Annotated in this window: 105 protein-coding genes, 3 rRNA genes, 5 pseudogenes, 2 riboswitches and 2 other annotated features (2 of these 117 cut by a window edge); of the genes and pseudogenes, 77 read left to right on the top strand and 36 right to left on the bottom strand. The window is 41.0% G+C overall.

The window, feature by feature from the left end; all coding sequences use genetic code 11:
* The 3 genes from MUO14_RS04610 to MUO14_RS04600 all read left to right on the top strand — a co-directional run.
* Nucleotides 1–1,193, top strand: partial view of a Na+/H+ antiporter NhaC family protein gene (locus MUO14_RS04610; protein ID WP_244753897.1) — the 3' portion only. Its footprint begins 370 nt before the window's first position; the window shows 1,193 of its 1,563 coding nt (coding positions 371–1,563); the start codon falls outside the window, past its left edge; it ends in the stop codon at nucleotides 1,191–1,193.
* 254 nt (nucleotides 1,194–1,447) lie between these two features.
* The gene (locus MUO14_RS04605; RefSeq protein ID WP_244753896.1) at nucleotides 1,448–2,977 is read left to right on the top strand and encodes a sodium-dependent transporter; all 1,530 of its coding nucleotides are present in this window, start codon (nucleotides 1,448–1,450) and stop codon (nucleotides 2,975–2,977) included.
* Nucleotides 2,977–3,075 (top strand): methionine/alanine import family NSS transporter small subunit, encoded by a 99-nt coding sequence (locus MUO14_RS04600; RefSeq protein WP_244753895.1) that lies wholly within the window; start codon nucleotides 2,977–2,979, stop codon nucleotides 3,073–3,075. Before MUO14_RS04605 ends, MUO14_RS04600 begins: the two co-directional genes overlap by 1 nt.
* A gap of 54 nt (nucleotides 3,076–3,129) precedes the next feature.
* Here the strand turns inward: MUO14_RS04600 and MUO14_RS04595 are convergent, their stop codons facing one another.
* Nucleotides 3,130–4,068, bottom strand: a complete 939-nt coding sequence (locus tag MUO14_RS04595; protein ID WP_244753894.1) for a M23 family metallopeptidase — start codon at nucleotides 4,066–4,068, stop codon at nucleotides 3,130–3,132.
* Nucleotides 4,069–4,165: 97 nt separating this feature from the next.
* A complete protein-coding gene (locus tag MUO14_RS04590) occupies nucleotides 4,166–4,729 on the bottom strand; it encodes a YhcN/YlaJ family sporulation lipoprotein (protein WP_244753893.1) in 564 nt (187 codons plus the stop codon).
* A 138-nt stretch (nucleotides 4,730–4,867) separates the two neighbouring features.
* On the opposite strand from MUO14_RS04590, the gene MUO14_RS04585 reads away from it, so the two are divergent.
* On the top strand, nucleotides 4,868–5,143 hold the full coding sequence (locus MUO14_RS04585; protein WP_244753892.1) for a YutD family protein: 276 nt from the start codon (nucleotides 4,868–4,870) through the stop codon (nucleotides 5,141–5,143).
* Nucleotides 5,144–5,241: 98 nt separating this feature from the next.
* Here the strand turns inward: MUO14_RS04585 and MUO14_RS04580 are convergent, their stop codons facing one another.
* A complete protein-coding gene (locus MUO14_RS04580; protein ID WP_244753891.1) occupies nucleotides 5,242–5,508 on the bottom strand; it encodes an SAV0927 family protein in 267 nt (88 codons plus the stop codon).
* A gap of 11 nt (nucleotides 5,509–5,519) precedes the next feature.
* A complete protein-coding gene (gene glpX / locus MUO14_RS04575; RefSeq protein WP_244753890.1) occupies nucleotides 5,520–6,494 on the bottom strand; it encodes a class II fructose-bisphosphatase in 975 nt (324 codons plus the stop codon).
* Nucleotides 6,495–6,640: 146 nt separating this feature from the next.
* Between glpX and hepT the strand changes: the two genes are divergently transcribed.
* Complete coding sequence (gene hepT, locus MUO14_RS04570; protein ID WP_244753889.1) at nucleotides 6,641–7,078, top strand: type VII toxin-antitoxin system HepT family RNase toxin; 438 nt, start codon at nucleotides 6,641–6,643, stop codon at nucleotides 7,076–7,078.
* A gap of 229 nt (nucleotides 7,079–7,307) precedes the next feature.
* Nucleotides 7,308–8,075: a TIGR01457 family HAD-type hydrolase gene (locus MUO14_RS04565; RefSeq protein ID WP_244753888.1), complete on the top strand. Its 768-nt coding sequence runs from the start codon at nucleotides 7,308–7,310 to the stop codon at nucleotides 8,073–8,075.
* 34 nt (nucleotides 8,076–8,109) lie between these two features.
* On the opposite strand, the gene MUO14_RS04560 is transcribed toward MUO14_RS04565, so the two are convergent.
* Both MUO14_RS04560 and MUO14_RS04555 read right to left on the bottom strand, forming a co-directional pair.
* Nucleotides 8,110–9,666: a hypothetical protein gene (locus tag MUO14_RS04560; protein ID WP_244753887.1), complete on the bottom strand. Its 1,557-nt coding sequence runs from the start codon at nucleotides 9,664–9,666 to the stop codon at nucleotides 8,110–8,112.
* A gap of 125 nt (nucleotides 9,667–9,791) precedes the next feature.
* Nucleotides 9,792–10,304: a phosphatidylglycerophosphatase A family protein gene (locus MUO14_RS04555; RefSeq protein ID WP_244753886.1), complete on the bottom strand. Its 513-nt coding sequence runs from the start codon at nucleotides 10,302–10,304 to the stop codon at nucleotides 9,792–9,794.
* Nucleotides 10,305–10,475: 171 nt separating this feature from the next.
* Between MUO14_RS04555 and MUO14_RS04550 the strand changes: the two genes are divergently transcribed.
* Nucleotides 10,476–11,441 (top strand): 2-hydroxyacid dehydrogenase, encoded by a 966-nt coding sequence (locus MUO14_RS04550; protein WP_244753885.1) that lies wholly within the window; start codon nucleotides 10,476–10,478, stop codon nucleotides 11,439–11,441.
* A 125-nt stretch (nucleotides 11,442–11,566) separates the two neighbouring features.
* Here MUO14_RS04550 and MUO14_RS04545 read toward each other — a convergent pair whose 3' ends face one another.
* Nucleotides 11,567–11,788, bottom strand: a complete 222-nt coding sequence (locus MUO14_RS04545) for a NifU family protein (RefSeq protein WP_244753884.1) — start codon at nucleotides 11,786–11,788, stop codon at nucleotides 11,567–11,569.
* A gap of 166 nt (nucleotides 11,789–11,954) precedes the next feature.
* On the opposite strand from MUO14_RS04545, the gene MUO14_RS04540 reads away from it, so the two are divergent.
* From MUO14_RS04540 to MUO14_RS04530, 3 genes are all read left to right on the top strand, one after another.
* On the top strand, nucleotides 11,955–12,290 hold the full coding sequence (locus tag MUO14_RS04540; RefSeq protein WP_244753883.1) for a YuzD family protein: 336 nt from the start codon (nucleotides 11,955–11,957) through the stop codon (nucleotides 12,288–12,290).
* 89 nt (nucleotides 12,291–12,379) lie between these two features.
* Complete coding sequence (locus MUO14_RS04535) at nucleotides 12,380–12,616, top strand: YuzB family protein (RefSeq protein ID WP_244753882.1); 237 nt, start codon at nucleotides 12,380–12,382, stop codon at nucleotides 12,614–12,616.
* A 545-nt stretch (nucleotides 12,617–13,161) separates the two neighbouring features.
* A complete protein-coding gene (locus tag MUO14_RS04530; RefSeq protein ID WP_244753881.1) occupies nucleotides 13,162–13,524 on the top strand; it encodes a HesB/IscA family protein in 363 nt (120 codons plus the stop codon).
* Nucleotides 13,525–13,715: 191 nt separating this feature from the next.
* Here MUO14_RS04530 and MUO14_RS04525 read toward each other — a convergent pair whose 3' ends face one another.
* Nucleotides 13,716–14,702, bottom strand: a complete 987-nt coding sequence (locus MUO14_RS04525; protein ID WP_244753880.1) for an NAD(P)/FAD-dependent oxidoreductase — start codon at nucleotides 14,700–14,702, stop codon at nucleotides 13,716–13,718.
* A gap of 315 nt (nucleotides 14,703–15,017) precedes the next feature.
* Between MUO14_RS04525 and MUO14_RS04520 the strand changes: the two genes are divergently transcribed.
* The 3 genes from MUO14_RS04520 (at nucleotide 15,018) to MUO14_RS04510 (ending at nucleotide 17,857) form a co-directional block, all read left to right on the top strand.
* Nucleotides 15,018–16,238, top strand: coding sequence for an NAD(P)/FAD-dependent oxidoreductase (locus MUO14_RS04520; RefSeq protein ID WP_244753879.1), 1,221 nt, complete (start codon nucleotides 15,018–15,020; stop codon nucleotides 16,236–16,238).
* A gap of 531 nt (nucleotides 16,239–16,769) precedes the next feature.
* Entirely contained in the window at nucleotides 16,770–17,087 is a 318-nt protein-coding gene (locus MUO14_RS04515) for a YuiB family protein (protein WP_244753878.1), read from the top strand.
* Between the two features lie 89 nt (nucleotides 17,088–17,176).
* On the top strand, nucleotides 17,177–17,857 hold the full coding sequence (locus tag MUO14_RS04510) for a 3D domain-containing protein (protein ID WP_244753877.1): 681 nt from the start codon (nucleotides 17,177–17,179) through the stop codon (nucleotides 17,855–17,857).
* Between the two features lie 46 nt (nucleotides 17,858–17,903).
* On the opposite strand, the gene MUO14_RS04505 is transcribed toward MUO14_RS04510, so the two are convergent.
* Complete coding sequence (locus tag MUO14_RS04505) at nucleotides 17,904–18,380, bottom strand: divergent PAP2 family protein (protein ID WP_244753876.1); 477 nt, start codon at nucleotides 18,378–18,380, stop codon at nucleotides 17,904–17,906.
* A 169-nt stretch (nucleotides 18,381–18,549) separates the two neighbouring features.
* On the opposite strand from MUO14_RS04505, the gene MUO14_RS04500 reads away from it, so the two are divergent.
* Complete coding sequence (locus MUO14_RS04500) at nucleotides 18,550–20,034, top strand: leucyl aminopeptidase (protein ID WP_244753875.1); 1,485 nt, start codon at nucleotides 18,550–18,552, stop codon at nucleotides 20,032–20,034.
* Between the two features lie 209 nt (nucleotides 20,035–20,243).
* On the top strand, nucleotides 20,244–20,393 hold the full coding sequence (locus tag MUO14_RS04495; RefSeq protein ID WP_244753874.1) for a DUF2642 domain-containing protein: 150 nt from the start codon (nucleotides 20,244–20,246) through the stop codon (nucleotides 20,391–20,393).
* Between the two features lie 44 nt (nucleotides 20,394–20,437).
* On the opposite strand, the gene deoD is transcribed toward MUO14_RS04495, so the two are convergent.
* Nucleotides 20,438–21,148: a purine-nucleoside phosphorylase gene (gene deoD, locus MUO14_RS04490; protein WP_244753873.1), complete on the bottom strand. Its 711-nt coding sequence runs from the start codon at nucleotides 21,146–21,148 to the stop codon at nucleotides 20,438–20,440.
* 376 nt (nucleotides 21,149–21,524) lie between these two features.
* Between deoD and MUO14_RS04485 the strand changes: the two genes are divergently transcribed.
* Both MUO14_RS04485 and MUO14_RS04480 read left to right on the top strand, forming a co-directional pair.
* On the top strand, nucleotides 21,525–22,013 hold the full coding sequence (locus MUO14_RS04485; protein ID WP_244753872.1) for a cation:proton antiporter regulatory subunit: 489 nt from the start codon (nucleotides 21,525–21,527) through the stop codon (nucleotides 22,011–22,013).
* A gap of 6 nt (nucleotides 22,014–22,019) precedes the next feature.
* A complete protein-coding gene (locus MUO14_RS04480; RefSeq protein ID WP_244753871.1) occupies nucleotides 22,020–23,198 on the top strand; it encodes a cation:proton antiporter in 1,179 nt (392 codons plus the stop codon).
* A 29-nt stretch (nucleotides 23,199–23,227) separates the two neighbouring features.
* Here MUO14_RS04480 and MUO14_RS04475 read toward each other — a convergent pair whose 3' ends face one another.
* Nucleotides 23,228–23,611 carry a kinase-associated lipoprotein KapB gene (locus MUO14_RS04475; RefSeq protein WP_244753870.1) on the bottom strand — a complete coding sequence of 128 codons (384 nt, stop codon included), beginning with the start codon at nucleotides 23,609–23,611 and terminating at the stop codon, nucleotides 23,228–23,230.
* A 282-nt stretch (nucleotides 23,612–23,893) separates the two neighbouring features.
* Between MUO14_RS04475 and MUO14_RS04470 the strand changes: the two genes are divergently transcribed.
* Entirely contained in the window at nucleotides 23,894–24,079 is a 186-nt protein-coding gene (locus tag MUO14_RS04470) for a hypothetical protein (RefSeq protein ID WP_244753869.1), read from the top strand.
* Nucleotides 24,080–24,369: 290 nt separating this feature from the next.
* Nucleotides 24,370–24,939 (top strand): superoxide dismutase family protein, encoded by a 570-nt coding sequence (locus tag MUO14_RS04465; protein ID WP_244753868.1) that lies wholly within the window; start codon nucleotides 24,370–24,372, stop codon nucleotides 24,937–24,939.
* A 32-nt stretch (nucleotides 24,940–24,971) separates the two neighbouring features.
* Here the strand turns inward: MUO14_RS04465 and MUO14_RS04460 are convergent, their stop codons facing one another.
* Nucleotides 24,972–26,141 carry a MalY/PatB family protein gene (locus MUO14_RS04460; RefSeq protein ID WP_244753867.1) on the bottom strand — a complete coding sequence of 390 codons (1,170 nt, stop codon included), beginning with the start codon at nucleotides 26,139–26,141 and terminating at the stop codon, nucleotides 24,972–24,974.
* A gap of 330 nt (nucleotides 26,142–26,471) precedes the next feature.
* Between MUO14_RS04460 and yugI the strand changes: the two genes are divergently transcribed.
* Nucleotides 26,472–26,858 (top strand): S1 domain-containing post-transcriptional regulator GSP13, encoded by a 387-nt coding sequence (gene yugI, locus MUO14_RS04455; protein ID WP_244753866.1) that lies wholly within the window; start codon nucleotides 26,472–26,474, stop codon nucleotides 26,856–26,858.
* Nucleotides 26,859–26,995: 137 nt separating this feature from the next.
* Here the strand turns inward: yugI and MUO14_RS04450 are convergent, their stop codons facing one another.
* A complete protein-coding gene (locus tag MUO14_RS04450) occupies nucleotides 26,996–27,235 on the bottom strand; it encodes a DUF378 domain-containing protein (RefSeq protein ID WP_244753865.1) in 240 nt (79 codons plus the stop codon).
* 150 nt (nucleotides 27,236–27,385) lie between these two features.
* Here MUO14_RS04450 and MUO14_RS04445 point away from each other — a divergent pair, with 150 nt between their 5' ends.
* The 3 genes from MUO14_RS04445 to MUO14_RS04435 all read left to right on the top strand — a co-directional run bounded on the left by MUO14_RS04445 (nucleotide 27,386) and on the right by MUO14_RS04435 (nucleotide 30,565).
* Nucleotides 27,386–28,552: an iron-containing alcohol dehydrogenase gene (locus tag MUO14_RS04445; protein ID WP_244753864.1), complete on the top strand. Its 1,167-nt coding sequence runs from the start codon at nucleotides 27,386–27,388 to the stop codon at nucleotides 28,550–28,552.
* A gap of 144 nt (nucleotides 28,553–28,696) precedes the next feature.
* Nucleotides 28,697–30,043: a glucose-6-phosphate isomerase gene (locus tag MUO14_RS04440; protein WP_244753863.1), complete on the top strand. Its 1,347-nt coding sequence runs from the start codon at nucleotides 28,697–28,699 to the stop codon at nucleotides 30,041–30,043.
* Nucleotides 30,044–30,142: 99 nt separating this feature from the next.
* A complete protein-coding gene (locus MUO14_RS04435; protein WP_244753862.1) occupies nucleotides 30,143–30,565 on the top strand; it encodes a YugN-like family protein in 423 nt (140 codons plus the stop codon).
* On the opposite strand, the gene MUO14_RS04430 is transcribed toward MUO14_RS04435, so the two are convergent.
* Both MUO14_RS04430 and MUO14_RS04425 read right to left on the bottom strand, forming a co-directional pair.
* Nucleotides 30,542–31,540: a potassium channel family protein gene (locus MUO14_RS04430; RefSeq protein WP_244753861.1), complete on the bottom strand. Its 999-nt coding sequence runs from the start codon at nucleotides 31,538–31,540 to the stop codon at nucleotides 30,542–30,544. The genes MUO14_RS04435 and MUO14_RS04430 overlap by 24 nt on opposite strands.
* A 91-nt stretch (nucleotides 31,541–31,631) precedes the next feature.
* Complete coding sequence (locus tag MUO14_RS04425) at nucleotides 31,632–32,186, bottom strand: thioredoxin family protein (RefSeq protein WP_244753860.1); 555 nt, start codon at nucleotides 32,184–32,186, stop codon at nucleotides 31,632–31,634.
* Between the two features lie 152 nt (nucleotides 32,187–32,338).
* Between MUO14_RS04425 and MUO14_RS04420 the strand changes: the two genes are divergently transcribed.
* From MUO14_RS04420 to MUO14_RS04410, 3 genes and pseudogenes are all read left to right on the top strand, one after another.
* On the top strand, nucleotides 32,339–33,382 hold the full coding sequence (locus MUO14_RS04420; RefSeq protein WP_396265833.1) for a M20/M25/M40 family metallo-hydrolase: 1,044 nt from the start codon (nucleotides 32,339–32,341) through the stop codon (nucleotides 33,380–33,382).
* A 132-nt stretch (nucleotides 33,383–33,514) separates the two neighbouring features.
* Nucleotides 33,515–35,110, top strand: a pseudogene (locus tag MUO14_RS04415) (FMN-binding glutamate synthase family protein).
* A 143-nt stretch (nucleotides 35,111–35,253) separates the two neighbouring features.
* A riboswitch (FMN riboswitch) is annotated at nucleotides 35,254–35,403 on the top strand.
* Between the two features lie 159 nt (nucleotides 35,404–35,562).
* Entirely contained in the window at nucleotides 35,563–36,159 is a 597-nt protein-coding gene (locus tag MUO14_RS04410) for an ECF transporter S component (RefSeq protein ID WP_244755474.1), read from the top strand.
* Between the two features lie 502 nt (nucleotides 36,160–36,661).
* Here the strand turns inward: MUO14_RS04410 and MUO14_RS04405 are convergent.
* From MUO14_RS04405 to MUO14_RS04395, 3 genes are all read right to left on the bottom strand, one after another.
* Entirely contained in the window at nucleotides 36,662–37,033 is a 372-nt protein-coding gene (locus MUO14_RS04405) for a TraR/DksA family transcriptional regulator (protein ID WP_244753858.1), read from the bottom strand.
* 33 nt (nucleotides 37,034–37,066) lie between these two features.
* Nucleotides 37,067–37,453 (bottom strand): hotdog fold thioesterase, encoded by a 387-nt coding sequence (locus tag MUO14_RS04400; protein ID WP_244755473.1) that lies wholly within the window; start codon nucleotides 37,451–37,453, stop codon nucleotides 37,067–37,069.
* Nucleotides 37,454–37,565: 112 nt separating this feature from the next.
* Complete coding sequence (locus MUO14_RS04395) at nucleotides 37,566–38,513, bottom strand: 1,4-dihydroxy-2-naphthoate polyprenyltransferase (protein ID WP_244753857.1); 948 nt, start codon at nucleotides 38,511–38,513, stop codon at nucleotides 37,566–37,568.
* Between the two features lie 227 nt (nucleotides 38,514–38,740).
* Here MUO14_RS04395 and MUO14_RS24695 point away from each other — a divergent pair.
* From MUO14_RS24695 to MUO14_RS04350, 7 genes and pseudogenes are all read left to right on the top strand, one after another.
* Nucleotides 38,741–40,133 (top strand): annotated as a pseudogene (locus MUO14_RS24695) (isochorismate synthase).
* Nucleotides 40,130–41,866, top strand: coding sequence for a 2-succinyl-5-enolpyruvyl-6-hydroxy-3-cyclohexene-1-carboxylic-acid synthase (menD, locus tag MUO14_RS04380; protein ID WP_244753854.1), 1,737 nt, complete (start codon nucleotides 40,130–40,132; stop codon nucleotides 41,864–41,866). Before MUO14_RS24695 ends, menD begins: the two are co-directional and overlap by 4 nt.
* 2 nt (nucleotides 41,867–41,868) lie before the next feature.
* Nucleotides 41,869–42,665, top strand: a pseudogene (gene menH / locus MUO14_RS24690) (2-succinyl-6-hydroxy-2,4-cyclohexadiene-1-carboxylate synthase).
* Between the two features lie 54 nt (nucleotides 42,666–42,719).
* Nucleotides 42,720–43,538, top strand: coding sequence for a 1,4-dihydroxy-2-naphthoyl-CoA synthase (gene menB, locus MUO14_RS04365; RefSeq protein WP_244753852.1), 819 nt, complete (start codon nucleotides 42,720–42,722; stop codon nucleotides 43,536–43,538).
* Between the two features lie 81 nt (nucleotides 43,539–43,619).
* Entirely contained in the window at nucleotides 43,620–45,104 is a 1,485-nt protein-coding gene (locus MUO14_RS04360) for an o-succinylbenzoate--CoA ligase (RefSeq protein WP_244753851.1), read from the top strand.
* On the top strand, nucleotides 45,094–46,197 hold the full coding sequence (gene menC / locus MUO14_RS04355) for an o-succinylbenzoate synthase (RefSeq protein ID WP_244753850.1): 1,104 nt from the start codon (nucleotides 45,094–45,096) through the stop codon (nucleotides 46,195–46,197). The genes MUO14_RS04360 and menC overlap by 11 nt, the downstream gene beginning before the upstream one ends.
* Before the next feature lie 125 nt (nucleotides 46,198–46,322).
* Nucleotides 46,323–46,640, top strand: coding sequence for a hydrolase (locus tag MUO14_RS04350; RefSeq protein WP_244753849.1), 318 nt, complete (start codon nucleotides 46,323–46,325; stop codon nucleotides 46,638–46,640).
* Between the two features lie 41 nt (nucleotides 46,641–46,681).
* Here the strand turns inward: MUO14_RS04350 and MUO14_RS04345 are convergent, their stop codons facing one another.
* On the bottom strand, nucleotides 46,682–47,515 hold the full coding sequence (locus tag MUO14_RS04345; RefSeq protein ID WP_244753848.1) for a DUF6612 family protein: 834 nt from the start codon (nucleotides 47,513–47,515) through the stop codon (nucleotides 46,682–46,684).
* A 273-nt stretch (nucleotides 47,516–47,788) separates the two neighbouring features.
* On the opposite strand from MUO14_RS04345, the gene ytkD reads away from it, so the two are divergent.
* The gene (ytkD, locus tag MUO14_RS04340; RefSeq protein WP_244753847.1) at nucleotides 47,789–48,274 is read left to right on the top strand and encodes an RNA deprotection pyrophosphohydrolase; all 486 of its coding nucleotides are present in this window, start codon (nucleotides 47,789–47,791) and stop codon (nucleotides 48,272–48,274) included.
* 77 nt (nucleotides 48,275–48,351) lie between these two features.
* On the opposite strand, the gene pckA is transcribed toward ytkD, so the two are convergent.
* Entirely contained in the window at nucleotides 48,352–49,944 is a 1,593-nt protein-coding gene (gene pckA, locus MUO14_RS04335; RefSeq protein WP_244753846.1) for a phosphoenolpyruvate carboxykinase (ATP), read from the bottom strand.
* A 440-nt stretch (nucleotides 49,945–50,384) separates the two neighbouring features.
* Nucleotides 50,385–50,500: riboswitch (SAM riboswitch) on the top strand.
* A gap of 235 nt (nucleotides 50,501–50,735) precedes the next feature.
* Between pckA and metK the strand changes: the two genes are divergently transcribed.
* Nucleotides 50,736–51,932, top strand: coding sequence for a methionine adenosyltransferase (gene metK / locus MUO14_RS04330; protein WP_244753845.1), 1,197 nt, complete (start codon nucleotides 50,736–50,738; stop codon nucleotides 51,930–51,932).
* Nucleotides 51,933–52,015: 83 nt separating this feature from the next.
* On the opposite strand, the gene MUO14_RS04325 is transcribed toward metK, so the two are convergent.
* Nucleotides 52,016–52,531: a gamma carbonic anhydrase gene (locus MUO14_RS04325; protein ID WP_244753844.1), complete on the bottom strand. Its 516-nt coding sequence runs from the start codon at nucleotides 52,529–52,531 to the stop codon at nucleotides 52,016–52,018.
* A 70-nt stretch (nucleotides 52,532–52,601) separates the two neighbouring features.
* Between MUO14_RS04325 and MUO14_RS04320 the strand changes: the two genes are divergently transcribed.
* Both MUO14_RS04320 and MUO14_RS04315 read left to right on the top strand, forming a co-directional pair.
* A complete protein-coding gene (locus tag MUO14_RS04320; RefSeq protein WP_244753843.1) occupies nucleotides 52,602–53,372 on the top strand; it encodes an alpha/beta hydrolase in 771 nt (256 codons plus the stop codon).
* Between the two features lie 12 nt (nucleotides 53,373–53,384).
* On the top strand, nucleotides 53,385–54,461 hold the full coding sequence (locus MUO14_RS04315) for a tetraprenyl-beta-curcumene synthase family protein (RefSeq protein WP_244753842.1): 1,077 nt from the start codon (nucleotides 53,385–53,387) through the stop codon (nucleotides 54,459–54,461).
* Between the two features lie 10 nt (nucleotides 54,462–54,471).
* Here MUO14_RS04315 and MUO14_RS04310 read toward each other — a convergent pair whose 3' ends face one another.
* Nucleotides 54,472–55,005, bottom strand: coding sequence for a tRNA 5-(aminomethyl)-2-thiouridylate-methyltransferase MnmM (locus MUO14_RS04310; protein WP_244753841.1), 534 nt, complete (start codon nucleotides 55,003–55,005; stop codon nucleotides 54,472–54,474).
* A 152-nt stretch (nucleotides 55,006–55,157) separates the two neighbouring features.
* Here MUO14_RS04310 and MUO14_RS04305 point away from each other — a divergent pair, with 152 nt between their 5' ends.
* The gene (locus MUO14_RS04305) at nucleotides 55,158–56,027 is read left to right on the top strand and encodes a WD40 repeat domain-containing protein (RefSeq protein WP_244753840.1); all 870 of its coding nucleotides are present in this window, start codon (nucleotides 55,158–55,160) and stop codon (nucleotides 56,025–56,027) included.
* Between the two features lie 42 nt (nucleotides 56,028–56,069).
* Here the strand turns inward: MUO14_RS04305 and MUO14_RS24240 are convergent, their stop codons facing one another.
* Complete coding sequence (locus MUO14_RS24240; RefSeq protein ID WP_255822159.1) at nucleotides 56,070–56,204, bottom strand: hypothetical protein; 135 nt, start codon at nucleotides 56,202–56,204, stop codon at nucleotides 56,070–56,072.
* Nucleotides 56,205–56,326: 122 nt separating this feature from the next.
* Nucleotides 56,327–56,541 (top strand) — a binding site (T-box leader).
* Between the two features lie 187 nt (nucleotides 56,542–56,728).
* Here MUO14_RS24240 and leuS point away from each other — a divergent pair.
* The 6 genes from leuS (at nucleotide 56,729) to rrf (ending at nucleotide 65,278) form a co-directional block, all read left to right on the top strand.
* A complete protein-coding gene (gene leuS, locus MUO14_RS04300) occupies nucleotides 56,729–59,143 on the top strand; it encodes a leucine--tRNA ligase (protein WP_244755469.1) in 2,415 nt (804 codons plus the stop codon).
* Between the two features lie 138 nt (nucleotides 59,144–59,281).
* On the top strand, nucleotides 59,282–59,593 hold the full coding sequence (locus MUO14_RS04295) for a rhodanese-like domain-containing protein (RefSeq protein WP_244753839.1): 312 nt from the start codon (nucleotides 59,282–59,284) through the stop codon (nucleotides 59,591–59,593).
* A gap of 20 nt (nucleotides 59,594–59,613) precedes the next feature.
* Nucleotides 59,614–59,949: a rhodanese-like domain-containing protein gene (locus MUO14_RS04290; protein ID WP_244753838.1), complete on the top strand. Its 336-nt coding sequence runs from the start codon at nucleotides 59,614–59,616 to the stop codon at nucleotides 59,947–59,949.
* Between the two features lie 424 nt (nucleotides 59,950–60,373).
* Nucleotides 60,374–61,941: ribosomal RNA gene (locus tag MUO14_RS04285) — 16S ribosomal RNA — on the top strand.
* Nucleotides 61,942–62,174: 233 nt separating this feature from the next.
* Nucleotides 62,175–65,096, top strand: a 23S ribosomal RNA gene (locus MUO14_RS04280).
* Between the two features lie 68 nt (nucleotides 65,097–65,164).
* Nucleotides 65,165–65,278 (top strand): 5S ribosomal RNA (rrf, locus tag MUO14_RS04275).
* Together the 16S, 23S and 5S rRNA genes form the textbook arrangement of a ribosomal RNA operon.
* A 327-nt stretch (nucleotides 65,279–65,605) precedes the next feature.
* On the opposite strand, the gene MUO14_RS04270 is transcribed toward rrf, so the two are convergent.
* Nucleotides 65,606–66,583 (bottom strand): cation diffusion facilitator family transporter, encoded by a 978-nt coding sequence (locus MUO14_RS04270; protein ID WP_244753837.1) that lies wholly within the window; start codon nucleotides 66,581–66,583, stop codon nucleotides 65,606–65,608.
* A gap of 594 nt (nucleotides 66,584–67,177) precedes the next feature.
* Between MUO14_RS04270 and MUO14_RS04265 the strand changes: the two genes are divergently transcribed.
* The gene (locus tag MUO14_RS04265; RefSeq protein WP_244753836.1) at nucleotides 67,178–67,429 is read left to right on the top strand and encodes a hypothetical protein; all 252 of its coding nucleotides are present in this window, start codon (nucleotides 67,178–67,180) and stop codon (nucleotides 67,427–67,429) included.
* A 96-nt stretch (nucleotides 67,430–67,525) separates the two neighbouring features.
* Here MUO14_RS04265 and MUO14_RS04260 read toward each other — a convergent pair whose 3' ends face one another.
* Complete coding sequence (locus MUO14_RS04260; RefSeq protein ID WP_244753835.1) at nucleotides 67,526–68,785, bottom strand: BaiN/RdsA family NAD(P)/FAD-dependent oxidoreductase; 1,260 nt, start codon at nucleotides 68,783–68,785, stop codon at nucleotides 67,526–67,528.
* 106 nt (nucleotides 68,786–68,891) lie between these two features.
* On the opposite strand from MUO14_RS04260, the gene MUO14_RS04255 reads away from it, so the two are divergent.
* Together MUO14_RS04255 and MUO14_RS04250 are read left to right on the top strand one after the other, a co-directional pair.
* Nucleotides 68,892–70,520 carry a putative polysaccharide biosynthesis protein gene (locus tag MUO14_RS04255; protein WP_244753834.1) on the top strand — a complete coding sequence of 543 codons (1,629 nt, stop codon included), beginning with the start codon at nucleotides 68,892–68,894 and terminating at the stop codon, nucleotides 70,518–70,520.
* 4 nt (nucleotides 70,521–70,524) lie between these two features.
* On the top strand, nucleotides 70,525–71,247 hold the full coding sequence (locus MUO14_RS04250; RefSeq protein WP_244753833.1) for a pseudouridine synthase: 723 nt from the start codon (nucleotides 70,525–70,527) through the stop codon (nucleotides 71,245–71,247).
* A gap of 79 nt (nucleotides 71,248–71,326) precedes the next feature.
* On the opposite strand, the gene MUO14_RS04245 is transcribed toward MUO14_RS04250, so the two are convergent.
* A complete protein-coding gene (locus tag MUO14_RS04245) occupies nucleotides 71,327–71,566 on the bottom strand; it encodes a DeoR family transcriptional regulator (RefSeq protein ID WP_396265805.1) in 240 nt (79 codons plus the stop codon).
* A 143-nt stretch (nucleotides 71,567–71,709) separates the two neighbouring features.
* Here MUO14_RS04245 and MUO14_RS04240 point away from each other — a divergent pair, with 143 nt between their 5' ends.
* The 5 genes and pseudogenes from MUO14_RS04240 to MUO14_RS04220 all read left to right on the top strand — a co-directional run bounded on the left by MUO14_RS04240 (nucleotide 71,710) and on the right by MUO14_RS04220 (nucleotide 76,931).
* Nucleotides 71,710–72,735 carry an ion channel gene (locus MUO14_RS04240; protein WP_244753831.1) on the top strand — a complete coding sequence of 342 codons (1,026 nt, stop codon included), beginning with the start codon at nucleotides 71,710–71,712 and terminating at the stop codon, nucleotides 72,733–72,735.
* On the top strand, nucleotides 72,732–74,111 hold the full coding sequence (gene pepV / locus MUO14_RS04235; protein WP_244753829.1) for a dipeptidase PepV: 1,380 nt from the start codon (nucleotides 72,732–72,734) through the stop codon (nucleotides 74,109–74,111). The genes MUO14_RS04240 and pepV overlap by 4 nt, the downstream gene beginning before the upstream one ends.
* Nucleotides 74,112–74,443: 332 nt before the next feature.
* A complete protein-coding gene (gene thpR / locus MUO14_RS04230) occupies nucleotides 74,444–75,013 on the top strand; it encodes an RNA 2',3'-cyclic phosphodiesterase (protein WP_244753823.1) in 570 nt (189 codons plus the stop codon).
* Nucleotides 75,013–75,924, top strand: a complete 912-nt coding sequence (locus tag MUO14_RS04225; RefSeq protein ID WP_244753821.1) for an NERD domain-containing protein — start codon at nucleotides 75,013–75,015, stop codon at nucleotides 75,922–75,924. Before thpR ends, MUO14_RS04225 begins: the two co-directional genes overlap by 1 nt.
* A 204-nt stretch (nucleotides 75,925–76,128) precedes the next feature.
* A pseudogene (locus MUO14_RS04220) lies at nucleotides 76,129–76,931 on the top strand (phosphotransferase).
* Between the two features lie 104 nt (nucleotides 76,932–77,035).
* Here the strand turns inward: MUO14_RS04220 and MUO14_RS04215 are convergent.
* Entirely contained in the window at nucleotides 77,036–77,197 is a 162-nt protein-coding gene (locus MUO14_RS04215) for a hypothetical protein (RefSeq protein ID WP_244753819.1), read from the bottom strand.
* Nucleotides 77,198–77,480: 283 nt separating this feature from the next.
* Between MUO14_RS04215 and trmB the strand changes: the two genes are divergently transcribed.
* The gene (trmB, locus tag MUO14_RS04210) at nucleotides 77,481–78,122 is read left to right on the top strand and encodes a tRNA (guanosine(46)-N7)-methyltransferase TrmB (RefSeq protein ID WP_244753818.1); all 642 of its coding nucleotides are present in this window, start codon (nucleotides 77,481–77,483) and stop codon (nucleotides 78,120–78,122) included.
* Between the two features lie 68 nt (nucleotides 78,123–78,190).
* Entirely contained in the window at nucleotides 78,191–79,045 is an 855-nt protein-coding gene (locus MUO14_RS04205; protein ID WP_244753816.1) for a YtnP family quorum-quenching lactonase, read from the top strand.
* A gap of 113 nt (nucleotides 79,046–79,158) precedes the next feature.
* Here MUO14_RS04205 and MUO14_RS04200 read toward each other — a convergent pair whose 3' ends face one another.
* Nucleotides 79,159–79,476 carry a PepSY domain-containing protein gene (locus MUO14_RS04200; RefSeq protein ID WP_244753815.1) on the bottom strand — a complete coding sequence of 106 codons (318 nt, stop codon included), beginning with the start codon at nucleotides 79,474–79,476 and terminating at the stop codon, nucleotides 79,159–79,161.
* A gap of 153 nt (nucleotides 79,477–79,629) precedes the next feature.
* Here MUO14_RS04200 and MUO14_RS04195 point away from each other — a divergent pair, with 153 nt between their 5' ends.
* From MUO14_RS04195 to MUO14_RS04165, 7 genes and pseudogenes are all read left to right on the top strand, one after another.
* Nucleotides 79,630–80,697, top strand: a complete 1,068-nt coding sequence (locus MUO14_RS04195) for a M42 family metallopeptidase (protein WP_244753813.1) — start codon at nucleotides 79,630–79,632, stop codon at nucleotides 80,695–80,697.
* Between the two features lie 102 nt (nucleotides 80,698–80,799).
* Nucleotides 80,800–81,303 (top strand): DUF84 family protein, encoded by a 504-nt coding sequence (locus MUO14_RS04190; protein WP_244753812.1) that lies wholly within the window; start codon nucleotides 80,800–80,802, stop codon nucleotides 81,301–81,303.
* A 143-nt stretch (nucleotides 81,304–81,446) separates the two neighbouring features.
* A pseudogene (locus MUO14_RS04185) lies at nucleotides 81,447–82,516 on the top strand (branched-chain amino acid aminotransferase).
* Between the two features lie 923 nt (nucleotides 82,517–83,439).
* A complete protein-coding gene (locus MUO14_RS04180; RefSeq protein WP_244753811.1) occupies nucleotides 83,440–83,796 on the top strand; it encodes a DUF1516 family protein in 357 nt (118 codons plus the stop codon).
* 113 nt (nucleotides 83,797–83,909) lie between these two features.
* Nucleotides 83,910–84,578: a Dph6-related ATP pyrophosphatase gene (locus MUO14_RS04175; RefSeq protein WP_244753810.1), complete on the top strand. Its 669-nt coding sequence runs from the start codon at nucleotides 83,910–83,912 to the stop codon at nucleotides 84,576–84,578.
* A 324-nt stretch (nucleotides 84,579–84,902) separates the two neighbouring features.
* Nucleotides 84,903–86,495: a long-chain-fatty-acid--CoA ligase gene (locus tag MUO14_RS04170; RefSeq protein WP_244753808.1), complete on the top strand. Its 1,593-nt coding sequence runs from the start codon at nucleotides 84,903–84,905 to the stop codon at nucleotides 86,493–86,495.
* A gap of 286 nt (nucleotides 86,496–86,781) precedes the next feature.
* Nucleotides 86,782–87,978, top strand: coding sequence for a CaiB/BaiF CoA transferase family protein (locus MUO14_RS04165; protein ID WP_244755468.1), 1,197 nt, complete (start codon nucleotides 86,782–86,784; stop codon nucleotides 87,976–87,978).
* Between the two features lie 317 nt (nucleotides 87,979–88,295).
* Here the strand turns inward: MUO14_RS04165 and MUO14_RS04160 are convergent, their stop codons facing one another.
* Together MUO14_RS04160 and MUO14_RS04155 are read right to left on the bottom strand one after the other, a co-directional pair.
* Nucleotides 88,296–88,853, bottom strand: a complete 558-nt coding sequence (locus MUO14_RS04160) for a GNAT family N-acetyltransferase (protein WP_244753802.1) — start codon at nucleotides 88,851–88,853, stop codon at nucleotides 88,296–88,298.
* A 126-nt stretch (nucleotides 88,854–88,979) separates the two neighbouring features.
* Nucleotides 88,980–89,420, bottom strand: coding sequence for a YtoQ family protein (locus tag MUO14_RS04155; RefSeq protein WP_244753801.1), 441 nt, complete (start codon nucleotides 89,418–89,420; stop codon nucleotides 88,980–88,982).
* 229 nt (nucleotides 89,421–89,649) lie between these two features.
* Here MUO14_RS04155 and MUO14_RS04150 point away from each other — a divergent pair, with 229 nt between their 5' ends.
* Entirely contained in the window at nucleotides 89,650–90,120 is a 471-nt protein-coding gene (locus MUO14_RS04150) for a hypothetical protein (RefSeq protein WP_244753800.1), read from the top strand.
* A 34-nt stretch (nucleotides 90,121–90,154) separates the two neighbouring features.
* On the opposite strand, the gene MUO14_RS04145 is transcribed toward MUO14_RS04150, so the two are convergent.
* On the bottom strand, nucleotides 90,155–92,326 hold the full coding sequence (locus tag MUO14_RS04145; protein ID WP_244753798.1) for a methyl-accepting chemotaxis protein: 2,172 nt from the start codon (nucleotides 92,324–92,326) through the stop codon (nucleotides 90,155–90,157).
* 194 nt (nucleotides 92,327–92,520) lie between these two features.
* Here MUO14_RS04145 and MUO14_RS04140 point away from each other — a divergent pair, with 194 nt between their 5' ends.
* The 14 genes from MUO14_RS04140 to motS all read left to right on the top strand — a co-directional run bounded on the left by MUO14_RS04140 (nucleotide 92,521) and on the right by motS (nucleotide 107,342).
* A complete protein-coding gene (locus tag MUO14_RS04140) occupies nucleotides 92,521–93,537 on the top strand; it encodes a PTS sugar transporter subunit IIC (RefSeq protein WP_244753797.1) in 1,017 nt (338 codons plus the stop codon).
* A 33-nt stretch (nucleotides 93,538–93,570) separates the two neighbouring features.
* The gene (locus tag MUO14_RS04135) at nucleotides 93,571–93,888 is read left to right on the top strand and encodes a thioredoxin family protein (RefSeq protein WP_244753795.1); all 318 of its coding nucleotides are present in this window, start codon (nucleotides 93,571–93,573) and stop codon (nucleotides 93,886–93,888) included.
* Nucleotides 93,889–94,005: 117 nt separating this feature from the next.
* Entirely contained in the window at nucleotides 94,006–94,812 is an 807-nt protein-coding gene (locus tag MUO14_RS04130) for a DUF1444 domain-containing protein (protein ID WP_244753794.1), read from the top strand.
* Nucleotides 94,813–94,827: 15 nt separating this feature from the next.
* Nucleotides 94,828–95,433 carry a YtpR family tRNA-binding protein gene (gene ytpR / locus MUO14_RS04125; protein WP_244753792.1) on the top strand — a complete coding sequence of 202 codons (606 nt, stop codon included), beginning with the start codon at nucleotides 94,828–94,830 and terminating at the stop codon, nucleotides 95,431–95,433.
* 364 nt (nucleotides 95,434–95,797) lie between these two features.
* Nucleotides 95,798–98,173 carry a DNA translocase FtsK gene (locus tag MUO14_RS04120; RefSeq protein WP_244753791.1) on the top strand — a complete coding sequence of 792 codons (2,376 nt, stop codon included), beginning with the start codon at nucleotides 95,798–95,800 and terminating at the stop codon, nucleotides 98,171–98,173.
* Nucleotides 98,174–98,463: 290 nt separating this feature from the next.
* On the top strand, nucleotides 98,464–99,579 hold the full coding sequence (locus MUO14_RS04115) for a nicotinate phosphoribosyltransferase (RefSeq protein ID WP_244753789.1): 1,116 nt from the start codon (nucleotides 98,464–98,466) through the stop codon (nucleotides 99,577–99,579).
* Between the two features lie 251 nt (nucleotides 99,580–99,830).
* A complete protein-coding gene (murC, locus tag MUO14_RS04110; RefSeq protein WP_244753788.1) occupies nucleotides 99,831–101,126 on the top strand; it encodes a UDP-N-acetylmuramate--L-alanine ligase in 1,296 nt (431 codons plus the stop codon).
* A 388-nt stretch (nucleotides 101,127–101,514) separates the two neighbouring features.
* Nucleotides 101,515–101,949, top strand: a complete 435-nt coding sequence (locus tag MUO14_RS04105) for a DUF948 domain-containing protein (RefSeq protein WP_244753786.1) — start codon at nucleotides 101,515–101,517, stop codon at nucleotides 101,947–101,949.
* Nucleotides 101,949–102,416: a YtxH domain-containing protein gene (locus MUO14_RS04100; RefSeq protein WP_244753785.1), complete on the top strand. Its 468-nt coding sequence runs from the start codon at nucleotides 101,949–101,951 to the stop codon at nucleotides 102,414–102,416. The genes MUO14_RS04105 and MUO14_RS04100 overlap by 1 nt, the downstream gene beginning before the upstream one ends.
* A 150-nt stretch (nucleotides 102,417–102,566) precedes the next feature.
* Complete coding sequence (gene ytxJ, locus MUO14_RS04095) at nucleotides 102,567–102,893, top strand: bacillithiol system redox-active protein YtxJ (RefSeq protein ID WP_244753783.1); 327 nt, start codon at nucleotides 102,567–102,569, stop codon at nucleotides 102,891–102,893.
* Nucleotides 102,894–103,344: 451 nt separating this feature from the next.
* Complete coding sequence (locus MUO14_RS04090; protein ID WP_244753779.1) at nucleotides 103,345–104,406, top strand: bifunctional 3-deoxy-7-phosphoheptulonate synthase/chorismate mutase; 1,062 nt, start codon at nucleotides 103,345–103,347, stop codon at nucleotides 104,404–104,406.
* Between the two features lie 290 nt (nucleotides 104,407–104,696).
* The gene (gene ccpA / locus MUO14_RS04085) at nucleotides 104,697–105,698 is read left to right on the top strand and encodes a catabolite control protein A (protein WP_244753774.1); all 1,002 of its coding nucleotides are present in this window, start codon (nucleotides 104,697–104,699) and stop codon (nucleotides 105,696–105,698) included.
* Nucleotides 105,699–105,745: 47 nt separating this feature from the next.
* Nucleotides 105,746–106,576 carry a flagellar motor protein MotP gene (gene motP / locus MUO14_RS04080; protein WP_244753767.1) on the top strand — a complete coding sequence of 277 codons (831 nt, stop codon included), beginning with the start codon at nucleotides 105,746–105,748 and terminating at the stop codon, nucleotides 106,574–106,576.
* Nucleotides 106,566–107,342 carry a flagellar motor protein MotS gene (gene motS, locus MUO14_RS04075; protein WP_244753766.1) on the top strand — a complete coding sequence of 259 codons (777 nt, stop codon included), beginning with the start codon at nucleotides 106,566–106,568 and terminating at the stop codon, nucleotides 107,340–107,342. The genes motP and motS overlap by 11 nt, the downstream gene beginning before the upstream one ends.
* Before the next feature lie 28 nt (nucleotides 107,343–107,370).
* Here the strand turns inward: motS and MUO14_RS04070 are convergent, their stop codons facing one another.
* From MUO14_RS04070 to MUO14_RS04055, 4 genes are all read right to left on the bottom strand, one after another.
* On the bottom strand, nucleotides 107,371–108,546 hold the full coding sequence (locus MUO14_RS04070) for an acetoin utilization protein AcuC (protein WP_244753764.1): 1,176 nt from the start codon (nucleotides 108,544–108,546) through the stop codon (nucleotides 107,371–107,373).
* Nucleotides 108,543–109,190 carry an acetoin utilization AcuB family protein gene (locus tag MUO14_RS04065; protein ID WP_244753763.1) on the bottom strand — a complete coding sequence of 216 codons (648 nt, stop codon included), beginning with the start codon at nucleotides 109,188–109,190 and terminating at the stop codon, nucleotides 108,543–108,545. Before MUO14_RS04065 ends, MUO14_RS04070 begins: the two co-directional genes overlap by 4 nt.
* Before the next feature lie 2 nt (nucleotides 109,191–109,192).
* The gene (locus MUO14_RS04060; protein ID WP_244753762.1) at nucleotides 109,193–109,843 is read right to left on the bottom strand and encodes a GNAT family N-acetyltransferase; all 651 of its coding nucleotides are present in this window, start codon (nucleotides 109,841–109,843) and stop codon (nucleotides 109,193–109,195) included.
* A 120-nt stretch (nucleotides 109,844–109,963) separates the two neighbouring features.
* The gene (locus MUO14_RS04055; protein ID WP_244753761.1) at nucleotides 109,964–113,020 is read right to left on the bottom strand and encodes a transglycosylase domain-containing protein; all 3,057 of its coding nucleotides are present in this window, start codon (nucleotides 113,018–113,020) and stop codon (nucleotides 109,964–109,966) included.
* Between the two features lie 126 nt (nucleotides 113,021–113,146).
* Nucleotides 113,147–113,353 (top strand) — a binding site (T-box leader).
* 56 nt (nucleotides 113,354–113,409) lie between these two features.
* Here MUO14_RS04055 and tyrS point away from each other — a divergent pair.
* Complete coding sequence (gene tyrS, locus MUO14_RS04050) at nucleotides 113,410–114,678, top strand: tyrosine--tRNA ligase (RefSeq protein ID WP_244753757.1); 1,269 nt, start codon at nucleotides 113,410–113,412, stop codon at nucleotides 114,676–114,678.
* Nucleotides 114,679–114,860: 182 nt separating this feature from the next.
* Here tyrS and rpsD read toward each other — a convergent pair whose 3' ends face one another.
* Nucleotides 114,861–115,343: the 3' portion of a 30S ribosomal protein S4 gene (gene rpsD, locus MUO14_RS04045; protein WP_244753756.1), read on the bottom strand. It continues 120 nt past the right edge of the window; the window shows 483 of its 603 coding nt (coding positions 121–603); its start codon lies off the right edge, out of view; its stop codon occupies nucleotides 114,861–114,863.

Below are 115,343 nucleotides of genomic sequence, written 5' to 3'. Positions count from 1 at the left end.
ATTACTTTAACGCATTAGCCGTTGGGCAGGTAGCTAGGCCTGTGACGGATCGACATAAAATTTCTCGAGCAAAATTAGCGTATTATATAGATTCTACCTCAGCGCCGATTACCGTTATTTCGCCTATTTCCAGTTGGGGAGCTTATATTATCGGAACGATTGGCAGTATTTTAGCGGCTAATGAAATTGCCAATTATCAACCACTTGAGGCCTTTATTAGAATGATTCCGTATAACTTTTACGTTTTTGCAGCCTTGTTACTCGTCTTTTTGACTGTATTTATGAAGATAGATATTGGTTCAATGCGTAAACATGAAAAGCGAGCTATGCAGACTGGTGAGTTGATCGATCCTAATAAAGTCGGGGATGTTCCGGGTGATTTAAACGATGAATTTGAGGAACACGAGCATGGAAGGGTCTCCCATCTCATCTGGCCTATTGTGACATTAATCTTAGTAACTGTTACGTCAATGGTTATTACAGGGATACGGAATTCAACAGAAACAGTGAATCTAATAAGTATTTTTGCTAATACAAATGTAAATATTTCTTTATTCATAGGCGGGGTGATAGCTGTTCTTGTGGCAGGGGGACTTTATGTTAAACAAGCAGAGCCCAAGTCAGGTATCAATCATGTCTTAAGCGAAGGTGTAAAAGCAATGCTTCCGGCCGTGTATATTCTCGTCTTTGCATGGATGATTGGCGATGTAATCGGACAGCTTGGAACGGGGGAGTATTTAGTTACTCTTGTTAACCAATCATCGATTAACATTGCATTCTTACCTTTCCTTATTTTTATTGTGGCTGGTTTTATGGCCTTAGCTACGGGAACATCTTGGGGAACGTTTGGAATTATGCTCCCGATCGCAGGTGAAATTGCCGTTGGAATTGATGTGAATTTAGTCCTGCCAGCCTTGTCAGCAGTTCTTGCTGGGTCTGTGTTCGGTGATCACTGTTCACCGATTTCTGATACAACCATCCTTTCTTCAACTGGGGCTGGATCGAATCACATTGACCACGTAATGACCCAGTTGCCATATGCATTTATTGCGGCTATCGCTGCAGCTGTTGGTTATTTAATACTAGGATTTACTGGACAGCTGCTACTGGCGTTCTTGTTGACATTGATTGTTATAGCGATTTTAGCAATGTGTATTCACTATATTTTTCCAGAAAATTATTTGACTAAGTAAATATATTCAAAAGAGGGGTACATTTGAGTACTCCTTTTTTATATGTGGAATTTCAGTTCTAGTGGGGAAATTTGAACTACTGATCTTTATTATTGGGGCATACAAAATATAGCTTTGACATCTCTTTAACAGTATGGTTATAATCTAAGTATAAATAATCAGAAAAAAATAAAGATTTAAAACATTCTCTTTCCATTGCTTGTCACATACAAGTATTAAAAGGGATTCTGATTATTAAGGGGAGGTCTTTAGACATGGAAAATCGATCACAGTGGGGGTCAAGGGCAGGCTTTTTATTTGCTGCCATGGGTTCAGCAATTGGTTTAGGCAACATTTGGCGCTTTCCGGCTACAGCGTACGAAAGCGGCGGCGGAGCATTTATTATTCCTTACTTATTTGCTTTACTAACTGCTGGTATACCGTTATTAATTTTAGAGTACACAGTTGGCCATAAGCACCGTGGCTCAGCTCCTAAATCACTCGGTAGAGTAAGAAAGGGCTTTGAATGGATTGGTTGGTGGCAAGTAACCATAGCATTCGTTATTTCGACCTACTATGCTGTGATTATTGCCTGGGCAATTATGTATGCTTATTATTCATTTAATTTATCTTGGGGTGATGATCCTACAAGCTTTTTCGTAGGAGACTTTTTAACACTAACAGATCCAGGTACGTTCGGGGGACTAGTACCTAAGGTTTTACTCCCACTACTTATTGTATGGATCATTACATTAGGGGTGCTTTCTAAAGGGGTTAGAAAAGGAATTGAAAAAGCGAATAAAATTTTCATTCCAACCTTAGTTGTTTTATTTATCATCATCGTTATTCGTGCCATTACACTTGATGGGGCTGCAGCTGGTTTGTCTGCGTTTTTCACCCCTGATTGGTCTAGTATAGCCGACCCGCAAGTATGGGTAGCAGCATATGGACAAATATTCTTTAGTTTATCAATAGCTTTTGCTATTATGATTACCTACTCTTCGTATCTACCGAAGAAATCAGATATTACAAACAATGCCTTTATTACAGGATTTGCAAACTCCTCCTTTGAAATTCTTGCAGGGATTGGAGTATTTGCGGCCATTGGTTTTATGGCTTTCACTTATGATACAACTGTCAGTCAACTGGCTGCTGAAAAGGGAGTCGGAGGAGTTGGCCTTGCTTTTATGGTATTTCCGGAAATTGTTAGTCAGATTCCAGGTATACCGAGAATCTTTGGCTTTCTGTTCTTCGCTTCACTCGTATTGGCTGGGTTGTCGTCACTTATCTCCATTACTGAGACATATGTAGCTGCAGTATCTGAGAAATTTAATATTTCAAGAGGTAAGTCTATTATGTTTGGCGGCGGTTTGGCAGCGGTCCTCTCTCTTCTTTATGCAACACAAGGGGGACTGAACCTATTAGATACGGTAGACCACTTCATTAACAATTTTGGTGTAGCTTTAGCAGGATTGTTTGAAGTTGTAGCTTTAGCTTGGTTTGCCAAAGGACTTAAGGGATTCCAATCCCATGCAAATGAGATTTCTGATATCAGATTGGGGACGTGGTGGCGCTTCTGTTTAGGTGTTATTACACCAATCGTGCTTGGATACATGATGCTGCAAAACCTGCGAGCAGAATTATCGGCAGCATATGGAGGGTATCCAATCGATTTCCTATTCAACTTTGGATGGATCGTCGCGATTGGCGCCATCTTTGTTGGCTCTTTAATGTCAATGAAAAAATGGCCGAACAATGAATTGAATCAAACACAATCAGATGATGAGAAGGAGGTTGCTCGCTAATGGCTATTGTCATGTTTATTATAACCATTGTTATTATTTGGGGCGGCCTGGCACTTAGTATTACCAATGCAGTAAGAAAGTCTAAATCAAGTAGTTAATTTATAAGAAAGCCCGGGTATTCTGCAGTACAGAACACTCGGGCTTTCTTTTCATTACTCACGTGCTAATTTTTCCCATCTTTTCAAATAAGGATAAGGGTCAAAAGACCATTCATTCTCTCCATTATCTTGGTACATTCCATAATGTAAATGCGGAGGGAACTTTCCAGAAGTTCCTGGTGGTCCATAACCAGTGGCACCAACGCTGCCTATTACATCCCCAGGCTTAACTACATCTCCAACATTCATTCCATCTTTAAAGCCGTTTAAATGAGCGTAATAATGATAAATGTTAAAGATATCGCGGATGCCAATTCTCCATCCGCCATATTCATTCCACCCTTTCATCTCAACAACTCCATAGGTCGTCGACTTAACGGGGACCCCATGGTTTGCAAAGATATCTGTTCCTTCATGAATCCTGCGTCCTCCAAACCCACGCGCATCGCCCCATGTGTTATTGTAGCTGAAATTGGCTTCAAGCGGTAATGGGAAATCTCTATCCTTAAGAGATACCGTTTGGAATTTCTTGAAGACTTTAGCGGTATTCATAATGGTTTGTACGGTTAGATCACGTTTGTAATAATTCCAGAGAGCTATTCTTATATCATCTTTTGTCGTGCCGTATGATTTAATATAGTTCCCTAATGACCAGAGAATATCTTCATCATTTGTAATGTCGATTTTTTTGTCGCCATTCCCACTAGTACCCCATCCTGAGGGAAAAAACATCGAAGGATAGTCGATCCCATTCCAAAACAACGGGTCAGGTTGAATGGCTGTTACCCTACCCTCTGAAGGATCGTCGTTTATTTGCCGTTCATATTGATCAATGGCAGCAAAATAGTACCATGGGATATCAGTTACTGCTGATGTTTTTTTATAGAGGGCCATACGTTCAGATTCTTCACTTGCGAAAATGTAATCAACCAAAAACAGTTGACACACACCTGCGATCAAAATAGTTAAAAGTACTTTGGAACGAATATTCATTTCATTCACCTTCAAATTAATTGGTACAGTTAGCTTGCCATTTCTAATCTAGCCTTATGCTTGGAAATGTCAGGCAAAATGCTATTCTGCCTCGTTGTCATTCGTTTGCTTTTCCTTGAGGGGCTTCTTTCATTTTATTAATAATGTCGTCAACGACTTCTTCGTATTGATCGTCGTAAACGGTTGTTGTACTCAGGCTTTGAATGTCACCAAATGCAGAAGGGTTATCAGAGACATACACATGATAGAAACTTGGTACTAACGAATAGGCGGTTTTTTGAACCATATCTGCTGATAATTCCCTTTCCTGTCCTTCGGGGGTTTGGTAAGCTACAAGAACCTCTTCATCGGTAACCAATGTAGCTACATCTTCAAAACCATCATATTTGAGAATCATCCGTGTAATCATATCAGCAACCTTTTCGCGGTTTACTTTAATGGTCTGGTTCTTTTCATCATTTTGATCAAATTGCCCTTGCTTATATCTTACATAACCCACCTGGCCATCCATGGAGCGGTCATTGTAATCATCCATTTCATTACTGTGGAGGGCTTGATCTGGCTCTTGGTTTCTCGCTTCTTCCTCTTGTGCCTCATTACAACCTGCAAGCACCATAAAGCTGAGTCCCATTAGTATAGGGAGTAATCTATAGGTCTTCATGTTTGAATCCTCCTGTTTTATATATCAACTTGTTATTAGGTTGGACTGTTTTTAAAGAATGATACAAAATTTTGGTGATCTATTTCCGGGATTGTTTCTAAATATGGTACACTAATGACAAAGTAAGAGGTGATCATTGTGATTGAATTATTTGGAAAAACGTATGAAATTAAAGAAGACTATCGGGAAGCTTTTAATGAGGAAGATTTGGAAGGGCGTTTTAGTGATATTTTAAGCAAGTATGATTTCATCGTGGGGGATTGGGGCTATGGTCAGCTTCGACTCAAAGGCTTTTATGATGATCAGAATTCTAAAGCAACGTTTGAAACGAAAATAAGCACACTTGAGGATTATTTGTACGAATACTGTAATTTTGGCTGTGCTTATTTTGTTTTAAAAAAGGTGAACCAATAAACCGGTGTGTCTCTATGCACACCGGTTTTTAAACATTTTCAAAAAAACATCCCCCGCTGTTTTGGCACAATGGAGGATGACTGTTGTTGAGTATTAAATTAGATAAGATCGTGTAAACATGCCCTTAGCTGTTCTGCATCGATTTGATTCATTTGAAAGATATGTTCAAGACGACCAGGCTCATCCAATGTTTGATGGTCGACGAGCCCTAGCCTTTTGCTTTCAAGGTCTAGAAGCATGGTTTTACCATCGAACTGTTCTGCATGTAAAAAAGCAAATTCAAAGCGGTTGCTTCCTGCAGAAAATACTACAAATCGTGTGGTAGTATTTTCCGTTTCGTCCTTAAAAATCTGATAATTAGCCATTTGAACAACTCCTAATCGCGGATTATCTTTAGGTGAGGTTTATAATCTAAGTGGTGATTAGTTTTAACGAAACGAACCGTACGAGTCTTAGCACGCATCACTATGGAATCTGTTTCTACTAAATCTCCACCTAGGAACTTGACGCCATTTAATAGCTCGCCTTCAGTCACCCCTGTAGCTGCAAAGATAGCGTCATCGCTTTTAACAAGATCGTTTAGTGTAAGATGCTGCAATGGATTTTCAAGTCCCATTGTCTGGCATCGTCCAGCTTCTTCTTTATTTTGGGGGGCGAGCCGTGCCTGCATATCCCCGCCGAGGCTTTTAATCGCAGCGGCAGAGATAACGCCTTCGGGTGCACCGCCGGTTCCAACAAAAAGATCGACTCCAGTTTGGGGTAGACAGGTGGCAATGGAGGCACCTACGTCGCCGTCCCCAAAGAGCTTAACACGTGCTCCTTTTTTAATTACTCGATCAATAATATCTTGATGTCTCTCACGCTCCTGAATGATAACCGTGAGATCTGCGACCCGCTTATTATTTGCTCTTGCTACAATATCAATCGTACGTTCGATCGGATCGTCAATGTGTATTAATCCTTTAGCATGTTTACCCACTGCGATTTTATCCATGTACATATCGGGAGCATGTAGTAATGTCCCGCGTTTAGCAGCGGCAATAACTGCCACGGCATTATTATGTCCTTTGGCAACAATATTTGTTCCTTCTAATGGATCAACAGCAATATCGACTTTCGGACCCGTTTTGTCACCAAGTTCTTCTCCGATATACAGCATAGGGGCCTCGTCCAACTCTCCTTCACCTATGACGACAACGCCGTCCATCGATACTGAGTCAAACATTGTTCGCATGGCTGTCGTGGCCGCGTCGTCAGCATTCATTTTATCACCGCGGCCCATCCATTGTGCGGAAGCGATCGCTGCTGCTTCTGTCACACGTACTAGTTCCAATGCAAGTTCTCTATCCAATATGTCCGCCTCCGATTCCTTGAATTCCACTATATACTATAGCAGAATTCGCCTAGAAACGTAAATATACATCCTATTATCCAGTGAAACGACAATTGTGTTATCCTAATTTAAGTGAAAGAGTGAAAAATAGGGAGGATCGCATCATGTACTTTGTTGACCGGAAAAAAATTGAAGATTTATTATCATATATGGAGACATTAATTTTAGAACAAAAAGAACATACTAATCGTACATTCACTGACTATTTAGTACTGGAGAGAATGACGCACTTAACTGTTGAAATCATCATTGACGTGGGAAACCAAATGATTGATGGATTTATTATGCGGGATCCAGGCAGTTATGAGGATATTATTGATATTTTAACGGATGAAAAAGTTCTTCCTAAAGAAGAAATTGAAGCATACAAAGCTATTGTCAGGCTTCGTAAAATGGTGGTTCAGCAGTATTTATCTGTTGACCATGAGGCAATTATAACTATTTGGAATACACACAGTAAATCATTTAATCAGTTCCCAGACCGTATTCGCTGGTATTTGGATGAGGAACTTGGGCCTGTAACTGCTTTCTCAAAAGAGTAAGGGCAATGCTCTTAGGTAATAGTTGTGTGTTCAAAAAGTTGACGAATGAGAGACAAGAAGTTCGAGGCGCGAAAGTTTTGAGGACCACAGCGTGTACCTTCATACGTGAGGACCGGAAAAACCGAGCAACGAAGAAATTCGCCGTTTATCATTTGGTGACTTTTTGAACATCCTCTAATAGCACAAAAAAGTAGTAAATGAAGTAACTTAGAGAGCAGGTGCTATATAAATGAAACAATATAAAGCCTATTTTATTGATTTAGATGGAACGATGTACAGAGGGAATGAATCCATCCCTGGGGCTGCGGAGTTTGTCGAGCGTTTACGAATTCAATCTGTACCGTTTATGTTCCTCACTAATAATTCTTCTTCAAGGCCTGAGCAGGTAGCAAAGAAGTTGAACAACCTGGGTATTGCTGCACAACATGGACAGGTGTTTACATCCAGTTTAGCTACTGCAAGTTACCTCACATCGTTACAAGAAAAGGCAAAAGTGTACGTGATAGGGGAAGAAGGGCTATATACAGCTCTTGAACAAGAAGGTCATGAAATAACAGATCAAGGGGCCGATTATGTCATTATCGGTATCGACCGAAATATCTCTTACGAAAAACTTTCACTTGCTTGTTTAAATGTTAGAAATGGCGCGAAGCTAATAAGTACAAATAAAGATGCTGCCATACCGACTGATAGAGGCATGCTCCCTGGAAATGGGGCATTAACTTCTGTGGTTGCTGTTAGTACAGGGGTAGAACCGATTTTTGTAGGTAAACCGGAAGCGGTTGCAATGGAACTAGCCCTTAGTAGAATTGGTCTTGAAAAAAGTGAGGTACTCATGGTTGGCGATAACTATGAGACAGATATTTTAGCAGGGATAAACGCTGGACTTGAGACATTAATGGTTGAGACAGGAGTCTCTTCGTTTAAGGATATTCAAAATATGGTAAAACAGCCTACTTATAAGGTGAAAGATTTATATGATTGGTTAAAGCAATAAGACAGAAGCGAAGTCAGGTGAGTGACTTCACTTCTCAAGTTAGATAGGGCCCAAAGAAAATAGTGATAAACAGAATGTGGACTCCAACGAAATACCCCAGTCGGACAGTGATCGACCAATCTTTTGAACTCATTCGTAGGATTCCGTATGTTATTAGAGCAAATATAAAGATGTAGAACAGGGAACTACCCGGAAAACTCAAATATTCGGGAGCTTGCAACAAAAGTCTTGATGTGAAAATAAGGTCTTTAAACAAAAGAGCGGCTCCGAGATAAATAGAAGCCCCTAAGAAAAATACCCAGGCTCGATCTCTATCGAAGGATCTGTTAGAGCTAAACATCATAACGGCAATAAAAACTAATGGCCAAATATACCAAATGACACCAACAGCTATAGCCAAAAAGCTTGCGGAAAGCATTCCTAACGTTTTTCCTAAAGCACCAATAAGATATGCTCCTGAGACCTGTTTCGCTTGTTGGATAATCTCTGGATTTGATGAAGAAAGAAGCAGTCGGTTTTCGTCCCCTTGCATATCTAACCAAATGATTGCCTCCTTATTAATCCATTCAGGAGTAGCTGAAGAATCGGGAGTGTTGCTCAATCGGGTTGTACTCGTTACACCGTTATCTGTTAACGTGGCTTCGTAGATATTAAATTGCTTTTCCTTACGATAACCAGTTTCTGTTTGACCGAACGCTTTAAATAAAAGATTAGTGTCACCATCTTCTGACTTCATTTCAAAATCTGAGACTTCTGTCAGTTTTGCTTGCCCGACCGGATCTGAGAATTCAATTTGTGTAAACTTTGGATGCTCATTTAATGTTTGTTGAGAAAAATAATAATGGTAGACAGGCTCCCCAGACATGCTCTGTTTCTGTAAGGTTTGTAGAAGCAAAGCATATTGGCCATCTGTAATAGTGAATTGAATGGATTCAGCTACTTCCGAAGGTTTCGTTTTAAATTGTGCTGATGCCATTTTTGATGCTTGATTCTCTGTCAGTTCGTAAAAAGTAATATCAATGCCTGCTTGATCTGTTCTTTGTGTCAGTAAATAGGTGTTCGAGTCCGTTTGATATGTGCTGATCTCGACATTTTCATTATCTAGAGTAAGGAGAGGGAAAGACTCCATAGTGTCCGGCTGTAAAGTGGAAATTTCCTGTCCTTGACGGTAAATCACTTTACTATTCAGCGGGATAAACTGAGATGCATCAGCGATCTTTTCTTTGGTTTCCCCCTCATATATAGCATAGTAATCTGAATAAATTAACTGTTCACCATCAGAATATGCTTGTGTCCATTTATCGTATGGGATATCATAAGAGTTTTCTGAAACTACTTGATAGGTTTCGTTAAGTGACTTTTGTTGGACACCTTCTTTTGTCACGTAAGATACTGAAATATTTCCATCTTTAGTTACGGTTATGTGTGGTTCGATGAGCGTTGGTGTACTTCCTATCTCCACTTCCCGACTCCAACTTTCGTTGGGTGGTTCAGTTACTTCTTGATAATTCTCGGCAAATAAAATGGATACACCGATTAAAATAACGAGTAAAGGGCCGAGCCAAACCCACTTTTCCTTTAACTTCCTCATAAACCCAATCCTTTCCACAGATGTCATTTAACTACTACATTATATACGAACAAAGAAGCTATAGGTTTCAGAAAATTTAAAAAGCCACGCGCTAGGCGTGGCTTTAAGGGTAGATGTTTATTATATTATTCTTCTTCGGCTTCACCTACTGCACTGTGAGCAAGTCTGCTTGAAGCGGCAGCAGCTATTGCGCCTACAATGTCATCTAAGAAGGTATGACACTGTCCTGATGATTTATCGTTGAGAGCCTGTAGGATTCCCGGCTTTTGCTTATCGATATAGCCATAATTAGTAAATCCAATGGAGCCATACACATTTACGATCGAGAAGGCAATAATTTCATCCACACCGTATAATCCTTCATCCACCTCTATAGTCGATTGAAGGGGTTCCTCAAGTTGTTTTTGTTCTGCAAGCTTATCGAGCTGGATGCCCGTTACAATTGCATTTTGCACCTCGCGTTTTTTAAGTACCTGATTAACGTTATATCGACAATCCTTCATTGTGAGGCTAGGGTGGTATTTGGATTGAAGATAATGGACAAGTTCGGCCATATCATCAATGGTTACACCACGATCTGTCAGCCACTCTCTTGCCGTTTTTTCTAACACCGATATTGATCGATCTTCTGCAGTCATGATTCATCAACCTCCTTGCACTTAGTTACAATAATTTAATACTGTTTCTTTTCGTAAAGAATGATTGGGTATACTTGCATTATATCAAAAAATCAAACGGACATTCCATAATATGTTTTATTGCTCCATTTGTTATAATACGGGAAGAAGAATTATGAAAGGAAGGATAGTATGACAAAGCCTTATATATTTATAACGAGAAAACTCCCTGATGAGGTGGTGGATCCTTTTCGAGAACAGCTGGATATATCAATGTGGGATAGTGAAGAAGTGGCAGTTGATCCAGAAAGACTCCTGAAAGAAGCAAAGCATGCAGATGGGCTACTAACAATGCTTAGTGATTCCATTGATGGCGATGTATTGCGTCAGGCCTCAAATTTAAAAGTAGTTGCTAATTTAGCAGTTGGTTTTGATAATATAGATATTGAAGCCGCAAAGAAACATAGTATTACTGTTACAAACACGCCGGATGTCTTGACAGAAACCACAGCTGACTTAACGTTTGGTTTATTAATGGCGACAGCTCGCCGGATGATGGAAGCCGCATCCTTTGTTAAAGAAGGCAAGTGGGAGCATTGGTCTCCTCTGCTGATGGCTGGATCAGATATCCATCATAAAACAATAGGAATTGTAGGCATGGGCCGTATCGGTGAAGCGGTTGCTAAGCGTGCACGAGGTTTCAATATGAACGTACTTTATCACAATCGTACACGTAAACAAGAGGTCGAGGACAGGTTAAGTGTCGAGTATGTCAACTTTGATTCTCTGATAAGTAAAGCAGATTTCGTTGTTTCCCTAGTCCCTCTAACAGAGGAAACAGAGAAATTATTTAATGAAGAAATATTTAATAGAATGAAACGTGAGGCTATTTTTATAAACGTTTCTCGAGGAAAAGTGATGGACGAAAAGGCATTGTATCAGGCTATTACAACAGGTGAGATTAGGGGAGCGGGACTTGATGTGTTCCAAGAAGAGCCAATCTCGGAAACTCATCCGCTTTTATCACTTAAGGAGGTGGTTTGTTTGCCTCATATTGGGTCAGCAAGCCGTGAAACCAGGTATAACATGATGAAATTAAGCCTTGATAATGTTCTTAACGTTCTGCAGGGGAGCAATCCATTAACTCCTGTTAACTAAGTAGGAAAAAAAGCGTTGGAGGTGGACGGGGCCAACTTCATGTAACCAAATCCATAACCAACTATTTTTAAAGTAAGCTAAGCTAAAAAGCCGTACACGTGTATTGGTGTACGGCTTTACATGATTTAGAATACTTGTTCGACTTCATGAATTCCTGGGACTTCTTGTGAAAGTGCACGCTCAATTCCAGCTTTTAATGTAATCGTAGAGCTTGGGCAGTTTCCGCAGGCTCCCATAAGACGCAAGCGTACAATTCCGTCCTCAACGTCAACTAATTCAACGTCCCCTCCGTCACGGAGTAAAAATGGGCGAAGTTTATTTAATACTTCTTGAACTTGTGATTCCATGTTCAATCTTCCCCTTTCGTTACATTCTATTATAAAACGAAACCAATAAAAAATCTATGGATGTCTCTTCAACATTATTTACTTGAGAACTACTTTCATTTTATCTTTTTTATCATCTTTTGTAAAATGATTATAGAATACAATACATCAAGGTGGAGGGGCTTTAATGAGTGAGAAGGCGGTTCAGTTGAAAGTGTACGGGGCAGAGGAGAGATGTGCCAGTTGTGTTAATGCACCTGGTTCTAAGGAAACGTTTGAGTGGCTGGAAGCGGCCATCGACAGAAAGTATGGAAAAGATGGTGTAGAATATACGTATGTAGACATCCATACGGAACACAATAGTGATGAGGACCGAAAATATGTAGAGCAAATTTTAAACGATGAGCTTCTTTATCCATTGGTAGTGATAAACGGCGAAATAGCTGCCGAAGGGATTCCGCGCTTGAAATCAGTCTGTTCTGTGCTTGAACAACATGGGTTGAAAGGGTCTTTTGAAGCTTAATAGACGAAGGGTATATGGTGTCTTTTTTTCATTTTATATGGTAGCATTATATTTTAGTGGGGGTTCATCCAGGTAAAGAGGTGAGGCGGATGAATCCAATTATTGAATTTTGTGTTAATAATTTAATCAGTGGTGCTGACGAGGCAATGGAAGAGCTTGAAAAAGACCCTGATCTTGATGTTATAGAATATGGTTGCCTTAGCCATTGTGGTATTTGTTCTCAAGGACTGTATGCTTTGGTTAATGGTGAGCGAGTGATGGCTGACACACCTAAAGAGCTTGTTGACAATATTTATCAACACCTGGAAGAGAATCCCCTATTTTAAAAGTGTCTAGCTTTTGTCTATGGGTGTGTGCAAAAAGTTGCCAAATTAGAAGGGCGAAAGATCGCCACGACACGCGAGCAATGTCGACCCTAGCACGTCCTGTGCGTCGCAAGAAGGTCGAGGGTCGTTCCTGAGCATCAAGGAAACCTTCTCCGAATCGACCTCGCATGAAGGAAAAAATGCCCTTATTTTCCAAGGAACGGACTTGCACAGGGACGTGCACGGTTTTAGTAGAAGTTCTACTGCTGCTTCATGATACGTGAGTAGCGAGGCAACTTCAGAGAATATCCTTCACCACTGCCTTGGCACCGAGGAATTTACTTCTTTGAGGCTCTTAGAGGCAGGTGTACACGCCCCTCAAAAGCAAGTCAAACGAAGAGGGTCGGCTCTTATCATTTGGTGACTTTTTGAACATCCTCTATGGGAAATCCCTTCATGATCCTTTTCATAAGGGTTTTTTTAAATAGAGGGTAATTGCGTTTATTTGATCATGCAAGGGGAATTTTAGTATACTGACAGTAACGATAAGAAAGGAGAGGCTCTAGATGATTCTTAATATCACCGAAGCAGCTAACCATCGAATTAAGGAAATGTTGAAGGAAGAAGATTCGAGCAATGCACACCTTCGTTTTGGAGTGAAAGGTGGAGGTTGTAGTGGATTGTCATATGCGATGGGCTTCGAAGACGAAATAAATGAAGAATTAGACACAACGGAAATGTTAGACGGGATCCCCGTAGTCATTTATACACAAGATATTCCAATTGTTGAAGGCACGACCATTGATTTTAAGGAAAATATGATGGGCGGCGGGTTTACGATCGATAATCCGAACGCTATCGTTTCCTGTGGCTGCGGCTCTTCTTTTAAAACAGCAACAAATGCTGGTACACCAGATCCAAACTGCTAAATACGGATTCGTCCTTCTTTACGTTCTAGTGAATGTGAAGAAGGATTTTTTTGTGGTGCGAAAGTGGTCAAATATGCAAATAATTGAGCTTATGGGCAATTAATTAGTTTTCCGTGCAATTACATTCTCCAATCTGTTCATAAAAAAGACTATCCTCAACTAGCTGAGGATAGTCCCTGTATTTTACTGAGTTAGGAAAACATGCTTGTTGAATGTTTAGGTTGTACACGTGCACTAGGGTCGAGATAAGCTTTGGCATTATTTACAGCGGTTGGCCCTTCTCCAAAACCGGAAGCAATCAGTTTTACTTTGCCTGGATAGGTGCAAATGTCCCCTGCAGCATAAATACCTTCTATATTAGTTTCCATCTTTGAATTAACGACAATACTATTTTTGTCGATTTCGAGCTCCCAATCCTTTATTGGACCTAAGGATGAGATGAATCCGTAGTTAACGACTACTTCATCAACATCAATTGTTTCTATACGATCTCCTTTTACTTCATGAAGCTCAACTTGACTTACCCGATCCTTACCGATCATTTTTTCAGGAGTGAACGGTGTCATCAATTTTACATTTGAATTCATTAGTTGCTCGACACTATGTTCATGAGCGCGGAATTTGTCACGACGGTGAACGAGTGACACTTGCTTCGCGATCGGCTCAAGCATCAGTGCCCAATCAACGGCTGAGTCACCACCGCCGCAAATCATAACATTTTTATCAGCGAATTTATTCATATCATTCACATGGTAATGTAAGTTTGTCTCTTCAAATCTTTCTGTATCATCAATTTTCAGCCTCCTAGGCTGAAAAGCGCCATTTCCTGCTGTAATGATGAGTGTACGTGTATAATGTACCTCTTTATTTGTGGTAAGTTTAAGGGAATTATCCTCAAGACGCTCTACCGTCTCAACCGCTTGGTCAAGGGCAATAGCTGGATCAAAGGCTAACGCTTGTTCTTCTAAGTTATCTACAAGCTCCTGCGCGCGAACTCGTGGAAATCCTGCCACATCAAATATATATTTTTCAGGGTAAAGAGCAGTAAGCTGCCCGCCCAAATGAGGTAAACTCTCTATTATTTTAACGCTTGCTTGACGCATGCCGCCATAGAATGCTGTAAATAAACCGACGGGGCCCCCACCGATTATCGTTATATCATAAACTTTGTCATCCATTAGTTTGCCTCCTCTTCTCATAAAATTACACTTTTTCTATTTTATCATAAATTTTATTTCAATGGCATTTTTGCTGTTTTGAAAGCCTTTACTATCTGTGAAAATATTAATAACTTTCGGAAATTATTATAAGGCTTGAAAATCGATAGGAAAAAGTCTAAGATAAATCTAGAAAACATTTTACGATTTTATGACAAATTTTGAATAGGATTGATGGGCTTTTTTTTATGGGGAACTGTGTGAAACGAGTCACAAAGAAAGACTTTATACTTATGTAAGCATGTTGTTAAAAATTACGAGATGGAAGTGATAATCATGAACAATCCGAATATCGTGATCATTGGAGCCGGCTACGGTGGAATTATGACGGCGGTTAAGTTACAAAAAAGCTTAAACGTAAATGAAGCGAACATTACTTTGGTGAACAAGCATAGCTATCATTACCAAACGACATGGCTTCACGAAAATGCCGCTGGGACTCTGCACCACGACCGTACAAGAATGCAAATTAACGATCTTATCGACACGAGTAAAATCAACTTCGTTCAGGATACAGTAACTAAGGTTCAACCTGACGATAAGAAAGTGTTGCTAGAGAATGGTGAACTAACTTATGACTACCTAGTTGTCGGGTTAGGATTTGAAGCAGCAACGTTCGGCATTCAAGGCCTAAAAGAAAATGCATTTACAATCAGCAGTATTAATAGTGCACGACTTATTCGTCAGCATATTGAATATAACTTTGCCAAATACAACAACGAAGCGGACAAGAAAGAGGAGCGTTTAAACCTTGTTGTAGGTGGTGCTGGTTTCACAGGAATTGAATTTGTCGGTGAACTTGCGAACCGTGTACCTGAGCTTTGTAAAGAGTACGACGTTCCACGTGAAAAAGTACGGATAATTAATGTGGAAGCGGCCCCGACAGCCTTACCTGGATTTGATCCTGAGCTGGTGGAATATGCGATGAACTCTCTTGAGGCACGCGGTGTTGAGTTCAAACTTGGTGCGATGATTAAGGAAGTAACAGAAGATAAACTGATATTTGAAAAAGATGAAAAACGTGAAGAAATTTCAACTAATACAGTTGTGTGGGCAGCCGGAGTTCAAGGGAATTCCCTAATCGTTGATGCCGGTTTTGAAACCAATCGCGGCCGAATCCCAGTTCGAGGAGATTTGCGTGCACCGAACTATGATGATGTATTCATCGTTGGTGATTGTGCGTTAATCATGAACGAAGAGACAGAACGTCCTTATCCTCCAACAGCACAGATTGCTATTCAACAAGCTGAGCACACAGCTGAAAATCTTAAAAAGCTTGTGCAAGGAAATAACCATTTAGAATCATTCACACCTGAGATCCAAGGTACAGTTGCTTCACTAGGACATAGCGATGCGATTGGTGTTGTATTCGAAGATAAGAAGTTATTTGGCTGGTCAGCGTCAGCAATGAAGAAACTGATTGACAATCGTTATCTTCTTAAATTAGGCGGAATCGGACTTGTTCTTAAAAAAGGAAAGCTTAATTTCTTTAAATAATTTAGATGAATTAAAGCAAAGGCAGGACATCTGCCTTTGCTTTTTTAGAGTTAGGAATATATAATTTTAATGCGGTAATGATTTTAAAAAATAACCATCTGTTACATATTTTATTTTCGAATTGAGGCTCAAAGGTTTAGGAGAGTTTGGTGTTGACTTTAAATTGAACTTTCCTCTAACCGTGTCTACCAGGGCACTTCTGCTTTTCATGTTGTCTAGCTGCAAGGGGCAGACCTCCGCGACATAAGCAGTTCACTTCCGTGGCCCCACAGGACATGGGGTCGTTCGGCGTTGAAACAGGATGTTTCGACTTTAGTCGAACTTCCTTTTTTATTCACTGCAGCGCTCTGCTTATGCGTTTTAGGTCTAACCGCTCCTTTTCGCTTTTCTTATTGTCTAGCTGCAGTGCCCAGACACTCGAGACATAAGTGGTTCGCCTCCGTGGGGAAAGATCACCCCGCTGCGCCGCTCCACTTATGCTGGTCGTGTCTACCCGGGCGCTTCCGCTTTTCTTAATTAGGAGGATTTATTTTGAATATTGTTCAGTTTGTTGTTTCCATGCTTCTGTTTTTTGTGCTATTTTTTGGTATTGGCTTTTTAATAAATATGATTTTGAGGACTTCCTGGGTCATGGCCGTTGTCTATCCAGTTATCGTACTGCTGATCGTAGATAACTTTGAAATAAGTCATTACTTTACTGAAACTTCATCAGCTTTTCAAACAGTTTTTGAACGGCTTGCCAATCTGCAGGTTGTTGATATTGTTGTACTTGCGTGTGGGTTTGCAGGTACGATTACAGCGGGGATTGTAATCAGGTTATTAAGGAAGCTTGGCTATCAAATGTTTTAATGTCAGACCACGGTGTCGTTCTTTGACATCGTGGTTTTTTGTATAGTTAAGGTAAATGTTGGACATGATGACATCGTGAGGTGATATTCATGATAAAACATTTACGTACTATTATTTTTGTAACATTATTCGCTGTAGGCGTCTATTTTACCTTGGTAAACATAACAAATATGACGTTGAAAGACGTAGACAATTGGTTATACAGTAATGAAAAAGCATCAGCTTTAGAAGGAGCAGTGATGAAGGAAAGAGGAACAAGTCTTGAAAGTAAATCACTTAAAGTAAAAAAAGCACAGAAGCGCTATGTATCTACGTCTACCGTGGAAGCGCCAAAATCGTTGCTGGATGCGATTGATGTTTCACAGTACCCAAGTAACACGGTTATGGCAACAGGGTATACGGCAGGTTACGAATCAACTGGAAAAACACCAGAACATCCTCAATACGGCATAACTTATTCAGGCGTAAGTGTAAAAAGAGATTTATATTCTACTATAGCAGCAGATCTATCGGTCTATCCAATTGGAACCATTCTGTTCATTCCGAATTATGGGTATGGCGTTGTTGCGGATAAAGGTTCGGCGATACAAGGTAATAAAATTGATTTATACTATCCTACAGTCGATGATGTTTATGAGCATTGGGGTAAGAAGTCAGTAGAGGTTTATGTCGTTAAGGAAGGCGATGGAACGCTTACAGAAGAGGATCTGGCTTTACTCAATAAAAATGAAGCATTACAAGTGTTTCGTACACAAATACTAAAAGAATAAGCAACAAAAACCGGTCTTGCAGTATGCAGGCCGGTTTGTTAGTTTTTTAATAGATAAGGGCATTCAAAACCAAGGTGAGACCAATGCCCGTCAATGCTCCGAAAAAGACTTCGATTGGCCGATGTCCTAAAAGCTCTTTTAGCTCTTCCTTCTTTTGGAACTCTCCCTTATTGCTCCATTCTTTAGCCTCGCCGACGAAACGGTGAAAGTCGTTTAATAATATATTTAACATAATAGCCTGTTCACCCGTTTGTCTTCGTACTCCTGTTGAGTCGAACATAACGATAATTGAAAATACACAAGCAATGGCAAATATAGGAGAATCCAAGCCCTGATCTACGCCTACACTTGTCGCAAGGGCTGCAACTGCGGCTGAATGGCTGCTTGGCATCCCTCCAGTGCTGAAAGCAAGTCCAGCATCGAATTTTCTTGAGGCAATGAATTGAATCGGAATTTTGATAGTTTGAGCAAAAAGTATGGCGGCAAGTGACGCCCATAGAGGAAAATTATGTAGTAAATCCATACGGCTTAAAGACATCCTTTCGTGCATTGCAGGCTACATAGGATAGAAAGCCTGATAAAGTATTATTGGTATTGTATCATATGTCGCTTTCATAAGTCCTTTAAAAGGGAAGGCTTGCAGAAGTATTTCTCTCCATTTTTTAGTATACTTAGAAATGGAGGTGTTTACGATGTTTACGATTCGAAAAACATTATTCGATCAGGATCACACACTTGTTGTCGGTTTATTTGAAGAGAATTTACACCATCAGATAATCTATAATTCACTGAATGAGCATTCCTCAGGTCAAGTGGATACATACGTCAAGGAAGGTGACATTTCTACTGAGTATAAGCACGTATCTAAATATTTATCTTCTGGCCAGCTGCCAGTAAAGCGTGTTTACTTTCTGGGTCTCGGAAAGAAATCTCAACTCCACCGCATACGGCTAAAGAAGGCCTTTGGAAAGTTATTTAAACAGATTCAAGCAGACAAAATCGCTCAACTGTCCATTGCTCTGGATAGTTTTCGCTCGGAAGGACTTTCAGATGAAGAATGTGCAGAGGTCATTTCTGAGGCTATGGGAACAGCTACCTATCAGTTGGCAAGCTATAAACGTAATCAAACGCAGAGACCTGCATCATTTGATTCAATTACCCTAATTTCTGATGAAAATAAGGAAGGGTTGCTCGGCTCTTTGGAAAAGGGGATTGCTCTTAGTAAAGGTGTGAACTCAGCGCGTCACCTAGTTCATCTTCCAGCAAATATGCTTACATCTACGCGTATGGCTAAATATGCAGTGGATTTGGCTGAAAAGCATGGCTTTACTGCTGAAATTCTGGAGAAAGAGCAGATGGAGGAACTTGGGATGGGGGCATTGCTGGCTGTAAATCAGGGATCAGCAGAGCCACCCAAAATGATTGTATTGAAGTATCAGGGACTTGAAGAATGGACAGATGTGACCGCATTTGTAGGGAAAGGTATTACATATGATACCGGCGGCTACTCGATAAAATCTAAAACAGGAATGCCTGGAATGAAAGGCGATATGGGTGGTGCAGCGGCAGTACTTGGGGCGATGGAAACAATTGGCCGCCTAAAGCCGAAACAGAATGTGTTAGCCGTCATTCCTTCAACAGATAATATGATCTCGGGATCAGCATTTAAGCCTGACGACGTGATTACATCATTGAGTGGAAGAACGATTGAAGTATTAAACACGGATGCTGAAGGCAGGCTAGCCCTTGCAGACGGGGTGACATATGCGAAGGAACTCAACGCTGTGCGAATCATCAACGTTGCAACATTAACCGGCGGCATGGTGACAGCATTAGGTTCGTGGATGACAGGGGCATTAACGAACAATGAAGACTTTTTTAAAACGGTGCAAAGCAGTGGTGAGAAAGTGGGGGAGCCAATATGGCAGCTTCCTTACAATGAGGACTACCAAGCACAAGTAAGGAAAAGTTCGATCGCTGACTTGAATAACTCTCCTACACGTAAGGCGCATCCTATTATGGGCGGTGCATTTGTTGGGGAATTTGCAGAAGATACTCCATGGGTTCATTTAGATATTGCTGGAACATCTGCTTCTGAAACAGCGCATGACTTGGGGCCAAAAGGTCCAACAGGTGTAATGTCTCGAACGCTGGCTAATTACATTTTAACAAGATAGGTTTAGCTTAGTTCTAATTTATTTTAAAGCAGTCTCAAATTGATTACAATTTGAGGCTGCTTTTCGTTTTATAGATGTTGACACAAACTATGGACAGACAACAGGTATAAACTAGAGGGGGAGGCTTAATAGGAGTTGAGAATCAGTGGGTCATTGAAGCTGCTATTCCCTCATCCAAAGGAAGCGCCCATTGGGGACTGTTAAAGAAAATGACAGGTACAATGCTCCTCGTTTATACGATAACTGGTACAGTGAAGGGAAGACTTGGAGCTGTGAATAATGATCACATCTGGATGGGGATAAAGGATGCTGTGTACGTTATTCAGATTCAAGATATCATTCATTTTAGGAAGGAATAAAAAAAGCCCACTCTAGGCGGGCTTGTAACGAAAAGACCACTGCATTAGTCTTGAATCGCAGCTTCTAAGGCTACTTCGATCATCTCATTAAAGGTCGTCTGACGTTCTTCTGAGGATGTTTCTTCACCTGTTAAAATGTGGTCGCTGACGGTGAGAACTGAAAGCGCTTGGCGATTGAACTTAGCTGCAAGCGTATATAATGCTGTTGTTTCCATTTCAACGGCTAAAACATTATATTTAGCTAATAGGTTAAAAAGATCCATCGCATTTTCACGGTAGAAGCTGTCACTTGTAAAGACATTACCGACACGCAGCTTAAGGCCTTTATTTACACCAGCATCATAGGCATTTTTCAAAAGTTCAAAATCAGCAGTGGGCGCAAAATCAATTCCATTAAATACCATACGGTTCATTTGAGAATCTGTTGTAGATGTGGAGGCCAAAATAACGTCGCGTACCTTTACGTCTTTTTGCAGGGCACCACATGTACCCACACGGATTAACTTTTGAACATCATAACTTTCCATCAGTTCATTAATATAAATGGAAATAGACGGGACGCCCATCCCTGTTCCCTGCACAGAAATGCGTTCCCCTTTATATGTTCCAGTATAACCATACATCCCGCGCACTTCGTTGTAGCATGTTGCATCTTCAAGGAAATTCTCGGCAATATATTTTGCTCTTAATGGATCTCCAGGTAATAGAATCTTATCAGCAATATCTCCGGGTTTGGCACCAATATGTACACTCATTAGTATAACCTCCTTATAAACATTTAACTATTTTAAATTACCATATTAGGTAAGAGAAAACAAACTAGGGTCTAGATTGGCAGGACTATTATTGATAAGATTACAATGGAATCGGGTGAAACTTATTAGATTAATTTGTTAAAGTGTGTGTTCAAAAAGTTGACGAATGAGAAACAAGAAGTTCGAGGCGCGAAAGTTTTGAGGACCACAGCGTATGCCTTTCATACGTGAGGACCGGAAAAACCGAGAAACGAAGAAATTCGCCGTTTATCATTTGGTGACTTTTTGAACATCCTCTTAAATTGATAATCAAAACATTAAAAAGTAAGATACTAACAAGTAAATTTTTTACGGGAAAAAAGGGAGTGGACATTGCATGAATATTTCTGTTTCACAATTGCCGGGTATTGGTCAAAAGATTACTTTGAAGACCGCAGAGGATAGTATGCTTGTACTGATCGTACATCATACAGGTAAACGTGAGCTTTACTTTTTCGACGAAGCAGATAGTGAAGAAGCTGATTTTGCCATGGACTTAACATCAGATGAAACGAGAGAGCTTGGCGCACAATTACTTGGCGCAACGTATCAGCCAGTTGATACAAATAAACTGAAAATGTTTAAAAACCAAATAGTGATCGATTGGATTGAATTGAAGGAAGCTTCCCCAATTACCCATCAAACCATCGAGGAATCTGAGATCAGAAACAAGACAGGTGTGACAATTATTGGTATCATTAAGGGAGACGAAACCATTGCCATCCCCGAAGCCGACACGCAACTATTTCCAGGAGATGTCATTATGACCATTGGTAAGCAGGAGCAGATCGATAGCTTCACTGATTTGTGCAATGGAAAGGGCTGATCATTAGTGCACACTGAATTTCCTGCACTGCTGGGTGCAGGGCTGATTTTAATTGCTATTTTTTATCTAGGTTTTTTAAGTATAAAAATTAAAGTCCCGAGTGTCATTCTTTATATTTTATTAGGTATTGTCCTTGCTGGGAGTCTTGGGGGAAATGAACTGCTTCATTTTGCAAGTGAAATAGGGATTGTCCTCTTATTTTTCTTATTGGGCCTGGAATTTAATGTGAAACGGCTTGGAGGCATTGCTAAAAAGATTTGGCCTTCGGGATTGCTTGATCTATTCTTAAGCTTAGGGGTCACCACGTGTATTGCACTCTTATTTAACCTTGATCTATTTTCTAGTTTTTTAATCGGTGGAATCGCTTATGCAACAAGCTCATCGATTACAGCTAAACTGCTGGATGACCGGGGACGAATGGCTAACATAGAAACGGAATATATTCTAGGTATACTTATTTTCGAGGATCTTGTTGCTCCGATTGTTGTGGCTATATTATTTGGGGTCAGTTCTGGAGAGACCTTTACTACGCTCTCCTTTCTTGCTATAACTGGGAAGATCGTAGGCTTAACTTTAGCCGCCATTATTTTAGGAAAAACAGTATTTAAACGAATTGAGACGTTCCTTGATCGAATAGCAGATGAGGATTTTAAGATTGCTTTGTTAACGGGTATTGCACTCTCTTATGGTGGATTAGCACTATATCTTGGACTTTCAGAGGTATTAGGTGCATTCTTAGCAGGAATGATGCTCGCTGAAATTGGGAAAATTGAAAAGGTCGAACAAACTACTTTTCCTATACGAGATTTAATGCTGCCGACGTTTTTTGTCTATTTTGGGACAACCATCGATTTAGGAAATGGTGTGCCAATGGCAGGGTTGCTTGCTGTCGTGCTCATTTGGTCGATTGTCGCAAAAGTGTTGGTCGGCATTGTTGGCGGACCATTATACGGATTACCTAAGCGTGCCTCATTGCGAGCAGGGTTGTCCATTTGCTCAAGGGGGGAATTCTCCGTGGTAATCGCGGGTGTAGCAACAGGTGTACTAAAAGCGTTTAGCGGACTTTATATTCTAGTTGCTGCATTCATAGGGATGGTTTTATTTGAACGGGCACCCAAGATAGTAACGAAAATTTACGGGAAGCCACAGAAAAAGAAAAAGGATCTTAAAGTGCCCGGCAGTTAAAAACAGGCTCATGAACCTGAGCCTGTTTTTTAACCGAAGTATTGCTTTTCGAGATCGATCAATTGGTCTAAGGCGTGTTGATTAAAATCAGTGTCACGCCGCGTTAGCTTGTTCTTCAACTTTTCCACAGAGTGTCTCAGTGAGGTATGGTAATCAGGTATATCTTCCTCTTCATATGGATGGACTGCTTGTTTATGAATATTCGCTTTCTCTTGAAAACTTAACGCTTTCCTTTGATGAAAAAATACATCTTCTGTTTGACCGGGGTTGTGAAGGTCCCCTTGCATAGGGTGTTTATCTACCGCGAGTATTTTTACTAAGTAATTTTGATTCCGATCTTCCATAAGCTCACCTATGTAGATACCTGATTTATAGTGGACTTTAACGATCGCTCCATTTTGAAGTTCTGTCATATGAATGCCTCCTTTTTCACTATTAGTGCGTGTTCAAAAGTTGCCAAATTAGAAACAAGAAGTTCGAGGCACGAAAGTTTTGAGGACCGCAAGCCGTATGCTTTTCATACGTGAGGACCGGAAAAACAGAGCAACGAAGACATTCGCCGTTTATCATTTGGTGACTTTTTGAACATCCTCTATTATATCAAAGTTTGATTATGTGGAAAAATGGTGAAGACCTGCTTAAGTATGGAGTCATTTGTTATAATAGGGATGTAAAAGGAAGGATGTGGTGCTCTTATGATGGAATTTCTTTATTTTCCTGAGGATAAGACTGAATATATTCCCGCGGTGCTTACATTATTAGTATTTGTCGTGGCTGCTTTTGTTACGATGTACTTTATCATTAAAGCTTCACGTAAAGAAGAGGAACGAACAGACTATACTTCATATGAGACGCAAAATAAACAGCATCACGATCATTGAGGGGCAGCACTTGAGATCATTTCTCAGGTGTTGTTTTTGTTTGCAGAAATAAGGGGTCAGTGTCCCGAACTTAACACAGGACATGCCGAATTTAACTGAACATCCTTTAATTCTTACTTCACTGTAGTGCTCAGCTTGGGCCCACAGGATGAGGGGCAGAGGGCGTTCTATTCTTAGCCGAACTTCAACTAATTCAGGTTTAAACCCGCCTCTACGCTTTTCTAATTATAAATCATCGTTTTGTTGGGGAAGCTAGGTGTATGATTACGGTTTTGGAAAGGACGTTCAATATGAAATTTGTTCTAATAGGGGTACTCACCACTTTATTAACGATTACAGGATGCGGAGAAAAACGTTCACCTTTAGAATCGGCACTTTTTAATCAGGAAGGTGATCGTATAGGAACAGTGACACTCATTGAACAGTCTGGTGGTGTTGAGGTAAAGGTAAAGGCAGAGGGGCTGGAAGCGGGGCCGCATGGGATCCATGTCCATGAGTTTCCAAAGTGTGAGGGACCTGACTTTAAAAGTGCAGGGAATCATTTTAATCCGACACAAAAAAAGCATGGATTAATGAATCAGAAAGGTGCACATATTGGTGATTTACCAAATATTGATGCTGAGGCAGGCGGGATGGCAGATGCTAAGCTGATGCTAGCAGAAGCTACATTAAAAGATGGGCAAACCTCTTTATTAAGAAAAGAGGGAACGTCTCTTGTCATTCATAGTGGACCAGATGACGGCATGTCTCAACCTTCAGGGGACTCTGGGGATCGGGTTGCTTGTGCTGAGATTACCTTAAACAGTGAAAAGTCTAAAGCAAGTGATCCTACAGAATTAAATAAAAAACAGGAAGAATAGCCCCCTCTAACTATGCGGAAGGGGGATATGGTTTATTTTTGGGCAGCTTGAATAATTCTAGACACGCCTTTTTCAATAAGTTCTTTTGGTGCGGCGATGTTCATTCGCATAAAACCTTTCCCTTCTTCTCCAAAGGAGGCTCCATCATTGAGACCTACCTTTGCTTGTTGTTGCATAAATAATTTAAGGTCAGATTGGGAGAGGTTAAGCATGCGACAGTCAATCCACAGTAGGTAGGTACCCTCTGCAGGAATTACACGTAAAACGTCTGTTTCTGTGTGGAGTCGCTCTGTAACGTAATTTCGATTAAATTCAAGTGTTTTAATTAACTCTTCAAGCCACTCCTCACCTTGTTGATAGGCTGACTCAAGAGCTACGATTCCTAGTGTATTAAGCATAAACATGCCTTGCTTGTTAAAGTAGGCTGTTAATTTCTTGCGTGTTTCTTCATTCTTAGTGACGAGATAAGAGGCTTGCAGCCCGGCTAAATTAAATGTTTTTGTCGGAGATAGGCAAGTGACTGTATTATCGCTCGCTTGTTTTGACAGTGCGGCAATAGGTATATGCGTGTATTCACTGAATACTAAATCAGCGTGAATTTCATCTGAAAGTACTGTCACGCCGTGTTCAAGACAAATATTGTTCATACGTACAAGTTCTTCGCGAGTCCACACTCTTCCAACTGGATTATGGGGATTACATAGAATAAAGAGTTTAACATTATGATCTTTTATTTTAGCTTCGAAGTCGTCAAAGTCGATCGAATACGATTCATTTTTAAATACTAAAGGATTGGTTACTAGTGTACGATGATGGTCTTTGACTACACTGTAAAAAGGAGGGTAGACCGGTGTTTGAATTAATATTGCCTCCTCCTGAGAAGTTAAGGACTGTACGGCCATATGCAGACTTGGTATAACACCAGGGCTGTAAGTGATCCAATCCTTATCAATTTTCCAGTTATGGCGTTGCTCAAGCCAATTGAGGATGGTAGATTTCAGTTCATCATCTGGCATGGTGTAACCAAATATTCCGTGTTTAACCCGACTTGTCAAGGCATTTATGACACGTTCTGGTGTTTTGAAATCCATATCTGCTACCCACATTGGGAGCACATCTGGATCGTTATATAGTTCTTCAGCCAAATCCCATTTTACGGATCTAGTCCCTTTCCTTGTTGTTATTTCTGAAAAACGACTCATCGTTATCATCGCTCCTTTGGTTAACATCTATATACATCATAACGAAATTAAGTAAAAGATAGAAATAATGAGGGTTGGGGAAATGAACAAAAAAAGCAAAGCGGACGGTCCGCTTTGCTAACACAGGGGGAATACGAGAAAGTCTTACGGTAATAACTATTTCCATTTTGAGCACTCTTTAAACCTATTTTTTATATTATTTCTTAAATCAAATCAACAGAAAATAGATTGATAGCTTAAGAATGAAGGTTTTGCTTATTGTGATCATGTATGATAAAATCAGTAATTGCGTGAAAAGAAACGAATAATATATATCAGGAGTTGTATAGCATGTCAGATAAGTTTCAAGAAGGTCAAGTATTAGAAGGTAAGGTAACAGGTATTCAGCCATACGGTGCTTTCGTTGCACTTGATGAGCAAGTACAAGGACTAGTGCATATCTCTGAAGTAACTCATGGTTATGTTAAGGATATTAACGAGCATCTTTCTGAAGGTGATGAAGTTCAAGTTAAAATTCTAAACATTGATGAAAAAAGTAATAAATACTCTCTTTCTATTCGTGCGACACAGGAAGCACCTAAGAAAGAGCCTCGTCCTCGTAAGCAAGCAGCACCAAAACAACAACAGGAGGATGCTTCTGCAGGATTTAACACACTGAAGGATAAATTAGAAGACTGGATTAAACAGTCTGATGATCGTGAAAAATTTCGTAAGTAGAAAAGCGACAGCAGGCTTTTCGTTTCAGGAAGAAAGTCCTGTTAATTAGATATTATCCTTGAACTGTTTTAAAACCAGCAAAAACCCGGCTCTCCAAGCCGGGTTTTTATGTTGAATTTTTCTTTAAAAATTACTGGTTACTTGCTGGGTTCTGCTTCGGTAGCTTCATGATGCTCTGCTGCACGTGAGAAATAAAGGGAAATGGTAATAAGACCACTAATTCCAACAAGTGAATAGATAATCCGCGCAAATGCTCCACTTTGTTCTCCACCGCCAAATAAAGCAGCAACAAGGTCGAATTGGAACAATCCAATTAGTCCCCAGTTTATCGCTCCAATGATGGTAAGCAATAGGGCAATACGTTGTATTGTGTTCATGTTTTCACCCTCCTTCTTTGATTAAACATTTATAGCTTGAGCATAAGTAGAGAAAATATGTATGTTGCATTTCTTTTGAGAAATCATTATATATAAGACATAATGATGAACTGAGAGATAATCGTTATTGAAGAGGAGAGAAAATTATAAATGGATGCATTTACGTTTCATAATCCAACGAAATTAATTTTTGGTAAAAACCAGGTTGAACAATTGTTAGAGCAACTTCCTGAAGGTGTAACAAATGTCCTTATCGTCTATGGAGGCGGAAGCATTAAAAAAAATGGTTTATATGATAGTGTAATCAAAGAGCTTAGTAAGGCGAATGTGACAGTTCATGAGCTTTCCGGTGTAGATCCTAACCCCAAGCTGAGTACAGTTAGAGAAGGCATTAATCTTTGTAAAGAAGAAAACATTGATTTTCTTCTTGCTGTTGGGGGCGGTAGTGTCATTGACTGCACAAAAACAATTGCGGCAGGTGCTAAGTACGAAGGCGACGCATGGGATTTAGTCACTCGTAAAGCGACACCAGATGGGGCGCTACCTTTTGGTACTGTACTTACATTAGCTGCTACAGGTTCTGAGATGAACGCAGGCTCTGTGATCACAAATTGGGAAACGAATGAAAAATATGGCTGGGGTTATCCACCATATACATTTCCAATGTTCTCCATTTTGGATCCGCAAAATACGTTGACTGTTCCTCTTGATCAGACGATCTATGGCATTGTTGACATGATGAGCCATTTATTCGAGCAGTATTTCCACAACCTAACCCAATCCCCTGTTCAAGATGAGATGGTTGAAGGCGTTTTACGTACAGTTATTCATACAGCACCTAAGTTACTCGATGATCTCGAATCGTACGAGCATCGTGAAACCATTTTATATGCAGGCACCATAGCTTTGAATGGTATGCTGCAAATGGGATATCGAGGTGACTGGGCAAGTCATAATATTGAGCATGCGATTTCTGCGGTTTATGATATTCCTCATGCAGGTGGACTTGCGATCCTTTTCCCAAACTGGATGAAACATAATTTGGAAGTGAATGAGGATCGGTTCGTGCGAATGGCTGTCAAAGTGTTCGCAGTGGATCCAGCAGGGAAATCAAGCCGTGAGATAGCTGAAGAAGGTGTTGAAGCACTACGAAGCTTTTGGACATCGATAGGCGCTCCTAAATCATTGGCTGACTACGATATCGACGATCAGAAGTTTGATATGATCGTTGATCGTGCAATGAAACGAGGGGCTTTTGGTAATTTTAGCAAACTTGAAGGTCAAGATGTTCAGAAAATCTTAGAAATGTCTAAATAAGCTAGAAAAGAAGTACAGACTGCTCTGTGCTTCTTTTTTTAATGAATACGTTTACATTTATGGGCTTACTTGATTTGCTTAAAATGTTCCGATAAAGTGAAAATGGATTGGTTTAATTTAATGATGATTTTTGGAGGAATTTACATGACACACGTTCGATTTGATTATGAAAAAGCGTTGCCGTTCTTTAATGAACATGAGCTTGACTATATGCAAGGAGCTGTATCTTTAGCCCATAAGGCACTTCATGAAAAAACAGGTGCCGGAAATGACTTTCTCGGGTGGATAGATTTGCCTGTAGACTATGACAAAGACGAATTTTCTCGAATTAAGCAGGCAGCAGAAAAAATCAAGAGTGATTCAGATGTTCTGCTTGTAGTTGGTATTGGTGGATCCTACTTAGGTGCGCGGGCAGCAATTGAGATGCTTAATCATAGTTTCTACAATGAATTATCCCAGGAACACAGGAAAACACCTCAAGTCTTTTTTGTTGGCAATAGTGTAAGTGCCCCTTATATTAATGAATTATTTGATGTATTGAAGGATAAAGATGTATCCGTCAATGTCATTTCAAAAAGTGGGACAACGACGGAACCGGCGATTGCCTTTCGTATCTTCCGTAAGTTCTTAGAAGAAAAATATGGTCGGGAAGAAGCACAAAAGCGTATCTATGCAACCACAGACAAAGAAAAGGGTGCGTTGAAGACGTTAGCAAACGAGCAGGGGTACGAGTCCTTTGTCGTTCCAGATGATGTAGGTGGACGTTATTCTGTACTTACGGCTGTAGGCCTATTACCGATTGCGGCAAGTGGAATTGATATTGAAGAAATGATGAAGGGTGCTCAAGCCAGCCGAGAAGAGTTAAGTTCTGATCGCCTTTCAGAAAATCCTGCCTATCAATATGCAGCAGTAAGGAATGCATTGTATAGTAAGGGAAAAACGATTGAAATGATGATTAATTATGAACCCTCACTTCAGTATTTGTCGGAGTGGTGGAAGCAACTGTTTGGGGAGAGTGAAGGGAAGGATCACAAAGGAATTTTTCCAAGTTCCGCAAATTTCTCAACAGATCTACATTCTTTAGGTCAGTATGTTCAGGATGGTCGTCGTGATCTATTTGAAACAATTTTACATGTAGAGGAACCTACGTCTGATTACACGATTGAAGAGGATGAGCAAAATTTAGATGGACTTAACTACTTAGCGGGAAAAACAGTCGATGAAGTAAACGAGAAGGCCTATCAAGGCACAATGCTTGCTCACACAGACGGCCAAGTTCCCAACTTAATCGTTCACATACCTAAGCGTGACGCATTTACATTTGGTTACCTTGCCTATTTCTTTGAAAAAGCGTGTGCAATCAGTGGCTATATTCTTGGAGTAAACCCATTTGATCAGCCAGGAGTAGAAGCCTACAAGAAAAATATGTTCGCCTTGCTAGGTAAACCAGGGTTTGAACAACAAAAACAAGACCTAGAAAAGCGCCTGTAATAATGGAATTACTTTAATTACCACCTCAGGTCATCCAGAAAATGGATGACCTGAGGTGGTTTTATTTGGGTAGGATAAGCTTAAAAGGAGTGAATGTTTGTGATTAGTTTATCTTCTCAACTTACAGATGAATTATTTGATTTGCATGAGCTTGAGCAGAATCTTCGCCCAATTGGCTTTAACTTTTCGGACAATTGGGATTATGAGCATGGTTATTTTGATTATAAGCTCGGTGATGAAAATGGATATCTATTTCTGAGAATTCCATTTTCTGTCGTCGAAGGGACATTGGATTCACCTTCAAACCCTGCCACAGTGAAAATGAACGAGCCATATTTACTTGCCCATGTTTATCAAGACGGAATCGATGATCATGTACGAGAAGGAAACTTTCGTGCATCAATTGATCAATTTCAGACACCTAAAGATAAGGATGCAAATTTTCCAGAAGAACATATTCAGGCAGGTCAAGAAATACTTCAACAAGCCGAACAGGCTCTACTCTCTAAAGGGAGTAAATAGAACTAAATAATCATCTTCCGTTAGTGTTGTATGAGTGTCAATATTAAAAGAAATTGTGTCGCCCGTTTTGACTCCTATCACTTGAGAGCCTTGAGCTAAATAATGTTCCAGGACTTTAATCATCGAGACACCAGCTAAGGAAGAAGAGACTTTTTCTTCATGAAACTGACGAGCCGTAAGTAAATTCAGGAATAACTGGAAGGGTTGCAGAGGGTCTTTTCGATAAAGCTCATGATAGAATAAACTGCTCATAAAATCATTGGAGCGAATCACCGTATTGGCCCCTGCTCTTTCAGCATTGATTTTTTGGCGCTCTGTCAATACTTCGGCGATAATAAATAAATTGGGATGGTGGCCTTTTAAAGCCACAAGCTGATGAATGACAGCTTGATCAGATTGTTGTTCCTTCTTGGAGGGATTCGCCGTGACAACAGCCATTCTAGCCCCGCATACATTGGCTTTATCGAGGATTTCCTCGCTGGTCGGATCCCCTTTTACAAAATGAACATTTGATAACTTTTCATAAAGTTGATTCATTGTCTCATCTATTAAAACAATTTTATCTTCAATATCATCTTTTCTCATCATATCTATTAGTTGCCGTGTTCGCTCATTCCAGCCTAATAAAACGATGTGCGAATTTCCTTTAAAGCGGACTTTTCCTTTTGATAGATCCTTTTCATGTTTCACGGTAGCAGAGGATAATGTAACCATATAAAATGTAATAAGTCCACCGCCCGTTAAAATTAACATGATGGCTATGATCCTGCCTCCTACGCTTAACGGAACGTAATCACCGTAGCCGACAGTAGCTCCTGTTACAAAAGCCCACCATACCCCATCGAAGAATGTCGGAAAGTTTTTCGGTTCGATGAGATGGATCGCCATGCCAAAGAATAGCATAGTTACTAAAGCGATAGATAACAATCGTATGAGCACGGGAAGCTGAAAATAGAACCGAATCCATTGCTGCATGGCCAAAAATCCCCTTTTTATATTTAGTATGGCTTTAAGAATAAGGATTCAAACATAAAAAAAGCATGCCTGGTTAGGCACGCTTTAACGACTATTGTGCTAAAGTTTTTTTCAGGTCCTGATATACAAATGAATGGAAATCTCCATTATCACGATAAGCCTTTGTAACAAATTGAAATAATTCCTGTTGCTTTTCCTGAAAATCAGCTGCGTCTTTAGGAGGCAGATTGGCCATTGCATTGTCGATAAATTCCTGCAACTCCGGTGCCCTGGGTCCCCAATTCAACCACTCCTTTCCCTGGTCGTCAATGATTATAATCTTTGGGATCGAGCGTGCGGACCCATTGGTTAAGTATTGATCCATTAGTCCAAGGTTTTCATCACGATGTAGAAAATGGGTGGCGATACCGCCTGCTTCAGCCAAACGTAAAAATACCGGTAGATTCAACATTGCATCCCCACACCAATCTTCCGTAATGGCGATAGCGCGCAAGTTTTTATTTTGTAATTGTGTAAAAAATGGCTCGTCTTCTGATGGGACTGTGAAGTGTTCATATATTCGAACAAAGCCCTCCTGATGTTGTTCCATAGAATCAACATATTCCTGGGCGGTTATACCTTTGTTAAACCATTCGTTCAAGTTCATTGCATTCCTCTCCTTTTCTACACATACACGTTCATTTTCCCGAACCTTCTTAGAAGTATGCACATTTTTATAAAAAGACTGGACAGTGGTATAATTTTACACAGATACTAGTTAAATTAAATAGGAGGAATCGTACCGTGGACAAAAACCGAATGGATTTTTTATTAGAGTTATTACAAACCCCATCACCCTCAAGTATGGAAATGCAAATACAGAAGCGATGGATGAAGGAAATGGAGTCATATGTAGATGAAATACGAACAGACCACGCCGGAAACCTGATTGCCGTATTGAATCCTGAAGCGGAATGTAAAATACTGCTTGCCGGACACTGTGATGAAATAGCTCTCGTGATCAATCGGATAGATGAGCAAGGTTATCTTCATTTTGACAAAATGGGCGGAATAAATCCAAAAGCCGCGGTTGGCATGAAAGTGACTGTTCTCGGTAATCACAAAACTCTTACAGGTGTGATTGGGGTCAATGCCCAGCATCATGGTGGTTTAAAGGATGATTTTGGTTTAGAAGATCTATTTATTGATTGTGGGGTCAAGTCAAAGGAAGATATAGAAAATCTTGTTCAAATCGGTGATTTGGCCGTTTATAAACGTAATCCGGAAGTACTTATGGATCAATATATTTCTGGAAGAGGTCTTGATAACCGAACAGGTCAATTTATTGTTGGCGAGGTCTTACGAAAACTGTCTCAAAAGGATCTTAAAGTAGGCGTCTATGGTGCCAGCACGGTCAATGAAGAAACAAATATGGGTGGTGCTTATTTCGCAGCAGCCGGAATTGAGCCTAAGATGGCGATTGCTTGTGACGTCACCTTTTCAACAGACTATCCAGGAGTAAATAAAAATAAATATGGTGATATCCGTTTAGGTGGAGGACCTGTCCTTGCTAAAGGGGCGCCGATTAATCGTAAAATTAATCAGCTACTTGAGAAAAGTGCCCAAACGTTAAATATGGATCTCCAGTATGAACTTACTCCTAGAATGACAGGGACAGATGCTGACCGTATGCGCGTGACGGGGCGAGGGGTGCCAGTGAGCCTCGTCTCCCTGCCATTACGTTATATGCATTCACCAGTTGAGACAGTCAGTATAAAAGATATAGAGGAAGAGATTGACTTATTAGTTGAGATGATTACAAACATGACAGGAAATGAAAGCTTAAACCCTTTAGACGAGTAATGAAAAAAGAGCTTTGGCTGAGGCTAGAGCTCTTTTTTATGTGTAATGTTTTCTAGTAAAAACGATTGAAAGGAAAGGAATAGTGGTATTGATAATAAGAAAGCAAGATTTTTTCACATGGAGGGCGAGAGCATGCAGCTGGCTGATTTATTACTAACTTCATTTGCAGCGTTTTTTTTATTCATTATTATTGTGCTATCATTCTTAATTCTAATGATGAGACTCAAGGATCAGAAGCAGCAAGGGCATTCTATTTTAAGAAATTACCCGATTTTTGGGAAGATAAGATATGTCACTGAAAAAATGGGCCCTGACCTTCGACAGTATTTATTTAACGATGATAATGAAGGGAAACCATTTACACGTAACCAAATGGAAGGGACATATATCTCGGCTAAGTATAACAAAAGAATGATTGGATTTGGCTCGGAACGTGACTTTGACTCCCCGGGTTATTACTTAAAAAATGCTTTGTATCCGACACAAAGAGAAGAGATGCTCGTGGATAATAATCATAAAGTACGTACGAAAGTCTACCAAGTAGATAATGAAAGTCTATTTCAACGGAAAGAACATAGAAAGTACCTCGACGCGGACCCTTTTTATTTGGCAGATGAAGAAGCTGTCATCATTGGCGAGCATACTTGTAAGCAGCCATTCAGAGTAAAAGGGTTGATTGGCCAATCAGCTATGAGCTATGGTTCCCTTGGTGAAAAAGCGATAACTGCCCTTTCCACAGGTCTTGGGTTAGCAGGCGGTACATGGATGAATACGGGCGAAGGCGGACTATCCCAGCACCATTTAAAAGGCGGAGTTGATGTGATTTATCAAATTGGACCAGGGCTTTTTGGTGTGCGAACAAAAGACGGTGAATTTTCATGGGAAGAATTCAAACGAAAAAGTGAAATTGAAGAGGTAAAAGCCTTTGAACTGAAGTTGGCCCAAGGTGCTAAAACTAGAGGGGGTCATGTGGACGGTGCCAAAGTAACCCCTGAAATAGCCGAAATTCGAAATGTAGAACCATGGCAGTCGATTGATAGCCCGAATCGGTTTTATCAATTTGATAACAACGAAGAAATGTTCAATTTTATGGGGGAACTTCGTGAAGTGAGCGGTAAACCAGTCGGGATGAAAATGGTTGTCGGAAACATAGAGCAGTTAGAAGAGATGGTTTCACATATGTCAAACAGTGATGGAGGACCAGACTTTATTACCGTAGATGGTGGTGAGTGAGGCACAGGGGCTTCCTATCAGGAACTTGCTGACGCGACGGGGCTGCCTATTAAGTCAGCATTGCCGATCGTCGATGATATGTTGAAGAAGTATAATGTACGCGATCGAGTGAAAATTTTTGCTTCAGGTCAGCTGATCTCGCCTGACAAAATAGCGACGGCTCTTGCCATGGGGGCTGATCTGGTTAATGTTGCAAGAGGGATGATGTTTTCTGTGGGCTGTATCCAGGCAGAAATCTGTCACACAAATAATTGTCCTGTAGGGGTCGCGACGACGAATCCGAATCTTCAAAAGGCGTTAATTGTAGAGGAAAAGTCGTACCGGACATGTAATTATTTATTATCTTTAAGGGATGGATTATATAATTTATCGGCAGCTGTAGGAATTGATTCACCGACCAAATTTGAGAGGAGCCATATTGTATACCGTGATGAGTACGGGCGTCTTCACTCACTTGATGAAATTCTTCCTTCTGCAGAAGTGGTTAAATCTTAAGGATTTAATAGGAGAGTGGGCATGACGAAGAAAAGAGAAACGCTTTATTCGCCTTTTTTCGGAAAAACTGTCCAAAGTCCAATTGAAAACAGTTGCGCTTCCATCAGGAATTATATAAAATAATAGTACAATATCATATCGATTCAAATCTTCGGGGCAGGGTGTAATTCCCGACCGACGGTAAGGAGTGCAGTAAGTATTCTAAGTCCGTGACCCGCGAGGTGTAAAGCCGAGCGGTGGACCTGGTGCGAGTCCGGGACCGACAGTGATAGTCTGGATGGGAGAAGATATAGAGCGAACAGGCAGTTATACTGTCTCAAGTTTCCTATAGACAAAACTACCTAACCCTAATGCCCTTATAGCTTAGGGTTCTTTTATATGGTTGCTTGGCATTCGCTCACCTTCATCTGGGATTCTGAATCGATGCAAAAAGATGAAGGAGGGGATCGATGATGAATCCTTATACAGGTCAATCATCAAAGTTAATCAAGTTAATTATTTTGGCTCTATTTGGAAGTATTTCAATGGTACTGATGCTGCTTAATTTTCCGTTGCCAATGCTTCCTCAATATTTGAAAATTGACTTTAGTGAAATTCCTGCTTTAATTGCTGCTATATTGTTCACGCCTGTTGCAGGAATCATAGTAGAAGGGTTGAAAAACACATTATATCTAATCTACACAGGGGCAGCTGATCCCGTCGGAGTCGTGGCAAACTTCACTGCCGGGGTCCTATTCATCTTGCCCGTGGCAATGTTGTACCATAGATTTAAAAATACAAAAAGCCTGGTTTCAGGGTTAATTACTGGTTCTATTGTAATGGCTGTAGGCATGAGCGTGCTCAACTATTTCCTCGTTTTACCGGCCTATAGCTGGTTTATGGGATGGGAGACAATGTCTGCACAAGTAAAATGGGTTACGATTGTAGCGGCCATCCTGCCATTTAATGCGCTTAAAGGGATTATTGTCGGCGCGCTTTTTGTCCCTTTGTTTATTAAATTAAAACCATGGATCGAACAGAAGAGAATGAATACTTCATCCGCTGCATAATTAGTAGTACCAAAGAAGCTGGCATGTTGCCAGCTTCTTTTTTCTTTTGCCTGTTTTCTAAGAGATTGTTGTTTTTGACACAAAATTATAAACGGCTTCATAACATATGGTTTTGGACATACCCTACGCTTTCTGTGGGCTTGCACTGAGCCTCTTCGATCGCAAAGAATGCTCACTGTGGGGTCTCATCGTCTTCGCTTTCCCGCAGGAGCCTTCGTGTATTTCCTTCGCTGGTATGGCGGTTGATTGAAGCGTAGGGGTCGACTCCTGCGGGAAAAGCAACAGCTGAAGATCCCGCAGGAAGCGGCTTTTGCTTGTGATGAAACAGGGTGAAATTGTTTTAAAGGAACCTATCGCTCATTTGCTAACAGTTGTGTGTATAGGGATCTCTCTTTATGATGACTATTCTTGTATGGCCACTTGTTTTGAAGAGTAAATACACAGCAAAAAATCAAATCCAACCGTAATAACAATAAAAGAGAGCGCGATATTAGCGCTCTCTTTACGGTTTGTCTTCTACTTCATCGACGCGCATTCTAGCTGTAGGCATGACTTTTAATCGTTCTATAGGAATTGGTTCTCCTGATTTCTCGCTTTTTCCATAGCTTCCATCTTTAATGCGATCAAGGGCATCGTTGATCTCTATTAACTTCTCTCGGGACTGCTCGTATAATGTATATTCCTTCTCTTTTTCGAATTGGGATGTCCCAAGGTCACCAGGATGGTCAGCTACACTGGATAGCTCCCCATCTTTCTCATTCGGGTACTCTTTATCTGCCTGCTCATTTTGGAATTTATTTAGTTCTTTTTCTGTTTCACCCTTCATTTCTTCGAGTTGCTTTTTAAATTCGCTCATTTGCTTTTCGCTCAACATTTCCTTCACTCCTATTGTAAATGTAACGTATGGTCAAGGTTTGCGTGGGACAACACCGACTGTGCACCTGGAAATCGAGATCAACTGGTTATCGCTATCCTCAATCCTTATCTCCCATACCATTGTGTTTTTGCCTAGATGGAGAGGTGTGGCTGTGCCGTAAACATAGCCAGAGCGTACGCTTTTCGTATGATTGGCGTTGATTTCAATGCCAAAGACTTGTTGTTGCGTTGGATCAATATTCAAATAGGATCCAATGCTTGCTGCCGATTCTGCTAACGCCACACTGGCACCACCATGCAAAAAACCCATGGGCTGATGTGTACGTTCATCTACGGGCATTTTGAGTGCTACCTTGTCAGGCTGCGTTTCTATGACTTCCATACCCAACGCTTCCATCAGTGTGTTTTTTAAGGACATATCCATTTTCATCATCTTCCTTTTTTAATAGTTCCCTACATTGCTTTTATCAAACATAACAAAAAAGGATGGCACCTGCCATCCTTTCGCTCTAGTCGTGGAGTTATCCTTTTTATAATGTAAAAGGGATAACAAGTTGTAGAATTAACGATACTCCTAATAATAATCCATATAAGGTATTGGTTATTGCTGTTGCTTTCATCGCTGGCATCATTTCAAGTGGTGACTTTTCTCCTGCAAATTCTTGTATGGATTGTATAGCTTTCCTTATGCTAAGCAATGTAATAAGTGACCAGATAGGGAGCATACCAATTGCAATGAAGATCAACGTAAGACCATAGGCAAGAGTATATGAACTCGCTAAAAAGCGGACTGCACCATGATGGCCAAGTAAAATCGCTAATGTTTTACGGCCATTCTCTGCATCTCCAACACGATCGCGAATATTATTAGATAGATTAATGGCGCCAATAAAGATCGCGATTGGAATAGAAATTACGACGACTTCCCATGTCATACTTAACGATTGAATAAAATAACTAATGCCAACAATGATGGTCCCCATGAAAATACCTGCTGTTAATTCTCCTAAAGGGGTGTAGGCAATTGGATAAGGCCCACCAGAGTAGAGGTAGCCAAGGAGCATAGATACAAGACCAATGACAGCGACCCACCAACTGGATGAGGCACAAATATAAACGCCGAGCAATGTTGCAGCAACGAGAAAGCTGATTGCAAGAGTTAACACAGTTCGCGGATGAATGCCGTCTCGAACAATCGTTCCACCTATTCCAACAGAGTTCTCGTTATCTAAGCCTCTGACGAAATCATAATACTCATTAAACATATTTGTTGCTGATTGAATTAAAATAGAGGCAAGAAGCATGGCAGCAAATAACCCTGGATGAATCCCATGATCAATAGCAGCCAGCATTGTGCCCACAAAAACTGGAACGAATGCGGCGGTTAAAGTATGTGGGCGTAACAAGCGCCACCATACTTGAAATCCTTTACGTTCATTCAAGGAAGTTTTTATATTTTGGTTTGAAACAGAACTCATGGGTGTCATCTCCCTTGTTAAAAAACTAGTAATATAATATCAACTTAAGTTTAGGCAAAGAGTCCTCCGGTGTCAATACTTGTAACAAGATGTAGAAAACGAGGGTGATCCCTTGAGTCAATAGAAAAAAGAGAATAAAATAGAAGAGAATCATTAACGTTTGTACAAAGTGTACTAATTATATCCAATTATAATGCAGCGTCCCTTAAAGGGTGGGAGGAATTATAATGCTTCATATAAAAGTACCTCAATTAGAAGAGATCGTTGAGGGTGCAATTAATCAGGCGTCTCTTGAAGGGAAGCCGCAATTAATCAGCATAGTAAATGAAATAGAATATACAAGTTCCTATGATTTTTTAGATCGTGCCAAGGGGGTTGATCAACACCGTTTATTCTGGAAAAGTGCGGGTGAGGATTTTGCCATGGTGGGTGTAGGATCTGCCCATCGTATATTATCGGCGGATTCTCATCGTTTTAGAGAAATAGAGTCTGTTTGGAATGAACTTCGGAAGAAAGCACGCGTATATGACCCTTTTTACGTAAAAGGTACCGGCCTTGTTGCTTTAGGCGGATTTAGTTTTGATGCCAATCAATCCGAGTTAACACCGTGGGAAGCCTTCCCGGACAGCCAAGTGACCATTCCTGCATATTTATTAACGAATAAAGGAATGAAGTCTTACTTATCTACAAACGTGCTTATTTTTGAAGAAGACCACAAACAGCAAATTATTCATCAGATAAATGAACAGCAACATCAACTTTTGCATGGGGAGAGGCAGGAACTTAAGCTCCCAGGCAGGACGAGCTCGGTGGAAATGGAATCCGAAAAATGGAAGCAAAGTATTAAACAGGCAACCAATGACATTAAAAAAGGAAAGCTTGGAAAAGTTGTCCTTGCCCGGGAACTACGGGTGAAGTTTAATGCCCCTGTAGAATTAGCTGCTGTTGTTGAAGAGTTGTGTGAAACTCAATCGAACAGCTATATTTTTGCTTTTGAAAATGGCGGGGATCATTTTATCGGGGCTACACCCGAAAGACTAGTTAAAGTAGAAAAACAAAAGCTTATCTCAACGTGTTTAGCGGGACGGTCCCTCGTGGAAAAGATGAAAAGGAAGACTATCTCCTAGGTCAACACCTTCTAAATGATCCTAAAAATCGGCAAGAGCATGACTTTGTAGTCCAGATGATAAGAGAAGCGGTTGAAGCTTGTTGTTATAATATCGACATTCCAAGTGCTCCGGTCGTGTACCCTCTTAAAAACTTGCAGCACTTATACACACCTGTAACCGCAACGCTTGAGAGCGGGTATACGCTGCTTGATGTTGTGGAGCGATTACATCCGACCCCTGCGCTTGGGGGGATGCCTCAAAAACAATCGGTTGACTATATTAGAAAAAATGAAACTTTGAATCGTGGTTGGTACGCAGGGCCTGTTGGCTGGTTTGATGGCCACAATAATGGTGAATTTGCTGTAGCGATCCGTTCTGCACTTCTTCAAGGGATGAAGCCTCTTTATTTGCTGGATGTGGCGTCGTTGAGGATTCTGATCCTGAGGCAGAATACGAAGAAACTGCAGTGAAACTTAAGCCAATGCTGTCAGTGTTAGGAGGATCATCATGACCTATACAGAAACGTTAACAAAATATATGACCCACTTTGTTGATCAACTCATCTACTCGGGTATAGAAGATGTGGTGATTTCACCAGGATCTCGATCGACTCCGCTTGCGATGACGTTTAGTGAGCATAGTGAGGTAGCGCACTGGGTCCATGTTGATGAGCGGTCTGCTGCCTTCTTTGCCTTAGGTTTAGCAAAAGAAAAGCAAAAATCTGTCGCGCTTGTCTGTACATCAGGTACAGCTGCAGCCAACTATTATCCTGCGATTGTGGAAGCCTATTACAGCAGGGTTCCTCTTGTCGTGTTAACGGCTGACAGACCGCATGAATTACGGGACGTTGGTGCCCCGCAGTCCATTGAGCAGATAGAAATGTATGGAGGTTACGTGAAGTGGTTTCATGACTTGGCTTTAGCTGAAGAAGGGCTGTTGCCCTATGTAAGGAAGCAAGCGGCTCGTGCTGTTGAAGAAAGTCAGTCCAACCACTCAGGTCCTGTGCATGTAAATGTTCCTTTAAGGGAGCCGTTAGTGCCTGATTTTAGTTTAGAGGGTTTGTGGAATGAAGGGGCTAAACCGATACCCAAACCTTTTCGCGGCTTACCTCAAATTTCTGAGCAACAAGCGGCTTTTTTTGAAGAATTGTTTCTCAGTGGTAAAAAGGGACTGCTTGTCTGCGGCCCAAATACAAATTCAAATTTAGCTTCTAATGTAACCAATCTTGCTGCACGCGCAGGGCTTCCGATTTTAGCCGATCCATTGTCTCAACTTAGGGCTGGGGATCATGATAAAAGAAATATCATTGAAAACTATGATGCTCTATTAAAGTCTGATAAATGGAAAGTGAATTTACAGCCAGATTTTATTATTCGTTTAGGGGCTATGCCTGTATCAAAGGCTTATCTGCAATGGATTCAGAAACATGGAGCTTCCATTGATCATTATGTCGTCGATACGTATGCAAGCTATCGTGAACCATCTGGGGTAACGACCCAGTTCATTTGGTGTGATTCGGGTAAGTTTTGCAAAAAGATATATGAACGGATCGACGAGGATCATTTGGAAAATGACTGGTTAGGTAAATGGCAGAAGATGAACACATTGGCTAAAAGCCATATGCTGACAGAGCAAGATGAAGAGCTGAATGAAGGTCATGTTGTCGTTCATTTATCCAATGCTATGCCTGATGAATCAGTATTGTTCGTAGGAAATAGCATGCCTATCCGTGATGTGGATAGCTTTTTTATGTCGACACCGAAACGAATTAGGATTCTTGCTAATCGTGGGGCTAATGGCATTGATGGTGTTGTTTCTACAGCCCTCGGTGTGGCGGCGAGCGGCCAGCCCACAACTTTGCTGCTCGGCGATTTATCTTTTTTTCATGATTTAAATGGCTTGTTGCTCACTAAAATGCATAACCTGCCTATCACGATTGTTGTGATCAATAATGATGGAGGCGGAATCTTTTCCTATCTTCCACAAGTTGATCAGGGTGCCCATTTTGAGGAACTTTTTGGCACACCGATTGGGATTGACTTTAAAGCCGTTGTTGAAATGTACGGGGGAGCGCATAAGCGCGTTCATACTTGGGCATCCTACAAACGGTCTTTGGAAGAAAGCTATCAAGAAGATGGACTGAGTGTTGTTGAAGTGATGACAAACAGGAAAGATCACGTTCCTTTCCATAAAGCAAAGTGGCAAGGGGTTGCAGAGGCTTTAGAGAACTGGAATGAGGCGTAGGCATGTATATCAAGCTTAAGGAAAGAACGTACTGGGTGGAAGACGATGGGAAAGGAATACCACTTTTGATGTTTCATGGGTTTACAGGAAGTGGTCGTACATTTACTAAAATAAATCAGTTGTTTACAAGTTCGATAAGGACAATTTGCATTGACTTGCCTGGCCATGGAAAAACAGGATCTATTGGTGAAATAACAATGGAACAGTTTGCCTCGGATTTAACCGAAATCCTTGATGAATTGAACCTCTCTTCCGTACAAGTGCTAGGTTATTCTATGGGGGGCGGGCGGCATTATCTTTGGCTATGCTTTATCCCCAATATGTGTCCAAGTTAATTCTTGAGAGTGCCTCCCCTGGAATAGCTCATTCAGATGAACAAATGGCAAGACGTGTAAAGGATCAAGGATTGATTGACAGGATAGCATCCCAAGGTATAGAGGAATTTGCCAACTATTGGAGGGATATCCCTCTCTTTAAAAGCCAAGAACAGCTGCCAATCGAAGTCAGGGTGCGTGTGCAAGAAGAGCGGCTAGGTCACGATCCCCAGGGGTTAATTCAATCATTAAAAGGGATGGGGACAGGACGCCAACCTTCATGGTGGGATCGACTGTCTCATCTGTCTATTGACACCCTCTTGATTGTTGGGGAGTGGGATGAGAAATTTGTAACGATCAACAAGAAAATGAAAGATCGGTTACCTTGTTCAACCTTAGTAGCAGCAGAGAAGGCTGGGCATACTGTTCATCTTGAGCGCCCAAAGTTTTTTGCTAAAATTGTAGAAGATTTCGTGATACAATAGAACAGGATCGAAGCGGAGAAGTCCGCTAATATACAAAAATGGAGGAAATGACTTATGGCTTATAATTGGGTTTCTGAACGTGAATATGAAGATATTCTTTATGAAACATTTGAAGGCATTGCTAAAATCACAATTAATCGTCCAGAGGTACGCAATGCGTTCCGTCCAAAAACGGTAACAGAATTAATTGATGCGTTTGCTTATGCTCGTGATGATTCCAAAGTTGGTGTCATTGTACTGGCTGGAGCAGGAGACGATGCATTTTGTTCAGGAGGCGACCAAAGTGTTAGAGGACACGGTGGTTATGTTGGCGATGACCAAGTCCCTCGTTTGAATGTTCTTGATTTGCAACGACTTATGCGAGTGATTCCAAAACCTGTGGTAGCAATGGTATCAGGATACGCTATAGGAGGCGGTCACGTATTACATATTGTTAGTGACTTAACGATTGCAGCTGATAATGCGATCTTTGGTCAAACAGGTCCAAAGGTAGGCAGCTTTGACGCTGGTTACGGGGCTGGCCTGCTTGCCCGTATGGTTGGTCATAAAAAGGCGCGTGAAATTTGGTTCTTATGCCGTCAGTACAGTGCCAAGGAAGCAGAGGATATGGGAATGGTCAACACGGTTGTCCCATTGGAACAGCTTGAAGATGAAACGGTTCAATGGTGTAGAGAAATGCTTGAGAAATCACCAACAGCTCTTCGTTTCTTGAAAGCATCCTTTAATGCTGACACAGATGGTCTTGCTGGCCTTCAACAAATGGGCGGTGACGCTACATTGCTTTATTACACAACAGAGGAAGCGAAAGAGGGAAGAGATGCGTTTAAAGAAAAACGTAAACCTGACTTTGATCAATTCCCACGTTTCCCATGATATGACTAAATAGTTTGTTATGAAAAAGGGCTCCCTATAGCTAGGCAGCCCTTTTTACATGAGAAGATGGAGGTTAGGATCATGAATGAAATTCCCCATTGGCTCGAAAAGCAGAATGACTTGCAACCAACAAAAGTGGCCATTGAATATGGTGAGCATCAATCAATCAGTTACTCCGAATTAAGAGAAGAGAGTCGCAAGCTGGCAAAAGGATTGATGAAAAAAGGGGTGAAATCCGGGGACCATGTAGCCATTCTATCGGGCAGCCGGATTGAGTTCCCGGTTTGTGTTCACGCACTAAGCTACGTTGGAGCCGTAATCGTTTGCTTAAATATGAGATTGTCACCGGAAGAACTTGCCTTTCAATTAACAGATGCTGACGTCACATGGTTTATCGTTGACCCCGAGTTTGTAGAAAAAGGTCACAAAGCTATGCAGTCGACGACATTAAATGAGGATCATATTGTAACGATGGATCGTCTGCCAAAAGCTGAAGATTCAATTTATCTCAATGACCATTTATGTTTAGATGATGTTTTTACAATGATGTACACGTCCGGTACCACGGGAAAGCCAAAAGCTGTCATGCATACGTATGGAAATCATTGGTTTAGTGCTGTAGCCTCTGCTTTAAACTTAGGTTTGTCAGCTAGTGATAAATGGTTAGTCTGTCTTCCTCTGTTTCATATAGGCGGTTTTTCAATCCTTATGAAGAATGTAATTTATGGAATGCCAATACGAATGCTAGATCGTTTTGATGCAAAAGTGATTAATAATGGGATACGTCATCATGGGGTAACGATCGTTTCTGTTGTTACTGTTATGCTTCAAAGACTGATGAAAGACTTACAGGAAAACAGCTATCCAGCGTCTTTTCGGTGTGTGTTACTAGGCGGGGGGCCTGTTCCAAAACCGCTGCTGCACAAAGCAAGTGAAAAAAGTATCCCTGTTTTCCAGACCTACGGAATGACGGAAACAAGCTCACAAATCGTCACATTGAGTCCGAGTGAGGCCTTACGAAAACTAGGGTCTGCAGGAAAAGCGTTGGCCCCTGCTACGTTGAAAATATTCGTAGATGGTCGAATAGCCAAACCGTATGAAACGGGGGAAATTCATGTAAAAGGCCCGATGGTTTCAAGCGGTTATTATAAAAAAGGCCACCAAGAAGCCGAATACTTAGCAACCGGGGATGCAGGTTATTTAGATGAAGAAGGATTCCTATATGTTGTTGATCGGGTGAAGGACATGATTATTTCTGGCGGTGAAAATATTTATCCAGCTGAAGTGGAAAGTGTTTTGATAGGAATTGAGGGAGTGGAGGAAGTGGCTGTAACAGGGATGGTTGATGATGAATGGGGCGAGGTTCCTGCAGCCTTTATTGTCAAGAAGGAAGGGACAGACATATCGTTTGAAAAAATGGCAACGTATTGTCGCGATCATTTGGCACCTTATAAAATTCCGAAACAGTTATTTATTATTTCTCAGTTGCCGAGAAACGCCTCAAATAAAATTGTAAGGCGGAAACTTTTCCAAAGTGTTGAAGGAGAGCAAGGTCATGGACATTAGTACCATCCATTTACGAAAAGTATCGCTGCCGCTAAGGAACCCGTTTAAAACACATCAGGGGGAACTTCATCAACGTTCGGTAATTATAGTTGTGGCAAAAGACTGCCAGGGGTTGCAAGGATATGGAGAAGTGACTGCTTTTCCTTCACCATTTTATACCGCTGAAACGCTTGAGACAGCCTGGCACATGCTAATCGATATCATTTTCCCTATTATTAAGGATGAACCGCTACACCATCCTAGTGATTTTATAGAGATGACGGCTTTTATCCAAGGGAATCAAATGGCTAAGGCTGGTATGGAAGGAGCACTTTGGGATCTATATGCTAAACAAAATCAAGTCAGTTTAGGGGAGTTGATTGGCGGGATTCACTCATCAGTTAAGGCAGGCGCTGTTCTCAGTCTTTCTCATTCTCTTGAAAAAGATATCAATCATTTGAAACATTCCGGATATGAACGATACAAGTTGAAAGTTGAAAAAGGAAGAGAGAAAGAAATGATTGAACAAGCACAAGCGATTGATCCTGGGTTAGCTATCATGATTGACGCCAATGGCATGTACACAGAACAAAATCTTGACCACTTATTCTCACTGGATCAGCTCGGCTTGCTAATGATCGAACAGCCATTCCAGGCAGGAGACTTTTATTTGCATAAACAAGCCCAGAAACAGATGGATACCCCGCTTTGTCTAGATGAGTCGATTATGTCACTTCACGATGCGAAACAAGCCATTAAGCTTGAGAGTTGTCGGGTAATCAATATAAAAATAAGCCGAGTAGGCGGTCTCATGACTGCCACTAACATCCATGATTTTTGTCAGGAACATGGCATACCTGTTTGGTGTGGCGGAATGGTTGAGACCGGAATATCCAAAGCACATAATATAGCGCTATCTTCACTGCCGAACTTTACGATCCCGGGGGATTTATCTAGCTCAGACAGGTACTTTAATAAAGATCTTCTCCTCAAGCCAATTAAAGTGGAAAACGGTAAAATCGATGTACCTAATGGTCATGGGATCGGTGTTGAAGTTGATGAGTCGTTTTTAGAGAAGATGACATACCAGAGTTATTTGTGGAGCCCGAAATAGCCCGCAATTTCTGGTTTTCTACAGCTTCACTCAAAGACACAACTTTGGTAATATATGCTTGCTCGCATTTTTATGTAATAAAGCCCTCCTTGATTGTTAAAGCTACAAGAAAGGAGGGTTTTATTATGGAGAAAAATCAGTATTACGTAAATATCGGTACAAGGGAAATTTCGATCAATCATGATGGAAATAATGATGAGTTCATGATTAATGCGGACAGAGAGGAGCTTCTCCTGTTACGCGAAGTGTTTAATGAAATGTATAATTCTGATACACGCGCTTTTTTCCGATCTCACGTTCCGTTTGAGGAGTATCATAAAGACAGTTCAAATGACGAGTATGATGAAGGGATGATGAGAGCCTTTCAGATGCTATATGATTTAGGTGATGAGAAGACGAGGCAGCATATTAGTGGAATGGGCGTACTAAAAGATTTAAACTAAACAACCGCCTCCTTACAAGGAAGTGGTTGTTTTCTGCCTGTTTATTGAGGCATTGATTCTAATCCCGGCATTTCCTGAGCGTTATCAATGACTTCTTGCGGGATCTTAATCTCCCCAACCTCATTAAATTGGCTGTACGTACCACTCATTTCTTGGCTTACAGATGTTTTTTCTCCGTTCATTTCTATAGTAAAGTCCACGGCTGATTCGATTGCTTCTGGGTAGTAGGTGTCTTTATTAATAGTTAGGGTGTAGCTTGCTTTTTCAACCGTTAATCCTTTCAGTAGATCCTCAGGCAGTAATTTTTCCGGCATAGATTCGCTCATGGTTTTTTCAATCAGTTTTTGAACGTTCTCTCCTTTTGAACTAAAAGATAGGATATAGAAGTTTTCTTTTTCTTCAAGATTAAATTCGTCTACATATTCTTGTAGCGTTTCTAGCTGTTTTGCAGGTGTTTGCTGTGCTGCACTTACTTGATTTAGTTGGTCAACGATTTCTTTAGGAGCTTTAAACCAGCCTTCCTTACCTGGCTGGGACATGTACATGCCATCTTCGGAATAATACTGTTCAACGGTTTGCCCGAAGATATCAATCGTTTGATGAAACGCGATCGGGTCCATCTGCATTTTCGAGTCAATCGTTGTTTTAATAGGCATATTCATTGGCATATTTCCAGTTGTGTCTGTGCCTTCAGGTGACTCTACATTAATATTTTGTGTCATATTAATACTCATGGCTAAACTATCTAAGCTCTTAGATGCTTCAGAAGATTTGTTAAAAACGTCTATAGCTTTTTCTCCTTCGGCACTTGAGCAAGCTGCTGACACTAGCATAATAAATAACAAGCTGATAATCATCCAACCTTTATGTTTCATTACGATCCCCTTTCGATGATGTACTACTATTACATACGAGTGAAAAGACTTTGCGTTTCAAATATATACAAAAAATCCTTTTCTTTCTAAATGTTTACCCCATTCATGCAAAAGGGTAACGTAATTATAGTTTACAAATTAGAAGAAGAACAGTACTGTTTGTAATACAGCTTGCTTATGGTACGATTTAGATAGCAATGAATGAGTGAATGTAACGTCCTACCCATATTCACTACATACACTACACAACGGATTAAAGGCAGATGATCTTACATGAAAACATTTAATGATTACTACCGAAATCAAGTTAAATTATCTTTTGATAATCATCCCTTCTCGAAGGCGCCAAAACATGTTTGGGTTATTTGCCGTTTTAAAAATGAATGGCTGTTAACAAAACATAAGGATCGTGGACTTGAATTTCCGGGTGGCAAAGTAGAGAAAGGTGAAACAGCAGAAGATGCCGCAGTTAGAGAAGTTCAAGAGGAAACAGGTGCTAGTATTGAGCAGATTGCCTATGTAGGTCAGTATCATGTAGTTGGAAAAGGCGGTACCATCATTAAAAATGTGTACTATGCTTCCATTTCTAGGTTGAATGAGCAGTCGCATTATTTCGAAACACATGGTCCTGTCCTGCTTGCAAAACTACCCGAGGCGATTGTCAGCAACGAGCAGTATAGCTTTATGATGAAAGATGAAGTCTTACCCAGTTGTATGAGCCAGATTAGAAAAAAGTTTTTACAGAAACCTGCTGAATAAATAGGAACTTTACATGAAAGAGAGCGTGCAGATTGACTGCACGCTCTCTTAATCTATATAGGGGAGATGAGGAAACATTAATTATTTCTGCCAAAAGCAGGTCCAGCTTCTTTAATAGCTGTACTGGCATGTGTAAATTGCTTAAAGTTTTCGTGGAATTTAGCTGCTAATTCCTGTGCCTTCTTGTCATAGGCACTAGGATCGTTCCACGTTTTTCTTGGTATGAGAACATCGTCTGGAACACCAGGGCAATGGAGCGGGATTTGAAAACCAAACACCGAATCTGTATATGTCTCCACAGAATTAAGTTCACCCTCTAGTGCTGCATGAACCATGGACCGGGTGTAAGACAGTTTCATTCTTTGTCCTTCACCGTAAGCTCCTCCGGTCCACCCCGTATTGACTAAATACACATTTGTATCAAATTGATCAATTTTCTCTCCTAGCATTTCTGCATAAACTGAAGGTGCTAATGGTAAGAATGGAGAACCGAAACAAGCCGAGAAAGTTGCTTGAGGGGAAGTAACCCCGCGTTCGGTGCCGGCAAGTTTACTTGTGTATCCACTTAAGAAGTGATACATGGCTTGTTCTTTTGTCAATTTGCTTATTGGGGGCAAGACCCCAGTAGCATCTGCCGTAAGGAAAACAATCGCATTTGGATGTCCGGCAATGCTTGGTTCAACTGTGTTACTAATATGATGCAGCGGGTAGGCTGCTCTAGTATTCTCAGTCAAGCTAGTATTGTCATAATCCGGTTTTTGTGAATCTGGATCAAGCACTACATTTTCTAAGACAGAGCCAAAACGGATCGCATCAAATATTTGTGGCTCCTTTTCAGGTGATAAATTAATGCATTTAGCGTAGCAGCCACCCTCAATATTTGCGACGCCATATTGTGACCAGCCGTGTTCGTCGTCGCCGATAAGACGTCGTGCAGGATCAGCCGATAAGGTTGTTTTTCCTGTGCCAGATAAACCGAAAAACAACGCCACATCACCTTCTTGGCCAATATTTGCAGAACAGTGCATAGGAAGAATATCTTTCTTAGGAAGCAAGTAATTCATGACAGAGAAAATAGACTTCTTGATTTCCCCAGCATATTCTGTTCCACCAATCAGTACGATTCTATGCTTGAAGGAAATCATAATAAACGCTTCTGAATTGGTTCCATCCTGCTTGGGGTCTGCTTTAAAAGTAGGTGCGGAAACGACTGTGAATTCAGCCTCATGACCTGAAAGCTCCTGCTTATCAGGACGAATGAACATTTGATGGGCAAATAGATTATGCCATGCGAATTCGTTAATCACCTGGATAGGGAGTCGATACTTGTCATCTGCTCCGGCATAGCCTTTAAATACATATAATTCATTCTGTGCTTTTAAATAATCTAATACTTTGTGGTACAAATGGATAAACGTTTGCTCACTGATGGGTTGATTAGTGCTCCCCCAATTTATATCCGATTCAGATATATGATCTTTCACGATAAATTTATCCTGAGGAGACCGACCGGTATAGGTGCCCGTTGTAGCTAGGACAGCCCCACGGTCGGTTAACGTCCCTTCTTTGCGAGAAAGGATTTTTTCTACAAGTTGTGGTACTGACAAATGGAGGACATGCTCCTGCGCTAACAATTGATTTAGTTCTGACATCTGGTTAATGGCACTCATATGTGTCTACCCGCCTTTATGTTAAAATTAATAAAAAGCATCAGGTGCTTTAATTTGATATTAGTATAGCACATTTGACTTAATACACCATACTAATTCTGAAAATGCTTTCATTTTATTTTGATTTTATTTGTAAAAAAAAGTTTAGTATAATGGGTGTAAATTAAAGATCAAAGAAAAACACATATTAAATAAGAAGAGGCTTCTTCCAGTTGGTGGATATGATGTTCACTGCTTATGCTTGGCTCCACAAGATGTGGGGTCGTTCGGCGTTGGCACAGGACGTGCCGAACTTAAACGAACATCCTTTAATTCTTTTTTCACTGCAGTGCTCTGCTTATGCGTTTCAGGTCTAAACGCCCCTTTCCGCTTTTCTTAAAACATAGTAAACTAATTGACATTAAATGTGGTTTTCGGTACGATTATTTCGAACGGATACTCTCTTATCCAGAGTCGGTGGAGGGACAGGCCCTGCGAAACCCGGCAACCGTCAGATCACTGGCATGGTGCTAACCTGGAGCAAGGCAATTAACTTATATGCCTTGGACGATAAGAGCGAAAGGAAGCAGCCCCTTTCCTCTTTAAGTAGGAAGGGTTTTTTCTTTTTATTGGGAAATGGTCCAACACAATTTTAAAGTTAGTACATATTCATATGTAGATATAAGTTGAATTGTGCGATGGATGAAAAAGATCGACATTTAATGAAATCATAGAAGCATAGCGATTTCTACTCATACTGGTAAAGAGTTCCGTCTAATCTTTGTACTTAACAGAAGGAGGAGTTTTTGAGAATGCCTGCCAATCGCCGGTTATTCACATCAGAATCTGTAACAGAGGGTCATCCTGACAAGATCTGTGATCAGATTTCCGATGCTATTTTGGACGAAATTTTAAAAAATGATCCCAACGCACGTGTAGCGTGTGAAACAACAGTTACGACTGGACTAGTACTTGTATCTGGGGAAATCAGTACAAACACGTATGTAGATATTCCTGCGATTGTCCGTCAAACCATCAAAGATATTGGGTATACGAGAGCAAAATATGGATTTGATGCCGATACGTGCGCAGTTTTAACAGCAATTGATGAACAATCTCCTGACATTGCCGGCGGAGTAGATGTCGCGCTTGAATCTAGAGAAGGTCAAATGAGCGATGAAGAAATTGAATCGATCGGTGCCGGTGACCAGGGATTAATGTTTGGTTATGCAAATAATGAAACGAATGAACTTATGCCGTTACCGATTTCCCTTGCCCATAAATTATCGAAGCGTCTCTCCGATGTGCGTAATGAGGGGACTCTGTCCTACTTGCGTCCTGATGGTAAAACACAAGTAACTATTGAATATGATGAGCAGGATCAACCCGTCCGTGTTGATACGATTGTGATTTCAACACAACATGCAGAAGAGATCACACTTGAGCAAATTCAAAGGGACTTAAAGGAACATGTTATTCAGCCTGTTGTACCTGCGCATCTTATTGATGAAAATACAAAATACTTTATTAATCCTACAGGTAGATTCGTCATCGGCGGACCACAAGGGGATGCTGGTTTAACAGGGAGAAAGATTATTGTAGACACTTATGGGGGATATGCCCGTCATGGCGGTGGTGCATTCAGTGGGAAAGATGCGACGAAAGTTGACCGTTCTGGTGCTTATGCAGCCCGTTATGTTGCCAAAAACATCGTAGCAGCAGGCTTAGCTGAATCCTGTGAGGTACAGGTGGCCTATGCAATTGGTGTAGCACAGCCTGTATCGATTTCCATCGATACACATGGATCAGGGAACGTTCCAGAGGAGAAGCTGGTTGCAGCCGTTAGAGATTTGTTTGATCTGCGTCCAGCCGGCATTATTAAAATGCTAGATCTACGCCGTCCAATCTATCGACAAACTGCTGCCTTTGGTCATTTTGGACGTACGGACATTGAGTTCCCTTGGGAAAAAACAGACCGGGCTGAAGAGTTGAAAAATCGACTGCAATAAGAAATGAAATTAAGTATCTATATTAGGAAAGAAAACCGTTCTTGTTAATAAAGAACGGTTTTCTTTGTTTTATAATCATCGACTTATTTTGACTGTTGTTTTTTATAGACCTGTCCTTTTTCAATGTAGGTTGTTCGAACACGATCCAGCTCCTTGTAGTCTGCTTCATTTAATTCACGTATCACTTTAGCGGGTCGACCAAAAGCAAGTGTGCGAGGTGGAATCACTTTTCCGGGAGGCACCAGACTCCCCGCTCCAATAAAAGCTTGTTCTCCTATTTCAGCTCCGTCTAAGATGAGAGATCCCATTCCAATAAGGGCATCTTTTTTTATGTGTGCAGAATGAAGTGTCACTTGGTGTCCAACAGTCACTCCGTCTTCAATAATAAGCGGCTGATTAGGACTTTGGTGAAGCATGCTCAAATCTTGAATATTTACATTTCCTCCAATTCGAACAGGAGCTACGTCACCTCGTATGACGGTTTTAAACCAAATACTCGAATAAGAGCCGATCGTTACATCGCCTGTAATGACAGCGTCTTCAGCTATGTATACGGTAGAGTCAATTTGTGGAAGGCTTCCGTTATATTCGCAAATCATGTAGGTTCCTCCTATAATATGAATATAACCAGTATAGCAAAGTGTAAATCTTTTGTGGGGAGGTTTCCGTATGAGGTCTGTGCCAGCTTCCATAATTATCGTCCATGGAGCATTCGAACATATTGGAAGATATAATCATTTGATTAAGCAATTTGAAGCGGATGGATATCGAGTATTTGGTCAAGATCTGCCAGCACAAGGTAATTCAGAAGGGATAAAAGGGCACATTCGCTCATTTGACCAGTACATAGAAAGGATTGGTGAATGGCTGAAGCAAATCGATGAAGGGCCTGTTTTTCTTTTGGGACATAGTATGGGTGGCTTAGCAGTTATTCGCACGATGCAAGAATTGAAACCAAAAGTAAATGGTGTGATTTTGTCCTCCCCCGCAATGGGAATTTTAAACGGTGCATCAAAACCTATGGAAGCAGCTTCGAAGATCTTAAATTATCTATGGCCTTCATTAAAGGTGGACAATCAGTTTAATCCGGAAAATGTAACGAGAAGTGAAGCCGTTAGAATACGTGATCACTATGACCAACTTATATTAAAGAAAGTATCAATTCGTTGGTATAAAGAGTTCCAAAAAGGGATCCGACAAGCTTTTTTAAAGGTTAACCAGTTTCCCGAGGTTCCGATATTAGTTATGCAGGCAGGGGAAGATCTTATGGTAGATGTAAGAAAGACTAAGGAATGGTTTCATAAAATCGACCTTCATGAGAAAACCTATAAAGAATGGCCAGGACTATATCATGAGCTATTTAATGAACCTGAATGGAAACAGGTTTATACTTTTACTACCCAATTTATTCAGCAACAACTATTGAAACCTTTGCGATAAGGAGGGCTTGCCATGGCTCGTCAAGTTCCCACAAATGCATTACATTTAATGATCCGCGTCTACAAAGATATTTTCCCCGGCGTACACTCTGAACTTAATCATTGGATTAATAAGGCAAAGGCAATTCCGAATTCAGAACTAAAAAACCAAGCTCTTGCAAGCATCGAATCTAAAACCTTTCATTGTGAAGGTGGCAGCATTTATGCGTTATTAGCTGGAGAGAGATGGAAAGAGTCGATTCGTTTTATTGTCGCTTACCAAACGATCAGCGATTATTTAGATAATTTATGTGATCGGAGTACATCTATGGATCCTAGTGATTTCAGAATGCTCCATCAAGCAATGATTGATGCGTTGACTCCTGAGAATAACATCAAAGATTACTATTATTATCGGGAAGACAAAAATGATGGCGGTTATTTGGTGGAGCTCGTTCAAACCTGTCAATCGGTTTTACGTGAAGCAGAGGGGTATGCTGGGGTCTATCAATACACTCATAAACTTGGTGGTCTTTATAGTGATCTTCAAGTGCATAAGCATGTCATTGAAGAAGAACGGATACCGAGGTTGAAAAGTTGGTTCAAAGATTACCAAAGAAGTTGGCCGAACCTAGAGTGGTTTGAATTTTCCGCTTGTTCAGGTTCTACATTAGGGATTTTTTGCTTGATTTCTTACACCTTGAGCGGGCAGATGACGGATCAATTAGCTCAACAAATAGGGGAAAGTTATTTTCCGTTTATGCAAGGTCTGCATATCTTGCTGGACTACTACATTGATCAACAGGAAGATGAAGAGGAAGGAGACTTGAATTTCTGTTCCTACTATGATCATGGGGATCAGATGAAACAACGGTTTGTATTTTTTGTTAAACAGACGAACCAGGAAGTTCAAAAGCTTCCAGATACCATCTTCCATCAGATGATTCACGAAGGCCTTGTGGGAATGTATCTCGCTGATAGAAAAGTGAGCAATATTCAACATGCCAAAGATTTTGTGAAAGAATTACTGAAGGTGAGTGGGAAGAAGGCGACCTTCTTCTACTTTAATACTAAAATATACCATAAATTAAAGCCTGGTAAACCATTGTAGGTTATCAGGCTTATTTCTTCTCGATAGCTATAATAAAAGGAGGCTGGTTTCTCTGGTTGATAAAGCCGTACTGTAGAACGTTGTGTTGGCGTTGATCCAAATTGCTTACATACTCAAGCAAGGCTGTTTTCTCTTCTTCACCGCCAGGATGACCATAATATACAACGAGTACAATAAGACCCTCTTTTTGTAAGTCATGAAGAATGGTTTGAACAGATTTAAGTGTTTGATCAGCTTCTGTAATCACTGATTTATCACTTCCGGGTAAATAGCCAAGGTTAAAAATAGCTGCCTTGAGACGCGTAAGATGCTGATCGGGGATGTGTTGTTCGATGGATGAATGACTGTCTAAAACAAGTGTGGTTTGTTTATCAGCATGGTTATCCTTGAGCCGCTGTCTAGTATTTTGTATAGCTGTCTCTTGGATATCAAATCCATACACATGACCGTTTTCCCCAACAAGCTGGCTTAACAATAATGTATCATGGCCGTTTCCACAAGTCCCATCTATTGCAGTGTCACCAAGTGTTAATGCGTCACTCATCAATTCGTGTGCGAAATGTAAAACGCGTTTTAGATTTATCTTTTACACCTTCTTTTTTCTAGACTCGTTTCTAGCGTAGCAAAAATTATTGTAGCATGAATTAAGTCGATATGAAATTATGTAGACAGATTTTATTGAGGGAGGGGATAGTGATGGAAAGTATTGAGCTAAAGAAGCATTCATCACATGTGAATGAGGTAAAGTTTGATCCTGAGGGGAACTATATTCTTTCGGCTGGATTCAAAGGGGAACTGTTTTTATGGGAATGTGGGACGGGAAAATGTATTCAAGTTTATGAGGGGCATAGGCAGACCGTAAATAGTGTTATTTGGATTGGCTCAGGAAAAGAGATTCTTTCAGCTTCAGGAGATGGTACAATCCTTAAACATGAGATCTCCTCTTCAGAGCCAACAGATAAATGGACCGATTTAAAGTCAGGGGTCAGCCATATGCACCTTACGTTCGATGAGAAATATTTATTAACGAGTAATAAGTCCAATATGCTTCGTGTGCGTGAATGGCCAGAAGGGGAGTTAGTCGCCAAGTTTAAAGGTGACCGGCAGCATCGTGGTGTAATCGCCACTGCCTCGACAGCTCCACATGCAATAATTGGTGGTGTAGGACCTACCATTCTACGCTGTGATGTCCCTTCAGGTGAAGTGTTAGAACAAATGGTAGGTCATGATAAGGCAACAATGGGCTTCAAGTTTTTTGATCAGGATAAACTTGCAATATCTATAGGATATGATGGAAAATTAATAATCTGGGACATGGAAGTACATCATCCTTTAGAGAAATACTCCATTGGGGATGAAGGGTATTATGGACTTGCCATCAACCAGTCAAGACTAGAAGCATCCATAGTCATGCCCTATAAGCTCAAGCGAATCAATTTAAAAGACTTGTCTGTTGATGAGGTGGACCTGCCAGCTAAAGGCAATTATAGTATCGATTATTCACCGACTTGCGACCAACTAGCTATCGGATCAGCAGATAAAACGATCAGGCTGTTTCATTATTAAATGAAGTAAGCCCATTCTCTATATAGAGAATGGGCTTACCCTTTATTTTTTAGGTGTTGTATTTGTGGATGACTTTCTCTTTTTTTGAATTGTATCAAATGCTTTCTTAGCGTACCGTTTTGTCTGTTCCGGGTTCTTTTTTGCATAATCGGAAGCTTTTTTAATTAGATTCTTCACAATAAATACCCTCCATTAGAAAGTATAATTCTTATTTTAATTTTACCCTTATTAAAGGTAGTTGTAAACATGAACATTGTATGCTTGACAAAGCCTTAACCTTTCATTAATATACCAATATATACTAAACGTAGAAAAGGACTAGTAATAAAGCTTCAAGCACAAGAGAGACAGTGGGTGGTGAAAGCTGTCCTTGACCTTTATGAACTCGCCTTGGATGTTGAAGAAGCGAACTTAACAGTAGTTTCTTCCGGTCCCATTACCGTTATCGATGTCAAGTGAACGTGATGAACGTTAATTTGGGTGGTACCGCGGGAGAAAGTCTCTCGTCCCTTGCTTTTGGGACGAGAGACTTTTTTATAGATTAAATGTTCAAAAAATTGGCAGAGTGAGAAGGGGGAGGGAAAGACGCAGTGCCACGTGAGCAATGCTTCCTCGAACCATATCACATGTTTCATAACGAAGAGATTGTCGCTTATAAACCGTGGCAATCTTCAGTAAAAGTAATTAAGGGAGGAAAGATTATGGCCTTTGATCATAGGACGATTGAAAAGAAATGGCAAACATATTGGTTGGATCATAAAACTTTCAAAACGAACAGTGATTCCAATAAGAAGAAATTTTATGCGTTAGATATGTTTCCTTATCCATCAGGATCGGGGTTACACGTGGGTCACCCTGAAGGGTATACGGCGACAGATATTGTTTCACGAATGAAACGCATGCAAGGATATGAAGTTTTGCATCCAATTGGCTGGGATGCTTTCGGACTTCCCGCTGAACAATATGCCCTTGACACAGGAAACGACCCTGAAGAATTTACAAAACATAATATTAATACGTTCCGTAGGCAAATTCAGGAATTGGGCTTCTCTTATGATTGGGATCGAGAAATTAATACAACTGATCCGAACTATTACAAATGGACACAGTGGATCTTTCTAAAGCTTTACGAAAAAGATCTTGCTTATATTGATGAAGTAGCTGTTAATTGGTGCCCTGCATTAGGCACAGTACTTGCTAATGAGGAAGTTATTGATGGCAAGAGTGAGCGTGGAGGACACCCTGTTGAACGCAGACCTATGAAGCAGTGGATGCTAAAGATTACTGCCTATGCTGATCGCCTGCTAGAAGATTTAGAAGATTTGGATTGGCCGGAGAGCATAAAAGATATGCAGCGAAACTGGATTGGAAAGTCAGAAGGCGCTGAAGTAAGTTTTGGGATAGCTGGTCAAGATATGTCCTTTGAGGTATTTACAACTAGACCAGACACGCTTTTTGGAGCAACATACGCTGTACTTGCACCGGAGCATCCACTCGTTGGTAAAATCATAACCGCCGAACATAGAGAAGCTGTTAAAGGGTATATCGAACAAGCGCAAAGGAAGAGTGATCTGGAACGTACTGATTTAGCTAAAAACAAATCAGGTGTGTTTACGGGCGCCTATGCAATTAACCCAATCGATGGCAACAAACTTCCCATCTGGGTGGCGGATTATGTGCTTATGAGTTACGGAAGCGGTGCAATCATGGCTGTTCCTGCTCATGATGAACGTGACTATGAATTTGCTACTAAATATGATCTTCCTATCATTGAAGTCGTTGAAGGTGGCGACATTGGCCAAGAAGCCTATACAGGTGATGGGAAACACGTGAACTCAGACTTTTTAAACGGTCTTGGAAAGGAAGAAGCAATTAAGAAGTCGATCCACTGGCTTGAGAGCAACAACAATGGAACAAAAAAAACAACGTATCGGCTTCGTGATTGGTTATTTAGCCGCCAGCGTTATTGGGGAGAGCCGATTCCTATTATTCACTGGGAAGATGGTACAATCTCAGAAGTTCCTGAAGATCAATTACCAGTAACCCTTCCAAAAACTACGGAAATCAAACCTTCTGGAACTGGGGAATCGCCATTAGCCAATATTAGTGAGTGGGTTAATGTAGTTGATCCGAAGACAGGCAAGAAGGGACGACGAGAGACAAACACAATGCCTCAGTGGGCAGGCAGCTGCTGGTATTACCTTCGTTACATTGATGCAGGGAATGACGAAACTTTTGCTGATTTTGATAAGCTTAAGAAATGGCTTCCTGTCGATGTTTATATAGGGGGAGCAGAGCACGCTGTTCTACACTTGCTTTACGCCCGCTTTTGGCACAAAGTACTTTACGATGTCGGCGTTGTTCCTACGAAAGAGCCTTTCCAAAAATTATTTAACCAAGGAATGATCCTTGGTGAGGGTAATGAAAAAATGAGTAAATCCAAAGGGAATGTAGTCAACCCGGATGATATCGTGTATAGCCATGGCGCTGATACTCTTAGACTTTATGAAATGTTTATGGGGCCGCTTGATGCTTCTGTCGCGTGGTCAACGAATGGCCTTGATGGAGCGAGACGTTTCTTGGACCGTATATGGAGACTATTTGTTGTGAATGGCCAATTATCCCCAACTATTAAAGAAAGCAGTGTGGATCAAACCTTAGAGAAAACTTACCATGAAACGGTACAAAAAGTGAGCGAAAACTTCCAAGAGCTACGCTTTAATACAGGGATTTCTCAAATGATGGTCTTTATTAATGAAGGGTACAAAGCAACCGAGCTTCCGAAAGAATTTGTTGAAGGCTTTGTTAAGCTGCTCTCACCTATTGCCCCTCACCTTGCTGAGGAACTATGGGAGAAACTCGGTCACGAAGAGACGATCAGCTACCAGGAGTGGCCATCTTTTGATGAGTCGAAACTCGTGGAGGACGAAGTTGAAGTTGTGATACAAGTAATGGGGAAAGTACGTGCTAAAATGATGATGAGTGTAGAGGCTTCTAAAGAAGATATGGAGAAAAGTGCATTAGAAAATGACAATGTTCAAGAATGGCTGGAAGGGAAGACGGTGAGAAAAGTGATTGCTGTCCCAGGTAAACTTGTGAATATTGTCGCCAATTAAATACCATGTAAAGAAGGCTGGTTCTCGGTGTTGAACCAGCCTTCTTTGTTTATGATTAATGATGTGAACGTAAATTCTTGACTTAAAGATGAACTTTAATACAATATGGATGGTAGAAAAGTTTAAGGAGGAGATAAGATGAGTAGCATTCCTGAAATAAACCCAGATGAGTTACAAAAATGTTTAGATGAAAATACAAATTTGACTATTATAGATGTACGGGAAGATGAAGAAGTCGCGCAGGGAGTCATTCCAACAGCAAAACACATTCCATTAGGTAATATTCCGGAAGCAGTCAGCAATTTGGATCCTGATAAAGAATATGTCATGGTCTGTCGTTCTGGAAGAAGAAGTATGAACGCATCCGAATATTTAAAGGGAAACGGATTCGAGCATGTGAAAAACCTAGAAGGCGGTATGCTCTCCTGGAATGGTGAGCTCGTATTTTAAGGTGAAAGAGGTAGAAACACATGGAGCTCATCTTATTTTTAAGCATTGTAATTGTTTTGATTATCGTTATGAAGGATACTTGGGAGAAAAAAATGCTGACTCGATTAGGAAATGATCCTGTTTCGATTGGAGATTATTGTGTAATAGATATCCGTGATTATATCTCTGCTTCCCATTCTCCCTATCCTGGAGCTGAGAACATACCACTAAGCTATTTGCCGCGCGAACTCAAGGATCAGTTTGATTGCCCCAAAAACATTTTGCTTATTACGGACGATAAGCGAGGGGCAAAGATCGCTGCTAAAATCATCCGCAAGAAAAGAAATAAATTAGTTTATTATATAAAGTCAGCCTAACTTTAAGTGCCACGCCTTTTTTAAAGGTGTGGTTTTTACTTTGCAAAAATCATTGACATTTGGATTATGAACGCGTATTGTTGGGAACATCGCTTTTTAGAAAAACAAGAAGCGGCAAATTGAATTAACTTTCGAAAAATCTACCGAACTATTGACATTCGCTTAGTTCTCATGATAGAATTTGATTACTGTCGCAGAGTTAGTGTGATAGTTTTTCTATCAGCAACGTTATCACGAATAAGTTATTGACTTAACTTATTCACCATGAGATAATGATTGGGTCGCTTTTTTTGAAGCGGCAAGCAATCTTTTGATCTTTGAAAACTGAACGAACCAACCAGTACGTCAAATCATTCTTTCTATTAAATAGAGAGAATTCAAACAAGCACATTCGGTGTGCAAATGAGCAAGTCAAACTTTAACTTTTATGGAGAGTTTGATCCTGGCTCAGGACGAACGCTGGCGGCGTGCCTAATACATGCAAGTCGAGCGCAGGAAGCAGGCGGATCCCCTTCGGGGGTGAAGCCTGTGGAATGAGCGGCGGACGGGTGAGTAACACGTGGGCAACCTGCCTGTAAGATCGGAATAACTCCGGGAAACCGGGGCTAATGCCGGGTAATCCTTTATCTCGCATGAGAGGAAGGTAAAAGATGGCTTCTAGCTATCACTTACAGATGGGCCCGCGGCGCATTAGCTAGTTGGTGAGGTAACGGCTCACCAAGGCGACGATGCGTAGCCGACCTGAGAGGGTGATCGGCCACACTGGGACTGAGACACGGCCCAGACTCCTACGGGAGGCAGCAGTAGGGAATCTTCCGCAATGGACGAAAGTCTGACGGAGCAACGCCGCGTGAACGATGAAGGTCTTCGGATCGTAAAGTTCTGTTGTTAGGGAAGAACATGTACCGTTCAAACAGGGCGGTACCTTGACGGTACCTAACGAGGAAGCCCCGGCTAACTACGTGCCAGCAGCCGCGGTAATACGTAGGGGGCAAGCGTTGTCCGGAATTATTGGGCGTAAAGCGCGCGCAGGCGGTTCCTTAAGTCTGATGTGAAAGCCCACGGCTCAACCGTGGAGGGTCATTGGAAACTGGGGAACTTGAGGACAGAAGAGGAGAGTGGAATTCCACGTGTAGCGGTGAAATGCGTAGATATGTGGAGGAACACCAGTGGCGAAGGCAACTCTCTGGTCTGTTTCTGACGCTGAGGTGCGAAAGCGTGGGTAGCAAACAGGATTAGATACCCTGGTAGTCCACGCCGTAAACGATGAGTGCTAGGTGTTAGGGGGCTTCCACCCCTTAGTGCTGAAGTTAACGCATTAAGCACTCCGCCTGGGGAGTACGGCCGCAAGGCTGAAACTCAAAGGAATTGACGGGGCCCGCACAAGCGGTGGAGCATGTGGTTTAATTCGAAGCAACGCGAAGAACCTTACCAGGTCTTGACATCCTTGGATCGCCCTAGAGATAGGGTTTTCCCTTCGGGGACCAAGTGACAGGTGGTGCATGGTTGTCGTCAGCTCGTGTCGTGAGATGTTGGGTTAAGTCCCGCAACGAGCGCAACCCCTAATCTTAGTTGCCAGCATTCAGTTGGGCACTCTAAGGTGACTGCCGGTGACAAACCGGAGGAAGGCGGGGATGACGTCAAATCATCATGCCCCTTATGACCTGGGCTACACACGTGCTACAATGGATGGTACAAAGGGCAGCGAAGCCGCGAGGTGTAGCAAATCCCATAAAACCATTCTCAGTTCGGATTGCAGGCTGCAACTCGCCTGCATGAAGCCGGAATCGCTAGTAATCGCGGATCAGCATGCCGCGGTGAATACGTTCCCGGGCCTTGTACACACCGCCCGTCACACCACGAGAGTTGGCAACACCCGAAGTCGGTGAGGTAACACATTATGTGAGCCAGCCGCCGAAGGTGGGGCCAATGATTGGGGTGAAGTCGTAACAAGGTAGCCGTATCGGAAGGTGCGGCTGGATCACCTCCTTTCTAAGGACATATGCAAGGCGACCTCTTTCTCTTTCGAGAAAGTCGGGAAGCTGCCGCATACGGAAGACGTACCTGGTTGGTTGTTCAGTTTTGAGAGATCAAACGATCTTTCAATGTGAACCTTGAAAACTGGATAAGATAATCAGAACGTGACGATCCTCTTTAGATAGAGATCGACACGGGATGACAAGACATCAAACATCAATTTTTTAACGTCTTTTCACGACGACAATAGTTAAGTGAATAAGGGCGCACGGTGGATGCCTTGGTACTAGGAGCCGATGAAGGACGGGACTAACACCGATATGCTTTGGGAAGCCGTAAGTAGGCTGTGCACCGAAGATTTCCGAATGGGGGAACCCCCTGCTCGTAATGGAGCAGGATCCTTTACTGAATACATAGGTAAGGGAAGGCAGACCCGGGGAACTGAAACATCTCATTACCCGGAGGAAGAGAAAGCAAACGCGATTTCCCAAGTAGCGGCGAGCGAAACGGAAACAGCCCAAACCAGAAAGCTTGCTTTCTGGGGTTGTAGGACACTCCTTTGGAGTTACAAAAAAAGAGGATAGATGAATCGATCTGGAACGATCAGCCAGAGCAGGTAAGAGCCCTGTAGTCGACATCTTCTTTTCTCCGGAGTGGATCCTGAGTACGGCGGAACACGAGGAATTCCGTCGGAATCCGGGAGGACCATCTCCCAAGGCTAAATACTCCCTAGTAACCGATAGTGAACCAGTACCGTGAGGGAAAGGTGAAAAGCACCCCGGAAGGGGAGTGAAAGAGATCCTGAAACCGTGCGCCTACAAGTAGTCGGAGCCCATTGATGGGTGACGGCGTGCCTTTTGTAGAATGAACCGGCGAGTTACGACCGTCTGCAAGGTTAAGCTAAAGCAGCGGAGCCGCAGCGAAAGCGAGTCTGAATAGGGCGAAGCAGTAGGCGGTCGTAGACCCGAAACCGTGTGATCTACCCATGTCCAGGGTGAAGGTCAGGTAACACTGACTGGAGGCCCGAACCCACGCAAGTTGAAAATTGCGGGGATGAGGTGTGGGTAGGGGTGAAATGCCAATCGAACACGGAGATAGCTGGTTCTCTCCGAAATAGCTTTAGGGCTAGCCTCAGAATAGAAAGTCTTGGAGGTAGAGCACTGATTGGACGAGGGGCCCCTACCGGGTTACCGAATTCAGTCAAACTCCGAATGCCAACGACTTTGTTCTGGGAGTCAGACCATGGGTGATAAGGTTCATGGTCGAAAGGGAAACAGCCCAGACCGCCAGCTAAGGTCCCCAAGTGTGTGTTAAGTGGAAAAGGATGTGGCGTTGCTTAGACAACCAGGATGTTGGCTTAGAAGCAGCCATCATTGAAAGAGTGCGTAATAGCTCACTGGTCGAGTGACGCTGCGCCGAAAATATACCGGGGCTAAACACACCACCGAAGCTGCGGATTGATCCTTAGGGATCAGTGGTAGGAGAGCGTTCTAAGGGCTGCGAAGTCAGACCGTAAGGACTGGTGGAGCGCTTAGAAGTGAGAATGCCGGTATGAGTAGCGAAAAAAGAGTGAGAATCTCTTTCACCGAAAGCCCAAGGTTTCCTGAGGAAGGCTCGTCCTCTCAGGGTTAGTCGGGACCTAAGCCGAGGCCGAAAGGCGTAGGCGATGGCCAACAGGTTGATATTCCTGTACCGCCTCCTTTCCGTTTGAACGACGGGGGGACGCAGGAGGATAAGGAGAGCGCACCACTGGATGTGTGCGTCCAAGCAGTGAGACGGTCGAGACAGGCAAATCCGCTCGGCAACGTCAAGCTGTGATGGGGAGGGAACTAGAGTACCGAAGCTCCTGATTTCACACTGCCAAGAAAATCCTCTAGTGAGGAAAGAGGCGCCCGTACCGCAAACCAACACAGGTAGGCGAGGAGAGAATCCTAAGGTGAGCGGGAGAACTCTCGTTAAGGAACTCGGCAAAATGACCCCGTAACTTCGGGAGAAGGGGTGCTCCTCTGCCGAGGAGCCGCAGTGAAAAGGCCCAAGCGACTGTTTACCAAAAACACAGGTCTCTGCGAAGCCGTAAGGCGAAGTATAGGGGCTGACACCTGCCCGGTGCTGGAAGGTTAAGGGGATGCGTTAGCGCTTGGCGCGAAGCGTTGAACCGAAGCCCCAGTAAACGGCGGCCGTAACTATAACGGTCCTAAGGTAGCGAAATTCCTTGTCGGGTAAGTTCCGACCCGCACGAAAGGTGCAACGACTTGGGCACTGTCTCAACGAGAGACCCGGTGAAATTATACTATGCGTGAAGATGCGCATTACCCGCGACAGGACGGAAAGACCCCGTGGAGCTTTACTGTAGCCTGATATTGAATGTTGGTACAGCTTGTACAGGATAGGTGGGAGCCTGAGAAGCCGGAGCGCTAGCTTCGGTGGAGGCGCTGGTGGGATACCACCCTGGCTGTACGGACATTCTAACCCAGGACCGTGATCCGGTTCGGAGACAGTGTCAGGTGGGCAGTTTGACTGGGGCGGTCGCCTCCTAAAGAGTAACGGAGGCGCCCAAAGGTTCCCTCAGAATGGTTGGAAATCATTCGCAGAGTGTAAAGGCACAAGGGAGCTTGACTGCGAGACCTACAAGTCGAGCAGGGACGAAAGTCGGGCTTAGTGATCCGGCGGTACCGTATGGAAGGGCCGTCGCTCAACGGATAAAAGCTACCCCGGGGATAACAGGCTTATCTCCCCCAAGAGTCCACATCGACGGGGAGGTTTGGCACCTCGATGTCGGCTCATCGCATCCTGGGGCTGTAGTCGGTCCCAAGGGTTGGGCTGTTCGCCCATTAAAGCGGTACGCGAGCTGGGTTCAGAACGTCGTGAGACAGTTCGGTCCCTATCCGTCGTGGGCGTTGGAAATCTGAAAGGAGCTGTCCTTAGTACGAGAGGACCGGGATGGACACACCGCTGGTGTACCAGTTGTTCCGCCAGGAGCATCGCTGGGTAGCTACGTGTGGACGGGATAAGTGCTGAAAGCATCTAAGCATGAAGCCCCCCTTGAGATGAGATTTCCCCTTACGCCAAGTAAGTAAGATTCCTCAGAGACGATGAGGTCGATAGGTCCGAGGTCGAAGCGTGGTGACACGTGAAGCTGACGGATACTAATCAATCGATGACTTATCTATATCAAAATTGAATCGTTTGGTCTTGCCTGTCTTATCCAGTTTTGAGGGTTTCCCTCATAAACGTATGATGTGGTGGCGAGAGCGAAGAGGTCACACCTGTTCCCATGCCGAACACAGTAGTTAAGCTCTTCAGCGCCGATGGTAGTCGGGTCGATCCCCGTGAGAGTAGGACGCGGCCACGTCAAACAACCCCTTGGAATTATCCAAGGGGTTGTTTTTTATAGATTAGGAAACCAGAAAAAATTGACTGTGGATAAGGTTACATGAAGATAGTTACATCTAACTCCAGTGCTCAAGTCACGAAAGACTAGTCAATCGCCCAGTAGTCCCACAGGACGTCGTTCAGTGTTGGTACAAGGGCGAGCCAGTCTTAACCGAACTTTCCATAAATCTGTTCCTGTCCGAACTCCATCTGCCGTGTCTGCCGGTTGCTTGCGCTGTATTACTCCCATATAAAATGAATAGCAAAAACATCGCAAATCAGCTACGCGTGACGTTAAATAGAAGAATCAGTTTTTCTTAGGATTTGATTTATCTACTTGCCAGTCTTTTTGATCATCAGTCTCTAATATTCCTATTGTCACATCGACAACTCCTGGATCCTCCATTACCTTTTCCTGAACTTGGTATTTGATATCATCCGCTTCCCCTAGCGTAAGTCCTTCTTTAAGCTCAATATAACTCTCAACATGATAATCTCTTCCTTCTTGAAGAGTACGCAGCTTACTAATATCAACTACGTTTTGATCACCTAAAATAATTTTCGCTATTCGTTCTTCAACAATTTTAGGGGCAGCTACACCGATTAAGCCAATTGTATTTTCGTATCCAATTTTGAGAGCAATACCAATTAGCAGGATGCCGATAATAAGAGTACCTAAACCATCAAGAAAGTATAACCCTGTTAGATTGGACAACACAACAAAGATTAACGCGATTGCCGAACCGGCTGTGGCTATAATATCTTCATAAAAAACAAGCCGTGTAGGCGGTGCTGCGAGGCTAACATTTTTAAATGCATTTATGAAAATATTACCTTTTTCTGAATTTGTCCGGCTCTCCACAACAATTTCTTTCATTACTTTTATTAAGATATACCCATCAATGATGATGGCTATTATTAGTACTCCAATATTCAACCAGATGTTAGATGAGGGGTGAGGGTCTTGTATTAATCCCCATCCCTTTAAAATGGTCTCATAGGCCATGATAGTAATAATAGTAACAGCCACAAGTACAAATAGGTTGACGACGCGTCCAAATCCAGTTGGAAACCGCTCTGTAGGTTCTTTTTCAGCTAATGCACTACCAAAATAGACAAACCCCTGGTTGGTGGCATCGGCTGCGGAGTGGATAGCTGTAGCGAACATTGCTCCACTACCGCTAACTGCAGCTGCAATCGCTTTGATAATTGCCAATAATGTATTCCCCAAGGCAGCTATACCAGATGATTTATTCCCTTTCTTAAGCAATTTTAAAAAGGCCATAAAGTTTTTCACCCTCACTGATTTAATTCAATACCTTTTTATTTTGCTTTAAAAGTACAATTTTAATCTCCTATTTAAGAATTCCGATGAATCTTTTTTAACGGTTCGTTTAGACCATTAAGCATCAGGAACAAGATTTACATGATTATGATAAACTAATAGAGGATGTTCAAAAAGTTACGAGATGATAAGGTGAAACTTCCATCAGGGTTTTTACTGATGGTTCGTTGAGGCTTACACGACGTGGCGATTTTAGTCTGTGTTCCTTAAAATTCTGACATTTACGGACAGTTAACCCCCCCGCTTAGCTTCTTATTTTCACGACGATACCTTTGGAGTTTTACTGACCGTTCATACGGGATAAACAGCGAATTTCTTCGTTGCTCGGTTTTTCCGATCCTCACCTCCGCTGTGGTCCTCAAAACCGTCGCACTTCGAACTTCTTGCGACGCGCAAAGAACGTGCTCGTGTCGACTTTGTCACGGGAGGTGACGATCTTTGTCGAGTTTCTCATTCGTCAACTTTTTGAACACACACTAAAAATAAGTTTCACTTTTTATAAAATGAAAAATGGTAGTAAGGAGGTTTAGTATTGTGGAGGATAAACAGTCACACGTACTTGTTAACAAATATACTTTTGTGCTGCTCTTCATTCCAGCAGGATTTTATTTATTATCATTAGGAGAAGATGCTTCGAAGTTTCAACACATCTGTCTGAACGGTATGATTATAATTCTGGCTGTTATGGGTGTGTTAGCTGCCACTGGAAAATCTCTGTTCTATGGAGTACTTTGCTTGGCAGCAGCTTTGTTACTTACATATATGAGTTTAGTTCTTATTTGGTAAAAAGCCGAGAAACCTATCATCAGGGATCTCGGCTTTTTATCTTTATACTGAAGGAAGATCTTTAAAGTTGAATAGATCGTTATTCAAAATTTTCCTCTATCCCATCGCTTCATATGCTGCATGAATACCTGCTACTCGACCTGTAACCATAGCAGCTGTGATGTTATATCCCCCTGTATAACCATGAATATCAAGAATTTCACCACAAAAGTAAAGACGTTCCATGAGTTTCGATTGCAGCGTATTTGGTACAACCTCTTTAATTGAAACACCGCCCCCCGTGACAAAGGCTTTTTCAATTGGTTGCGAATCATGGACAGTAACATTAAAATGTTTTATGTGTTTGACAAAACTGTGCAGTTGCTGGTTGGAGATGTTTGCGGCTTTATCTTCATGATTTACATCATTGATCTTTAATAGGTAGACAAGTAATCGCTCGGGAACCAATCCTTTAACGACATTACGGAAAGACTTCCTAGGTTGTTCTTTCAATTGGTTTTGCAAATGTTCATATAACTTCTGCTCATGTTCATCGGGTAGACAATCTATCTCTATGGTAACGGGTCTATGCCCTTTCATAAATTCCTTTACTACATACTGTGAACACCTTAGAATTGCTGGCCCTGACAAACCGAAGTGTGTAAATAGCATGTCCATTCGATGGGTAATGATTGCTTTGTTTTTTTTACTGATAACGGAGACGTCTACATCTCTTAAGGATAGACCTTGGAGTGCTTTATTTTGAATAAAAGAATCTTTTGATAGCAGGGGAACTTCTGTTGGGAAAAGTGTAGTTATCGTATGTCCTGCTTTCTTTGCCCAGGCATAGCCATCACCTGTACTTCCTGTGTGAGGAACAGCCTTCCCGCCGACCGCTAAAACAACGGAGCGAGTGATGACTTTTTCTTTGGACTCTAAAATTATTTGATGCTCATTCTCCCCATAGTGTATTGCTTCAACAGGGATTTTTGTCCGTATTTCGACATTAAGTTCCTTAAGCCGTGAAAGAAGAGCGTTGACAACATCTTTCGCTTTGTTACTAACTGGAAACATTCTGCCGTGGTCCTCTTCTTTTAACCCCACTCCTAGATCTTCAAAAAATTCAATGATGTCATAGTTGTTGAAAACGGAGAAAGGGCTGTACAAAAATTTTCCGTTGCCTGGTATATGTTTAATCACTTCATCTTCTGGCAGCCGGTTCGTGACATTACAACGGCCGCCACCCGATATCGCAAGCTTTGTGCCAAGCTTGCTTCCCTTATCAAGAAGTAAAGTAGTAACCCCTTGTTCAGCTGCTGCAATGGCCGCCATTAGCCCTGATGGTCCTCCACCGATGATCGTTACTTGGTAGCTCATGTCGTTCTTCCTTTCTTTTTAACCACTTAAAACAGATGTTTCCTTGTTATTTATGATAAAATAGATCCGTTCGACTCTACAACATATTGAAGGTGAAGATAACATTATGTCGAAAATTTTAAAAGGTACAATGATCCTGACAGTAGCCTCATTTCTGTCAAAATTTCTAGGAATGATTTATACAGTCCCATTTGAGGAAATGGTCGGCCCTGACGGTATGGAGCTGTATTTCTACGCTTATACACCATACAATATTTTATTGAGTTTATCTACACTTGGTGTGCCTTTGGCTGTTTCAAAGTTTGTCTCCAAATATAATTCGCTTGAAGATTATCAAACGGGACGTGAGATGCTAAGGTCCGGCATGCTGCTTATGGGATTTACAGGAATTGTTGCGTTTCTGATTACGTTTTTAGGTGCTGAACAAATTGCCATTCATAGTTTGTCGGATGAAGCTACGAATACTAAGGTAGCCGAGGTAACGATTGTTATTCGTATGATCAGCTTTGCCCTACTAATTATACCTTTAATGAGTATCATACGCGGATTTTTTCAAGGAAACGACTCAATGGCTCCCACCGGCATTTCTCAAGTCATTGAACAAATCGTGCGGATTATCTTTTTACTCGTTTCGGTGTACGTTGTACTTAATGTGTTGGGTGGGGAGCTTTCAACAGCCATTGGTTTTTCCACTTTTGCGGCTTTCATAGGCGGAGTTGCCTCATTAATTGTCTTGGCTGTGTTTTGGAAGAAACGTAAACCCCATTTGGATAAGCTGGTAGAACAGCAAGAGTTCACGTATGATATTTCAAGGAAATCAATGTATAAAGAACTATTAGGTTACGCTGGTCCATTTGTGTTGGTTGGAATAGCGACACCTCTGTATCAGTTAATTGATCAATTTACATTTAAACAAGCGATGACCGTGGCTGGATTAGGTGATAATTCCGGTGTAGCATTATCAGCTATCCATGTGTTAAGTCATAAATTAGTAATCATACCTGTGACATTAGGCATTGGTCTATCCCTTGCTTTACTACCGGCTATAACAAAGTCATACACTAAAAATTACATGGGGCAGTTAAATCACCAAATTAATCAGGCTTTACAGATTATCGCCCTGCTCATTCTGCCTGCTGTTGTGGGATTATCGGTTCTCGCTAATGAGGCTTATGGAGCCTTTTATGGGGTAGATAAGGTGAGTTATTTTGGGGATTTTCTTAGATGGTATGCGCCCGTTGGATTATTCTTTGCATTATATACGGTAACATCGTCCATTCTACAAGGTATAAACCGGCAAAACTTCGCTGTAGTCAGTCTCGGTTCAGGACTTGCGATTAAGCTCCTTACAAACTCATGGTTTATCGTTATGTTTGGTGCAAAAGGATCGATTATTTCAACCGGATTGGCAGTCCTTGTAGCTGTAGCTTTAAATTTATGGCGGATTCATAGAGCGATTGATTTTTCATTCAAGCAAGTATATAAAAGAAGTTTGCTTATCATAATCGTTACTACAATCATGGCTGCAGTCGTTTTTTTAATAAAATGGGCTATAGGCCTTCTGTGGGACCCGCTTGATAGCAGACTGGCTGCCCTGTTTATATTGATGCTCAGTGCGGGGATAGGCGGAATCGTCTATATATGGATGGCTTACCAAACAACATTGCTCGAAAGGATACTAGGAGGACGTGTACGGATACTTGATAAGTTTCTAAGACGCGGGCAAAGGGGGTAAGGATATGCGAATCGATAAATTATTAGCTAATATGGGCTATGGTACACGTAAAGAAGTCAAAGGGTTACTTAAAGGCGGAAATATAAGAGTTAATGGTCAGCCTGAGAAGAGCCCCAAAACCCATGTGAACCCAGATGAAGATATGGTTACTGTCATGGGAGAAGAGGTAGACTATCGAGAGTATATTTATTTAATGTTAAATAAACCGGGTGACTTAGTTTCTGCTACGAAGGATGCGAACGACCCAACAGTTATCGATATTCTTCAAATAGAAGATCAAGTCTTTGAGCCCTTTCCTGTCGGTAGATTGGATAAGGATACAGAGGGGTTGCTTTTAATTACAAACGATGGCCAGCTGGCTCATCGTTTGACCACGCCAAAGAAGGATATTGGTAAAACGTATTATGCTGTGATAGCGGGTGAGGTAACAGAAAATGATGTGCAAAACTTCGCTGAAGGAGTTACTCTTGAAGACGGATATGTCACAAAGCCAGCCAACCTTCACATTACGCATTCAGCTGCCCAATCAGAAATAGAGCTGACGATCACGGAAGGTAAGTTCCATCAAGTGAAGCGAATGTTTGAGGCAGTCGACAAGAAAGTTACCTATTTAAAGCGAATAAAGATAGGAAGTTTGATGCTGGCTCCTGAACTTGAGTTAGGGGAATATAGAGAACTTACTGAGGAAGAACTTGATTATTTGCTAACTATTACTAATTTAGAATAGTAAAAAACACCCGGGATTTCCCCGGGTGTTCTATCATTAGATGAAAATTTCGTAAGCATATCTTTCTGCTTTTTCTATTTTATGAAATCTTGACTCTCTTTTCAGTTGTTGTCCACTTTCCACGGTGCGGGCTTGAAACAAGACCATTGTATTCCAAAATGCTTAAGTCCCTTTGCATCGTTCGATCAGTTATACCGAATTCTTCAGCTAGCTGATTAGTCGTAACGGTCCCCTGATCTTTAATATACAAGTAAACAGCCTTGATCCGATTTAGCATACGGGATGATGGATGATTCAAAAAACCACTCCTTATTATCATTCATTGGAATTCTCGCGGTGCTAGTGAATGTATGAAGTTATCTACATATTACAACAATGAGAACAAATCGGCTAGAAAAACGCGCAAAATTTACAGAGTTTTCTAGATACTTTACAAATAGTTAAAAAATGGGGAGGCACACGATGGTTTTATTAAGAAAGTTCTTTTTGAAAATGGTAAAGGTAAACAACTACGTCTTATTTATAAGTAGTGCCTTGCTCGTGATTTTATCTTCAATCCTCGTTGTTTACGTTGAGAATGATACATTTCCTACCGTATTCGATGGGTTTTGGTGGGTGATGACAACCGTGACCACAGTAGGGTATGGAGATTATTATCCCGTAACTGCAGCTGGTCGTGGTATAGCGATTATTCTTTACATATTTGGCATCGGTTTGATTGGAATTGTAATAGGTAAGATCATTGACGGACTTGCAGTATTTAGAAAAAAACGGCTGGAGGGTGATATCGTGTTTAAAGGCAAGGATCATTTTATTATTATTGGCTGGTCACAAAAAGCACGTTTTGCTGTTAACGAAATGGTGGATACTCATAAGGATGTTGAAATCATTATCATTGACGAATTGAAAGAAGCCCCAATATTAAAGGAGAATATTCACTACATAAAAGGCAATGCCTCAGAAGCGGAAACTTTGGAAAAAGCTTCTGTAAAAAGTGCACGATCTGTCCTAATATTTGCAGATGATCACGTAACGAATGATCAAGTAGCTGATGGCAAAACACTGTTGATTGCTTCCACCATTGAGTCTGTAGCACCTAATGTTCACACCGTTGTAGAGATTATGGAAGAAAAGCATATTAAGAACTTTCAGCATGCACGCGTGGATGAATTTATTGTATCGAATGAAACGATCTCTTCACTTGCCGTAAGATCAGCCTTTAGAAAAGGTGTTTCAGAGATCTATAGCCAGCTTTTGAGACGTTCTGTAGGTGATGACCTTTATTATATCCCTGTACGCTCATCATGGGTTACGTACCGACATGCATTTCAAGAATTATTAAATGAAGGTGCAACATTGATTGCAGACGGCAGCGATCTTACCATCAATCGCCGCCTGGATGAGCAATTGCCTGCCGAAGCTGAATTGTACGTCGTTTGTGATGATCCTACTTATGAGAAGATTATGAGAAAAGGTGGCTCCCTATGAACTTTACTTCACTAAGTAAACAATATGAATCAGAGTATATAGAAAAAGTTTCGCAACTATTACGTATTCCAAGTGTTTATGAAAAGAGTACCGATTTTCCTTATGGTGAAGCTATTGATCAATCCCTTCAAACCATGCTTAAGATCGCTGAAAAAGATAGTTTTGTCATAAAGAACGTTGATGGCCACGCTGGCCACATCGAATTTGGAAAAGGAGAGCAAATTATCGGTATCCTCGGCCACCTTGACGTAGTACCGCCAGGAGAAGGCTGGGAAACCGATCCCTTCATACCTGTCATTAAGCACGGAAACATCTATGCTCGAGGAGCACAGGATGATAAAGGGCCGATAATGGCCGCCTACATTGCTATGAAGCTGCTTAAGGATCAAGGCTTCAAGCCAAACAAACGTGTCCGGCTCATTGTTGGAACCGACGAGGAACGAGACTGGCAGGGCATTGAACATTATTTTAAGCAGGAAGATATGCCTGAATTCGGATTTTCACCCGATGCCTCTTTTCCTGTTATTAACGCAGAAAAAGGGTTAGTAGATACCTATCTAACGTTCCCGGTATCCAATGAATCACATGGGGCGTGTGAGCTTTTGACGATAGAAAGTGGGGATCGCCTAAATATGGTTCCGTCCCAAGCGGTAGCGAAAATTAAAACGGCTGATGACATAGAGGAAGCATTCCAATTCTTCCTCCAAACAAAAGATGTTGAAGGAAACGTAGATAGGCAAAATGATGAAATCACCATAACAGTTGAGGGGACACCGGCACATGGCAGTAAGCCTGAACAGGGTAAAAATGCGGCCATCTTTTTGTTAGCTTTTTTACAAGAGCTCCCTCTTCCAAAAGCACACAAGCAAATCGTGACAAAGCTTCACCATCGATTTCATGATTTTACTGGGGAAGCAATAGGGGTGAATTACGTGGATGAAGCTTCTGGCTCACTTACTTTAAATATAGGCTCACTCACTTGGAATAAGGGAGAGAACTGCCTAGTAGGGGTGAATACGCGTTATCCTGTCACTGTTGATGGTGAAACTGTAATTGATAAGTTAAAACAATTTGCTGAACAGGAGGGTGGGGCGTTTGAACTGTACGATCACTTGCAAGCCCTCTATGTAGAAGAGGACAATCCTTACGTACAAACATTATTATCTATTTATAATGAGGTTACAAATGATAACGAAATGACACAAGCTATAGGGGGCGCTACTTATGCGCGGACGCTTGAATCGGGTGTTGCCTATGGTGCTTTGTTCAAAGACAGCCCTGATACTGCTCATCAAAAAAATGAACACGTGCGAATAAAAGATATGATCAAGGCGATCTCTATCTACGCGGATTCTATCTACCGACTAACTAAATAACTTCGTGAAGAGAGAAATTTCTTTCATGCAATAATGGCAAAAGAGAGAACGTATTCAAACCTTTATTTTTTTGCATTCTTCGGTCCGGTTCATTATTCCCCTGTTTGTCTTCAAAGGGAAATAACAAAAGGTTTGCCCCTTCAAGTTCTACCGTTTATCCTATGACGATGGTCCAGGGGATTTCTGTAGGATTAAATATTCCGGCAGCGTTACTTTTATGGGCGGCCTTCTTATTGATGTATGGATTTTCACTATGAGGAGTCTCGTTGGCATTGGCTTCGTTGCAGTTGTTCATAATTGGTCACCAGTTCTGTGAAATGGAGTGTTGCGGGATGACAACTAATCATTATTTTATCGGAGTTCCTTTACAAAAGGAAAGGCAAGATGAGTTTGCAGATTTACAAGAAATACTGCGAGAGGAGATGAAATATAAAAACTGGACGCATCCTGAAGACTTTCATATTACGCTGAAGTTTTTAGGCGCCTGCACAACAGAACAACTGGAAGCCATTAAAAAAGAACTGCTAAAGAAATCATGGCCTGATCCGTTTGAATTACAGCTCGGACCTGCAGACGCCTTTGGAAAGAAGGATCAACCGAGAGTTTTTCATGTATCAGTTGAAGCTGCTTCTCCTTTGGTAAGCATTAAAAGAGACATAGAGCAACTTTGTGAACAGGTAGGCTTTGAAAGAGAAAATCGAACGTATAAACCTCATGTTACACTGGCGAAAAAGTGGATCAGCGGGATATCCCCTTTGTCAGCTAAGAAAGTTCATGACCATTTTCTAAAATGCTATTCTATGGAAGTTGATCGTTTCTGCCTCTATCAAATTCACCCGCAGCAATCTCCTAAGTATGAAGTCGTATGTGAAGTGAACCTGGATAATGGAGGTGAAACTTAATGGCTCAGTTAATTAAACTGCAGGATTACATTTCGAGGTATGAAACAAATATGTACCAATACCCTAGCAAATATATTCGTTTAAAGCAGGAAAATTGGACGAAAATAAAGCAATTGTGGGAGCAAGGGAAGCTGCAACAGCAGGGGAAAAAGCAAGAGAGTCCTTTAGAGGAAGATAAAAAGGATAAACGTTGGCTTCATTTTTTAAGGAAGAAACAAGTAGAGGGTCATGCTGAAGATATCGAGGAAGAAACATGGACACCGAGAACAATGCTGGAACTAAAACAGTATTTTCTCGATGGATTGCTTCCCTTCCAAATAAAATGGGCTACTACGACATTGCAAAAGAAATCTTTCGTTGATGATTCTGTTTATAAAGATGAAATCCTGAAGTTATTTTTGCAGCGTCTACCTGATACTTTTTTAGTCATGTATCATTCCGTTGTTGAAATTAAGACGGTTCCAGTTGAAGCGTCGGAAATCATTCTAATAGGTCCACACGAAATTGAAATTATTTCCGTGTTAGATATGCCGGACGTTACGACTATTTATCCTTCTAGTGAATCTAGCTGGCAGGTAGAGAAAAAAGGGGTTCGTTCCAAGATGTTCAGCCCCATGCACGGATTAAAAAGAACAGAGACATTTGTTAAGAGTGTCATGCAAGCGTATGGTCTGGAGTTTCCTTTCCATAAAGTAGTTTTGGCACCTTCACATTCATTTGATGGGCCAAAAGCTCCTTATTTAACAAGCTACATAGATGAACTATCCTACTCTGGTTGGTTAGAGGAGAAAAGGAAGCTGAATTCCCCTTTGAAACACAATCAATTGAAAATAGCAGATTTACTCGTTCGCCACACAAAAACAATAGCAGTGAAACGCCCCGAATGGGAAATGGATGGTGCTAGTGAATAAATATATGGGGATTACAAAAAGCTGACCAAGAGATGATCATTCATACTTAATAAGATATTCCTTGAAAGCTGATAGGCTTTTGCGTTAATCTATTAAAAGGTGTCTTATTGTTGGATATAGATTTCTTGTTATATACGATATACTGATAGAAGATAAATACGTAATGCCATCACAGGAAGATTTGAGGAATTGAAGGTGAACTGGTTGGAGCACATATTAGGAAACAATTGGACAATTACGCCTGCTGGAGGTTCCACGGGTGAAGCATATTATGCTCAAAACGAAGGGAAACGTTTATTTTTAAAGCGTAACTCTTCACCTTTTCTTGCTGTTCTTTCTGCTGAAGGAATTGTACCTAAGCTAATTTGGACGAAGAGGTTAGAGAACGGGGATGTAATCACAGCCCAGGATTGGCTTGAGGGTAGAGAGTTGAATACAGAAGAAATGAAGCATCCGAGGGTTGCTGAACTGCTAAGTAAGATCCACCATTCCTCCGAATTACTGGATATGCTTATGAGACTAGGTAAACATCCACTTAGCCCCAAGAAGTTTTAAAAGATATTATCCAAAATCAAAAAATATTAGGACAGGTAGAACCCGGGATTGAAATGCATCAAGCGATTTCATATCTGGAAAAACATGTCCTTGAAGTGGAATTTAATTATCATGTTGTATGCCATTGTGATACGAATCATAATAATTGGCTGCTATCATCTAAGGACCAACTCTATTTGGTCGATTGGGACAATGCGATGGTGGCCGACCCGGCATTAGATCTTGGTATGCTGTTATATTCCTACATCCCAGAGGAAGACTGGAACAAATGGCTCCACCAATATGGCGTGAAGCCAAGTTCGCATTTATTTAAACGAATGACTTGGTATGCCGTTTCTCAGGCTTTAGCTTTTATTCAATGGCATATGATGCGGGGAGAATATCAGGAAGCTGAAAATAGAATGAGCAGCCTGAAACAAATGATGATCCGTTATCAAATTATTTCTGCCTAGAAGGACTTGTACTAGAACTCCTGGTGTAAGTCTTTCTACGGTCTTTATAGAGTAAAAAAGACGTTGTCCGGTATGCCGGACAACGTCTTTTTTGCATCAACTATTTACTGGGAAAGTGCTGAATATTTAAGTTTCTTTTCACGTACTTCTGAGCTCATCTTTTCATTTAATTTTTCAAATGGGTATATAAATAAAGCGTATCCTGCAAATAGTACAGAGAACATGGCAAGTACAGTCATTTCAATAATTCCGCGAATTAGATTCATTAATTTATACTCACTCCTATAACGTTTTTATGAGTCTCTAGCTTAAGCTCATATCATGTTTACAATCATATATCAGGAAGCGCTTACAACCCAATAGTTGATTTTCTTGATATAACAGATTATAGCCGAGTAAGTCATGCTGGTCTAAATATAGCTGGCATATGATCACTAATATAGCTATATAAGCTTACATACATGTGTTTGCTTCATAATCATAAAAAACTTTAACTACACCTCTTATTCATGGTAAGCTTTTAACGAATATAAGGAGGAATTTCACCAAATGCGTTTGAGACATAAACCATGGGCGGATGACTATATGGATGAAAACAGTCAAATTGTTGTTCGAGACCCTTTTAACCTAAAAGACAAATGGAATGATGTATTTAATAAAGAACAGCCGCTACATTTAGAAATAGGTTCAGGAAAGGGACAATTTATTGCAGGGATGGGCAAACAGCATCCTGAGGTTAATTTTATAGGCCTTGAGCGTGTCAAAAGTGTAATCGTAGGGGCGTTAAAAAAGGTCCTTGATGCGGAAACAGAAAACGTACGACTCATAAATGAGGATGCACAGGACTTGCGTGATCTCTTTGCTACAAGTGAAGTTGATCACATTTATTTGAATTTCTCGGATCCATGGCCGAAAAGCCGTCATGAGAAAAGAAGACTGACGTTCCATACTTTCTTAGATCAGTATAAAGATGTTTTAAAACGAGAAGGAGCAGTAACCTTTAAAACAGATAATCGTGGATTGTTCGAATATTCTCTTTCCAGCCTCTCACAATATGGGATGGTTTTAGAGGATATTTCCTTAGACCTTCATGCACTAGATGACCCATTGAATGTGCAGACAGAATATGAAGAGAAATTTTCTGCTAAAGGACAGCCGATTTATCGTTGCACAGCTCGGTTTAAAGAGTGATAACGCTTTCAAAACCTGCCCTCGCTATGATAGAATAGCTTCAGAACGTAGTGAGGGGGAGAGAGTTTTTGGAAACAATGAAAGTGGGCAGGGCTGTATTAACGTGGTTAAATGGCGGAGTCACTCATATGGATGGCGGGGCTATGTTTGGTGTCGTTCCTAAACCACTCTGGAGCCGCAAATATCCTGTAAATGATAAAAACCAAATTGAACTTCGGACCGATCCGATTTTGCTCCAAATTGATGGGAAAAATTTAATCATTGATTCTGGTGTAGGTAATGGTAAGTTTACGGATAAGCAGAAAAGAAATTATGGGGTTTATGAAGAGTCAGGTATTGATCAAAGCCTCGCAGATCTGGATTTAAAACGTGAGGATATTGATCATGTGTTAATGACCCATTTACATTTTGATCATGCATGTGGTTTGACAGCGTGGGATCAGGAGCAACTTGTTCCGGCTTTCCCGAATGCGAAGATTTATACGAATGAAACCGAATGGCATGAAATGAAGGACCCGAACATTCGCTCTAGAAATACGTATTGGGAAGCGAACTGGAAACCAGTAGAGTCACTTGTACATACATTTTCTGATTCTATTGATGTTTTGTCAGGCTTACAGATGATTCATACGAGCGGTCATAGTGACGGGCATTCCATTGTTGTCTTTGAAGATGGGGAAGAGACATTTATTCATATGGCAGACATCATGCCAACACATGCCCACCAAAATGTCCTTTGGGCCCTTGCCTATGATGACTACCCAGTGACATCTGTTCATGAAAAGAAGAAATGGATGGAGTATGGTTATAGGAAAGAGGCATGGTATGTCTTTTACCATGATGCTCACTATCGTGCACTAAAGTTCGACCAGGATGGGAAAGTAATCCACAAGGTAGAAAGAACTGCACATGACTATGAATAAAAGAAACCCCTGCACTAAATAATAATCACACAGTGCAGGGGGTTTCTATGTTTAACTTTGGTCACGTATAAGTCTCTACTAGGACGCCTTAACGCCCTCTTCGCTATTCAGTATTATGCGCTTTCCTCTGCTACATCGATGATGGTTCCAGTTTCGGAGTCGATGAAGAATTCGTATTGGGAGGTTTCACCATCCTGGTTTTTAGAAATTCCACCACGATAAACTTCATAGTTGATTCCATTTTTGTTCAGTTCCTCAGGCTTCATGTAAATCCATGAACCGCTGATAGGTCCTTGCTTTTTGAATGCTTCCTTAGCAATTTTTAAAGCTTTTTCAGGAGTGACGCCTTGTTTATTTGCCACCTGTTCTTTCACGACATAACCAGCAAGTGCTCCAACACCTGCAGCTATTGCAACCTTTTTCCAATTCATAGTTCACTCACCTCAAATCTATATTCTGTTACCCAGTATACTAGAATTCCCTTATAAAAGGAAATCATAACAAGAAAAAAACTGATTTGTAGAAACGTTCGCATTTTTTCGTTAAACTATAACGTATACAATCAAAAAGGAGAGGTACATAACATGAATCAAGAGACACATGATCTGTTTAAGACACTCACTGAACTCCCAGGGGCACCTGGCAATGAACATCATGTTCGCCATTTTATGAAAAAAGAATTGGAAAGCTATTCAGATGAAGTCATACAGGATCGTTTAGGTGGCGTTTTTGGCGTCCGTAATGGAGAAGGACCTAAAGTGATGGTCGCCGGCCATATGGATGAAGTTGGCTTTATGGTGACACAAATTACTAAAAACGGGATGATTCGCTTCCAACCATTAGGTGGCTGGTGGAGTCAGGTCTTACTAGCACAACGTGTCCAGGTGCTGACAGATAAAGGTCCTGTAGTGGGTGTGATCGGCTCGATTCCTCCTCATAACTTAACACCAGAGCAACGTAAAAAGCCAATGGAGATGAAACATATGCTCATAGACATCGGTGCAGATGATAGAGAAGATGCAGAGGCTATTGGCATTAAGCCTGGTCAGTCGATTCTACCTATTTGCCCGTTTACACCGATGGCAAATGACAAAAAAATTCTGGCGAAAGCCTGGGATAATCGCTACGGCTGTGGTTTAGCTATAGAATTATTGAAAGAGTTAAAAGGAGAGAAATTATCCAACCAGTTGTATTCCGGAGCAACTGTACAAGAAGAAGTTGGGCTACGCGGTGCCCAAGTAGCTTCTCAAATGATCGAACCTGATATTTTCTACGCACTCGATGCCTCTCCCGCTAATGATATGAGTGGAGATGATAAGGAGTTTGGTCAATTAGGTAAAGGGGCTCTTCTGCGTATTCTCGATAAATCGATGGTAACACATCGTGGAATGAGAGAATTCGTTCTCGATACTGCAGAAACAGAGGATATCCCTTACCAATATTTTGTGTCTCAAGGGGGAACGGATGCGGGACGTGTTCATATGACGAATAATGGTGTTCCATCAGCGGTTGTTGGGATTTGTTCAAGGTATATCCACACCTCTTCTTCTATGATTCATATCGATGATTATGCGGCTGCAAAAGAGCTGATTGTAAAACTTGTGAAATCAACTGATCAAAATACGGTGGATTTAATCAGATCAAATGTATAACCATTTATGAACACAAAGCCGCACCTAGCACGTATTTTACATGGTGTGGCTTTGTGCTATGCTAGAAAATGAAATTTTTTAGTGAGGAAGGTGTCATCACCTGTGAGAATTTATATAGGTTCACTCAACCCGACAAAAATCGATTCTGTAAAACAGATCTTTGCAGAAGATGAAGTCATCGGGGTGGAAGCCCAGTCTAAGGTTGCAGCTCAACCTTTTTCTGATCAAGAGACACTAGAAGGGGCAATTAACCGCGCACGCGAATGCGCAGCTATAAAGAAAAGTAACATCGGCATCGGTTTAGAAGGCGGTGTGATGGAAATAGAAGATGAACTATATCTTTGTAACTGGGGAGCCCTTGTTGATCAAAAAGAAAATGTTTATAAAGCTAGTGGTGCACGTGTACCACTCCCGGATGAAATTAAGAAAGGATTACAAACAGGAAGAGAGCTTGGGGATTTAATCGATGCTTTCACACAGAAAACAGACGTAAGAAAACATGAAGGCGCGATTGGAATTTTCACAGAAGGTTTAGTGCAAAGGGAAGAAATGTTTAAACATGTAGTGAAACTGTTAAAAGGTCAATGGTTTTATGATCGATCATAAAATAGCATCCTCCTGTTAGGGTGTTCTTTTTATAGGATAAAGAGGCTGTTTCCCAAAAGTGGACTTTAATTGATCTTACTATTATTTAGTTGAAATTCAAAATAGAATGACCAAAAACTATACATTATAAGGAGCTATAAAAAATGGAAAAAGAACTTGAAATCGTAAAGAGTACGAACAAAAAACCTAAACCGGAAAAAGATCAGATTGCATTTGGGAAAACATTTACGGACCATATGTTTATTATGGATTATGAAATGGATAAAGGCTGGATTAACCCCCGGATTGTTCCATATGAACCTATAACATTAGATCCTGCCTCAATGATTTTTCATTACGGACAAACTGTATTTGAAGGCTTAAAAGCATATCGATCTGAAGATAATCGTATTCTATTATTTAGGCCTGATAAGAACTTAAAAAGACTCAATCTCTCAAGCGAACGTCTAAGTATTCCGGCTATCGATGAAGAAAGTGTGATGAGTTACCTTAAGCAATTGATTAGCCTTGAGCAAGATTGGATTCCCACAACAGCGGGGACCTCTCTTTATATACGTCCATTTATTATTGCAACTGAAACAAATCTTTCTGTAGCGCCTTCGCAATCTTATAAATTTATGATTATTCTCTCCCCTGTTGGTTCTTACTTTTCCGGGGCATACGTCCTGTCAGCATCAATGTAGAGGAGCAGTTTACCAGAGCTGTGAAAGGTGGAACAGGAACCGCAAAGACAGCGGGAAATTACTCATCGGGTTACCAAGCACAGGCGAAAGCAAAAAGTGAAGGAAATGCAGATGTTTTATGGTTAGATGGGCTGGAGAAAAGATACATCGAGGAAGTCGGCAGTATGAATATCTTCTTCAAAATCAATGGAGAAGTCGTAACCCCAGAATTAAATGGAAGCATCTTAAATGGGATTACTAGGATGTCGATCATTGAAGTACTCAAAGAGTGGGAAGTACCAGTTGTCGAAAGAAAAATATCTATCGAGGAATTGTACCAAGCATACGCAGATGGGGAGTTGGAAGAAGCATTTGGCGCTGGAACGGCCGCTGTTATTTCTCCTGTTGGGGAGTTGAACTGGTTAGGGCAAAATATGGTCATCAACAACAATCAGATTGGGGAGTTATCTAAAAAGTTGTATGATGAGATTACGGGGATTCAAACTGGAAGATTGCTGGATAGTCACGAATGGACAACAGAAGTAATGTAATAGAAGATAAAAGAAATCATCAAACAGAATTAGTTTGATGATTTCTTTTAGAGGATGTTCAAAAAGTCACCAAATGATAAGAGGCGAATCTCTTCGTTGGCTTGCTTTTGAGGAGCGCGCGCACCTGCACCTACAGTCATAACAATACATATTTCCACTAAGATGATCCACCATGGCATCATTCTTAACAGTCAGAAATGGTTGTCAATTGTCACTCTTTCGGGGACTAAGATGTATGATCGTCCCTGCCTTATATAGTTGACAGAATTACTTAGGATTAACTGCTACGCCCCATTTTCATATATTGCGGTGTCTGGCAGGACATGTGGGTTTTGAACACACGATGGTTACAAATTTGAGAAACTTCATTAGATTGAATTAGGTTTTTGAACAGCACATCGTTTCAAGATGGATTTACGCCATAAGGCTAGACGGTGGTAGTGCATCCTATGGAATAAACAAGGGGATATAAGTTAGCATTTAACGAGTAAGGATTCTTTATTGGAGGGCAGTAAAGTGAAGGTTATGTTCCGAATCGTAGTGGTTTTGGTTTTAATAACCCTGATTACATTTAACACTTGTCAACTTATGGGCGACCTGGTGTCCTCCTTGCTTTTATTAAAAATATTATAATGATTATAGGGATAAAGGTGTTAATCTCGCAGCTGCTAGCATGGGAGAAGATAGAACCGTATTTGAGAACGACATAAAGGAAAATGAATTGTCTATTCCTGTACTAATAGCTCCCAAATTAGTAACACAAACTAGATTAGGTGTACATTTTATTCCGACCACTTTTTCGTAGATAGTGAGGGAATAATTCTTCAGAAACATCGAGGCGAGCTTACAGATTCACAGCTGAAGGAAATCATAAATGCAAATCTATAACGAGAGCTTTATCTTATAAAATGTGGGGTAACAGTATGTTGATTCAGATTCACTTAGTGACAATTATTGTGATCATTTGTCTAGTGATCATAGTGAACCATTTGTATAATGCACAAAAGACAAAGACTGCCACTATCTTGCATCACACTTTACGCTGTTTTTACATCTTGGCAATTCTATCAGGTGGTTTCTCTCTTGGCATGCAGCCAGTATATCTTGGCAGCTTATTTAAGGTTCTTCTAGGCATCGGCAGTATTGGTTTAATAGAAATATACTTCATGCATAAGTTAAAGAACGATACACCTAAATTCCTTTCAGCCATATTTGTTATCTTTTTGTCGATAACAGTTATTATAGGATTGTTACTTCCACTGGGCATCTCTCTTTTTTAACCTTTTCGATAGGGATGCAATGGAAAACGTACTAGCGATAAATAGCCAGGTTGGCAGTTAATCCTTAACGAACTTAATTGAATTTGTAACTAAAACAGTAGGGAGAGATTGTAGTGAAGAATGTCATTGTTTCTTGGAGTGGAGGTAAAGATAGTGCGGTTGCAGTCTATGATCTAATAAAAAATAGAAATTATCACATTAAAGGTTTATTATCGACTACCTCTGAAGGGAGTGGGCGTCTACCCATACATGAGGTGAAAAGGGAATTTATTCATGCCCAGGCTGATTCTCTGGAAATTCCTCTATATGAAGTGAAGCTGCCTGCTAGGGTTGGCAACAGCATTTACGAGCAGGTGCTCAGGGAACAGTTTGATCTATTCAAACAACGGGATATTCATACCATTGTGTATGCGGATTTGTTCCTTGAGGATATAAAAGCATACCGAGATCAGCTTCTTTCCAGTTCAGGGATGGAAGGACTTTATCCATTATGGAAGAAGGAGACGATGACTGTCGCGAGGAAGTTCATTTCCGATGGTTTTAAGGCAGTAGTGACAACCATAGATTCTGACAAACTTCCAGCTGAATTGGCAGGTCATCCTTTTGATGAAGAATTTCTTAGATCTCTCCCTGAAGACATCGACCCATGTGGAGAGAATGGAGAGTTTCATACGTTTGTTTTCGACGGACCGATTTATAACCATCCGCTTCCTGCAACTCCAGGAAAACGATTTGCAACAGGCTCAGGAAGATTTGTACATGTAGAGTTAGTTAAACAATAAGTTATCAATTTAGTGTTGCCTTAATATATAGTTGCACACTAACCGGCTATATTCTCATGTTTGGCACAAAACGTGAAGTACTTCCTATTACTTTTTTGTAATGGACGATTGAATGAATACGTCTTTTTTCAATTCCATTGTTTTCTTCGTTATCTTTATTTTGATCACTAGTCCTTCAGGAGGAATTGTAAGCCCTTGAATAGAAGTTAATTAGAAAGACGGAGTCTTACTTTAATAGGGCATTATTCTTTGCCCACACGTGCAAATTTGCATCAAAAAATAACGAAATATTCAAACAAATATTTAATGAGGAGTTGTATTACCATGTTTTCTGCATTAACCCCACTGGATTGGAAGCGCAGGGCGGTAAAATATTATCCTGAAAAGACAGCAGTTATCGATGGAGAAAAGCAGTTTACGTATAAGGAATTTGGAGAACGTTCGGACCAGCTTGCAGTTGCTTTACACGTTGAAGGTATCCGAGCAGGCGACCATGTTGCAGTTATGCTGCCTAACACTCATCATATGCTGGAGTGTTTTTATGGGATCTGCCAACTTGGTGCTGCAATGGTACCTTTAAATTATCGGTTATCAGCAGAAGATTTAGAGTACATCATCAATCATAGTGACTCAAAAATGTTAATTGTCGATGAAGAATTTAGCGATGTGATTGAGAAAATCGAGGATAAGCTTTCACTTGACCAGATCGTTATTGTTTCTGTGGCGGGAGAGGAGACTTCTTTGAAAGGGGTGGATTATGAAGCATTTCTTCAACATGTTCCAGAAAATACTGGACCGCCCCAAATAGAAATAAATGAAAATCAGCTTTTAACATTGAATTATACTAGTGGAACAACGTCGAAACCAAAAGGTGTGATGTTAAACCATCGCAGTAATTACCTTAACTCAGCTAATTTCATGTATCACCTTGGTGTCAGCCACGATGATGTTTATCTTCATACGTTACCGATGTTTCACGCCAACGGCTGGGGTGGTGTCTGGGCTATTACGGCTGCTGGCGGCACCCATGTATGTTTGAGAAAGGTTGATCCTTCATTGACCCTCCGCTTGTTTGAAAGGGAGAAGATCTCACTGCTATGTGGGGCTCCGACTGTGATTAATATGCTTGTGAATGATTCTAAGGCAAAAAATACTGAGATTAAGACGCGACCGCGCATGGCAACGGCTGGAGCTCCTCCAGCGGCAGCTCTGATTCAAAAAGCACAGGAAACCCTTGGACTGGATATGATCCATGTTTATGGTTTGACGGAAACTTCACCATTCATTCTTTATTGTGAGTGGAAAAAAGAATTGGATTCAAAATCGGCAGACGAACAGGCAGCGATAAAGGCGAGGCAGGGGGTTGAGTTAGCATTTAACGGGGAAACAAAGGTTGTCCATCCTGATGGGAAAGAGGTTGCTTGGGACGGGGAAGAACTAGGAGAAATCATTACCCGCGGGAATGTAGTAATGGACGGATATTACAAGGATCCGGAGAAAACTGAAGCGGCAATTAGAGACGGGTGGTTCTATACTGGGGATTTGGCAGTGACTTATCCAGATGGATATATTGAAATACGAGACCGTGCTAAGGACTTGATCATTTCCGGAGGAGAAAATATTTCCTCTACAGAGGTCGAAGGTGTATTGTATAAACACCCGGATGTGTTAGAAGCAGCTGTTATTGCCATTCCTGATGATAAATGGGGAGAGACTCCCAAGGCATCTATTGTATTACAAGCCAATGCGAATGTAACTGAAGAGGAGATCATTAGCTATTGCCGATCCGAAATGGCTCACTTTAAAGCACCTAGAGAAGTTGAGTTTGTGGAGTCTTTACCTAAAACAGCAACCGGTAAACTACAAAAATATCGGCTAAGGGAAATGCATTGGGGAGGATCAAAGAAAGTGAATTAATCTATCTCAGAAAAAACTAAGGGGATTCATAACTAGACGTGTAAAAATGTTTAGACAATAACAAAAGGTGAAACTACCTGTTGTCGATATTCACCCGAGTACAGGTAGTTTAATTTTTTCTAAAGGATTTTCGACTAAGGAAGAATATCTATTTCCTGATTGGTCAGAAATTAATGGTAAAGCTGATTTGGTTATTCAATTTCGTTTAGAAAATAGCTCCTATTTTAAATGGGCGTGCTCAAAGGAATGCAAAGGAAAAGTTTTGGAGGATTTCTAGAGAGGTGAGATTACATTGTTAAATTCCATGAAAGTACTAGACTTTTCCAAATTATTACCAGGACCATATGCGACCATGATGCTGGCTGATTTGGGGGCAGAGATCTTACGTGTAGAGTCACCTGATTTACCAGATTTTATAAGAGAACTTGAACCATTAGATGGTGAGGATTCAGCAACACATCAACATTTGAATCGCTCAAAGAAATCTATTAGCCTGAATCTGAAAAAAAGAGAATCGGTGGAGTTAGTTAAGCAGTTGGTTCAGGATTATGATGTTGTCTTGGAACAGTTTCGTCCCGGTGTAATGGCACGGCTTGGGTTAGACTATGAGACGCTTAAAGAAGCGAATCCAAAGCTAATTTACTGTTCACTCACGGGTTACGGTCAAACAGGTCCGTATCGAGATCGTCCAGGGCACGATAATAATTATCTTTCAGTAGCAGGGATAGCTGGATATTCTGCTCGCAAGAACGAGCGTCCTGCCCCGATGGGAATACAGATTGCGGATATAGCAGGTGGGTCTTTACATAGTGTCATTGCTATCTTGACAGCGGTGATCCATCGTGAGTCCACGGGAGAAGGTCAATATATTGACCTTAGCATGACAGATTCATCTTTTTCATTAAATGCATTGTTTGGTCCAGGCTATTTAGCATGTGGGATTGAGCCAAGATCGGAGGGAACAGAACTGAATGGTGGTACCTTCTATGACTACTACGAAACGAAAGATGGGCGCTATTTTTCAGTGGGAAGCCTTGAACCCCCTTTTAGAAAAAAATTGTGCAAAGGATTGGATATTTCCCATCTGATCGGCCTAGCAGAAAGCACAGAACCTGAAGACAAATGGCTGTTTAAAGCAGCCGTCAAAGAAGCGTTTTTGGAAAAAACATATGATGAATGGTTCACTATTTTTAACGATGTAGATGCTTGTGTAGAACCTGTACTTACATTTTCCGAAGCTGTTGAACACCCACAAGTAAAAGCAAGAAACATGATAGTAGATGTCCCTAAATCTGATGGAACATCCCAAAGGCAGATTGCCTCTCCGATTAAGTCAACTGCTTATAAGCAGAAATACAAATTTGTTGGCGGGAAGCGAGGGGAAAATACATTGGAGATACTTCGTCAAATAGGTTTAAACGAGGGCCAAATAAAAGAATTGATAGACAAAGACTTGATTGGATTGGTAAAGAAACATGGTTAACATGATTAAGAACCAGGTTGAATCAGCTCAAATCTGTTGCTCAGTTTATTCATGAATCGAAATGAAAAGAGGTATATGAATAGCGGGCTGTGGGTATGAAAAATAGTCTGTAGAATTAAACCTTTAAGAGGATGTTCAAAAAGTCACCAGATGATAAGGAGAAACTTCCATCAGTGGGGTTTTCACTGATGGTTAGTTGAGGCCTACACGACATGGCGACCTTAGTCTGTGTTTCTTGAAATCGGTCCCCTTTTTGGGGTTTTACTGACCTTTCATGCGGGGTCGACGTTCTCATTCGCCAACTTTTTGAAACACACTTAAATGTAAAATATGCTGAGGGCCTTTTTTACCGCAATGACCTCGTTGTTATCAATAAAACCGGTTTTCTTATATAGGCCTATAGCAGATTTGTTCTTCTTATTCACACCTAATACGACTTCATTTATATAAGGAAGGTTATTAAATATAAATGTTGGTAATAAACTCAGTCCCTGTTTGGCATAACCTTTACCCTGATCTTTTGAATCTATTGAGAAAGAAGTTAACAATCTAGCTTTGGAGTTGTTCGTATATTTGCCCAGCTTGTCTCCGTCTTCTAACGCAAAATAGCCTACTGGTGTATCTCCATTTACTATTAGTATATGATGGGTACTTTCGGGAAGGGCTGGGTCAGTTATTTTCTCTATCGGGTAACGGGTAAATTGCAGCTGTTCCTCAGGTAGATAGAAACTTGAAATAGACTGTTCATGATCAGTAGTGTACTCGGTTAACTTTAGCAGATTACTTTCTAAGGCAGTAGTGATTGAATTTGCCCTCCTTTCTTTTTCTGGAGTGTATTTTAATGCTGAAAAGAAACAAGCGTCCGTTGGATACAATTATACTTTCTTAACGTCTAGCGTTCACAATAATATATTTGTGGGAATAGGAAACGAAAGCACCTTTCCGTCAATGTCTGATGGAGGGTGCTTTCGTTTCTTGTTCTAAGGAGATGTTGGATTCAATTATTCATAAACGTAGGATAGAACGTTTAAAGCTTGTTCAACCGTTTCCACAGTAATGGTAGCCTGGTTGGATAACTCTTTCAATGGGTGGATAAGGGACGCTGGTCTAATTAAGATTAATGGTTTATTTGATTGTATGGCAAGACTCGCATCCATTGCCGTATTCCACTGTTTATAATCTTCACCAAATAAGGCAATTACAGCATCTGCCTTAGATAATAAAAGTTTTGTTCTGAAGTTATTTACACTTGAAGCAGCATCATCCCTGTAAAGCTTCCCGGGTTGTTCACCTAAAATGTCTTCACCTATACTGTCAGACCGGGCATGATTTTCCTGTGGCCCAACAAAGTCAATAGGCAGGCTTTTTTCATTAGCTTTTTCTTTAATCTCATCACGCCAATTGTCATGAATTTGTCCAGCTAAATACACAGTTAATTCCATGGAATCCCTCCTAATCTTGGTATCTATTTCTAGTATGTTACTAAATAAGGTTCTCTGTCCAGAATTCAGGCTTGATTGGATAAAATTGATACTTGTTAAAATGCTATGGCATAGTATTATGTGATTAGATAAAAAAGAGACTGGGGGAAATGTACACATGTACTTAAGGAAGGGGAGGCTTTTCTTTGTTTTAACACTGCTTCTAAGCGTGTCTAGCGGGTGTGGTATAATGCTGTCCGAGAAACAAGCGATTTCTCAAACAAAAGAAGCTTCAGAGCAAGCATTTAAACACAGCGATGTTGAACCAAATTTCGATGGACAGGCATTATCAGTATATTTGCCGGCTTCCATGGGAGTTAAAGAGCAAACAAATAGTAATATGATCCTAACTGAAAGTGATAACCAGACGTACATTCTTTTCTTTAATTCAATGGAAAAGCAATCGAGTCGTTTAAATTATAAAGTTGCCTCGTCCAAAAAAGAAAATCATTTGCTGCTAGAATCCTATAGGGATGGCAACCGTTTTAGCTATGTGCGTGTGTTGCCTTTGAATAATACGAACGAATATGAGCTTCAAGTTAGTGTGGGCGGAGTAAAGATTACAACATATGCTGAAAAAGGTGAACTAGCCTCTGACTCAGAAAAAATGATGGACATTGTAAATTCTGTTCAATATTCAAGTAAGATAGTCCGAGAATAATGAAGAAAGCCCGCTCTCCAGAGCGGGCTTTCTATTATGAAGACATTTTATCACCATTGTATGGTGTTTCTTCCTCCTCTTTTATATCATCGTTTTCCTTGAAGCTTACCGAATCTACTTTATAGTCATATTTAAAAGGATTATCTTTATTGATATCTTCAACCAATACTTCTTCACCTGTTAATTCGTCAAGCTTAATCTCTTCACCATTGTTTATTACATCCCAATTCTCATTTATCGTAAATTGACTTACTTCCGAAGACAACTCCTGTGAGAGGGCTTGTAAATCAGTAGCTGCCTTGTGAACCTGGCCGATAGAATGCAGTTGGTTTTCACTTGAAGCAGCCACTTCTTCAGCTGTTGCGACAGCTTCTTCGGAAATAATACTAATATCTTGAAGTTTTTGTTTTACATCCTCGTTTACGTTGTCAACACTATTTACGGCTTGTTTAACTTGGCTGATTTGATGGTTCATATCTTGTACGTGTGTGGAAATGCGATGGAAAGCTTCTTTGGTTTGAACAACGGCTTTGTCTTGTGAAGATTGATAGTCATTAAATTGCTCAGCATCCGTAGAAAGTGTAGACATTTGCTTGGACATATTCAGGACAAGCTCGTGAATTCTTCCAGCTTCTTGTTTAGACCGTTCTGATAGCTTTCTCACTTCATCTGCAACAACAGCAAATCCTCTTCCCGCTTCACCAGCCCGAGCGGATTCGATTGCCGCATTGAGTGCTAACAAATCAGTGCTGTCCGCAATGTCTTCGATGGTAGCAACAATTTTATTAACTTCTTGTGACTGTTTGGAGGCTGATTGTACCTCACTAGACATATGTGAAGCGAGTTCAATAAATGAATTAGAGGTTTGTTCAAGCTGATCTATGGTTTTTAACCCCTCAGTACCGACCTGGTCAGCTTCATTTAATCGATCATTAATATCTCCAGTTGCCTGTTTGGTGTTTACAATAGCTTCAGTTACATGTTCGATGAGTCTCGTCGTTTCTTCGATTTTTTGAGCCTGGTCTTGTGACCCTACAGCAACCTGATTAATCGCGGCATTGACTTCATGGGCTTGCGTCGCCGTTTGATCAGATACTGAAGTTAAGTGGTCTGAAGAGTCATTTAAAATACCAGATGCTTCGAGAACTTTATGGACAGAACGTTCCATTTTTTCTGTCATTACATTAAATTGATGACCAAGCTCAGCCATTTCATCCCTAGAATTCAGATTTATTCGATGGGAGAGATCCCCGTCACCAATAATCGTTGCACTTTCTTTAAGAGTTGTCATCGATTTTGTAATAGAGCGAACTAAGAAGTAGCCTGTAACTAGAGTAATCAATAAAGCTACTCCACCGATAATAAACAATAGGGTCATAATAAAATTCTTCATTGAATTCTGTTTCGTCAAAATTTCTCCATTAATACCTTCTGCTAAGGCAATGACTTGGTTAACATGGCTAGATACCTCAGCAGCAATTTCCTCAAAGGACGAACGAGTGGCGGCAGCTTGAGTTAATGTACTATTTACCGTATTTAAAGATTGTTCATATTTTAATAGGGTTCGATCTACGGTAGATGCTTGCTCTTCAGGTAAATTTAAGGACGCGGCAGTCTCTTCAAAAGTCCCTAAACTTTCTTTGAAACTTGATAAGCTTTCTTTCGTTGGGTCATTAAGAAATGCTTGTTCTTGAAGCCTCATTTGTAGTAAGGCTGTTTCTAATTCTGATCTGTTCGTTGATTCTACCAGATCAACAAAGGATTGATAAGATTCATTAATGAACTTATACATCCCTTCTGATTCAGAAAATCCCAGCAAACGGAATGCATTGATTAGTTTTTCAACTTCTTCCTCATAATTATTGGCCTGGTCTGCAATTGCCGTAAATTCTCTGGAAACGCCATCGTATGATACGTAGGCATTCGCATATGTACGTGCTGTTTCTTTTACATTTGCAATAGATTTAGCAATGACTTCACCTGTTTCATCACTAGGATTTGCAAAGAAGGTTTGCTGGTTCTGTGCAGCAACTGTCATTAAATATTTGATTTCTTCACTTGCTATAAGTGCTCCTTGAATTTTTCTGCTTTCTTCAGCCATCTCTGTTTGTTTATTAAAGAAATATGTAGAAAAACCGATGAGAACAAGTAAGCTGATCAAAGCTAATACGACCATTAATCGTACCCGACTTCTCAATGATTTCATAAAGATTCCCTCCCTCTTTTTGTTTATCGGAAATTTCTATACAATCTTAACTAATAGAACGAAATAATCAGGAATATTGTCACATGCTATGAAAAATAGTCCTTTTTACAGCGAGGTGACTTATGTGTATATAAGTGTATTTACACATAATTATTTTTACTGTAAAATAGATTCGTCTCAGGAAGGGAGAAATCATGAAAAATTTTTTACAGAAAAAAGGTGTACATATATCTGTACAAACCTATCTAATTACAGCATTAAGTTACATGGCACTTGGATTGTTTTCCTCATTGATTATTGGATTAATTATAAAGACAATAGGAGACCAGCTTGGGTTTACTCAATTTATCGAGCTGGGGAATTTCGCTATGGATACGAAGATTTGGGGAGGAGCGATTGGAGTAGCCATTGCTTATGGTTTGAAAGCACCACCCCTTGTCATCTTTGCTGCTTTGTTTAGTGGAGCCTACGGGGCAGATCTCGGTGGTCCGGCGGGAAGTTACATTTCTGCGTTGCTGGCTACTGAATTCGGAAAATTAATTAGTAAGGAAACGAGACTAGACATTATTTTAACGCCATTTCTAACCTTAACAGTTGGATTCTTTACAGGGATGTTCATCGGTCCGCCTATCGACCAGTTTATGACGGGATTTGGAGAGATTATTAATTGGGCAACAACACAACAGCCCTTTATTATGGGAATTATTGTTGCTGTACTAATGGGGCTTGCTCTGACTGCACCGATTTCAAGTTTGGCAATCGCCTTCATGTTATCGATCGATGGGTTAGCAGCGGGGGCTGCGACGATTGGATGTGCTGCTCAAATGATCGGTTTCGCTACGATTAGTTATCGGGATAATGGCATGGGAGGTTTTCTAGCGCAGGGCATCGGAACATCAATGTTGCAGGTTGCGAACATCGTAAAAAAACCTATTATTCTAGTGCCTCCTACAGTGGCTGGGGCCTTGCTCGCACCAATCGCAACGGTTTGGCTTGAACTCGAAAACAATGCTTCAGGTGCCGGGATGGGAACGAGTGGGTTAGTTGGTCAAATCATGACTTTTAATACGATGGGCTTCACATGGGAGGTTGCTGGGATCATTCTTATTCTTCATATCATAGCTCCAGCCTTGATCAGTTATTTAATCGCACGCTGGCTTAGGAAGAGAGGTCTAATTAAGCCTGGAGACATGTTAATTGAATATGAGTAAACGTGTGCTAAAATAAGTTTTGGAGGTGCATAAATGATCACATTAAAATCAGATGGCCAATTAAAACAACTAATTAATGATGAACGGACGATCCTATTATTTTCGGCAGACTGGTGTCCAGATTGTCGCGTGATTGAACCAGTTCTCCCAGATATTGAAGCTAAATTTGGAGATTGGACCTTTGTTCACGTCGACCGTGATCAGTTTATTCACGTATGTGCTGAACATGATGTCTTTGGAATTCCAAGCTTATTAGCTTTTCATAAAGGGGAAGAAGTTGGGCGTTTTGTTAGTAAGGATCGAAAGTCACAAGAGGAACTTGAATCATTTATTACTAATATTAACTTGTAACAAGCTTGTGCTATGTGTAGCTTGTTTCTTTATCAGTAGCTATCGCATGTATAGGCATGAAAGATATGCTAAAATAGACAGCGGAACCTTTCTTCCATCATAAAAGGAGGAAAAATGATGAAAATGACGAGTATAAAAATGAAGAAAATTCTCGAGGAACGGTTACATCATGAAGATTGGAATACCTTTTTTAATCGAGATAAAGATACGTTTAGGGTGGAGTGGAAGGAGTCTGGTAAAGGGATTACCATCACTCTTCCTAATGTCATTGCTAAATATGAAAATCGTGGTGAAAAAACAGTTGATGAACTGGAGGACCATGTAAAAGAAGCGTTAAGAATCATGAACCAAACACATGAGCTCACAGGGAAGGAGCCGCATATTTTTCCTGTTATCAGAGCGGCTTCATTTCCAGTAGAGACCGACAATGGCAAGAAATTGATCACAACTGAACATACGGCCGAAACGAGGGTTTATTATGCCTTAGACTTAGGTAAATCCTATCAGCTTATTGACGAAGAAATGGTGAAGAATGAAAATTGGACGGTTGATCGAATGAAGGAAATCGCTAGTTTCAACGTGCGGTCTTTACCAGTTGATATGAAGAAAGATACTGTGTATGGAAATGATTTTTATTTTCAGTCTACACAGGATGGCTACGATGCGAGTCGTATTTTAAATGAAGTACTTTTAGAAAAATTAAAAGCTGAATTTGAAGGCGAGCTTGCAATTAGCATCCCGCATCAGGATGTGATCATTTTTGCAGACGTTAAAAATCCTGAAGGTTATGATATTCTAGCACAGATGGCGATGAAGTTTTTTGCGGAAGGACTTGTTCCGGTAACCTCATTATCCTTCCTTTATGAAAATAAGCAACTTGAACCTATTTTCATCCTTGCTCAAAAGAAACCAAAGAACAAGTGAAAGGACGATCAATAAATGGATGTTTTTTATAACCTTAAAGGGATAGGGGATGTCCTAATCATCCCAATTAAACGAGGGGATCGCTTAACAGCTACTCATCAGTCCTATGGTGACATAGTGAAAATTACCGATAAGCAGGATGGTTCTCTTCTCGGCTATAATATATTTAACGCTGCTGAATACTTCACTCTGGAAAGTCAGGGAAAGCTGATGATGACGAGTAAACTCCTTGAGCAGCTGCGGACACTTTTTACAAAACAACAGGTAAAGGACTCGCTTGATTTCGATTTATCACCAAAGTTTGTTATCGGGTATGTAAAGGAAAAAAGTCAACATGAGAACGCTGACAAGCTAAGTGTGTGTCAAGTCGATGTAGGAGATGAAGACTTACAAATCGTGTGTGGTGCACCGAATATTGATCAAGGTCAAAAAGTCGTTGTGGCCAAGGTGGGTGCTGTGATGCCAAGCGGTATGAAAATAAAAGATGCCAAGCTGCGCGGGGTCCCTTCAACCGGCATGATTTGTTCGGCAAAAGAGCTTGAATTAGAAAATGCTCCACAGGAAAAAGGAATCTTAGTTTTAGATGAGCACTATGAAAAAGGACAGTCTTTTGAATTTTAAGAGGATGTTCAAAATGATAAACGGCGAATTTCTTCGTTGCTCGGTTTTTTCCGGTCCTCACGTAGGAAAGGCATACGCTGTGGTCCAAAACTTTCGCGCCGAACTTCTTGCGACGCATTGGACTTGCGCGTGTCGACGTTGTCACAGGATGTGACGAATGTTGCCGGCGTTCTCATTCGTCAACTTTTTGAACACACACTTTAAATGACAAATATGGAAGCAAAGGGAACTTATGAACTACGCCCTTTGCTTCTTTTTCTTTGTGATACGATTTTTTTTAACGTATTGTAAACCAAATTCACCTAAAAACCTGTTAAAATAAAGATACCCACTACCATATTTACATAGAGAGAGTGTGAGAATTATGTGGAATGAATTTAAAAATAAATTTAAGAGTTTATTTGATTCCGAGGAAGAAGTAAAACCGCGCCCTAAATCAAATGGTGAGAAGGCTAATCGTTATGAATCAAACGCTAATACTAAAATGACGTATAAGTATCCTAAAGCGGGGAATTTTCGTTTTCCTGTTATTCCAGACACTTCAAAGGAAAATGAGAATGAAAAACCTGTTTATAATACGAGATCAAAGAAGAAGGATCAGGACAAACACAAGGAACGAACTTTCTCTCAGGATAAAGAGGTAAAAAAACCATCTTCTTTACCTAAACCGAAACTGCCAACAACCTCTTCGACGCCATTTACACCGAGTGATGTTCCGTCCCCAGTTTATGGCTATAATCCGAAGACAGAACCCATAGTTAAGGAGGAAGATTCAGAGTATAAAGAGCAGAATACCAATGATGCTCCTCTACCCCTTAATATCGAACAATCTCGGATTGATGATGCACAATGGGAGAAGATTCGTAAACGTATGCGAGGAAAAATTGATTCGGGTAAAGAACGAGAAAGACGCCGGTTGTCTGCAGAACAACAGTCGACTGAAAACACACAGCAGCAAGAACCAAAACAAGACGAACATATGCAGGAATTAGCATCAGCAGAAGAGGATGTCCAAGCGATTGAAAAGCCTAAGAAGACAGAAGCTGCCCCCATTTCAAAAGGAAATAAGGATGGTGCAGAAGGTAAAGAAACTGAGGACACCCGTCCAATTTCTAAACCTGAGGCGGCGAAATCTCCTCCCCGTTCATCAACACAAAGATCACGTGTACCATTCAACGTAGTGATGACGCCTAGAGATAAACGAACTAGAGATCAGCAAAAAAAAACACCTCAAAAAGAGAATAATGATCAGCAACAAAAAAAAACACCTGAAGTGACGAGTATGGCAGAGTTAAATAACACGGAAGAATCTGTACGTAAGGAATATTCTACGCCACTTTACTTGTTAAACGACCCAGTTGAGCAATCGACAAATGATCAAGCATGGATTGAACAACAGATGGAACGGCTTGAAACGACATTACGTCAATTCCATGTAAAGGCAAAGGTGGTCCATGCTATGAAGGGGCCTGCTGTAACAAGATTTGAAGTGCAGCCAGAGCCAGGGGTGAAGGTAAGTAAAATTACCAATCTTTCTGATGATATTAAGCTTAGCATGGCAGCACGTGATATCCGAATCGAGGCACCTATACCTGGAAAACAGGCTGTAGGTATAGAAGTACCTAATCAGCAGGCAGAAATGGTCGGACTACAAAAGATTTTTGAGTCAGATGACTTTAAAAATGACTCCTCTCCATTGTCTGTTGCTCTTGGGTTAGATATTGGTGGAGATGCAGTGGTAACTAATTTGAAGAAGATGCCACACGGATTGATAGCAGGAGCAACCGGTTCAGGAAAAAGTGTGTGTATCAATACCATATTAATTAGTCTTTTATATAAGGCCCACCATGATGATGTGAAGTTCCTTTTAATTGATCCAAAAATGGTTGAACTGGCTCCATATAATAGTTTGCCCCATCTTGTTTCTCCTGTGATCACAGATGTCAAGGCAGCTACAACTGCACTGAAATGGGCTGTGAAAGAAATGGAGGAACGTTACCAAAAATTTGTAGATGAAGGCGTAAGAGATGTTGAACGCTACAATGAAAAGGTGTTGAAGCAAGGAAGAAGATCTGACAAACTACCTTATCTCGTGATCGTTATAGACGAACTTGCTGACTTGATGATGGTTTCCCCCCAAGATGTGGAAGATTCCATTTGCCGGATTGCTCAAAAGGCAAGAGCATGTGGGATCCATTTACTTTTAGCTACACAACGGCCATCAGTCGATGTTATTACCGGGCTAATTAAAGCAAATATTCCTACACGTATTGCGTTTAGTGTTTCATCCCAGGTTGATTCAAGAACGATCATCGATTCAGGGGGTGCGGAGAAGTTGCTTGGAAGAGGTGACATGCTATTCATTGAAAATGGATCCGGTCAATCGGTACGCATCCAGGGTGCCTTTGTTTCTGATGATGAAATTGAACGCATTACAGGTCATGTGAAAAAAATTGCCCCGCCTAACTATCTGTTTGAACAAGAAGAGTTGATTAAACAGCTTTCAAGTGAAGAGGAAACAGATATATTATTTGAGGAAGCTGTACAATTTGTTATCGACCATAATGGTGCGAGTGCATCACTGCTGCAGCGAAGGTTTAAAGTCGGCTATAATCGTGCCGCACGTTTAATTGACCAGATGGAGGATTACGGAATTATTTCTGAGCAAAAGGGCAGTAAACCTAGAGATATTTTATTAAATAAGCAGCAAGTAGCAGATCTTATGAGCACAATGGCCTAGTATTGTTTGATAAATAGATTTAACTCTTGTTAAAAATACGACCTTTCTATATCATAAACAAAGTATATATAGTGTGTGTTCAAAAAGTGACGAATGAAAACGTCGACCCTAGCACGTCCAGTGCGTCGCAAGAAGTTCGAGGCGCGAAAGTTTTGAGGACCGTAGTGTATGCCTTTCCTACGTGAGAACCGGAAAAACCGAGCAACGAAGAAATTCGCCGTTTATTATTTGGTGACTTTTGAACATCCTCATATAGATAATTTGATCCTAATTGTTTAAGGAGTAAAGTGATGAAGGAAATTGAGAGCAAATTAAATGGTGAAATTTCTCGTTTGACTAATAAAACATTTAAATTTGATGAGCGTGTAGCTGAGGGCTGGTTCTCAGCTGTCTACTTTTTAAAAACGAAAGAGATTATTGAGCAGCATTTAGCTGATAACATTGTAACGATGCAGTTTTTTCAAAAGGAACATAACGCTGTCCTATGTGGAACAGATGAGGCGATTGCCCTCATTCACACATTTTCTGATCACCCCGAAAAACTGGCTATACATTCATTAAAGGATGGTGACAAGATAGGTCCATATGAGACGGTCTTGACAATCACAGGACCTTATCAATACTTTGGTTTCTTAGAAGGGATTATTGATGGTATCCTGGCCAGAAGAACATCTGTTGCAACAAATGTATATAACGTTGTAAATGCAGCACGAACGTCTGGCAAGCAAAAGCCGATTATATTCATGGGAGATCGTGATGACCATTTCACGCAACAGGCGGGTGATGGATATTCAGCGTTCATTGGCGGCTCCACAGCCCAAGCCACTCATGCAATGAATGAGTGGTGGGGGAAAGAGGGGATGGGTACGATGCCACATGCCTTGATCCAAATGTTTAAGGGCGATGTTGTTGCAGCGTCTAAGGCTTATCAAAGTCAATTTCCTAATGATAAATTAATGGCTCTTGTTGATTATAATAATGATGTCATAACCGATTCACTAAAAGTAGCGCGTGAATTTGGAGAGGATCTAATAAGTGTACGTCTTGATACTTCCAGGAATTTGGTGGATAAATACTTTTTAAGAAACCAACATTTAATGGGCACCTTTGACCCACGCGGAGTAAACCCTGAGCTTGTATTCGCTCTTCGGAAAGCTCTTGACAATGAGGGCTACGATCATGTAAAAATTGTTGTCACTGGTGGTTTTTCTGAAGACAGAATTAGAGCATTTGAAGAACTTAGCGTACCTGTGGATATGTACGGTGTTGGAGGGAGTCTGCTAAAGATAGGTATTGGCTTCACAGGGGATAATGTCTTAATCAATGGTAAACCTGAGGCAAAAGATGGCAGACGCTATAATCCCAATCCGCGTCTTGAACATGTTAACTTTATCGGTAATCAATAAGGTTTCCTTATAATCATGTATGATCGAGATAAAACGAAGCTTGCTCTTTCATTTGTATGATTCTCAAATGGGGGTAAGCTTTATAAGGTTAGATACTTTTTCTCTATGTGGAGACGTGGTAAAATAAATGAATGCTTTTTGCCGTGTCCGTTTTTGACATGGAGAGTATGAACGAGCAAAAGGTTCGCAAGCTACTATTAATTACATACACTATACAATAGTGATTTACTTTATTTTGGAGGTTCTTGTTTATGACAACTTACCATTTTATTGGTATTAAAGGAACAGGAATGAGTGCACTCGCACAAATTTTGCATGATTCTGGTGAAACCGTTCAAGGCTCAGATGTTGAAAAAACTTTTTTCACTCAAGAAGTTCTTGAAGTGAAAAAAATCCCTATTCTCCCTTTTACTAAAGATAATATAGAAGAAGGATTAACAATTATAGCAGGAAATGCTTTTAATGAGGACCATGAAGAGGTTATTGCAGCCAAGCAACTAGGGTTACCTTTCTATTGGTACCATGAGTTTTTAGGTGAATGGCTTGAGAAATACACAAGTATTGCTGTAACAGGTGCACATGGGAAAACATCGACAACAGGGCTGTTGTCACACGTTCTTTCTGAGAATTATCCGACCTCGTACTTAATTGGTGATGGTACTGGAAAAGGTCATGGGGACAGCCAATACTTCGCGTTTGAAGCATGTGAATACCGTAGACATTTCTTAGAGTATGACCCTGACTACGCGATTATGACGAATATCGACTTTGACCATCCGGATTATTTTACGAGTATCGATGATGTGTTTCAAGCTTTTCAACAAATGGCAAAGCAAGTTAGAAAAGGGATCATCGCTTGTGGGGATGACGAACATCTTCAACACATTCAGGCAAACGTACCTGTATTGTACTATGGCTTGAACGATTCGAACGACTTTCAAGCCCAAAATATTAAGGAAGACGAGCAAGGCACAACGTTTGATGTGTTTGTGCGAAACACATTTTATGCGACATTTACAATCCCGCAATTCGGCACACATACGGTTCTAAATGCTTTGAGTGTCATCGCAATATGTCAATACGAAGGGCTGTCAGCAGAGCAAATTAGTAAGCTTTCTACATTCACAGGGGTGAAACGCAGGTTTACAGAAAAGAAATGGAAGGATCAAATCCTAGTAGATGATTATGCCCATCATCCTATTGAGATCACAGCTACTATTGATTCTGCCAGAAAAAAATATCCAGATAGACCTGTTGTAGCAATCTTTCAGCCGCATACGTTTACCCGGACTAAGACATTCCTTAATGAGTTTGCCGATAGTTTAAAATTGGCTGATCATGTATTTTTGTGTGACATTTTTGGATCAGCACGAGAAAATAGCGGGAAATTGACAATCGAGCATTTACAAAAACTCATCCCTGATGCACATATTCTTAACGTTGATGAAACTGATCAACTAGCTGAGTATGAATATGGTATCTTACTATTCATGGGCGCAGGGGATATTCAGAAGTTTCAAAAGGCTTACGAAAAAGGAAATGAATAATTATTTATTGCATGCGGGCTGTAAAAATTGTCCGCACAGTTTTCTTTTAGTGTGTGTTCAAAAAGTTGACGAATGAGAATGTCGACCCTAGCACGTTCCTTGTGCGTCGCAAGAAGGTCGAGGTGCAAAGAGAACCACAGCGTATGCCTTTCCTACGTGAGGACCGGAAAAAACCAAGTAACGAAGAAATGCGCCGTTTATCATTTGGTGACTTTTTGAACATCCTCTTTTATGAAAAATAATGGTTATATTCGTCAAACTTTAAAGGATTTTGATAAAAAGATCTCGAATATAACCATAAATGCATGCTATACGTTTATAATTCACCCAAATTGGGTAATTACTAAACTGTAGTGAATACATATGTGAAAGGGTGTGCGTAAGGGCGATGATTATTATGTTATATATTGCTGCGTTGATTGCAGCGGTAGCATTTGCAGTTCTAGTTATTTTTGTTGCTAGAACCTTGATAGCTGTACGGCGGACCATGAATAATGTAGCCGATACGTTAGAAGGCGTTGAGCAGCAAATGGAAGGCATCACATTAGAAACAACGGCTTTATTAAACAAAACGAACAAATTAGCTGAAGATGTCGGAGAGAAATCTCAAAAGCTGAATACATTAGTCGATGGCGTTAAAGGAATTGGGGATTCTGTTCAAGATTTCAACCAATCCCTACGAACTTTTTCAAAAGGACTGACGACATCAGCTAATAACAATACTGATGCAGCTGCACAAGCTATGAAATGGGGTCAAGTGGCCATTAATCTTTGGAAGAAGACAAAAAAAGAAGATCTTAACAAAACAGGAGGAGAGCAATAATGAGTACAGAGAATAATCAAAATCAAACAAATGAAAAGTCAAACACAAACGGGAGAGATTTTGTCCTTGGTTCACTAATTGGAGGACTCGTAGGGGCAGTCGTTGCCCTACTATTCGCACCTAAGTCAGGCAGGGAACTGCGGACAAATATTGGAGAGAGTTCAAGTGACTGGAGAGAACGTGCAGGTGAATGGAAAGATGTAGCCTACGAAAAAAGTGGCGAGTGGAAAGACCGTGCTGTTGAATCTTCTACACAGCTTTCCAAAAACGTATCTGAAAAATCACAAGAGTTGGGCTCTAAAGTGAAGGATTCTACTAAATCATTACAGGACAAAGTGAAGAATACACGCAATAGCGAAGACGAAGAAGCAGAAAAGGCTGCACAAGAAGTAGCTGAAGCAATTGAAGAAGCGGCACAGGAATTAGAAAATCAGCAGGATTCAACAACTTCTTCCAATATCAAGTAAACAAAAGCGGGGGCTTTATGCCTCTGCTTTTTTTATCGAAGGGTGTTGCAGGTATAGCCGGATCCTCTTTATACTGACTTTAACCGAACTGCAACTTCCGAATTCGATCGAACCACATTTAACTCAATCTTACAAGAAGGAGAGATATCTATGGAAATTAAATTTATCGAAACAAAAAAGCAATTTGACGAAGTTGTAGAAAATAATGAAAAATTCTTTTTGTTCAAGCATAGTTTAACTTGTCCAATCAGTGCTTCGGCCAAGAAGGAGTTTGAAAAATATAGCGGAGAATCTTTGCTCCCTTGTTATATGATCCACGTACAAGAGGCTCGAGAGATAAGTAATGCAATTGCTCAAGACTTTTCTGTAAAACACGAATCACCACAAGTGTTGCTATTTAATAAAGAAGCTGTGGGTTGGCATGAAAGTCACCAGAACATCACAAATGCTTCCTTATCTCAAGCGGCAGAACAATAATACAAAGGTGTAACCGTCAAATAACTTTGAACAAATTTTGCTGAATTGAAATGAACACTATACTGGAAATTAGATCGTAAATGCAATGTCACTTTACATGAGCCTCTGCGGGCAGGATTAGGAGCCATGAACCCAGATGATCCAAGGAATCTGGCTCAGCCAATGTAGACTATCATGCCCGCCTCTACTGGGAAATAGTGTTCAGTCTTATTCAGCATTTTCGGGAAGAAGGTGTTCATTTTTACTTGGCGGTTACAAAAAGCCTTATTCATACTTATTTGGCTTTGTAATTTAGTGTTATTTCGACTTAATAATAAAATCTTTTTGACTTATTCTTAATGAAAGCCCTTTCTAAGGGTGACAACTTTCATAAAATTCGCTATAATTAACCCTAATTATCTAAAGAATTATTCTTTTTAAAAGACACTAAACCATCATAGGGGGACTAAACATGAGTAACCAGCAATTGGACCAGTTGCGTAGTCAACTGGAAGAGGTAAATTTGCAGCTTTTGAATTTAATCAACAAACGCGGTGAATTGGTAAAGGATATTGGCCAAATCAAAGAAAAACAAGGAATGAATCGATTTGACCCAGTACGGGAAAGAGTCATGTTTGATCAAATATCTCAGCATAATGATGGACCTTTTGAGGATTCAACAGTGATTCATTTGTTTAAGGAGATCTTCAAAGCTGGACTCGAGCTTCAAGAGGATGATCATAGAAAAGCGTTATTAGTTTCTCGTAAGAAAAAACCTGAAGATACGATTATTGATATAAAAGGAGAAAAAATTGGGGACGGAAATCGTCACTTTATTACTGGACCATGTGCAGTAGAAAGCTACGAGCAAGTAGCGACCGTTGCTGAAGCTGTTAAGAAGCAAGGTTTGAAGCTTTTGCGGGGTGGTGCATTTAAGCCAAGGACTTCGCCTTATGACTTCCAGGGCTTAGGAATAGAAGGTCTGCAAATACTAAAACAGGCTGCTGACGAACATGATTTAGCAGTGATAAGTGAAATTGTTAACCCGGCCGATATTGAAAAGGCAGTCGACTACCTTGATGTGATTCAAATCGGAGCGAGAAACATGCAAAACTTTGAATTGTTGAAGGAAGCAGGGTCAGTGAATAAGCCTGTCCTCTTAAAACGTGGCATGTCAGCAACGATTTCAGAATTCATCAATGCTGCGGAATACATTATTTCCAGAGGAAACGGCAATATCATCTTATGTGAACGTGGAATTAGAACATATGAGAAGGCAACTAGAAATACACTCGATATTTCTAGTGTCCCTATTTTGAAACAGGAAACTCACTTGCCTGTAATGGTTGATGTCACCCACTCAACAGGCCGGAGAGATCTTCTTTTACCTGCAGCTAAGGCAGCTCTTGCCATTGGAGCAGATGGGGTTATGGCAGAAGTTCATCCAGATCCGGCTGTAGCGTTGTCAGATTCTGCACAACAGATGGATATTCCAACCTTTGAAACATTCATGAATGAGCTTAAAAAGTTCTGATATAGGAAAAATCCCGTTTTGCAAAATCGATTGAAGAGACCCAATAAAGGTGAACGACATGACATTGTGTGAAGCAAAACGTAATATTTTATGAATATTTTCTGTCTCTTATATAAGTCAGGCTGAATTTTCAGCCTGACTTATTTTTTGTTATCGTGTTATTCGTTATAATAGTTAGGGTAACCTAGAACTATCAATAGTTCCCGCGAAGTTTGCGGAAGGTGATCAACTATCGTATGATAATTTTATGAATAGATGCTTTAGTTGTAATCGACGGAGGAGGAAGCAAGATGAATGTAACAATATATGATGTAGCAAGAGAAGCTAATGTCTCGATGGCAACGGTGTCGCGAGTAGTAAATGGGAATCCAAATGTGAAGCCGGCAACAAGGAAAAAGGTGAACGATGCGATTGAACGCCTCGGCTACCGACCAAATGCCGTAGCACGAGGACTAGCTAGTAAGAAAACAACTACAGTAGGTGTCATTATCCCTGATATTTCAAGTATCTTCTTTGCTGAATTAGCTAGAGGAATTGAAGATATCGCAACAATGTATAATTACAATATTATCCTAAGTAACTCTGACCAAAATAAAGACAAGGAGTTGCATTTAATTAATGCCATGCTCGGCAAACAAGTGGACGGCCTTGTATTTATGGGAGGGAAGATTACGGAAGATCACGTGCGTGAGTTTAAAAATGCCTCCGTTCCTATAGCCCTAGCAGCAACCGTTGATGAGACAGGCGAAACCCCTGCCGTCAACATTAATTATGAACAAGCAGCTTATGAAGCGGTACAATTACTGCTCTCGCACAATAATGAACGGATTGCTTATGTATCAGGTGCAGAAAACACAGAAATAAATAATCAGAAACTAGAAGGATATAAGCGAGCGTTACGCGACCATAATCAAACCGTTAGTGAAGATCTGATTATCACAGGAGACTATTCTTATGATTCTGGGATCGAAGCATTTGAGCAGCTTTGGGAATTGACTGAAAAGCCAAGTGCCGTGTTTGTTGCAGCAGATGAAATGGCTTTGGGGGTTATCCATGGTGCACAAGACCAAGGTCTGAAGGTTCCAGAGGATATAGAAGTGTTCGGCTTCGACAATACACGCCTTGCGACAATGGTCCGGCCTACATTGTCTACAGTTGTACAACCAATGTATGATATTGGAGCTGTAGCTATGCGTTTGCTTACAAAATTTATGAATAAAGAAGAAGTGGAAGAACAAAGTGTCACGCTGCCTCACAGAATTATTGAAAGAAACTCAACACAATCAAAATAAAGCCGATATAAATACTAAATGTATTTGAAAATCGGGGAGAGAGATGAATGAACAAGCGAGATGTGTTGACTCCAATTGGTATTACTCTTGGGATCGTCATGGTTATGTTTGGGATCATGTCGAGCGCAGGTATGGGTGGAATCGCCTCCTTTGCTGATGCCGCTTCTATTTTAATTGTCGTTGGCGGACTTTTTGCTGCTCTTATGGTTAACTTTAACTTAGCAGAAATTAAACTGACTTTTCGTGTCCTAAAAGAATCGTTCAAGCAACGAGATATGAACTTACTTGAGCTGATCCAGTTATTTGTTCGACTCTCAGAACGGGCACGAAGAGAAGGTTTGCTTGCACTTGAAGCAGAACTTGAAGAAGTGGAAGATCCCTTTATAAGAAAGGGAGTCCTGCTTGCTGTAGATGGGGTGGAGCCTGAAGTCATTAACGACATTATGACTGCAGAGATTGTTGCTGTTGAAGAACGACATCAAAGGGGAAGAACGATCATTGAAAAAGCCGGGGAATATGCTCCAGCCTGGGGGATGATCGGCACATTAATTGGACTCGTTCTTATGCTGCAGACATTAAGCAGCCCTGAAACATTGGGCCCGAAAATGGCCGTTGCCCTTTTGACGACTCTTTATGGTACATTGCTTTCAAACCTTGTTTTTATTCCTATGGCTGGCAAGCTTGCGAATAAAACAGAGCAGGAAGTTTTCATAAAGCAATTGATTATTGAAGGCGTTATAGGTGTCCAATCGGGGCAAAATCCTAGAATTCTTGAAGAAAAATTAAGTGCTTTTCTGTCAGAAGAAGATAAAAAAGTAGGAGAAGTGGCTGAAGATTCAGAGGGAAGCGAATTAAAGGGTACGGCAAATGAAGCTTAAACGACGGAAAAAGGCAGAGAATAAAGGTTCTCCAAAGTGGATGACAACATATGCGGATATGATCACGCTTATTCTTGTGTTTTTTATCCTATTGTTTTCGATGTCACAGATCAATATGGTCAAGTTTGAGGCTATCGCTGAATCGTTTCGCAATCGAATGATATTTGACTTTTACCCTTCTCCTGTAGAAAACGAATACCCTACAGAGCAAGCAAAAATTCAAGAAAACGGTGAAATGAATAATGAGTTTGAAGAGCCTGCGGATAAACCCCAAAATATGGCGGACCTTGAAGAGGCTGAATCAAACTTGGATGAACTTCTTAAAGAGGTAACCCAATACCTTAAAGCCAATCAGCTTCAGGATACCATTTCAGCTACTAGAAAAGACCATGGTGTTGTACTTGTGTTACAGGAACAATTGCTATTTGAGACCGGCGAAGCAGCAATCCTCGAATACGGCAAACCCTTTCTTAGTAAAGTAGGTACATTGCTTAATAATATACCGAACTACGTGAAAGTGGAGGGGCATACGGACAACCGTCCCATTTCCACCCTTAAATATCCTTCAAATTGGGAACTCTCAGGGGCACGAGCAAGCAGTGTGATTCGATACTTAACTTCAACTATAGAAGGACTCGGGCAAAGCCGTTTCAGTGCTGTGGCTTACGCTGATACTCGTCCTATCGCACCGAATGATTCACCAAAGAATTGGAGTAAAAATCGCCGCGTTGAAATTGTGATTATAGATCCTAAATACTCCCAGTAAAAAGGAGGCCTTTTCCAGGTCTCCTTTTTCATGAAGATGAATTATACCTTCTTTGATTATAAATAAACTGCATGGATTTTTCTAATACTTTAAGATTTTTTTCAGTAATCTCTTGTTTTCTAGGTATATCTTGATACGAACCTTTAGGGTCATTCCAATCTGTCGGAAGTGTAACCGGTGACTGGGGTTGCCAATAGTTTCTCCAAGATGCTGACAACGGGCCTTCGAAAGGTGTCCCCGTAGACATGATCTTCCAAACTTGTGCCCATGCTCTCGGAACAACCCGCCAAATATCATAGCCACCCCCACCAAGAGCTACCCATCTCCCCTCACAGTAATCATGGGCAAGTTGATGCGCGATCATCGGAATTTTTTCATATAATTTCATTGTCGAACAAAGATGTGTTAATGGATCCAGAAAGTGAGCGTCGGCCCCATTTTGGGTAATAATAATGTCCGGTTTAAAGTAGTCCACAATTTGCCTGAAAGCGCATTCGTATAGATGTAAAAACGATTCATCTTCAGTAAAAGCATCGATAGGCAAGTTAAAAGAATAGCCATACCCTTCCTTCAGTCCTCTTTCGTTCACATTACCTGTTCCTGGAAATAAATAGCGTCCGGTTTCATGTATGGAAAAGGTACACACATTGGGGTCATCATAAAAAGCCCATTGCACACCGTCACCGTGGTGAGCATCGGTATCCACATATAAAACTTTGTAGTCGGTATGCTCGCGAATGTATTTAATCCCGACAGCTCCATCATTATAAATACAAAATCCAGATGCTTTTCGTTCAAATCCATGATGAAGCCCTCCACCTAAATTCAATGAATGTCTTACCTTTCCCTGTAGGACAGAATCGATAGCAGCGAGTGTGCTTCCAACGAGCAAGGAAGAAGCTTCATGCATCCCGGTAAACATGGGGGTATCTTCTGTCCCAATACCAAATTCCAGACCTTCATTCTCTGTAAGCAACCCCTCACCGCCACGCTTGACTGCCTCAATGTATTTAGGGTTATGCACGAGTTTTAACTCTTGATCAGTAGCCAAACGAGGAGGGATAATATCGTCGCTTGTAAGAGCCTGTTCTTTTTCAAGCAAATCTTTCGTCATAATTACTCGTTGCTGATTAAAAGGGTGATCATCTCGAAACTTATAACGTGTAAACTCATCTGAAAATACAAAGCTTGAATGACAAATCATGATGACATCCCCGGTAAATGAGGCCACAGGACTTCATATCCCTCTGCTTTTAAATCTTCTATCGTAGGAAGTGGGTTCATAGTTTGAATCCGTATGACAATAATCTTATAATTTGAATCTGGTTTATAAGGATAGATGAGAACAGAGCTAATATTCACTTTACGCTTCCCGAAAACTTGGGTAACCTGTGGGAGAATGCCAGGTTTATTAATGACTTTCACTTCAATTTGTGAGCTCTGGACATTCGTTCCGGTAAGCTGGATCAGGGTGTCTAGCATATCTTTTTCTGTAATAATGCCGATAAGTTCGTCATTTCTAGTAACAGGTACGCAGGCAATCTCTTGCTCGTAAAAGATCCCGGCCACTTCTTCAACAAAATCCAAAGGGTGGACGGTGGTTACAGGTGTTGTCATAATTGACTCTATGGGGTTTTTAAGCTGTGCTGATTGTTCAGGAGCATCAAAAATCGAAGGACTTGCATCCCGAACGTCCCGATCAGAAACAATTCCAACTACACAGTTTTGTTGATCCACTATCGGAATATGACGAATGTGATACTCATTTAAAAGTTTCAATGCCGATTCGATACCATCATTAGGAGATAGTGTGATGACGTCTTTATTCATAATTTCTTCAACTAACATGGTTATTCGCCCCTTGCTTTTCGGTATTGATGACGGGTGAGAAACCGTAGATGATCAAACTGTTCTATAGATGAGACAGGAACGTTCTCCCCAATCCGCACCATTAAACAGTTTGCAGGATGGGAAATGATTTCCGGGTCATCTGTTGGAGAGGGGGTCAACCCGCCAGCGGCCATCATTTTTTCCATCACTTTTCGATAGTCCCATATCGAAAGGCGGGTACCTTTAAGGTCCCAATGCCAATAGTACTCATTAGAAATAATGATATAGTTCTCCATATATTCATCCAACATTGAAAGTTGGAGCAGACGTGACCCTACACGGAAGCCGCGAAATTGGGGAATTACTTCAATTGCACCAAGTTCAATGAGGTCCTCCATACTGCCTTCAGACCAACGTTCTAAAGGGTCGGGGTGAAGATACGTAACGTATCCGATAATATTCTCCTCGTGTCTTGCGATAATAATTCTCCCCTCCTCAAAGTCAGCAATACTTTGTAATGCCTCAAATTGTTTCACTGGAGGACGGAACGCATGTAATTCTTTATCAAAAGTATATTTAGCTAGTTGTTCGGATGACAGGGGCCCTTCGATAATGACAGGACCAAATTGTGTATCAAAGGTTTCAGAGTGATAGGTTTTTGTGTGTTCCATTGCTTCACCACCTAGTGTGAAAATTCAGTATCTACTCACATTATACATGAATCTTTGTTATTTTAAATGTTCAAAGATGAGAAAACTCCAGCCCTGGGTAAGGCTGGAGTGAGGTGATTACTATTCGTTGTTATTTGGTTCTGTTTCCTCATTGTTCGAGTTATCTTGATTATTTGTGTCGCCTGGATTTTCTTCACTTGACTGTTCAGTGTTGGAATCTCCTTCAGGGTTATCCGGAGTTTCGCTATTATCAGCCGTGCTATCTTCAGGGGCCGCCTCGGATTCTTCTGATGCTCCTGACTCTGAGGCGGGTTCTTCTTGTTGTGTTTGGGTTTCTGCTTCGGAATCAGGGGATGGCTCTGACTCTTCTTCAGGTTTAGGGTCTCCCTCTGGCTTCGGTTCCGGAGTAGCTCTACCAGGTTTCCCAACCTGCACAGTTGATGAATTACCGGACGATTGACCGTAGTAGTCCACAGCTCGTACGGCGTAGACCCCGTCCCCACCAGAGAAGTTAAAGGAAGTTTCAGTTGTATTACCTATTAATGAAAATGCACCTCCAGGCTCAGACGCCTTGAACACTCTATAACCAACGACATCGTTACTAGAAGATGCTGACCAGGAAATAGTTGATGAGTTTGCTGAAACTGACCCAGGAACTGCGGGGTTGCTCCCATCATTTTCGATCGATGATGATGTTGATAACGATCCAGATGACGGAAGGGCAACCTTGTCCCATGCGCCTCTGTTTGGAATCAAGTAGTTCAAAGTTGTTTGCGAGCCATAGTTGTTTTCTTTAATAAATTCAGGGCTTAGTGTTACGCCACCGCCATCAATAATGAATTCATTCGGTGTATTTGCTCCAGCAGTAACTAAATTATCCTTCACTCTTACAAACTCACCGCTAATTAAACTGTCATCGGCTTTTGTTGGAGCATATTCCGCAATGTAAAGGTCGCTTTGTGCAAGCCCTACTGATGAGCAGAGATCAGAGGCCAATAAACCTGAAGTAGCACAGTAGGAGCGTGAAACGATTCCTTCTGGACGCTGGAAGCCACTATCCGGAACCATGAGCTCTGGTCGGATTTCTGATACAGCATTAACTACATCGGCCCATAGTGCTGTATTTCTTCCGCTATAATTTGAAACACCTTCAAGACTCGCTTCTTCATCATACCCCATCCACATGCTCACTGTGACGTTAGGGTTGGTAGCAACAAACCAGGTATCTTTATAGTTTTGTGATGTACCTGTCTTCCCAGCCCAGTCTACACCGGGGTTCGTGAGCTGTCCTTTTAAGCCTGCTGCTGTCCCATATTGCAACACATCGCGCATCATATCAATGGTAAGATAAGCGGCTTGCGGACTAAACACTTCCGTTGTTTCTGATTCATGTTGATAGAAAACTTCTCCATCTTGTGTCTCAATTTTTTCGATCATATACGCATCGACAAAATTCCCCATATTACCAAATGCGGCATAAGCATTGGCATTTTCTTCATTAGTCACAAGGGCTGTGCCAAGGGGTAAAGAAGCATTAGTGTAATCATCTTCACCTAATGTCGTGAAGCCCATTTTCTCTAAATAGTTTTTAGCTGGATTTTCATTAATAATTCGCATATAACCTTTTACTGCTGGGACGTTATAAGACTTCGCTAATGCGTAACGTGCCGATACAAGTCCATGATATCCTCCGCCGTAGTTACCTACGTTATCGTTAGTGCCACTGTATTGGTAAGGAACGTCTGCAAATACGGAACCGGGATGAATACGCCCCATGTCGATTCCCGGGCCATAAACAGCCAGCGGTTTCATTGTACTGCCATTAGAGCGTTTCGAAATTGTAGCGTGATTTACTTGTGATTGTTCAAAATCACGACCTGCAATAAAGCCCTTAATTTTACCTGTAGAATTTTCAATTACGGTACTTCCTACTTGAGCAGGAATCACCTTTTGAACGGGTTCCCCTGATTCAGGGTCAGGAACTGTTACTGTTCTATTGCCTGGGTAATTATTGTAATTATTCTTCACTTCTTTTAAAACATCAAAAATCTCTTGATCTATCGTTGTATGAATCTTGAACCCGCCAGTACTTAAACGGCGTTCTGCTAACACATTATACTCTTCCGCTAGTGCTTCATCATTCGCCACGTCTTCCATTGTGTCACCGTTTTCTTTAGCCAATTGTTCGACAATAATCTCCTTTGCACGTCTATGAATTTCATTTGTTAAGAAAGGATATTTCTCTAGTGACGAACTAGTAGGCTCTGCTAGATTCTCTGCTAGATTGAACTGCTGAGCTTTCTCGTACTGGTCTTTCGTGATGTAATCAGCTTCATACATTCTATTAAGAACTTCCTTCATTCTGTTAATTCCAGGTTGAAGGGCTTCATCGCTTTTTGGTTCTCCATTGTTTTTAAATGGAGTATAAGCAAAAGGACTTTGCGGCAGTCCTGCAATAAATGCTGCTTTAGGGATAGATAATTCTTTTGCACTAACGCCGAATATACCCTCAGCTGCTGTTTGAACACCTGCTATGTTTTGGCCATTTGCATTACGGCCGAAGGGAACAATATTTAAGTATGCTTCTAAAATTTCGTCTTTTTCAAAAAAGCGTTCTACTCTTAGTGCGATTAACATTTCCTTTGCTTTACGTTCAAATGACACTTCATTTGTGAGGATTTGGTTTTTTACAAGTTGCTGTGTTAATGTACTACCACCCGTTTTAACGGATGCGTTCGTTACCTCTTGCATAACGGCTCGCATAACAGCCTTAGGTACGACGCCCTTGTGTGTGTTGAAGTAAGCATCTTCTGTAGCAATCACGGCATGCCGTAAGTGTTTACTCATTTGATCAAGCGTCACTTCTTCTCTGTATAGATTCGATTGTATATTCCCTAAGAAGTTTTCACCATCAAAGTAAATTTCAGATGTTTCCTCGTAGTTGTAAATACTTTCCCGCATTTCAGCCTCACTTCTCATAGGCTCGTCCTTAACGAGTGACGCAAAATAACCGGCACCGACTCCGCCAGCGAAAAATAGTCCTACTACACCAAGAATGATAAAAAATAATATAATATTCCAAGTCACATCATAGCCGATCCGTGTATTCTTCTGAATTACTCCTCTTTCCCAAAGAGACTTAAGAGATGCAAAATCAAATCTTTTTTTGTTCCCCATATATAAAAAACCTCCTAAATTCCAAACTACATTATAACATATTCGCTGTTTTAGAGACATAACTAAACAGGAATCTACCATTGCCTTTTTCCGTAGGGTATGATATTAATGGAATACAGTTAAAATATTCGTGTGATGAATGGCTGAAGTAAAGAGTAAATCCCTATATTTAGAGAGCTGGCGGCTGCTGGGAGTCAGTATACATTTACTTTTGAATTACGGTCGGGAGCAATCTTCTGGCGAGTCCAGAAGACGGTTGATTAAACCGTTATCAGTGAGAGTGGCATGTCATGTGCAACAAGGGTGGTACCGCGAAAAGACCTCGTCCCTTTTTTAGGGGAGAGGTCTTTTTTATTTTTTTAAATTCGAAAAACGAGGAGTGTTCAGGATTGGATATCTTAACAGACTTAGAAAAGCGTGGTCTAATTAATCAAATGACTGACGAAGAAGGATTAAGAAAGCATTTAAATGAAAAGCAAGTGACACTGTACTGTGGTTTTGATCCGACTGGGGACAGTCTACACATCGGTCATCTAGTACCAGCATTATTATTGAAACGATTTCAGGAGGCTGGACATCGTCCGATCGCACTTGTTGGCGGCGGTACGGGAATGATAGGAGATCCAAGCGGACGATCTACTGAACGTCAGTTAAATTCGGCTGAAGTTGTGCTTGGCTATAGTGAAAAACTTAGTAATCAACTTGCTAAGCTACTTAATTTTGATAAGGGTGAAAATGCAGCTGTTGCTAGAAACAATCATGAGTGGCTTTCACAAATGACAATCATTGATTTCCTGCGAGATACTGGAAAACACTTTGGGATAAACTACATGTTAGCTAAGGATTCTGTGGAGTCCCGAATTGAAAGTGGTATAAGTTTTACGGAATTCAGCTACATGATCTTACAGGCGCTCGATTTCCAACAGTTACATGAGAAAGAAAATTGCACATTGCAAATTGGGGGCAGTGATCAGTGGGGGAATATTACCGCTGGTCTTGAATACATCCGCAGATCAGCAGCTGGAGAGAAAGAAGTCGAAGCTTACGGATTAACAATGCCATTGATTACAAAAGCAGACGGTTCAAAGTTTGGGAAAACTGCCGGTGGAGCAATTTGGTTAGATCCCGAGAAAACTACACCGTACGAGTTTTACCAGTTTTGGATTAATGCGGATGACCGTGACGTTATTCAATTCTTGAAGTACTTCACATTCTTAAGCCACGAAGACATTGCAGAACTTGAGAATGAAGTGGAAACACAGCCGGAAAAACGAGTGGCTCAGCGGCGTCTAGCTGAAGAAATGACTCGTCTCGTACATGATGAAGGTGCATTAAAACAAGCTGAACGAATTAGTGAAGCTTTATTTAGTGGAGATATTAAGGCTCTTTCAGGAGATGAGATTGAACAAGGCTTTAAGGATGTCCCCGCTTATCATTCTGAAGAAAAAGAACCAGCATTAATTGAACTGTTAGTTACAGCTGGTATTTCTTCATCAAAACGACAGGCTCGTGAAGATATCACTAATGGAGCGGTCTATATAAATGGAGAGAGAAATCAGGATTTAAAGCATATAATTAGCGAAGCGGATCGCATTGAAGAACGATTTACTATCATTCGCAGAGGGAAGAAGAAATACTTTTTAATTCGATATGTTTAAAAACAAAAGAGTCTCTTTCTGAGGCTCTTTTTGTTTTTAAGGATGAAGAGGAATCTCTAGCTTATAACCATTCCCTTCCACCTCAAGTCATCCAAAATTTGGATGACTTGAGGTGGAAGTAATTTCCAATACCTCTCCAAATAAAAACCACCCTAGTTAAGGGTGGTTTCTCAAAGGAGCTATTAACGAGAGTAGAACTCTACGATTAGAGCTTCATTAATCTCAGCTGGAAGTTCAGAACGTTCAGGGTAACGAGAGTAAGAACCTTCTTGCTTGTCAGCATCGAAAGTAAGATACTCTGGTACGAAGTTGTTCACTTCAACAGCTTCCTGTACAATATCTAGGTTTTGTGATTTCTCACGAAGGCCAATCACTTGACCTGGCGCTACACGGTAAGATGGGATGTCTACGCGTCCGCCGTCAACAGTCACATGACCGTGGTTAACTAGCTGACGAGCTTGTGGGCGCGTACGAGCTAGACCAAGACGGTAAACAAGGTTGTCTAAACGAGATTCAAGAAGAATCATGAAGTTCTCACCGTGAATCCCTTTCATGTTTCCACCTTCTTCAAATAAACGACGGAATTGACGCTCAGTTAAGCCATACATGAAACGAAGCTTCTGTTTCTCTTGAAGCTGAAGTCCGTATTCAGATTGCTTTCTACG

This window comes from Halobacillus shinanisalinarum (assembly GCF_022919835.1).
GTDB lineage: Bacteria > Bacillota > Bacilli > Bacillales > Halobacillaceae > Halobacillus_A > Halobacillus_A shinanisalinarum.
The sequence above is the reverse complement of the archived record's forward strand: the minus strand, read 5'-3'. Positions and strand labels throughout refer to the sequence as shown.

Coding starts and splice junctions, on each gene's coding strand:
- MUO14_RS04605 (WP_244753896.1), top strand. CDS start 1,448: ATGGAAAATCGATCACAGTGGGGGTCAAGGGCAGGCTTTTTATTTGCT.
- MUO14_RS04600 (WP_244753895.1), top strand. CDS start 2,977: ATGGCTATTGTCATGTTTATTATAACCATTGTTATTATTTGGGGCGGC.
- MUO14_RS04595 (WP_244753894.1), bottom strand. CDS start 4,068: ATGAATATTCGTTCCAAAGTACTTTTAACTATTTTGATCGCAGGTGTG.
- MUO14_RS04590 (WP_244753893.1), bottom strand. CDS start 4,729: ATGAAGACCTATAGATTACTCCCTATACTAATGGGACTCAGCTTTATG.
- MUO14_RS04580 (WP_244753891.1), bottom strand. CDS start 5,508: ATGGCTAATTATCAGATTTTTAAGGACGAAACGGAAAATACTACCACA.
- hepT (WP_244753889.1), top strand. CDS start 6,641: ATGTACTTTGTTGACCGGAAAAAAATTGAAGATTTATTATCATATATG.
- MUO14_RS04565 (WP_244753888.1), top strand. CDS start 7,308: ATGAAACAATATAAAGCCTATTTTATTGATTTAGATGGAACGATGTAC.
- MUO14_RS04560 (WP_244753887.1), bottom strand. CDS start 9,666: ATGAGGAAGTTAAAGGAAAAGTGGGTTTGGCTCGGCCCTTTACTCGTT.
- MUO14_RS04555 (WP_244753886.1), bottom strand. CDS start 10,304: ATGACTGCAGAAGATCGATCAATATCGGTGTTAGAAAAAACGGCAAGA.
- MUO14_RS04550 (WP_244753885.1), top strand. CDS start 10,476: ATGACAAAGCCTTATATATTTATAACGAGAAAACTCCCTGATGAGGTG.
- MUO14_RS04545 (WP_244753884.1), bottom strand. CDS start 11,788: ATGGAATCACAAGTTCAAGAAGTATTAAATAAACTTCGCCCATTTTTA.
- MUO14_RS04540 (WP_244753883.1), top strand. CDS start 11,955: ATGAGTGAGAAGGCGGTTCAGTTGAAAGTGTACGGGGCAGAGGAGAGA.
- MUO14_RS04535 (WP_244753882.1), top strand. CDS start 12,380: ATGAATCCAATTATTGAATTTTGTGTTAATAATTTAATCAGTGGTGCT.
- MUO14_RS04530 (WP_244753881.1), top strand. CDS start 13,162: ATGATTCTTAATATCACCGAAGCAGCTAACCATCGAATTAAGGAAATG.
- MUO14_RS04525 (WP_244753880.1), bottom strand. CDS start 14,702: ATGGATGACAAAGTTTATGATATAACGATAATCGGTGGGGGCCCCGTC.
- MUO14_RS04520 (WP_244753879.1), top strand. CDS start 15,018: ATGAACAATCCGAATATCGTGATCATTGGAGCCGGCTACGGTGGAATT.
- MUO14_RS04510 (WP_244753877.1), top strand. CDS start 17,177: ATGATAAAACATTTACGTACTATTATTTTTGTAACATTATTCGCTGTA.
- MUO14_RS04505 (WP_244753876.1), bottom strand. CDS start 18,380: ATGGATTTACTACATAATTTTCCTCTATGGGCGTCACTTGCCGCCATA.
- MUO14_RS04500 (WP_244753875.1), top strand. CDS start 18,550: ATGTTTACGATTCGAAAAACATTATTCGATCAGGATCACACACTTGTT.
- MUO14_RS04495 (WP_244753874.1), top strand. CDS start 20,244: ATGACAGGTACAATGCTCCTCGTTTATACGATAACTGGTACAGTGAAG.
- deoD (WP_244753873.1), bottom strand. CDS start 21,148: ATGAGTGTACATATTGGTGCCAAACCCGGAGATATTGCTGATAAGATT.
- MUO14_RS04485 (WP_244753872.1), top strand. CDS start 21,525: ATGAATATTTCTGTTTCACAATTGCCGGGTATTGGTCAAAAGATTACT.
- MUO14_RS04475 (WP_244753870.1), bottom strand. CDS start 23,611: ATGACAGAACTTCAAAATGGAGCGATCGTTAAAGTCCACTATAAATCA.
- MUO14_RS04470 (WP_244753869.1), top strand. CDS start 23,894: ATGATGGAATTTCTTTATTTTCCTGAGGATAAGACTGAATATATTCCC.
- MUO14_RS04465 (WP_244753868.1), top strand. CDS start 24,370: ATGAAATTTGTTCTAATAGGGGTACTCACCACTTTATTAACGATTACA.
- MUO14_RS04460 (WP_244753867.1), bottom strand. CDS start 26,141: ATGAGTCGTTTTTCAGAAATAACAACAAGGAAAGGGACTAGATCCGTA.
- yugI (WP_244753866.1), top strand. CDS start 26,472: ATGTCAGATAAGTTTCAAGAAGGTCAAGTATTAGAAGGTAAGGTAACA.
- MUO14_RS04450 (WP_244753865.1), bottom strand. CDS start 27,235: ATGAACACAATACAACGTATTGCCCTATTGCTTACCATCATTGGAGCG.
- MUO14_RS04445 (WP_244753864.1), top strand. CDS start 27,386: ATGGATGCATTTACGTTTCATAATCCAACGAAATTAATTTTTGGTAAA.
- MUO14_RS04440 (WP_244753863.1), top strand. CDS start 28,697: ATGACACACGTTCGATTTGATTATGAAAAAGCGTTGCCGTTCTTTAAT.
- MUO14_RS04430 (WP_244753861.1), bottom strand. CDS start 31,540: ATGCAGCAATGGATTCGGTTCTATTTTCAGCTTCCCGTGCTCATACGA.
- MUO14_RS04425 (WP_244753860.1), bottom strand. CDS start 32,186: ATGAACTTGAACGAATGGTTTAACAAAGGTATAACCGCCCAGGAATAT.
- MUO14_RS04420 (WP_396265833.1), top strand. CDS start 32,339: ATGGATTTTTTATTAGAGTTATTACAAACCCCATCACCCTCAAGTATG.
- MUO14_RS04410 (WP_244755474.1), top strand. CDS start 35,563: ATGAATCCTTATACAGGTCAATCATCAAAGTTAATCAAGTTAATTATT.
- MUO14_RS04405 (WP_244753858.1), bottom strand. CDS start 37,033: ATGTTGAGCGAAAAGCAAATGAGCGAATTTAAAAAGCAACTCGAAGAA.
- MUO14_RS04400 (WP_244755473.1), bottom strand. CDS start 37,453: ATGTCCTTAAAAAACACACTGATGGAAGCGTTGGGTATGGAAGTCATA.
- MUO14_RS04395 (WP_244753857.1), bottom strand. CDS start 38,513: ATGAGTTCTGTTTCAAACCAAAATATAAAAACTTCCTTGAATGAACGT.
- menD (WP_244753854.1), top strand. CDS start 40,130: ATGACCTATACAGAAACGTTAACAAAATATATGACCCACTTTGTTGAT.
- menB (WP_244753852.1), top strand. CDS start 42,720: ATGGCTTATAATTGGGTTTCTGAACGTGAATATGAAGATATTCTTTAT.
- MUO14_RS04360 (WP_244753851.1), top strand. CDS start 43,620: ATGAATGAAATTCCCCATTGGCTCGAAAAGCAGAATGACTTGCAACCA.
- menC (WP_244753850.1), top strand. CDS start 45,094: ATGGACATTAGTACCATCCATTTACGAAAAGTATCGCTGCCGCTAAGG.
- MUO14_RS04350 (WP_244753849.1), top strand. CDS start 46,323: ATGGAGAAAAATCAGTATTACGTAAATATCGGTACAAGGGAAATTTCG.
- MUO14_RS04345 (WP_244753848.1), bottom strand. CDS start 47,515: ATGAAACATAAAGGTTGGATGATTATCAGCTTGTTATTTATTATGCTA.
- ytkD (WP_244753847.1), top strand. CDS start 47,789: ATGAAAACATTTAATGATTACTACCGAAATCAAGTTAAATTATCTTTT.
- pckA (WP_244753846.1), bottom strand. CDS start 49,944: ATGAGTGCCATTAACCAGATGTCAGAACTAAATCAATTGTTAGCGCAG.
- metK (WP_244753845.1), top strand. CDS start 50,736: ATGCCTGCCAATCGCCGGTTATTCACATCAGAATCTGTAACAGAGGGT.
- MUO14_RS04325 (WP_244753844.1), bottom strand. CDS start 52,531: ATGATTTGCGAATATAACGGAAGCCTTCCACAAATTGACTCTACCGTA.
- MUO14_RS04320 (WP_244753843.1), top strand. CDS start 52,602: ATGAGGTCTGTGCCAGCTTCCATAATTATCGTCCATGGAGCATTCGAA.
- MUO14_RS04315 (WP_244753842.1), top strand. CDS start 53,385: ATGGCTCGTCAAGTTCCCACAAATGCATTACATTTAATGATCCGCGTC.
- MUO14_RS04310 (WP_244753841.1), bottom strand. CDS start 55,005: ATGAGTGACGCATTAACACTTGGTGACACTGCAATAGATGGGACTTGT.
- MUO14_RS04305 (WP_244753840.1), top strand. CDS start 55,158: ATGGAAAGTATTGAGCTAAAGAAGCATTCATCACATGTGAATGAGGTA.
- leuS (WP_244755469.1), top strand. CDS start 56,729: ATGGCCTTTGATCATAGGACGATTGAAAAGAAATGGCAAACATATTGG.
- MUO14_RS04295 (WP_244753839.1), top strand. CDS start 59,282: ATGAGTAGCATTCCTGAAATAAACCCAGATGAGTTACAAAAATGTTTA.
- MUO14_RS04290 (WP_244753838.1), top strand. CDS start 59,614: ATGGAGCTCATCTTATTTTTAAGCATTGTAATTGTTTTGATTATCGTT.
- MUO14_RS04270 (WP_244753837.1), bottom strand. CDS start 66,583: ATGGCCTTTTTAAAATTGCTTAAGAAAGGGAATAAATCATCTGGTATA.
- MUO14_RS04260 (WP_244753835.1), bottom strand. CDS start 68,785: ATGAGCTACCAAGTAACGATCATCGGTGGAGGACCATCAGGGCTAATG.
- MUO14_RS04255 (WP_244753834.1), top strand. CDS start 68,892: ATGTCGAAAATTTTAAAAGGTACAATGATCCTGACAGTAGCCTCATTT.
- MUO14_RS04250 (WP_244753833.1), top strand. CDS start 70,525: ATGCGAATCGATAAATTATTAGCTAATATGGGCTATGGTACACGTAAA.
- MUO14_RS04245 (WP_396265805.1), bottom strand. CDS start 71,566: ATGATAATAAGGAGTGGTTTTTTGAATCATCCATCATCCCGTATGCTA.
- MUO14_RS04240 (WP_244753831.1), top strand. CDS start 71,710: ATGGTTTTATTAAGAAAGTTCTTTTTGAAAATGGTAAAGGTAAACAAC.
- pepV (WP_244753829.1), top strand. CDS start 72,732: ATGAACTTTACTTCACTAAGTAAACAATATGAATCAGAGTATATAGAA.
- thpR (WP_244753823.1), top strand. CDS start 74,444: ATGACAACTAATCATTATTTTATCGGAGTTCCTTTACAAAAGGAAAGG.
- MUO14_RS04225 (WP_244753821.1), top strand. CDS start 75,013: ATGGCTCAGTTAATTAAACTGCAGGATTACATTTCGAGGTATGAAACA.
- MUO14_RS04215 (WP_244753819.1), bottom strand. CDS start 77,197: ATGAATCTAATTCGCGGAATTATTGAAATGACTGTACTTGCCATGTTC.
- trmB (WP_244753818.1), top strand. CDS start 77,481: ATGCGTTTGAGACATAAACCATGGGCGGATGACTATATGGATGAAAAC.
- MUO14_RS04200 (WP_244753815.1), bottom strand. CDS start 79,476: ATGAATTGGAAAAAGGTTGCAATAGCTGCAGGTGTTGGAGCACTTGCT.
- MUO14_RS04195 (WP_244753813.1), top strand. CDS start 79,630: ATGAATCAAGAGACACATGATCTGTTTAAGACACTCACTGAACTCCCA.
- MUO14_RS04180 (WP_244753811.1), top strand. CDS start 83,440: ATGTTGATTCAGATTCACTTAGTGACAATTATTGTGATCATTTGTCTA.
- MUO14_RS04170 (WP_244753808.1), top strand. CDS start 84,903: ATGTTTTCTGCATTAACCCCACTGGATTGGAAGCGCAGGGCGGTAAAA.
- MUO14_RS04155 (WP_244753801.1), bottom strand. CDS start 89,420: ATGGAATTAACTGTGTATTTAGCTGGACAAATTCATGACAATTGGCGT.
- MUO14_RS04150 (WP_244753800.1), top strand. CDS start 89,650: ATGCTGTCCGAGAAACAAGCGATTTCTCAAACAAAAGAAGCTTCAGAG.
- MUO14_RS04145 (WP_244753798.1), bottom strand. CDS start 92,326: ATGAAATCATTGAGAAGTCGGGTACGATTAATGGTCGTATTAGCTTTG.
- MUO14_RS04140 (WP_244753797.1), top strand. CDS start 92,521: ATGAAAAATTTTTTACAGAAAAAAGGTGTACATATATCTGTACAAACC.
- MUO14_RS04135 (WP_244753795.1), top strand. CDS start 93,571: ATGATCACATTAAAATCAGATGGCCAATTAAAACAACTAATTAATGAT.
- MUO14_RS04130 (WP_244753794.1), top strand. CDS start 94,006: ATGAAAATGACGAGTATAAAAATGAAGAAAATTCTCGAGGAACGGTTA.
- ytpR (WP_244753792.1), top strand. CDS start 94,828: ATGGATGTTTTTTATAACCTTAAAGGGATAGGGGATGTCCTAATCATC.
- MUO14_RS04120 (WP_244753791.1), top strand. CDS start 95,798: ATGTGGAATGAATTTAAAAATAAATTTAAGAGTTTATTTGATTCCGAG.
- MUO14_RS04115 (WP_244753789.1), top strand. CDS start 98,464: ATGAAGGAAATTGAGAGCAAATTAAATGGTGAAATTTCTCGTTTGACT.
- murC (WP_244753788.1), top strand. CDS start 99,831: ATGACAACTTACCATTTTATTGGTATTAAAGGAACAGGAATGAGTGCA.
- MUO14_RS04105 (WP_244753786.1), top strand. CDS start 101,515: ATGATTATTATGTTATATATTGCTGCGTTGATTGCAGCGGTAGCATTT.
- MUO14_RS04100 (WP_244753785.1), top strand. CDS start 101,949: ATGAGTACAGAGAATAATCAAAATCAAACAAATGAAAAGTCAAACACA.
- ytxJ (WP_244753783.1), top strand. CDS start 102,567: ATGGAAATTAAATTTATCGAAACAAAAAAGCAATTTGACGAAGTTGTA.
- MUO14_RS04090 (WP_244753779.1), top strand. CDS start 103,345: ATGAGTAACCAGCAATTGGACCAGTTGCGTAGTCAACTGGAAGAGGTA.
- ccpA (WP_244753774.1), top strand. CDS start 104,697: ATGAATGTAACAATATATGATGTAGCAAGAGAAGCTAATGTCTCGATG.
- motP (WP_244753767.1), top strand. CDS start 105,746: ATGAACAAGCGAGATGTGTTGACTCCAATTGGTATTACTCTTGGGATC.
- motS (WP_244753766.1), top strand. CDS start 106,566: ATGAAGCTTAAACGACGGAAAAAGGCAGAGAATAAAGGTTCTCCAAAG.
- MUO14_RS04070 (WP_244753764.1), bottom strand. CDS start 108,546: ATGATTTGTCATTCAAGCTTTGTATTTTCAGATGAGTTTACACGTTAT.
- MUO14_RS04065 (WP_244753763.1), bottom strand. CDS start 109,190: ATGTTAGTTGAAGAAATTATGAATAAAGACGTCATCACACTATCTCCT.
- MUO14_RS04060 (WP_244753762.1), bottom strand. CDS start 109,843: ATGGAACACACAAAAACCTATCACTCTGAAACCTTTGATACACAATTT.
- MUO14_RS04055 (WP_244753761.1), bottom strand. CDS start 113,020: ATGGGGAACAAAAAAAGATTTGATTTTGCATCTCTTAAGTCTCTTTGG.